This is a genomic window from Acidovorax sp. Root275, from assembly GCF_001428965.1.
Classification (GTDB): domain Bacteria; phylum Pseudomonadota; class Gammaproteobacteria; order Burkholderiales; family Burkholderiaceae_C; genus Acidovorax; species Acidovorax radicis.
This window is the reverse complement of record NZ_LMJH01000008.1, coordinates 599,810-712,777: the sequence shown is the minus strand read 5'-3', so window position 1 is coordinate 712,777 and position 112,968 is coordinate 599,810. Positions and strand designations below refer to the sequence as shown.

Sequence of the window (112,968 nt, the reverse complement as noted above, 5' to 3'; positions counted from 1 at the left end):
CGGCCCAGTGCCAGCTCGACCGAAAAGCCGAACAGAAACAAAAACACCATGTTGCCAATGAGGTGCCCGGTGCTGCCATGCAAAAACGTGGCCGTGAGCCAGGTGACGGGCCGCAGCTCCGCGTCTTTTTCAAAGCTCTGCGCCCATTGGCGGGTGAAGGGGGCAGGCAACCGGGCTTCGTACTGGGTGCGTGCGGCCTTCCAGTCGGCGTACTGCGGATCTTCGGGCGGCACAAAACGCGGGCTTTTCAGGCGCTGCTGAAAGCCGTCTTCCTGCTCCATCCAGCGCAGCAGCATGCGGTGGTCGCCCGCCTTTTGCAGGGCGCGGGCGTCTTTGAGGTGCTTGTCGCCGGTTTCCTCCAGCCAGGCCACAAAACGCGGGACTTCCACAGCGGGCAAAGGGCTGGCCACATAGAAGGCGGCAGCCCGGTCCTGCGCCTTTTCCTCCGAACGCTGCGGGCCCCAGAACACGAGCATGTTCACCAGGATCAGCACCACCGTCATCCAGGGAGGGTTGCGCCAGGTGGGCCGGCTTTCGAGGGGGATGGCGTAGAACATCGGTCAGTCTGGCAAGGGCAAAAGAGCGGGTCGCGCCGCAAGGCAACGGGTGTGGAGGGCCTTGGTGGGGAGGGTGCAAGCGTAGCAAACACCGGGCGTCTTCAGAGCACAGGCAGCGGGCCATTGCCTGACCACGACGACGCGCGGATGGGGCTGTGTCCTACTCCCCGCAAGGCACGGGGGTCCAACGATGTTGGCTGGTCTTGTTTCATTACCCAGAACCCCCAGGAGCGCCCATGGCCCGAACCCCCACTTCGCGCGGCGCGGCAAAAAAATCGCCGTCCGCACTGCCCTCTTCCACCCAGTCCGACACCTTTCGCGGCAACGCTGGCGAGCTACAGCAACAGGCTGGTGGCAAGCACCCGGTGCTGACCACGCAGCAGGGCATTCCGGTGGCGGACAACCAGAACTCCCTGCGCCCGTCGCCACGCGGCCCCGCGCTGCTGGAAGATTTCATCCTGCGCGAGAAGATCACGCACTTTGACCACGAGCGCATCCCGGAGCGCATCGTGCATGCACGCGGCTCGGCAGCCCACGGTTTTTTTGAACTCACGCATTCGCTCAAGGACCACACCACGGCCAAGGTGCTGACGGAAGTGGGCGTGCAGACGCCTGTGTTCACGCGCTTTTCGACCGTGGCAGGCGGCGCGGGATCGGTGGACACGCCGCGCGATGTGCGCGGCTTCGCCGTGAAGCTCTACACGACCGAAGGCAACTGGGATCTGGTGGGCAACAACATCCCGGTGTTCTTCATCCAGGACGCGATGAAGTTTCCCGACCTGGTGCACGCCGTGAAGATGGAGCCCGACCGCGCGTTCCCCCAGGCGGCCAGCGCACACGACACCTTCTGGGATTTCGTCTCGCTGATGCCCGAAACCATGCACATGGTCATGTGGGCCATGAGCGACCGCACCATCCCGCGCAGCCTGCGCATGATGGAAGGCTTTGGCGTGCACAGTTTCCGGCTCCTGAATGCCGCGGGCGACAGCACCTTCGTGAAGTTCCACTGGCGCCCCAAGCTGGGCATCCAGTCCACGGTGTGGGACGAAGCCGTGAAGCTGCAGGCGGCGGACAACGACTTCCACCGGCGCGACCTGTTCGAAGCCATCGAGGGGGGCGACTTCCCGGAATGGGAGCTGTCGGTGCAACTGTTCACCGAGGAGGACGCCGAGCGCTTCCCCTTCGACCACCTGGACCCCACCAAGCTCATTCCCGAAGAACTGGTGCCCCTGCAGCCCATCGGCCGCATGGTGCTCAACCGCTGGCCCGACAACTTCTTTGCCGAAACCGAGCAGGTGGCGTTTTGCCCCGCCAACGTGCCACCGGGCATCGACTTCAGCAACGACCCGCTGCTGCAGGGCCGCCTGTTCTCGTACCTGGACACGCAGCTGTCGCGCCTGGGCGGGCCCAACTTCACGCAGATCCCGATCAATGCGCCCAAGTGCCCGTTCCACAACATGCAGCGCGACGGCCACATGCAGATGCAGGTGCCCAAAGGCCGCGTTGCCTACGAGCCCAGCAGCCTGCAGGGTGATACGCCGCGTGCATCACAAGCACAAGGGTTCCGCCATTTCGCGCAGGCCGATGACGGTGTGAAGGGCCGTGTGCGCCCCGAGAGTTTTGCCGACCACTACAGCCAGGCGCGCATGTTCTTTCGCAGCCAGAGCCCGCTGGAGCAGGCGCACATGGCGTCGGCGCTGGTGTTTGAGCTGTCCAAGGTGGGCACGCCGCATGTGCGCGAGGCGGTGGTCGGCCACCTGCAGCATGTAGACCCCGAACTGGCCCAGCGTGTGGCCGACGGCCTGGGCATGCAGGCGCTGCCCCCCGCCCCGCCCGCCGCCGAGCCGGTGCAGGACCTGCCCCCGTCGCCCGCGCTGCGCATCATCGACCGCATGAAGCCCACGCTACAGGGGCGCTGCATCGGCATCCTGGTGGCCGATGGCTCCAACGGCAACACGGTGGCCAACCTGCGCAAGGCCGTGGAAAAGGCCGGAGGCACAGTGAAGATCGTGGCCCCCAAGGTGGGCGGAGCAGTGCTGAAAGACGGCACCCTGCTGCCCGCCGACGGCCAGCTGCAAGGCACGCCATCGGTCGTGTTTGACGCCGTGGCCTCGGTGCTGTCGCCCGAGATGGGCGCACAGCTGGCCAAGGAGGCCGCCGCCGTGGACTGGTTCCGCGATGCGTTCGGCCACCTCAAGGCGATTGCCGCCTGCAAGGGCACGCAGGCCATCCTGCAAGCCGGTGGCATCGAGCCCGACGCGGGCGTGGTGGACCCCGCCGACGCGCAGGGCTTCATCGCCGCCGCACAGACCCGACAGTGGGAGCGCGAACCCAAGGTCCGCACCCTCGCATGACGCGCCCACCCCGTTCCCAACCCCACCACCCAAGGAGAAACCATGCCCAAAGCCCACTATGACAGCCACCAGCTCGATGATCTTGTGCTCCAGATGATGGAAACCGAACTCGGCGGCGAGCAGGTGTACCGCACTGCGCTCACCTGTGCGGTGAACCCCGATCTCAAGAAGGAGTGGGAAGGCTATCTGGAAGAAACCCTGACCCACCAGGATGTGGTGCGCAGCCTGTGCGACACCCTGGGCCTGGACCCGGATGCGCAGTCGCCCAGCCGGGCGGTGGTCAAACACATCGGCGAATCCCTGGTCAAGGCCATGTTGCTGGCCAAACAGGGAGGCAACCCCGCCGCCGCCCAATTGGTGGCCTGCGAATGCGTGGTGCACGCCGAGACCAAGGACCACGCCAACTGGGAGTTGCTGGGCAAGGTCGCCGAGGTCGCCACGGGCGACGTGGGCCAGACGTTGAAGGCAGCCCACCAGGCGGTGGAGAAAGACGAGGACCACCACCTGTATCACACCAAGGGCTGGTGCCGCGAGCTGGCCATCGAGGCGCTGGGCCTGCCTGCGGTGCTGCCCCCGCCCGAAGAGGTCAAGAACGTGGAAACCGCGATTGGCGCGTCGCGCGCCGAGCAGCAGCGCGAGACCATGCTCTGACCGCAGCGGTGCCGGGAGGCCCATGATGCATCCCCGGCATTTGCTACAAATAAAATAGCTGCCTGCGCTTTACTGATAAGCGCTGGCGGCCATTTTTACTTGAACTCGTGAAAATCGAAGGTTTGCAGGGGCCGAAGGACACAGCGGCATTCGCCCGCATGGCCACGCAGGCCGGTCCCCGGACTAACTACTGCGCCACAAAACCACTGGTCTTGATGATCCGCGTCCAGGCGTCGGTGTAGGCGGTCTGGCGGGCGGCCAGTTGCTGCGGTGTCATGTAGCCCACCGTGAGGCCCATGGCCGTCAGGTGCTCGCGCACGTCCGGCATCGCCACCACCTTGGACAGGGCAATCGAAAACTCGGTGACGAACTTCTGCGGCGTGCCAGTGGGGGCGTAGATGCCGTAATACGGCAGGTCTTCAAAGCCCTTGAGGCCCATTTCGTCGAATGTGGGCACATCGGGCATGGCGGCCTGGCGCTTGGTGCCCAGCACGCCCACCACGCGCACCTTTCCAGCCTTGTGGTTCTCGATGAAATCCTGCACCGACGCCACACCCGCGCTGATCTGGTTGCCCAGCATGTCGGCCATCATGGGCGCGCTGCCCCGGTAGGGGGCGGACACCAGGTCGATCTGGTACTTCTGCCCGATCAGCTTGACCAGGAATTCGGGGGTGGAGGCCGGTGCCGGGATGCCCACGGCCCCCTTGCCCTGGCCCGCCGTCCGCACCCAGTTGACGTAGTCGCCGAACGACTTGGCTGGCGTGCCACCTGAGACGGCAAACGCATTCACGAAAGTGGCAAAACCGCCCACGGGCACGAAGTCGCGCACAGGGTCGTAGCCGGGGTTCTTCACCACCTGGGGAAGGATGGAGATGGTGTGGTCGTGCGTGATGAACAGCGTGGTGCCATCGGGCACCGAGGCCTTGAGCGCCTGGGCCGCGATCTGTCCCCCCGCACCGGGGCGGTTTTCCACCACCACCGGCACGCCCAGTTCGTCCTTGAGCTTCTCGGACAAGGTGCGCGCAATGGCGTCCGAGCCGCCGCCCGGCGGAAAGCCCACCAGCAGACGGATGGGCTTGTGCGTCTGCGCAGCCGCGAGCCCCACCGTGAGCGCTGCCCCCAGAAAGGCGCTGGTGCGCAGAAGTCGGGACAGCAGGCTGCGGCGGGTCGTCGTCGTCATGGAAGAACTCCGGTTTATTCAAATCGGGCTGTTGCGGGGCGCATTCATGCACCAAGCACGGTTCAGGCCAGCGGCCGCCGCGCCACAGGGGAATGTCGCCGCCCTTCAGGCCAGCCGCGTGCGATGGCGTGCCAGCTGGGCACGCACCTGCACGGGCGCGGTGCCGCCCAGCGTGTTGCGCGCGTTGAGCGAGCCGCGCAGGCTCAGGCACTCGTACACATCCTTCTCGATCTGCGGGTGGAAGCCCTGCAGCACGGCCAGCGGCAACTCCGACAGGTCACACGCATGGGTGGTGGCCGCCTTCACGGCGTGGGCCACGGTTTCGTGCGCATCTCGGAAAGGCAGGCCCTTCTTGACCAGGTAGTCGGCCAGGTCCGTGGCGGTGGCATAGCCCTTGAGTGCGGCCTGCTCCATGGCCGGCGCGTTGACGGTGATGCCGCCTTCTTTTTTGCCCGTGGCGGGGTTGAGCTGGCCGCCGACCATCTCGGCGAAGATGCGCAGCGTGTCTTTAAGCGTGTCCACGGTGTCGAACAGCGGCTCCTTGTCTTCCTGGTTGTCCTTGTTGTAGGCCAGGGGCTGGCCCTTCATCAGGGTGATCAGCCCCATGAGGTGGCCCACCACGCGGCCGGTCTTGCCGCGCGCGAGTTCGGGCACGTCGGGGTTCTTCTTCTGCGGCATGATCGAGCTGCCCGTGGTGAAACGGTCGGCGATCTTGATGAAGCCGAAGTTCTGGCTCATCCAGATGATGAGTTCCTCGCTCAGGCGGCTCACGTGCACCATGCACAGGCTGGCGGCGGCGGTGAACTCGATGGCGAAGTCGCGGTCGCTCACGGCGTCCAGGCTGTTCTGGCAGACCATGGGCAAGCCGTTGGCATCGACCATGCCCAACGTCCTGGCCACGCGCTCGCGGTCCAGCGGGTAGGTGGTGCCGGCCAGGGCCGCGCTGCCCAGCGGCAACACGTTGGTGCGGCGGCGCACATCGGCCATGCGCTCGGCGTCGCGCGCAAACATTTCCACATAGGCCAGCATGTGGTGGCCGAAGCTCACCGGCTGGGCCACCTGCAGGTGGGTGAAGCCCGGCAGGATCACCTCGACGTTCTGTTCGGCCACATCGACCAGCGAAACCTGCAGCTCCTTGAGCAGGTCGCCGATCAGGTCGATCTCGCCGCGCAGCCACAGGCGCACGTCGGTGGCTACCTGGTCGTTGCGGCTGCGGCCGGTGTGCAGGCGCTTGCCGGCGTCGCCCACCAGCTGCGTCAGGCGCGCCTCGATGTTCAGGTGCACGTCTTCCAGGTCGAGCTTCCATTCGAACGCGCCGGACTCGATCTCTTGCGTGATCTGCGCCATGCCGCGCTGGATGGAAGCGTGGTCTTCAGCGCCGATGATGCCCTGCGCCGCCAGCATCTCGGCGTGCGCCAGGCTGCCCGCAATGTCAGCCTGCCACAGGCGCTTGTCGAAGAACACGCTGGAGGTGTAGCGCTTGACCAGGTCGCTCATGGGCTCGGAAAACAGCGCCGACCAGGCCTGTGCCTTGGTGTCGAGCTGGTTGTGGGACGGCGCAGACGGCGTGGCGCTGGTGGCTTGGGCTTTGGACATAGGAGGGCAATAATCCGGAGGTTCAGACACCCGGACAACCCGGGCGCCGCAATGCAAAACACGCAAATTTTATCGACCCAGCCACCGCTGCCGGATTCAGCCCTTCCAGAAGGGCCTGCGCGCAGCGTGCGGGCCGCCGCTGGCGCGGGGCCGGGCGGCCAGCCGCCGCGCGGTCGGGCGCTGGTGTTCGATGCCTGCCAGGTCGGCGTGGTGCTGCGGGCCGTGCTGTTCGTGGAGCTGGTGGTGGGTGTGGGCGCGATGTTCGGGGCAGGCAACCCCGTGGCATGGCTGGCCACCCTGGCGCTGCTGACGGGCGGCGCGCTGCCCGCCACGCTGCTGTGGCTGGTCACGGCCTGCAGCCTCAAGACCGTGCTGCAGCGCCTGACCACCGTGCAGCAATACGTGGCGGGTGTGCTGCTGGGCGCGCTGGCGGGGGCCTATGCCTGCGGCATGCTGGCGCTGGTGGCCCAACCCGCATCGCCGCCCTGGCTTGCCAGCGCCGCCACGGGCGCGTTGCTGGCCGCCATGCTGGTGGCCGCGCTGGTGCTGCGCGCACGGGGCCGCACGCCCGCAGCCACCACGGCACGCCTGACCGAGCTGCAATCGCGCATCCGCCCCCACTTTTTGTTCAATACCCTCAACAGCGCCATTGCCCTGGTGCGTGAAGAACCGGCCAAGGCCGAATCGCTGCTGGAAGACCTCTCCGACCTGTTCCGAGTGGCCCTCATCGAGCAGGGCGAGTCGACCACACTGGCAGAAGAAATCACGCTCGCGCGCCGCTACCTGGGCATCGAAGAGGTGCGCTTTGGCAAACGCCTGCAGGTGCAGTGGAATCTGGACCCCCGCACCGACAGCGCCCGCCTGCCCCCGCTGCTGCTGCAGCCTCTGGTGGAGAACGCCGTCAAACATGGCGTGGAACCCAGCCCGCGCGGCGGCAAGCTGCGGGTGCTGACCGAGCTGCGCGGCAACCGTGTGGTGGTGCGCATCACCAACACGCTGCCCCCCAAGGAGGGTAAGAACGGCAACGGACATGGCGAAGACACGGCGCCCCGGGGCCACGGCATTGCCCTGGCCAACGTGCGGGCGCGGCTGGCGTTGCTGCACGACGTGCAGGGCGAATTCACCGCCGGCATGCAGGACGGCCTGTACCAGGTGCGCATCACCCTGCCCGCCCCCGAACCCCAGCCCCGCGCCCGCGGTGGGCGCAGCACCTCACCGTCCACCCGCCGCAATGCCGGCAGCCGCAGCGGCAGCCGCGTGGCGCCGTTCCAGCGCCGCATGGTGGACAACACCGACGACAACAACAACAGCCCCTTGAGAGACCATGAACATCCTGATCGTTGACGACGAAGCCCTGGCCCGCAGCCGCCTGCGCACCCTGCTGGCCGATTGCGCCCAGGCACAGCCTGCCCAGCGCATGACGGTGGCCGAGGCCGCCAATGCCGGCGAAACCATGGCCCTGCTCGGGCCCACGGGCGGGCGGGGTTTTGACCTGGTGCTGCTCGACATCCACATGCCCGGCCAGGACGGCCTGGCCCTGGCCCACACGCTGCAGACCCTGCCCCAGCCCCCGGCCGTGGTGTTTGTGACAGCCCACGCCGATCATGCCGTGAGCGCGTTCGAACTGGACGCCACCGACTACCTGACCAAGCCCGTGCGCCGCGAACGCCTGCAGCAGGCACTGGCCAAGGTGCAGCGCAGCACCCGCCCCCCCGCGCCCACCCAGGCCCCCAGCGTGCCCGAGGGCGAAACCCTGCTGATCCAGGACCGGGGCCGTACCGAGCGCCTGCCCCTGGCCGAGGTGCTGTACTTCAAGGCCGAGCAAAAGTACGTGACCGTGCGGACCGCCACGCGCAGCTACATCATGGACGGCTCGCTCAGCGAGATCGAGACCAAGTTCGCTCCCCGCTTCCTGCGCATCCACCGCAACGCGCTGGTAGCCCGCCGCGCCGTGCGCGCGCTGGAAAAACACTACGACCCCGAGGAAGGCGAAGGCTGGGCCGTGCGGCTGCAGGGATCGACCGAGCTGCTGGCGGTGTCGCGGCGGCAGGTGGCGGCCGTGCGGGAAGAACTGGCGCGCTAGATATCTGAGGTCTTTTTTGGCCTCCAGCGCTTATCCATCAAGCACTGGCAGCTATCGAACCGGTAGCACGCCTCAGTGCCCGTGCGCCGCCCCGCTCACCAGCGTCACGATGACCATGCCCGCTACCAGCCAGGCAATCTGTGCAATGGTTTCACGCGCCGTCAGGCGCTTTTGCAGCTGAGGGATCAGGTCGGCCAGCGCCACATAGACAAAGCTGCTGGACGCCACGGCCAGGAAGTAAGGCAGCAGGTCTTGCAGCTGCCCCACCAGGAAGTAGCCCACCACGCCGCCCAGCGCCGTGACCGCACCCGCCAGCGACACCTTGACCAGCGCCATGCGCCGGTTGGGGCTGGTCTGGCGCAGCACCACCAGGTCGCCCATGTGGTGCGGCACCTCGTGCGCCAGCACCGACACGGCAGCGATCACGCCCAGGCGGATGTCGGCCATGAAGGCCGAGGCGATCAGGATGCCGTCGCCAAAACAATGCACGCTGTCGCCGGTGAGCACGGCCCAGCCCCCTGCGCGGGGGGCATGGTGGTGGTGCGCATGGCCATGGCCTTCGTGGGAATGCGCATGGCCGTGGTCATGGTCGTGCCTGGCGGGTTCGGGGTGGCTGTGCTCATGCCCGTGGTGCCACAGCTCCGCCTTGTCGAGCAAAAAGAAAAACACCACGCCCACCAGCAAGGTGGCAAACAGGTCGTGCGCACCCGCCTGGCTCTCGAACGCCTCGGGCAGCAGGTGCATGAAGGCCGTGGCCAGCAGGGCGCCCGCCGCCAGGCTCAGCAGGTGCTGGGGCCCCACGCTGTCGGCACGCCCGCCCAGCCCCAGCCGCATCAGCAGTGCGGCCAGCCAGACGCTGCCAATGCCCGCAGCCAGCGTGGCCAGGATGATTGCTACCAAAGTCATAGCTTCTTACGCTTTATAGATAAGCCCTAGGGCCTATTTTCGTTCAAATCCCACGCCCCGGACGCGAGATTAAAAAAGCCGCCCCCCGAGGGGGGCGGCTGCAGGTGCCAGTGACTCCCTGTGTCTGGCCTAGACCACGCCGTGCGTCTTGAACCAGGCCAGCGCCCGCTTCCACCCGTCTTCTGCGGCTTCCTTGCGGTAGCTGGGCCGGTAGTCGGCATGGAAGGCATGGGGGGCGTCGGGGTACACCACAAATTCCGATGCCTTGGCCTGCGGCGAGCCACTGGCCAGGGCAGCTTTCATCTTATCAACCGTGTCAAGGGGGATGCCGGTGTCTTTTTCACCATACAGGCCCAGCACGGGGGCCTTGAGGATGGGGGCGATGTCCACAGGGTGCTTGGGCGTCAGCTCGCTGGCCTGCCCCACCAGTCGGCCATACCAGGCCACGCCAGCCTTCACCGGGCCATGCGCCGCATACAGCCAGGTGATGCGCCCGCCCCAGCAAAAGCCGGTGATGCCCATGCGCGCGGCATCGCCACCATTGGCGGCGGCCCACTGCACCGCGCCGTCCAGGTCGGCCATCACCTGGGCGTCGGGCACCTTGGAGACGACTTCAGCCATTAGCTTGGCAATGTCGGTGTATTGCGTGGCATCGCCCTGGCGCGCATACAGCTGCGGCGCGATGGCCAGGTAACCCGCCTTGGCAAAGCGGCGGCAGGTGTCGGCAATGTATTCGTGCACGCCAAAGATCTCCTGGATCACCAGCACCACGGGCAGGCCGGTCTTGCCCGCAGGTGCTGCCCGGTAGGCGGGCACCTTGAAGCCATTGACCGTAAAGCTCACTTCGCCGGCGGTGAGGCCATCGCTGGGGGTGGCGATGGCCGTCTGCGCCATGATGGGCGCGGCCGCCGCTGCATAGCCCAGGCCCAACGCGGTCTGCAAGGCAGTGCGGCGGGTGGCGCCCGCGTCGGTCGTGCGGCCAGGCACCAGGGCGCGGGCATCGGAATCGAGGTCTTCAGTGAGCATCGGTTTCTCCAGGGTGAAAAGGACGGAACCGCAGTCTAGGGGTTTTGAGGGACTGCCGCATTTGCGGGTACCGCAAACCGGATGGCACTGCTAGACTTTCTGCGAACCTGTTCAAGGTCTGACCGATCCGCCCGAAGTTTGCACCTGCATGGTGCAAACTGGAGAGGCCGCTGCAGCCCCAAGAAAGACTTGCGACCGCCAACCTGGGACCCCACAACCATGCCGCCTGCCCCTCCGCGCGAAACCCCCCTGGCTCTGCAGGTGGTGGCCGTGTGTGGGGTGTGCGGTATGGGCGGGCTGGCCCTGCTGGCCTGGGCGCTCGCAAGCCATGTCCTTGAAGGGCCCGTGCGCGCTGCGCTGGTGGCCGCCGGGCTGGGGCTGGGGACCATCGCCTGCCTGCACTGGCGCCTTGCGCGGCGTGCACAGCGCTGGCAGGCTGCCGCCCACCAGGCCACCACACAGCTGTCCGCCACGCTCGATATCCTGCCCGATGGCCTGGCCATCTACGACGCAGACGATCGGCTGGTGCTGTGCAACACGCGCTACCGCGAGGTGGCCCCGGGCATCGCGATGGCTGTGGACTACGGAACGCGGTTTGAAGACGTGCTGCGCCGCGCCGCCGCCTCCGGCGAGATCCGCGACGCACAGCAGGATCTGGAGACCTGGCTGGCGGGCCGCATGCAACGCCACCGCTCCCCGTCTGGCCCCGAAGTGCAGGAGGTACGGGGCGACCGCTGGATGCAGCTGACCGAGCGCACGCTCGATGGCGGCGGTGTGGTGGTGCTGCGCACGGACATCACCGATGTCGTTCACAAGCAGCGTGCGCTGAAACAGGCGCTGGACGACGCCGAACGTGCAGAACGCCAGCTGCGCGAGGCGGTGGACGCCATGCCCGCCGGCCTCGACATCTATGACGAGAACGACCGGCTGGTGCTGTGCAACAACTTCATGGCCACCCTGCGCCCGCACCTGCCCGTGCAGACATCGCTGGGCAAGACCTATGAAGAACTGCTGCGCGAAGGCCTGAAGCACGGCATTCCCGAAGAGGCGCTCGGCCAGGAAGAGCTGTGGCTGGCCCACGAGCTGGCCATCCGGGGCCACCGGCCCGGGCCTGAGGTGCGCCACTACCCCAACGGCGCGTGGATGCACATGCACGAAAGCCGCACCCCATCGGGCATGACCGTGGTGGTGCGGCTGGACATCAGCGACCTCATTGAGCAACGCCAGAAGGTGGAGGCAGCCCGCCAGGAGAGCCAGCACATCCGGCAACTGCTGGAACGCGCCGTGGAGGCCCTGCCCGTCAGCATCGAAATCTTTGACGAGCAGGACCGGCTGGTGCTCTACAACCAGCAGCTCTCGCGCATGTACCCGCACATGAACTACGCGGAGCACCTGGGCAAGAGTTTTGCCGACATCCTGCGGCATTCGGTGGAGCGGGGCCTGGTCCCCTCTGCCAACGGCCGCGAGGAGGCCTGGATTGCCGAGCGCCTGTCGGAGCACGGCAGCCGCACCTCCACGCTGGTGCAGCGGCTGGCCGACGGGCGCTGGATCAACATCTACGAAACCCGCACCCCCGAGAACTACGTGGTGGCCGTGCGCCTGGACATCACCGACCTCATCGAGCAGCGCCAGGCACTGGAAGCGGCGCAGGATGCCGCCCAGCAGGCACGGCAACTGCTGCAGGATGCCGTGGAATCGCTGCCCGAGGGGTTTGCGCTGTTCGACGCCGACGACCGGCTGGTGGTTTGCAACGCGCAGTACCGGCGGCTGTATCCCATCTCGGCCCCCATGATCGTGCCGGGCAGCACCTTCGAGCAGATTGCCCGCTATGGCGCCGAGCGCGGCCAGTACCCTGATGCCGTTGGCAACGAAGAAGTCTGGGTGGCCCAGCGCATCGCCGACCACCGTGCTGCCATCCACGCCGTGCTGCAGCGCCTGCCGGAAGGCCGCTGGGTGCAGGCCGACGAAAGGCGCACGCCCCAGGGTGGCATTGCCGGTGTGCGCACCGACGTGACCCAGCTGGTGCGCAAGGAGCAGGAGCTGGCGGCGGCCAACGCCAAGCTGGCGCTGCTGTCCACCACCGACGGCGTCACCGGCATCGGCAACCGGCGCCGTTTTGACGACCGGCTGGCCACGGAATGGATGCGCTGTGGCAGGCACGGCCTGCCGCTGGCCGTGATCCTGATCGACATCGACCACTTCAAGCTCTACAACGACCACTATGGCCACCTGGCCGGAGACGAATGCCTGCGCCGCGTGGCCCAGCTCCTGCAAGCCACCATTCGGCGCGCGGATGAAGTGGCCGCGCGTTATGGCGGCGAGGAATTCGTTTTCCTGCTGCCCGACGTGCCCCTGCCCGAGGCTGTGACCGTGGCGCAGCGCTGCATGGACAACCTGCGGAATGCCGCCCTGGCGCACCCCCGCTCCCCCACGGCGCCCATCATCACGTTCAGCATGGGCATTGCGAGCGTGGTTCCACGCCCGGAGGCCGGGTCTGACACACTGGTGCAGGCAGCCGATGCAGCCCTGTACCGCGCCAAGTACGGTGGCCGCAACCGCTTTGAGGTGTTTGACCCGGGCCTCTGAACAGGCGCGGTGTTGCACGCTACAGCGACGCCAGGAGTTTTTTGCGCCGCTCCGCGCCAAGGCCACAACCGCGCATGGCTCCCTCTTTGTTTCAAAGGCACTGTTGATGCACATCCTGCTGACAGGCTCTACCGGATTCATCGGCCACACCGTGGCTGCCGCGCTCACCCAAGCCGGGCATACGGTGCACGGTGGCGTGTCTCCCCGGCAGCGCACCGTGCTGCCGCTGCAGGTCCCCATGGACTTTGCCCGCGACACCACGGTCGAACCGTGGCTGCCACGCCTGGCGGGGATCGATGCGGTGGTCAACGCCGTGGGCGTGCTGCGCGACAGCAGCGCCCGCCCCATCGATGCGGTCCACCAGCACACGCCCGTGGCCCTGTTCAACGCCTGCGCCCAGGCGGGGGTGAAGCGGGTGGTGCATATCTCGGCGCTGGGCATCGAGGGCAGCGGCACGCGCTATGCCAGCACCAAGCGCGCTGCCGATGTGCACCTGCAGGCGCTGGCCGCGCAGGGCGCACTGACCCCCGCCATCCTGCGGCCCAGCGTGGTGTTTGGCAAAGGCGGCGACAGCAGCGCCCTGTTCGTGAACCTGGCCCGCCTGCCTGTGGCGCTGTTCCCCGGGCCCATGCTCACGGCACGCGTGCAGCCCGTGTCGGTGCACGACCTGGCCACCGCCATCGTTGCCCTGCTGGGCCCGGCCATGGCCACCCAGGGCCTCATCGAGTGCCCCGGGCCGGAGGCGCTGAGCATGGGTGATTTCGTCGCCAGCCTGCGGCGACAACAGGGCCACCGCCCCGCCCGTGTACTGCGACTGCCCGATGTGCTCACGCAGCTCAGCGCCCGCATGGGCGATGCGGTACCGGGCATTCCGTGGTGCACCGAAACCCTGAGCATGCTGGGCAGCGACAACGTGGGCAACCCTGCGGTGTTCGAGCAGTTGCTGGGGCGCAAAGGTGTGCACTACAGCCAGCTGGTGGCTACGGCATGGCGTTAAGCACGGGTCCTGAAAACCTACCCCTGAGGCACCATGGCGCCTACTGCGGCACGTAGTCGGACGGATATTTGAGCGAATCCACCAACAAGTGCGGCATACGCATGCCCAGGTTGATGCCCTGGGGCGGGATCGGCTGCGTGAACCACTTGTCGTACATACGGTGCAGATCACGGGTCTGGATCAGACGGCGCAACTCGGCATCCACCACGGCCTTGAGTTCGGGGTTGTTGCGCTCGAACGCCACGGCATAGGGCTCGATGGTCATGGGCTTGCCGATGACCTTCAGGTCCTGCGGCTTGGTGTGGCTGGCGCGCAGGCCGTACAGCAATACGTCGTCCATGGCGAAGCCCTCCACCTTGCCGCTCACCACCCAGCCAAAGCCCTCGGCGTGGTCCTTGGCGGGCTCGATGTGCACACGCACCGACTTGGTGGCCGCCTCGCGCGCCAGCGAATCGATGTTGGTGGTGCCCGCCGTGGATGCCAGCGTCTTGCCGTCCAGGTCTTCGATGCGGGAATAAGGCTTGTCGCTTTGCACCACGATGCGCGACGACGCAATGAAATGCGCAATGGTGAACGCCACGCGCTGGCGGCGCGCTGCCGTGTTGGTGGTGGAGCCACATTCCAGGTCCACTTCGCCTTTCTCAATGGCATCAAAACGGCTGCTGGACGTGACCAGACGGTAAGCCACCTTGGTGTCGCGCAGCTTGAGGTGGCGCCCCAGCGCCTGCGCAATCAGCTGGCAGACGTCCACGCTGTAGCCCATGGGTGTTCCGTTGGCCACATAGGACATCGGCATGGACGATTCGCGGTGGCCGATGACCACCACCCCGCTGGCCTGGATGCGTTGCAGCGTGGTGCCAGCGGACGATGGCGACGCCGATGGTGCCGCCGACTGGGCCCACGCCCTGCCACACCCTGCCCCGCCGAACACAAACGCGAGCATTGCCGCCCCCACGCTCGCACCCAGCCTCTTGCCGACGGTCGTGAATGCCATGACTTTCACCTTCATTGAGGAAGTCGCCGCCCCAGGCAGGCTGGAGATCGTGGCGAGAAAAAGAAGCTGCCGACACCCCCTGGGCTTCCAGCAGCGTCGGGCTCAGCAGACGGGGACGGTGTCCCGGTAGGCATGCCGGGCCAAGGCCGAGGCCAGCACCACCGAGGGGTTCACCAGCGAGAGCCCTTCCAGCCGAGGGTGTTCCGAAAGAGCCAGGGGGATCTCGGTGCAGCCCATGATCAGCGTGGACACGCCATAGCGCTCCTGCAGCGCAATCGACACGGCCTCAAAACGCTGGCGCGCCAGCGGATAGTTGCCCGCCTTCACGCCGTCGTAGATGCCTTGCATCAACTGCTCGCGTTCACCGTCCTCCGGCACGAAGCATTCGATGCGTGCGCGCTCCAGCTCACGCTGGTACAGGCCGGCGTCGTAGGCACCGCGCGTGGCCAGCAGCCCCACGCCCTGCACCTTGCGCGCCGACAGTTCGGCCACCACCTCCTGCACGCCGTGCAAAACCACCACCTGCGGGAACCGCTGCTGCAGGATGCCGTGCCACGCGTGGGCCGTGTTGCAGGCAATCGCCACCACTCGCGCACCCAGCGCCGCCAGCCGCCCGGTGGCCTGCAGCATGGGGTCCGCTGGCTGGTGCGCCCCGGGGCGCTTGTCATTCAGCGCCGCCGTGCGGTCTGGAATGGGAACCTGCGCCAGCCAGTGCTCGGGGTAAGCCTGGTCATGCACCGGAATGCCCAGCACCTCCATCTGGTCGGTGCAGGCCTGCACAAACAGGCGCACAAAGTCAGCCCCGGCGGCCGGGCCCATACCGCCCAGAATCCCCACCACCTGCGGGGCGTGCATGTGGCTTGCAGACACAGAAGACATGCGTGCTCCGGCTTACTGTGCGGGCTTGTCGCTCTGCGCCACCAGGTTCTCGCGCAGCTCCTTGCTCATGGCCAGGTTCAGGTTCTGGTTGCGCGGTGGCACGGGCGACATGAACCACTTGGTGTAGAGCTTTTCGAACTCGCCCGACTTCATCATCCCGCCGATCACGCCGTTGACCAGCGCCTGGAACTGCGGGTCGTCCTTGCGCAGCATGCAGGCATAGGGCTCCACCTGCAGCGAATCGCCCACCACCGTCCAATCGGCCGGGTTGCGCTGGTTGCCCATCAGGCCAAACAGCAGGATGTCGTCCATCGCAAACGCTTCAGCCCGTCCCGTATCCACCAGCAGCAAGGAGTCGTCATGGTCCTTGCCCAGCACGATGTCCATGTCGAGGTTGTTGTCGCGGTTGTACTTGCGGATCACCTGCGCATTGGTGGTGCCCGAGGTGCTGGCCACCTTCTTCTTGGCCAGGTCGGCGTAGTTCTTGACGCCCGATGCCTTCTTGGTCAGCAGGCGCGTGCCGGTGTAGAAGTAGTTGATGGCAAATTGCACATCCTTGCCCCGCGCCGTGTTGTTGGTGGTGGAGCCGCACTCCAGGTCGATGGTGCCGTTGGTCAACAACGGAATGCGGTTCTGCGAAGTCACCGCCTGCAGCTCCACCTTGATGGCGGGGTTGTTGACACGCTTTTTCACGGCATCGACCACCGCATTGGAGATGTCCACCGCAAAGCCCACCGGGACACCGGGCCCGGACAGGTAGCTGAAGGGCACGGACGACTCGCGGTAGGCCAGCGTGATCTTGCCCGACTCGGCAACCTTCTTGAGGGTGTCGGCGCTGACCACGGTGCTGGCCAGCAGGCCGGTGGCCACGATGGCGGCGGTGGTGACGGCGGAGAGCTTCATGGGAATCCCTTTGTGCAAAAAGCAGATTGGTGGATGGAAAAATCAGAACGCAGGGCCACTGTAAAAATTCGCGCCGCGATTGAACAATTCATTTGCACGGGTACGTCATGACCAAAAGTTATGCCGCTGATTTGGTGCACGCCGCCGCACCATCCAAGTGCCATTTCTGCAACTACACGCTGTTGTTCCGCGCGGCTTGCCTCCCACCGGTGCACATGCATAACTTCCCGGCATGGGCGCCCCCGGCATTGGCATTGTTCAAAGGCCAGCCCTCACCCTACATTGACTTTCAGTCAACCAACAACGTAGAACACACAAGATGCAGGTATGTGTCCTCGGCGCAGGCATCGTGGGCCTGGCCACCGCCTATGAACTCCACCAGCGCGGCATGCAGGTGACCGTGATCGACCAGGCCCAGCCCGGTGCTGGCGCCAGCGGCGGCAATGGCGCGCAATTGAGCTACAGCTATGTGCAGCCCCTGGCCAATGCCGGCCTGTGGCAACAGTTGCCCGAACTGCTGCTGTCGCCCCGCTCGCCGCTCAAGATGCGCCCGCAGTGGGACGTACACCAGTGGCGCTGGGGCCTCGAGTTTTTGCGGGCCTGCAACCGGCGTACGGCCGAGCGCAGCACCCAACACCTGCTGGCCCTGGCCGCACGCAGCCGCCACGGTTTTGAAGCCATGCTGCAGGCCGAGCAGCTTGACTGCAATTTCTCCAACACTGGCAAGCTCGTGCTGTACAGCACCCCTGCTGGCCTCGCCGCAGCGCAGCAGCAGATGGAACTGCAGCGCGGCTGGGGCAGCGAACAGGAGGCCGTGTCGCCCCAGCGCTGCGTGGAGATCGAACCAGCGCTGCAGCACTACCAGCGCCACATCGCAGGCGCCATCTACACCCCCAGCGAGTGCGCCGCCGATTGCCTGGCGGTCTGCCAGGGCCTGCAAAGGCTGCTGGCGGCACGCGGGGTGCGCTTTGTGCTGGGCACGCGCGTGGAGGGCTTTGTGCGCCATGCACGGCGCATTGCGGCGGTACAGACCAGCGCGGGGGCCATCGAGGCGCAGCAGTTCGTGCTAGCCCTGGGCAGCGCCAGCCACCAGGCAGCGAAGACGCTGGGCTTTCGCCTGCCCATCTACCCACTCAAGGGCTACAGCATCACGCTCGACACCACGGAGGCTCCCGGCGCAGCACCCCGCGTCAACGTGACCGATGCTGCGCGCAAGGTGGTCTTTGCACGCATCGGCCGGCGGCTGCGCGTGGCCGGCATGGCCGAGCTGGTGGGGCACAACGACCACATCCCCCCAGCACGCATCCAGAGCCTGTGCGAGTCCACCAGCGCGCTGTTTCCGGGCTGCAGCGACTTCAGTGAACTGCGCCCCTGGACCGGCATGCGCCCGGCCACGCCCACGGGCGTGCCGCTGGTGGGACGGCACCCCCACGCACCGGAGAACCTGCTGCTGAACACGGGCCACGGTGCGCTGGGTTTCACGCTGGCCTTTGGCACAGCGGCGCAGGTGGCCGCATTGGTAGCGCCCGCGGCCTGACACCAGACGGGCGCTGGCGCGGGAGCGCAACAGCGTCCCGCACAAAGCGCTATTCGGCTTCCCGCAGACCCACGGACTCCAGCGTCTCGGCCACCGCCTGGCGCATGCACTGCGTCATGGCGCTGGCCAGCAGCGAGCTGGGCCGGTTCACGGTGCGCAATGACTTGATGGGCACGGCAATGTGGGGAGCCAGCGCCAGCACCTCCACCTTGCTGCGGTCGGCCGACGCGGCCGTGCAGGTGTCGACCACCGCCACCGCATGGCCGTGGTGCGCCAGGGCCAGCGCGGCGTGGTAGGTCTGCACCGTGATCGCAGTCTGCAAGCCCACCCCGGCCTCCCGGCAGGCATGGTTGACCACCGTACCGATGGGGTCGCGCACATCGAGCCGCACCACCGGCGTATCCGCCAGGTCGGCCAGGTGCACCACGCCCGCAGCCACCAGTGCGGCATTGAGCATGCCCTTGGGCGCCACACACACCATGCGCCCATCGGCCAAGTGCTCTTGCGTGAGCGCGGGGTGAGCGATGGCGCTGAACACAAAGCCCACATCCGCCTCCTGCAACACCAGGGCCGACACGATCTGCGGCGAATGCAGCGCATCGATGGTGACCTTCACGTCCGGGTGCTTCTGCCGAAAGAACCGCAGCGCACGCGGCAGCACTTCGTAGCTCAGCGCCAGCACGCTCAGGATGTGCAACTCGCCCTCGCGCTGGTCGCCCTTGAGGCTGTTGGCCAGGCGCTGCACATCGTCGAGCTGGGTGAACAGGCGCTCGATGTGGGGGTACAAGGTCTGTGCCTCGGTGGTGGGCACCAGCTTGCCTTTGAGCCGATGAAACAGCGGAAACCCAAGCTGCAGTTCCGCATGGGCCAGGATGCGGCTGACCGCCGGCTGGGTGACGTTGATGAGGCGGGCCGCCGCGCTCACGCTGCCGGTGAGCATGACGGCGTTGAAAACTTCTATGTGGCGAAGGCGCATGGGGCAACGATGCAAGGAACGCGCCGGGCGCGCAATCCTTGAATCTCCCCATTGCGGAGACAGACTGCGGCAGCCCGGTCGGGCGGTTAGCTGGTGGCGGGAACGGTGCTCTCAGCTACAGCGACATCGACGGCCGCTGTGCCATGGCCGCGCGCCAGCGCAGCAGGTGCGGGTGCTGCTCGCCCGGCTTTTGCTTGACCACGCGCGCAAAGTCCACAGCCACCACGGCTGTGATGTCGGCCACGCTGAAGCGGTCGGTGGCAATGAAGTCGCGGTCCGCCAAGCGCTCGTTGAGCAACTGAAAGAATTGCCCCACGCGCACCAGCCCCCGCTCGGCCAGCGCCGGTATTTGCGGGTAGTCCACCGCGCCGGGCAGCGCCCGGTTGGCCATGGCGGGTGCGCTGTTGCGCAACGCCTCGGCAATGGCCAACAGGCCCTCGAACTCCATGCGCCAGTTCCAGCTGGCGATCTCGGCCATTTCTGCGGGCGTTTCGCCCAGTAATGCAGGCTGCGGGTAGCGCGCCTCGACATACGCGGTGATGGCCGCGTTGTCGGTCAACAGCAAACCCTCTTCGGTGCGCAGCGCGGGCACCGTGCACTGCGGGTTGATCTGGCGGTAGGCATCGCCCAGTTGCTCGCCATTGCGCAGGTCCACCTGCACGGTGTCGTGGGCCACGCCCTTTTCGGCGAGCAGGATGCGCGCGCGGCGCGGGCTGGGCGCCGTGGCGCAGTCATACAAAGTGATCATGGTGACGCCTTGCAAAAAACACTCAGCGTGCGGGTGAAGAAGCTGCTGCCGCAGCTTCGATCTTGTCCTGCGTCTTGGTGTCAAAGTCGCTGGCGTCATGCCGCTCGCGCAACTGGCTGGCCAGGTCGCCCTGCACGCGGTTCACCTTGCGCCCCCGCTGCACCGCCGGGCGCTTGGCAATCTGCTCGGCCCAGCGCACGACATGCGTGTATTCGTGCACCTGCAAAAACTCGCCCGCGTTATAGGCCTGCCCTTTCACCAGCAGTCCGTACCAGGGCCAGATCGCGATGTCGGCCACCGTGTACTCATTGCCCGCCACGTACTCCGTAACGGCCAGGCGCTGGTTCAACACATCGAGCTGGCGCTTGGCCTCCATCGCATAGCGGTCAATCGCGTACTCGATCTTGACCGGCGCGTAGGCATAAAAATGCCCAAACCCGCCACCCACAAACGGCGCACTGCCCATCTGCCAAAACAGCCACGACAGGCACTCCGCCCGCGCCGCGCCGTCTTTGGGCAAGAAGGCGCTACCGAACTTCTCAGCCAGGTACATCAGGATGGCGCCGGACTCGAACACCCGCACCGGGTTGGCCGGGTCGGTGCGGTCCAGCAGGGCCGGGATCTTGGAGTTGGGGTTCACAGACACGAACCCGCTACCAAACTGCTCGCCCTCGTTGATGCGAATCAGCCACGCGTCGTACTCCGCCCCGCTGTGGCCCAGCGCCAGCAGCTCTTCCAGCATGATCGTGACCTTCACGCCATTGGGCGTGCCCAGCGAATACAGCTGCAGCGGGTGACGGCCTACGGGCAATTCCTTGTCGTGCGTGGCACCGGCGATGGGCCGGTTGATGCTGGCGAACTGGCCGCCGTTTTCTTTGTTCCATTGCCAGATGGCGGGGGGGGTGTAGGGGAGAGGGTTGGGCATATGGGTACTCCAGGGAAATGGGGTTTGATGGTGGCTGTGTAGCCAGCAATTGCCAAACCAGTTTAGCGAGCCGACCTAATTGCTGCAGGGCTGGACGAATGTCCAGCCTAGAGGCTTATTTCGGAGACTCAGTGGGGACTCACGCCGTTGGCCTCATCCAGCTACGGGGATCGAATAGTGCGAATGCATCGACCTCAAGCGTGCGATGGCAGACGCTTGGGGCCTCAATAATTTCAAGGAAGAGCAGCGAGAAAACCAGAAGTCAGAATCATTGCGGCGACGCAACCACTGACCGCCTCCGGCTAGCGCCCTATAAACTGGCGTCACTACCACCGCAAAGCCAACTTTTCCGCCGAATGGCGGAGATCAGCAAAGATGCTCACTCACCTACACATCAAGAACTTTAAGGCTTGGAAAGACACGGGACCAATTCGATTGGCACCGCTCACCGTGCTTTTCGGGGCAAACAGTGCGGGCAAAAGCAGTCTAGGTCACCTCTTGCTGGCGTTGCAGCAAACAGCGCGCTCGACAGACCGCAAGCGCGCGCTACATCTAGGCGATACCTCATCGCTGATCGATTTGGGCACCTTTACCGATTGCCTACATGGCCACGACCTGAAACAAGCCCTTTCATTTGAGCTGGGCTGGACGTTGCCTAAGGCGTTAGATGTGCGCGACCCGCTGCAACCCGAGGCCCGCTATCAAGGGGACCGCATGCGGCTGGATGTGAGCATGGTCGCGAACAAGGCGCAGCAACCGGAAGTCCAGGGGCTGCGCTACGGGCTGTTGTCGGGTGAAAGAGAGGTAATCGACGTCACGCTTGAGCGAGACGAGAAACGCAAGCTCAACCTCACGTCAACTCGTTATGGCTTCAAGATGGCCGACGGAAGGAAATGGCCTCTTGAGGAACCCGAGAAGTTCTATCGATTGTCCGACACCAGCATGGCTCGCTACAAGAACGCCGGTTTTCTAACTGACTTCGCCTTGGCCGCTGAAAGCATGTTGGAGCGAATATCCTACTTGGGACCGCTGCGCAGCCATCCTCAACGCATTTATCAGTGGTCAGGTGACACACCAGCCAGCGTTGGCCAAATGGGCGAGTACGCCGTGGCTGCCATTCTTGCGGCACAGGGAGAAGGCCGACGCCTCAATCGGCAAGCCGGACATCACACTAAAGGTTTTGCAGAGTTTATTGCGGCGTGGCTTAAGGATCTCGGAGTCATTGACGACTTCGCTGTGCAGCCGGTGGCCGTGGGGCGCAAAGAGTACGAGGTGCTGGTGAAGACGCACGCCAAAGCACCGGAGGTAAAGATCACCGACGTGGGTTTTGGCATCTCTCAGGTGCTGCCAGCGCTGGTACAGGCCTTCTACTGCCCGCCACATTCCACCGTATGGATGGAACAGCCTGAGATTCACTTGCACCCGCAAGTTCAAGCTGAGCTAGCTGATGTCTTCATCTCTGCAACCCAAGCCCGCGAGGACGGCAAGTCGCGAGACGTGCAGTTGATCGTGGAGAGTCACTCAGAGCACTTTCTAAACCGCTTGCAGCGCCGAGTAGCCGAAGGAATGATCAAGCCTGCGGACGTGGCGGTGTACTTCTGCCGTCGCGCGGGGTCGGCTACCGAACTGGAGCCCCTGAGACTAAACGTGTTTGGCGAGATCGAGAACTGGCCGGAACACTTCTTTGGCGATGAGATGGCGGATATCGCGGGCCGGGCTCTGGCAGCTATGCGCCGGAAGAAGGAACTCAAGCAGCAAGGCGGCGAGCAATGAAAGTAGTGATCGATACCAACGTGCTCCTAGTCGCTAACGGCCAGCATGACCAGGTATCGGAGGATTGCGTAATTACTTGCGTAACGAGGCTGCAATCGCTTCAACGATCAGGGGTGGTCGTCATCGACGATGGCTACCGCATCGTGGGTGAGTACCACCATAAGACTAGTCTAAAGCCCGCGAAAGGGGTTGGCGACAAGTTTCTGAAGTGGATGCTTCAGCACAGCGGTACGCTTAAGGTAGAGCAGGTTGCGTTAAATGAGGTCGAAGACAACTGCTTTGCCGAATTCCCTGATCCTGCGTTGGAGCAACTGTTCGATGCATCAGATCGGAAGTTCGCAGCCGTGGCCCATGCCCACCCAGATAAGCCGACTATCTGGCAAGCTGCGGACTGCAAATGGTTGGACTGGTGGCCAGCCCTGAGAACCAAGGGTGTTGAGGTCGATTTCTTGTGCCCGGACGACGTCTGCACGGTTTATGGAAAGAAGTTCCCGGAGAAACCTGCACCCCAGCTGCCGGGCTGACTGCCATGGATGGTGAATTTTTTCGCTTTCCGCATACCCCGCACTTGGCTTGGCTGGGCAGAAACGCACCTCGGGATGACAAGATACTTTCGCCCACCGAGGCGCAAATTCTGCTGGCAAGCGACGTGGTGGTAGAGGAAAAGCTGGATGGCGCCAATCTGGGTTTTTCTCTAGCCTCGGACGGCGCCCTTCGCACCCAAAACCGTGGCCAGTATTTGGCCGAGCCGCATGTCGGGCAGTTCTCCCGGTTACCCTCATGGCTGACCCTGCATGGCGAGGCACTACGCAGCATTCTGACACCTAATATCGTCGTTTTTGGAGAGTGGTGCGCCGCACGTCATACGCTGGACTATGCAGCACTACCCGATTGGTTTCTGCTGTTTGATGTGTATGACCGGCGCACAGGTCATTTTTGGAGCAGCGCGCGCCGCAATGCGCTGGCGCGATCGGCAAGGCTAGCTACGGTGCCTCGGGTCGCATGTGGGCGATACACCGTCGACTCCCTAAAAGAGCTAGTGGTCACACGCTTAAGCCACTATCGCAAGGGGCCCCTAGAAGGCGTAGTCATTCGTCGAGAATCTGCACAGTGGTGCGAATTAAGGGCCAAGCTAGTTCGTGCGGATTTTACTCAGGCCATCGAAACCCATTGGCGCAAACGTACCATCGAATGGAACCGGGTTTGTATCTCACGGGAGGTGAACAATGAACCCTGACTTGCGAGTTCGCCACGCGATCTCGAAGGATCGCATCAAGGATTCAACAGCCTCACCGATCGATCAAGCAGGCTACCTTCCTTGGCTAAACGAGCTGCAGACAATGTTTTATGGCAAGCGTGCAAGGCCAAAGCACTCAGTATCCTCACGGCTGTCTGCCCGGCTCAATGCGCCTTATCCCAATTAGCCCCCACCCCCACCTCCGCCAGCAACGGCACCTTCAGCGCCGCCACCTCCGCCATCAGCCGCGGGATGTGGGTCTTGAGCCAGTCCACCTCGCTCTCGGGCAGCTCGAACACCAGTTCGTCGTGCACCTGCATGATCATCTTGATGTCCGGCTTGTGCGCGTCCAGCTCCTTCTGCACGGCCACCATGGCCAGCTTGATGAGGTCTGCCGCCGTACCTTGCATGGGGGCGTTGATGGCGGCGCGCTCGGCCCCGGCGCGGCGGGGGCCGTTGGGGGAGTTGATTTCGGGCAGGTACAGGCGTCGGCCAAACACGGTCTCCACGTAGCCCATGGATTTGGCGGCAGCCTTGGTGTCGTCCATGTACTGCTTCACGCCGGGGTAGCGCTGGAAGTATTTGTCGATGTAGGCGGCTGCGGCCTTGGTCTCTATCCCTAAGTTCTTGGCCAGGCCAAAGCTGCTCATGCCATAGATGAGGCCGAAGTTGATGACCTTGGCGTAGCGGCGTTGCTCGCTGGTGACTTGCTCTACCTCCACCCCAAACACTTCGGCAGCGGTGGCGCGGTGCACGTCCAGCCCGGCGTGGAAGGCGTGCAGCAGCGAGTGGTCGCCGCTCAGGTGGGCCATGATGCGCAGCTCGATCTGAGAATAGTCGGCGCTGGCGATCACGCGGCCTGCGGGGGCCACGAAGGCCTCGCGCACGCGGCGGCCTTCGGGGGTGCGGATGGGGATGTTCTGCAGGTTGGGGTCGTTGCTGGACAAGCGCCCGGTGACGGCCACGGCCTGCGCGTAGTGGGTGTGCACACGGCCTGTGCGCGGCAGGGCCAGTTGGGCGAGCTTGTCGGTGTAGGTGCCTTTGAGCTTGACTAGGCCCCGGTGCTCCAGCAGCTTGGCGGGCAGGGGGTAGTCCTCGGCCAACTTTTCCAGCACTTCTTCGTCGGTGCTGCGTGCACCTGTCGCCGTCTTCTTCACCACGGGCATGCCCAGCTTGTCGAAGAAAATTTCGCCGAGCTGCTTGGGGCTGCTCAGATTGAAGGGCTGGCCTGCGATCTCGTACGCCTCGGTTTCAAGCTGCAAGATGCGCTGGCCCAGCTCGTGGCTCTGGTTGGCCAGCGTGGGCGCATCGATGAGCACGCCGTTACGCTCGATGCGGTACAGCGCCTCGCTGCTTTGCATCTCCAGCTCGTAGATGAAGCGCAGTTTGTCATCGGCCTGCAGCAGCGGCCACAGGGCGTTGTGCACGTCCAGGGTCTGGTCGGAGTCTTCGCACGAGTAGGCAGCGGCCTTGTCCACCGGCACCTGGGCAAACGGGATCTGGTGCGCGCCCTTGCCGCACAGGTCTTCGTAGGTGATACCTTTGCGGCCCGTGTGGCGCTCGGCCAGGCTGGTCAGGTTGTGGGGCTTGTGTACTTCGAGCACGTAGCTTTGCAGCATGGTGTCGTGCGCATAGCCCTGCACCTCGATGCCGTGGTTGGCGAACACATGGCGGTCGTACTTGATGTGCTGGCCCAGCTTGTGGTGCTTGGGGTTTTCCAACCAGGGCTTGAGGCGGGCGAGCACTTCATCCAACGGCAGCTGCGCGGGCGCATCGGGGCCTTCGTGGCGCAGGGGGATATAGGCGGCTTCGCCGGGCTGCACGCTGAAGCTGATGCCGACGATTTGCGCACGCATTTCGTCGAGCGAATCGGTCTCGGTGTCGATGGCCGTGAGCGGGGCTTTTTGCAGGCGCTCCAGCCACTGGTCAAAGTCGGCCCAGTTGAGGATGGTGTCGTACACCACGGTGCGGTGCTGGGCTTCCTCTGCCACGGTGCTGGCCGAGTGGTCAGCAAACAGATCGCCGCTTTGGCCGGGCATGGCAACGGTGGGGGCTGCTGTGGCCGGGGCTGCAGCACCCTTGATCGCACTGGCCAGGCCCTTGAAGCCATACTTTTCGTAAAACGGCAGCAGGCCGGTGTTGTCGGGCGCGTCCAGCGTGATGTCGTCAAACGCGGGCAGACCGGGGATGTAGTCGGCCAGCGCGCAGTCGGTCTTCATGGTGACCAGCTGACGGCTCAATGCCAGCTGACCGCTGGCAATCGCCTCGCGCAGGTTGTTGCCTGCCACGCCCTTGATGGCGTCGGCGTTGGCAATCAGGTTATCGAGCGAGCCATATTCTTCCAGCCACTTGGCGGCCGTCTTGGGGCCCACCTTGGTCACGCCGGGCACGTTGTCCACGGTGTCGCCCACCAGCGCCTGGTAGTCCACCATCAGCGTGGGTGGCACGCCAAACTCTGCCGTCACGCCCGCCACGTCGCGGCGCTTGCCGCTCATGGTGTCGATGATGGTGATGTGCTCGTTGACCAGCTGGCTCAAATCCTTGTCGCCACTGGACACAATGACCTCAATGCCCTGTGCGGCTGCTGCGTTGGCCAAGGTGGCAATCACGTCATCGGCCTCTACGCCGGGCACGGCCACCACCTTCCAGCCCAGCAGGTCCACCACCTCGTGGATGGGCTCGATCTGGCTGCGCAGGTCGTCTGGCATGGGCGAGCGCGTGGCCTTGTATTCGGTGTACAAGGCATCGCGGAAGGTGGGGCCCGAGGCGTCGAACACGCACACGGCATAGTCAGCCGTCACCTCTTTGCGCAGGGCCTGCATCATGTTGATCATGCCGCGAATGGCGCCCGTGGCGGCGCTGGTGGGGTCACCCGGCACGGCCCGCAGGTCGGGCATGGCGTGGAAGGCGCGGTAGAGGTAGCTGGAGCCGTCCACCAGCACCAGGGTCTTTTTGTTGCTCATGCGGCAATTGTGCACGGCCCTGCGCCACCCAGGCCGCGCTCTACAATCGCCCGATGCGCGCTCTTTACCTCCTTTTGCTGCTGGGCATTGCCTCCGGCTCCGCCCTGGCCCAGACTTCAAGCCAAAATGTGCCCCAGGGCACGGCAGACAAGCGCGAGGCGCTATCAGAACCTGAGCAAGCTGCAGGCCGCTCCAACCAGCGCACCGAGCGCATCCACATCGAAGACGCGGGCAGCCGCGTCGATGAACTGCGTGTGGGCGGCCAGACCCAGACCATTTCCGTGCAACCCAAAACCGGCAACCTGCCCAGCTATGAGGTGCAGTCGCCCGACGGCGCCCGCAGCCGCGCCGGCAGCAACAACGGCGCAGAAACCACCACCGCCCCCCGCGTCTGGAACGTGCTGAAGTTCTGAGGCCTCCGCGGCACCTTCCAGCGCAGCCGCGCTGGCCCCCATGGAGCCGCTGTACGCCCTGCTTTTTGCTGCCAGTTTTTCTTCTTTTGTAACCCCCTGAGCGATGGCCGTCTTTACCGAAGTCTCCAACCACGAGGCGCGCGAATTGCTGCGCCGTTTGCAACTGGGTGAGCTGGTAGAGCTGCGCGGCATCGAGGGTGGCATCGAAAACACCAACTACTTTCTCACCAGCGACCAGGGCGAGTTCGTGCTGACGCTGTTCGAGCGCCTCACCGCCGCACAGCTGCCGTTCTACCTGTACCTGATGAAGCATCTGGCGCACGGCGGCGTGCCCGTGCCCGACCCGCGCGCCGACCAGAACGGCGACATCCTGCACGCTGTGTGTGGCAAGCCCGCCGCCGTGGTGAACAAGCTGCGCGGCAAAAGCCAGCTGGCGCCACAAGGCGCGCACTGCGCCGCCGTGGGCACCATGCTGGCCCGCATGCACCTGGCGGGGCGCGGGTTTGACCGGCACCAGCCCAACCTGCGCGGCCTGCCCTGGTGGAACGAAACCGTGCCCGTGGTGCTGCCGCACATTGACCCGGCCCAGGCCGCCTTGCTGCGGTCCGAGCTGGCCTACCAGAACCATGTGGCCGCCAGCGCCGCGTATGCCGCCCTGCCCCAGGGCCCCGTCCACGCGGACCTGTTCCGTGACAACGTGATGTTCGACGGCGAAGAACTCACGGGCTTCTTCGACTTCTACTTTGCGGGTGTGGACACCTGGCTTTTCGATCTGGCGGTGTGCCTGAACGACTGGTGCATCGACCTGGCGACGGGCCAACACGATGCCGGGCGCGCCACCCGCATGCTGGATGCCTACCAGGTGGTACGCCCCCTCACCGCCGCCGAACGCGAACTGCTGCCCGCCATGCTGCGCGCGGGGGCCTTGCGGTTCTGGATCTCGCGCCTGTGGGATTTCTACCTGCCGCGCGAGGCCTCCATGCTCACGCCGCACGACCCTACTCACTTTGAGCGGGTCCTGCGCGCCCGCATTGCCTACCCCGTGCAAGCCTGACCACGGCGCCAGCGCCTTCGCGGCGCGTGGCGGATCCCTTGCGCAGCGGCCGGAATGGGCCGCTGGGGTAAATTCCAAGCTATTGCACTGCCACGGGTGGCCTCCCGGCTGCTGGCAGTGCCCGGGCGCAGGCCCCACTTTTTCTCTCCAGCACCTTCATGAAACTCCACATCGTCCCCGCCCGCACCGGCATGGCCTGGGTCAAGCTTGGCATCCGGACGTTCTGGCAGCAGCCCATGGCCCTGGCAGCGCTGTTTTTCATGACCATGGCGGTCATGTCGCTCACCACCTTGATTCCCCTGGTGGGCCCCGCCGTCGCACTGATGATGTTGCCGTCGGCCACCTTGGCCATGATGGTGGCAGCGGCGCAAGCCTCGCAGGGGCGCTTTCCCACACCGGCCGTGCTGCTGGTGGCGTTTCGCACCGGGCAGCAACGGCTGCGCGACATGCTGGTGCTAGGCGCCTTGTATGCCGTGGGTTTCCTCGCGGTGATGGGGTTGTCGGCCTTGCTCGATGGCGGGCAATTTGCCAAGGTGTACCTGGGCGGCGCCCCGCTGACCAAGGAGGTAGCGGAAGACCCTGCCTTCCAGAGCGCCATGTGGCTCTCCATGGTGCTGTACCTGCCGCTGTCGCTGCTGTTCTGGCATGCCCCGGGGCTGGTGCACTGGCATGGTGTGCCGCCGGTCAAGGCCCTGTTCTTCAGCATCGTGGCCTGCGTGCGCAACTTCGGCGCTTTCTTGGTCTACGGCCTGGGCTGGCTGGGCGTGTTTCTGCTGGGAGGGCTGGTGGTGACGCTGGTCTCGGCGCTGCTTGCGGGGGCGGGGCTTGCAGGATCGGCGGCTGGCGGCATCATGGTGGGTGCCGCGTTGATGATGGCGGCGATGTTCTTCACGTCGGTGGTGTTCACCTTCCGTGACAGCTTCGAGCCCCCTTCGACCCCTGCATCCGAGGCGCCCCATGACGCACCACCCGCACCACCATCCGACACCCCAGCTCCTGGGCCGAACTGAAGAGGAACTTCTCTGGCACCAGCGGCGCAGCCTGCTGCAGGCGGCTGGCGCTTGGATGGCCACCGGCGGATGGGCTACCGCCCAGGCGCAGTCTGGCAGCAACATCGTTGAAGTGCGGGGGGATGTGCTGCGCAATGGCCAGCCGCTGACCGCCCGCCACAGCATTGCCGCCGGTGACCGCATCGAGACCGGCCCCGGCTCCACCGCCGTCTTCACCGTGGGCAACAGCGCTTTCATGCTCCGGCAGAACACGCGCATGGCGCTGGAGGGCGACACGCCCACCGCAGTCAAGGTCCTGCGGGTGCTAACCGGCGCGGTGGCCAGCGTCTGGGGGCAAGGTACAGAAAGGCAAGTGATCCTGCCCACCGCCACGGCAGGCATCCGGGGCACAGGTGTGTATGCCGAGGTGTTCCCCGAGCTGGAGCACCGGGGCTATTTCTGCAATTGTTATGGAACAGTGGACCTGGCCGCCGGCAGCGAAAACATCGTCAGCCAGTCCGTTTACCACCAGTCGTTCTGGGCCGAACCTGCACCGCGCGATGGCCGCCTTCTGACGCCTGCGGGTGCCATCAACCACACCGACGAAGAGCTGGAGTTTCTGGCCAGCCTCATCGGCCAGCGCACGGCATGGCAGATTGCCGGGCGCAAGGGCACCAAGGATGGCAGCGGGCAAATGAGCTATCCCTCGGCGCCCGGTGGCAGTGCGCCGACCGCACCACCCGCACCTGCATCACCCGCTTTGCCCCCACCGACACCCGCGCCCTTGCCACCTGCGCCAGTGTCCCGCGCCCGTCCGCCTTCGCCCTACGGCGCAGACTACTGACACCCCACACAACACCAGGCAGGCCGCAAGCCAGAGGCGCAGCCAAAACGGCAGCCCAAAAAGAAAGGGCCAGCCCGATGGCTGGCCCGCATGCAAAGGGAGTGAGGAGCGAACCTCTCACACAGCCCGCAGCCCCCGATGCAACCCGATCAGGTACCGATGTTGCCGCCGTCGTTCTTCGTGATCACGATGGTGGCCGAACGGGGGCGCTTGCCCGCGCCGTAGCCGGCATTGGCAGGCCACTGGCTCTGGTACTTGGCCGGGTCGGCCAGGTTGGCCATGCCGGTGGATTCACCCGGGTGCTGGATATTCACGAAAATCGTCTTGCCGTCCGGCGTTTCGGTCAGGCCCGTGATCTCGCAACCCTTGGGACCCACCAGGAAGCGCTTGAGCGTGTCGGCCGTGGCCGCCTTGCCCACGGGCGAGACGATGTCGAACTTGGTGCCGTCCGCCTTGGTGTAGGTCAGCGTCTTCTTGCCGCCGTCGCCCACTTGGCCGGGCACCGCGGCCAGCATCATGCAGTTGCTGGCGTCGGTGTAGGCGCCGTCATCGGTCTGGATCCAGCAGATGCCCGTGGCCTTGCTGAAGGCCAGGCCGTCGGGGCTGGAGAAGTCCTGGTCGTCCGTCAGGGCCGAAATATTGATCAGCGTCTTGTCGGCACTGGCTTCGGCGCCGAACAGGTACACGTCCCAGGTGAAGGCGGAGATCGACGAGCCTTCCTTCAGGCGCACCATGTGGCCGTTGGGGTTGCCGTCCTGCTTGGTGGTGCCCTTCATGTCGGTGTAGGCACGTGGGTTGGCCGCATCGGGCAGGTACTGGCCGCTGCCGGGGTTGGCGCTGCGGGCACTGTTGTTGGTCAGTGTGAAGTACACCTCGCCATTGGCGGGGTTCACGGCATTCCACTCGGGGCGGTCCATCTTCGTGGCACCCACGGCGTCAGCGGCCAGACGGGTGTTGATGACGATGTCGGCCGCGTCGGCGAACTTGTACGTGGCATAGCCGCTGATGGCGGTGTTGGTGAGCGACAGCTCCACCCAGCTGCCGGTGCCGTCGGCGTTGAACTTGGCTGCGTACAGCTTGCCGCTGTCCAGGTACTTGTCGCCGATGGCCAGGCGGTCGTTGGCGTTGGCGTCGGCCGGGTTCCACGTGGCGGTGGACACGAACTTGTAGATGTACTCGCCGCGCGAATCGTCGCCCATGTAGATGGACAGAGGCTGGCCGGCCACCACCTTGCCGAACGCTGCGCTCTCGTGCGCGAAGCGGCCCAGGCCGGTGCGCTTCTTGGCCATGCGGGTCTTGTCATAGGCATCGATCTCGACGATGTAGCCCATGCCGTTCATCTCGTTGCGGTAGTCGTCCGTGCCGTCCACCGAGGTGCCGGTCTTGCTGTTGTTCCAGCGCTGGTACTTGTCGTCCGCGCCGCCGCTTTCCCAGCCGTGGCGCGATGCGGCGCCCTGGTTGCGGCCATAGCGCTTGAGGGCCGTCACAGTCTTGTCGTTGCCGCGTGCGGCGTCGTCTGCGGCGCCGCGTGTGAAGTAGCCAAACCAGTTTTCTTCACCGGTCAGGAAGGTGCCCCAGGGCGTCTTGCCCGTGCCGCAGTTGTTCAGCGTGCCGCGGGTGGTGGTGCCGGTGGGCGAGAACTTGGTGAACAGTTGCGCGCTGCCGCGGGCCGGGCCCGAAATCTCGATGGGGCTGAGCGACGTGAGGCGGAAGTTCAGCGCAGAGTTCTGCGCGTAAGCCCACTTGCCACCCGACTTGGCCACTTCGATCACGGCGATGCCGTGGATGGCCGTTTCCTTGTCGATTTCCGCTGCGGGGCGGGGCAAGGTGGTGGTACCGCCGTTGGCGTGCAGGAAGTACGAAGACAGCTTCTCGTCGGTGGTGGCTTCGTGGTTGATGGCCAGCAAACCGCGTTCGATGGCGTTGTCGTTGCGCTTGCCGTCGGTGCCCAGGCCAAACCACTCCATGCCGTCATGGTGGTCGCCAGCGCGCTTGTCGAAGTCGCCGTCGGTGCCGTCGTTCTTGTACGCAGCCACGCCTGCGGCAATGGGGTCGCCCAGTGCAAAGATCACGCTGGCGGTATAGCCCGCAGGCACAGCCACCACGTCGGCCAGGCTCTTGGGCACGGCGCCGAAGCCCAGCAGCTTGGGGCCGGCAGGTGGAGGCGTGACTGCAGGATCATCGCTGCCGCCGCAGGCCGATACGCCAAATCCGGCCAGCATGGCCGTGCCTACCGAGCCCACGCTGCCACGCAGCACGCCACGGCGCGACAGACGGGCGCCCAGCACCGAGTCGAACGTGGGGTTGGCGGAGGTGTTGGCGTTCTCGTTGTTGAAATCAATGGCCAGCTCTGGCGCATCCACACGGTGGGTCATGGGGGTTCCTCGGGTTGTTGGTTACAAAACCCATGGAGCGTAGAAACCACGGGTGACATCACCGTGAAGGTTTTGCGTCGGTTCGATGACAGACGTTTCCAGCCAGTGGTCATGGATTTGGCAAATACGAATCACTACCATTTGTATAATCCCTCCTCAGTCCTGCCCACCCAGCCACTCGTCTGTGCCCACGCTTGCGCGCAGGCCCCGTCCAGCCAGTGCGGCCCCGCCACCCCCATCCATCCTGCGCGGCATCACCACCGGCCTTCGGCCGTGCGTGCGGCGGCCCGCGTGATCCTCTGGAGACCACTGCATGACATTTCCCTCCCTCAAGACGTCCCTCGTGGTGGCTGCACTGTCCGTCTGTGCGTACAGCACTGGCGTGGGCGCACAGACCGTCACCCCGGCAGCAGCCCCACAGGCCCAGACGCCGCAGGCCGTGACCACGCACTACGCACAGCTGGTGCATGCCAACTACGCAGACACGCTTGCCAGCGCCCAGGCGCTGCGCGAGGCTGTGCAGGCCTTCACGGCCAAGCCTTCGGCCGACACGCTGGCCGACGCCCGCAAGAAGTGGCTGGCTGCGCGCGAGTTCTATGGCCAGACCGAGGCCTTCCGTTTCTACGGCGGCCCCATCGACAACGACAACGGGCCTGAGGGCCGCATCAACGCCTGGCCCATGGACGAATCCTTTGTGGACAGCGTGCAGGGCAAAGCCAATGCAGGCCTCGTGAACAACCGCAAGTTCGCCATCACCAAGAAGAACCTCGCGGCCCAGAACGAGCGCGGCGGCGAGGAAAACATTGCCACCGGCTGGCACGCCATCGAGTTCTTCCTGTGGGGGCAGGATCTGTCGGACACAGGCCCAGGCAACCGCAACTTTGAAGACTTCGTGGACGGCAAGGCCCCCAACGCAGACCGACGCCGCCAGTACCTGACCGTCGTGACCGACCTGCTCATCGACGACCTCACCTCGCTGGTGAAGGCCTGGGCACCGGATGGCAAGAACAACTACCGCACCCGCTTCGTGAAGGGCGGCCAGGAGTCCGTGCGCAAGATGCTCGTCGGCCTGGGCTCGCTCTCGCGCGGCGAGCTGGCCGGCGAACGCCTCGAAGTGGCCCTGAACAGCCAGGACCAGGAAGACGAGCACTCGTGTTTCTCGGACAACACCCACCGCGACGCGGTGACCAACGCCAAGGGCATCCAGAACGTGTGGCTGGGCGAGTACCAGCGCGCCGACGGCAGCGTGGTCAAGGGCGCATCGCTGCGCGACCTGGTGGCCGCCAAGGACGCGGCGCTGGCCGACAAGACCACGAAGCAGATCGCGGCCTCGGTGGCTGCCGCCGAAGGCATCCAGGCACCGTTCGACCGCGAGATCATCGGCGGCAAGGACGCCCCGGGCCGCCAGCGCATCCAGAAGACCATCGACAGCCTCACGCAGCAAAGCAAGGACCTCGTCGCCGCGGCCAACGCGATCGGCATCACCAAGCTGACCCTGGTCCAGCCCTGAGCATGAAGCCTGCGCAAGCCATTGCCCGCCGGCGCACCCTGCGCCTGACGGCAGCCAGCACCGCCATCGTCGCACTCGCCAGCTTCGGCGGCTTGGGCCTGCAGTCGTTGACGGCGGCGCCCCAGCCCGACCCGCTGGGCGAAAAAACCGGCGGCGAGACCACGGTGTTCGCCACCGGGCGCAATGCCTTCTCATTCCCGGCCGCCAACCTGACCGACGAGGAGCGCACGCGCTTCGTCATCGGCAACTCGTTCTTCCGGCGCAACTGGGTGGAAGCACCCGCCTCCACCAAGGCGCGCGACGGCCTCGGCCCGCACTTCATCGCGCGCTCGTGCGGCGGCTGCCACGTGCAGGACGGCCGGGGCGAGCCGCCAGCGATCTTCAACCGCCTGGGCGAAACGAAGGACCCCACGGTGGCCCTGCTGATCCGCCTGTCCATCCCCGGCACCGACGTGCACGGCGGGCCGGTGCACGACCCGGTGTACGGCGACCAGTTCAACAACGCGGCCATCCAGGGCGTCAAGCCCGAAGGCCGCGTGACCCTGCGCTACGACACCATCAAGGGCAAGTTTGCCGACGGCACGCCCTACACGCTGCAAAAGCCCATCTACGGCTTTGCCGACCTGGGCTACGGCCCCCTGCACAAGGACGTGATGACGAGCCCGCGCATCGCGCCGCAGATCATCGGCGTGGGCCTGCTCGAAGCCATCGCCGAGGCCGACATCCTGGCCAACGCCGCCGATCAGGCCGCCGCCCCCGGCCCCATCAAGGGCGTGCCCAACAAGGTGTGGGACGGGCCCGCCGGCCGCATGATGGTCGGGCGCTTCGGCTGGAAGGCCAACGTGGCCACCATCGCGCACCAGACGGGCGGCGCCTTCCTGGGCGACATGGGCATCACCTCGCGCCACTTCGCGCAAGAGGCCTGCACGCCCACGCAGAAGGACTGCCTGGCCGCCCCGAGCGGCAAGAGCGGTGGCGACCAAGGCCAGCCCGGCGTGGAGATCGACGACAAGACCCTGGCCGATGTGATCTTCTACCAGGCCACGCTGGCCCCGCCCGCGCGCCGCAACATCAACGATGCGCAGGTGCTGCGCGGCCAGGCATTGTTCAGCCAGGCCCAGTGCGCTACCTGTCACCGCCCGAGCTACGTCACCAAAGAGGGGCCGTTTCCGCAGCTGACGAGCAAGGCGCTGAGCGGACAACGTATTTTTCCGTACACAGACCTGCTGCTGCACGACATGGGCGAGCGCCTGGCCGACGGCCGGCCCGACTTCGGCGCCAACGGCCGGCAGTGGAAGACTCCTGCGCTGTGGGGCACGGGCCTGATCAAGGACGTGAACGGCCACACCCGATTGCTGCACGACGGGCGCGCGCGCGGCGTGCTGGAGGCGGTGCTGTGGCACGGCGGCGAGGCCGAAGCAGCCAAGGACCAGGTGCTCAAGATGAAGAAGACCGACCGGGATGCGCTCGTGAAGTTCGTGGAGTCACTATGAAGCTCAACACCCCTCGGCGCATGCTGCGCGCCAGCCTCTGGCTGGCGGCCCTGGCCCCTGCAGTGCTGCCTGCGGTGGCACAAGCGCAGCTACCCGCCGCTGCCCCAGCCTGGCAGCGCAACGCCGTGCCGTTCTACGACACGGTGCATGCCCTGCAAGGCATCTACAGCCACTGGGCCCTGCCACGCGCACAGGACTTTGACCGCGATGCCCGCGCCCTGGTGCCCGCCGTGGCGGCACTGTGCCAGGCCCCGGCGGCAGACGGCAAGGCCGCGCTCGAGTCCGCACGCACCGCCTGGCAGGCCACGGCTCGCTCGTGGGAGCAGCTCGCCGCTGTGTCCGTCGGCCCGGTCATCGCACGCCGCAGCCAGCGCGTCATCGACTTCACGCCCACGCGCCCTGCGCTGATCGACAAAGCCATCGCTGCCCAGCCCCAGGGCGCCAAGGCCTTCGAGCGTATCGGCACGCCCGCCAAGGGCCTGCCCGCGCTGGAATGGCTGCTGTGGACACGCCCGGCCCAACCCGGCAGCCCCGCCTGCAGCTACGCGCACGAAGTGGCCCAGGACGTGGCGCGTGAATCGGCCGCGCTCGCCAAGGCCTATGCCGACGCAGCGACCACCGACTGGGGCGCCGAGGACGAGCAGGAGCAGTCCACCCAGGCCATCAGCGAATTCGTGAACCAGTGGGTGGGCGGCATCGAGCGCCTGCGCTGGGCGCAGATGGACAAGCCGCTGCGTGCCGCTGGATCGGGATCCGGCGCCCGCACGCCGGACTACCCCCGCACCGCCAGCGGCACCACGCTGGCGGCCTGGGCGGCCGCCTGGAGCGGCCTGCGCAGCGTGACCACCCTGCCCGCCAGCGCCGACATCCCTGCCGCCGGCGAAGCCCTGGTGCCGCTGGAGATGTACCTGCGCGGCAAAGGCTTGAACCCGCTGGCCGACAAGCTGCGCCAGGCCACCGACAAGGTCGACGCGTCGATGGCCCAGGTGCAAAAGTCGGGCCTGCAGAACAAGGCGGCCATCCAGCAGACGGCCAAGGACCTGACGGCGCTGAAGTTTCTGGCCGAGTCCGAAGTGGCGCCCGCGCTGCAGGTGAGCATCGGGTTTTCGGACGCGGACGGTGACTGATCTTCTGCACCGCCGCCATGCGCTGGCCCTGCTCGGGGGCCTGGGCGCCTGCGTCATTGCGCCAGGGGCTGCCGTCGCCAAACTAGGTGACCGCGTGCACCTGGCTGCCGCATGGGAACACCAGGGCAGCTTCCACATCGGTGTGCTGTCCACGCAGGACGGCGCCGGGCAGGCGCTACAGGTTCATGCCGCGCTGGAGGTGCCCACCCGTGCCCACGGCCTGTATGTGTTGCCGGATGGGTCGGTGCTGACCACGGCGCGCCGGCCCGGCGACTGGCTGGTGCGCTGGCGGCCCGGCGCAGGCGGCGAGCCCCAGTGGCTGTGGCAGGACGGCGAGCGCTCCTTCAACGGCCATGTGCTGGCCAGCGCCGATGGCCAGCGGCTGTACACCACCGAGACCGATGCTGAGACCGGCGCGAGCTCGATCGTCGTGCGCGACGCCCGCACACTCGCCAAAGCCGCTGAATGGCCCACCCACGGCATCGACGCGCACGAACTGGTCTGGGACAACCGTGCCGGCAACGGCCACGACACCAACCCCACGCTGGTCGTCGCCAACGGTGGCGTGCCCACCGCGCCCGAGACCGGCCGCGTCAAGCGCAATCTGGACGCCATGGACTCATCGCTCGTGCGGCTGGATACCCGCACGGGGCGCCTGCTCGGCCAATGGCGCCTGCCGGACCCGCGCCTGAGCCTGCGCCACCTGGCCTGGAGCCCCGACGGCACCACGCTGGGCATTGCGCTGCAGGCCGAGCACGACGACCCCGCCGCCAAGGACGCCGCCCCCGTGCTGGCCCTGTTCGACGGCACGGCGCTGCGCGTGGTGGCGGCGCCGGAGCACATCACCCAGAGCATTCACGGCTACGGCGGCAGCATGGCCGCCACCCCCGCCGGCTGGGCCGTGAGCTGCCCGCGCGCCCACGGCATCGCCACGTTTTCTCTGCAGGGCGAATGGCAAGGCCTAGTGCCGCTGCCCGAGGTGTGCCCGCTGGCCGTGCACGGCGGCGCATTGTGGGCCGGCGGGCTGGCAGCCAGCCTGCAGGATGCGCAGGCCGCCGCATCTGTGATGCACCCGCATGGCCAGACCCTGCAAGGCGCACGGCTGGACAACCACTGGGTCGCTGCCTGATTTTTAGATGAAAACAGGCCCTGGCGCTTGTTACATAAGCGCCAATAGCTACTAAAAATATAGCAACCGGATTACCGTCTCTTGGCGGTAGCGCACCGTGTGTTCGCGCGCTTCAGGGCTATCACCGCCCCGTAAACATGAAGTACGCCAGCACGCACACCGCCAGCGCCACGATGAGCTTGGCGATCCACGGCGTGACCAGCCACGCGCCCAGCACCATGGCCAGGCGCCCCCACAGGTGCGGGGATTGCAGCGCATTCGGTTGTTGTGCAACGGGCGGCGCATTCCTGGCTTGTATCGGATAGCCGCAGGAAGGGCAGACCGGCGCCTGAGAGGACACTTCACGACCGCATTCAGGGCAACGGATGAGGGCCATGGTTTACCTGCCTTCCTTCCTGGGCACGCCGATCAGGATCTGCACGCGCCGGTTGAGCTGCCGGCCTTGCGGATCGTCGCGCCCATCGGGGGTGGTGTTGGGCGCGACCGGCTCGCGCTTGCCCCGGCCTTCCACGCGCGCCTGGCGTTGGGTGTGCCGCTGCAGCGCACGCGCGACGGCTTCGGCGCGGCGCAGTGACAGCGCGTCGTTGTATGCGTCGGTGCCCTTGCCGTCGGTGTGGCCCAGCACCGTGAGCGGCGCGGTGGCGTAGCTCTTGATGAGCTCGGCAGCCTTGTCCAGCGACGGTGCGGCGTCGGCACGCAGCTCGGCCTTGTCGAAGTCGAACAGCACGTCGGCCGGCAGGTCGATGGAGATCGCCTGCTCCGGGGTCGGCCGGGCCTTTAGCTCGACCAACAGCGCGCGCGTCTGCTCCAGCCGCTCCCTGGGCACCTCGGCCTCGCGCAGGATGGTCTGCGGCCCGGCGCTGCGCTGCAGCGTCGTGTCTTGCGTGCGGCTGGCCAAACTGCTGGAGAGCTCCTGCTTGCGCAGCGTGGTGGCGGGCGCGCCTGACGCGGGCACAAGCCGCGTGGGCACATCGGCAAGTGCCCGGCCGCTGCGCACCACGTCTTGCGCTGCCGCGGGCACCACACATACCAGTGCCGCCAGCGCCAGGCACGCGTCAGCCCACCCGAGCATGCAGGCACGCACAGGGCGATCCGCCTGCGTTGGTTGCCGCATCAGCCGCCCTGCAACGGCAGGTCGACCACCAGCCCCGGCGCCACGATGTTGTCGCCCTGGTTGCCGTCGTTGAACACGAGCTTGAGCTTGCGCGCCGAAGGCGCCACGGCGCCCATGAAGACCAGTTGGCCGTCCAGCGTCTCGCCTTCGCGGATGGTGATGTCGCGGTTGTTGTCGGGCCGCTTGATGTGCAGCCGGGCACCGCTTTCGTCCTGCAGGTAGGTGTCGGCCAGGGCCAGCATGGTGGTGTCGGTAATGCGGTTGGCGAACGAGATGCTCACGTCGAGCACCGTGGCGTCTGCGCCAATCTCCACGGCTTTGACACGCACCGTAACGCCAGCAGCCGCCACGCCCTGGATGGACAGCGGGACCCGCTTGGGCGCCGCTGCCGCTGCGGGTGCTGCGGCGGGTGGGGGTGCGGGCTGCGCTGCAACCGGCGGTGTGGTCGCAGGGGTGGCCGCGGGCGCAGCGGAGGGCGCTTCGGGCAGGCGCTCCTTGCATCCCGCCAGCAAAAGGGCTGCCGTGGCCACGGCCAGGGCTGCGCCCTTGCGCCGAACGGGCCATGCCAGGCGGGGTGAAGTCAAGGTGTGTGATGTGTCCGACGGAATTTTCATGGTGTTCTTTGCAATGCTCTTGCAGTGGTCGGGTGGAAGGAGGTGGCGGGCGCCGCGCTCAGCGGATGCGGATGCTGTTGGTCTGGCCCGTGGTGCCATGGCCCTGCGGCAGCTGCTCGGCACGCGCCGGGCAATCACTGGTTCGCACATCGCTGGCATTGCGCCCCTGCACGATGACCGTGCGACCGTCCAGGCGCGCGCCCGATACGTCCACGCTGTTTACCGATGCCGTGCCATCCGCAGCGCAGCGTGTGCCGGACGCGGTATTACCCGACACCTCGATGCGATTGCCTGTGGAGGCACCGCTGGCAGCACTGCCGGAAGGCTGCGCCGGTGCTGCAGGCCATGGCACAGGGTTCGCGCGGCTCTTGCGGGGAGCCTCCACCGGCTCCACACCCACCGGCCCGATGGGCCCGACCGGTCCAACCGGTCCCACGGGGCCCGCAGCACGGGCCGCAGTGCTTGCCAGCAGGAGCGCGAACAACACCACAGCACCACAGCGCGATGCCCGGGCCACCGCATCCGCGCAGCTCCAGACCAGCCGGTGGAACAATGGAGCGCCGTTCATAGTGTGAGACTTGGGCATCAGGGCGGGGCCTTGCCGGGCGTCCCGGGGAAAGTGCTGCTGGGCACCGCCGCAGGTGCTGGCACACCCGAGGGCGTGCGGGGCACCGCCGACATGCCCGGCAAGCCCGAGCCCGGCCGAACGGCCCCGGCTGCTGCGGGCCGCAAATCGCCGCCTTTGTCTGTGCCATCGCCGGCGGCCTGGCGCTGAATGCGCGCTTCCAGCTCCGACGCAAAACGCTCGGCCAGCGCCACCTCTTCCACGGCCATCTCAGCGCCAAGTTCATTGATCACCGACAGCACATTGCGGTGCGTGCCGGTGTCGGGCTGCGCCATGCGCTCCAGCAGGCGTGCGTAGCCCAAGGCCCGCACGTTGTCTTTGGGCACACCCTGGCCCTTGCGGTTCATCTCTGTCAAACGCTGCATCGCGCGGGGGTCTCCGCGCACGGCGGCCAGCAGGTACCAGCGGTAGGCCTGCCCCATGTCGCCCAGGCCGGACCGGGGGTTTTGGTAGGCATCGCCCACGAACGACAGCAGCTGCGGGTTTTGCGTGTTCAGGGCTTCCCGTTTCAAGCGCTCCAGCTCGTTGCGGTAGATCGGCCCCTGGCAACCCAGCTCGGCCACGCCACGCTCCAGCGCCTCGTTGCAGGATTCCAGAAAGCGTGCACCCGCCGTGGCGCCCGGCGCCGCCTGCTGTGCCGGGGCGGGCCCGGCTGACGGCGTTGGGGGACCGGCTGGCGGCAACTGCGCAAAAGCGGGTGCGTGTAAGGCAACGCCCATCACCAACCAGGGCGCCCAGCGGTAAAGCATGCTGGCGCCACGCATCATGTGCCAGCCTTCGCGCCCGCTGGCGCCGCACCGCCCGGAGCGGGGGCCGCACCAGCCAACGCGGGGTTCTGCGCCGTGTCCCAGGCCATGGGCACGCCAAAGAACAGGGGCTCAAAGCCTTGCCAGGTCATCACGTCCACCGGGCCCAGTGCGGCGTACCGCTGTGCGTACACCTTCTCCAGCGCCTGCCGGGTCTCGGCGTCGTATTTCTGGGTGACCTGCACCGGCTCGCCGTACTTGCGCAGCGTGACCTGGATCAACCCGAGCTTGAGTTCGGGCGTCAAAGCGTTGTAGCCCGCGCGCATGTTCTCCACCACCACCGGGTCGGGAGTGCCGTTGGGGATGCAGCGCCAATACGGCGTGTTGGTGGCCTTGCCAACCAGCTCCAGCACACTCAGGTCCACCAGCGTGCGGATGGCCGAGTGGCGCCCCTGCAAGTATTTGCCTTCGAGCTTGAAGCCGAAGGCATCGCCGTAAAAGCCCAGGCTGGCGTTGTCTTCCGAGCTGAAATTGAGCACCTTGACCACGTTGGAGGCCTGCACCTGCGGCACCATCTGCTGCGTGGCAAAGCTCACCAGGTTCAGGTCCAGCGCCAGGGCCGAATAGATGGCCGTGCGCTTGATGTCGCCACCCAGCGTGACCTTGCCATTGCCCTTGCCAAACTCGATACCCGCCGAATTCACACGCCCCGCGCCCGCAATGGCACGGTCAAACTCCGTGAGCGCGCCGGTGATCAGGAAGTCGGGCATGGTCACACCGAACTTGGCGCCCAGCTGCGCTTGCGACACCAGGTAGTCCGGGTGGTAAGGCACATAGACCACGCGCGCACCAATGCGGTTGACGGCCGTGCGCACCATTTCCGTGATGTCTCCGGGAATCTCGGCGCCCACCAACGGGCTCGACAGGTTGGTGGCATCCAGGATGCTGCGCGTCTGCATGTAGATGACAGGGTCGCCCTCCTTGTAGATGTCGAGCATGCGACCGAAGCGGCCCAACGCCAGCGCATAAGGGCTCAGGTTGGTCACCGGCAGCAGCTTGTCCGCCTCACGGTCTTGCAGCAGTGTGTTGGCGTCCTTGAGCGCGTTCTCGGTGGATGCACAACCGGCCAGGGTGGCCACCGCCAGCGCCAGCGCTCCCCATCGCAATGTTCTTTTCGTCATGGTTCTTTGTTGTCGTGGTGGTATCAAAAGCCCCGCTCTCTCGGGGCTGCAAAAGCTGTAGATGCGCTGTTGCGGTTCAACGCCGCGAGTTGAGGACCGTGATGTTCTCCACGCCCTTGCCTTCCACATAGAGCGTCACGTTGCCGTTCACGTTGCCCTGGATCACGGGGCTGGCAATGCGCAGCGTGCCGTCCGCACCCCGCTGTATGTCGGAGTACGTGGAACGGATCACGATGTTTTTCTGCCCCTCGGGCAGCTTCAGCGTGCCGTCCGGCTGGACCAGGGCACTTTGGTCCACCAGGGTGTTCTGCGAAATCGCACGGTTCACGCGTGCTTTGGCGCTGACCGATGGATAGACCCCATCGTTGAGCCGCACGCCACTCTGGGCCATGTCCTTGTAGGCGCCCAGCTGCTCGCCGTAGTTCACCATTTGGGCCTGTACGCCCGCGCCCAGCAGCGCCAGCGCCCCGGCCCCCACGCACACTCCAAGCGTGCGCAGTGCGCGCCCCGAGGCAGTTCTGTTCAGATATTTCATTGCCACTCCTTCGTCCACAGAAAACCAAAAAAAGGGCGCCATTGCGCGGCCGCCGAATAGCCTCTACATGCTCAGAATATTCACGGCAGGCAACACCGTGACAGACTGGTTCACCACGCCCGTGGAAGGGATGGTGTACGTGTAGCCAGGGTTCGCGGCAAACGGGGTATTGCCCGCCACACCCACAATGCCGGTAATGGCGCCGCCCACGTTGCGCACGCTGCCGGAGGTCATGCCTGCTGCAGCGGCCGACATGTTTCCAACGATGGTCACCGCGCCCGTGATCACGCCCTGGTTGACCACCGAGTTGGACACGCCACCCATCGCTGCTTGCCCCTGGTTGCCGGCGATCACGACCGTGCCCGCCATCACGCCGTGGTTCACGAGCGAGTTGACCGTGCCACCCATGGTGGCGCCGCCCCGGTTGCCTGCAATCAGCACCCGGCCCGAGAGCTGGCCCCGGTTGTCCACGCTGTTGACAGTGCCACCGCCCGTGGCGTTGCCCTGGTTGCCCAGCACCGCAACTTGCGCACCGGCCATGCTGCCGCTGTTGTTCACACCGTTGACCAGGCCACCGCCACTGGCCCGGCCGGTGTTGCCCGCGATCAGGACCTGGCTGCCCTTGATGGAGCCCGAGCCTGTGACGCTGTTGACCTTGCTGCTGCCACCCTGCGCACTGGCCTGGTTGCCCAGGATGGTGATGTTGGAGCCGGTGATGCTGCCCTCGGCGCGCACGCTGTTGGCCAGCCCGCCGGTGGCCGAGCCCGCATTGCCAATGATGGTGATCTGGCTGCCCGTGACGCGGCCACCGCCCACCACGCTGTTGATGGCCCCGCCATCGCGCGCCGAGCCCTGGTTGCCCAGGATGGTGATGCTGCCGCCCTGCAAAGTGCCCGCGATGTCCACGCTGTTGGCCACCCCCTGCTGTGCCGAGCCTTGGTTGGCGGCCACGGTGACCGACGAACCGGCGAGGCGCCCCCGGCCCTGCACACGCACGCTGTTGGCCAGCCCATCCTGGCCTGCTGCGCGTGCGCTGCCCTGGTTGGCCACCACTTGCACTGAGCTGCCCTGCAGCGTGCCATCAGCCTGCACACTGTTGGCCAACGCTGTGCTGCCCTGGTCGGCCTGGGTGGACACAGCCGTGTTGCCCGCCAATAGCGCCTGCACACCATCCACACGCCCACCGGCGCCTTGCGAAAAGCTGTTGGCTGCCGCCAGGCCCTCGGTGGCCTGCACGCGCCCCGCCGAGTTGCCCGTCAGCTGCAGGCTGGCCGCACGCAAGGTCCCCAGCACCTGGACCGCGTTGGCATTGGCCTGGCCCACGCCTTTGCCAAAGGCCACAAAACCACCCACGGTACCCTCACGCCCCTCGCTGCGCACATTGGCTGCGGTGTTGCCAGCGAGCGTCAGGCTGCTGCTGTCCACGCGACCCTGGGCGTTGACTGACAGCGCGTTGGCGTTGATGCGGCCACCGTCGGCGTTCAATTGCCGCGCCGTGTTGCCGACCACCTGCACGGTGCTCTGGGCCAGCGCCGTGGCACCGGAACCATCCATGTAGAGCCCGTTGGCGATCAGCACCCCATTGGATTTGGCCCCCAGGCCCAGCGCCTGTGCGCCACTGCCAGCGGCGCGGATGTCCTCGCCGGTGTTGCCCGCGATGACCACGGGGCTGCCCTGCACCCGTGCACCACGGTAGGCCGACAGTGCATTGACCAGGGCGGTGCCTCCGGGCGCGTGTACACCGCGCGCGGTGTTCCCGGCGATCAACCAGGGGGATGAGGCATCCACCAGCGCCCCATCGTGCAGCACGAGGGCGTTGGCGGCGGCCCGGGCGCGGCTTTCGCGCCCGGCCAGACCGCCCGCACCCGACACCGAATCCGCAGCAGTGGTCATGTCCGTGGCGGCATTGCCCGTCACAACACCTGCCGCCGAAAGCCGCGAGGGCGCGCCTGCACCGTTTTCGAGGGCAATGCTGTTGGCCAGCAGCGCGCCGCCGCGTGCATTCAGGCGCGAAGCGGTATTGCCCGCCAGGGTCAGTGTCTGAGCATCCAGCTGCGAACCCGTGACCGCCAGCGTGTTCGCCAGCGCGGCCGACTGCTGGCTGGCCGAAAACAAAAGGCCCCTGCCAGCCTGCGCCGCATAGCCAGTGGACTGCACCCCATCGGCGCGGTTGCCCGCCAGGGTCAGGGTGGTGTCCTGCACACGCCCCTCGCTCACCATGGCCGTGTTGGCCGCCGCCAGGCCACCCGAGCCGGTGATCGACTGGCCCTGGTTGCCGCTGAGGGTGATGGCAGCCCGCTCCAGCGTGGACTGGTGGTCCGCCACCACGGTGTTGGCCAGGGCGCGTCCATTGCGTTCCAGGGCACCTACCAGGCCACCGCCAATGGTGCCCGAGCCCCCAGCCGTCCGCACCCTGTCGGCCACGTTGCCTGCCAGTAGCACGTTGCCACCGCGCACTGTCGCGTTGTCCAGCCAGAGACTGTTGGCTCCTGCGCCACCCCCGGTCGCAACCACATCGCGGGCCTGGTTGCCACTGAGGCGGTGCACAGGCCCTTCAGCCAGTTCGCCCCGGGTCACGGAGATGGTGTTGGCCAGGGCCGAGGCAGACACCCGCACATCGGCCAACGCCCCACTGAGGATGGAGCCTTCGCCGCCCCAGGCTTGCACGTTGCGTGCGGTATTGCCCGATACGCCCGCCTGGTACCTGGCCGAACCGGCCAGTTTGTGCTCGGAGAAGCTGATGCTGTTGGCCAGGGCGCTGCCACCCGTTGCGATGACCTGGGCCGCCTCGTTGCCCGCCAGGGTGAGTTGGGCATTCTTCAGTTCACTAGACGCCAGGGTGACCGCGTTGGCAGCGGCCACCCCCGTCAGATCGACCTGGGCAATGGTGCCACGCCCCACGCCCGCACTACCGCCGCCTGCTCGCACATCTTCTGCACGGTTTGCGGTGTGCAGGACGCGGGTGTCCACCAAGACCGAGCGGGCCGCTGTGAGGGCATTGGCGAGCGCAGATCCGCCAATGGACGTGATACGCCGGGCCTCGTTGCCAGCGAGCGCCACCTCGGAATTGCGCACCTCGGTCGCATCCAGCAGCACGCTGTTGGCCGTGGCGCGGCCGGGCATCTGCAGCGACCCGGTGCCCAGCAGCACCTCGGATTTGGCACCGAAAGCTGCCACATCGGCCGCGCGGTTGCCCTGCAACAGCAAGCGGCTCGCGGTGAGCGGCTTCGTGCCTGTGGCGCTCGCGGCCAGCACCATATTGGCCGTGGCGGCGCCGCCCAGCGCATGCACAAAACCCGTCACCTGGTTGCCCAGCACCTGCACCTGCGACTGGCGCACATCCATCGCCGCCAGGCCAATGCCATTGGCCTGCGCGGTGCCAGCCAGATCAACACGCATCCCGGCATTGGCGAGGGCCGAGCCCTTGCCGCCAGTCGACACCACGGGGCCCGTGGACCGGTTTCCGTGCACCTGGATCTGGCTGCCCGCATCCACCTGCGTGCCGGCGCTGTTCTTGTGCCACCCCACGCCAGCCAGCATGGACTCCTGGGCCCCCGCACGCATCGGCGCCAGGGCCACGGAAATGCCGACCAGCCATAGCGCGGCCGCTTCATGCGGTTGCGTCTTGCGCGTTGTGTGCACTCACAGCTCCCAGTTTTCGACGAACAGACTTTGGATGGAAAGGCAGCCGTATGGACCCCGCAAGGGCCAGGCGGCAAGGCAGCCCGCCAGGACCAAAAGGCCTAGTTGATGTTGATGCTGTTCACGTTGGCCGTGCCGCCAATGGCCTTGATGTCGGTGGCTTCGTTGCCGCTCACGGTCAGTTCCGAATTGCGGATCTTGGAGCCCGTGATGTTGATGCTGTTGACGTTGGCCACGCCTTCCATGGACACCTCGGCCACCTTGATGCCCGCCTTGCCGCCGCCCGCGATCACGTTGGTGGCTTTGTTGCCGGTGACGGAGATCTTGCTGTTGGTCACCTCGGAGCCCGCCGAGCCCTTGCCCGAGATCAAGCCCGGAATGGCGACGTTGCCGCTCTGGGCGAAAGCCGCGCTGCAGGTGAAGGCCAGCGTAGCAAGGGTGGTAATGGCAAGTTTGCGCATATCAATAATCCTTCCATGGGTTAAAAATTAATCGATGAGCAGCCTCTTGCGGCCTGCGAACGAATTGTTGATGGGTGTATCCACGCACCCAGTAAAGAAATGTAGGCAGCAGTCCTGGCGGGCCTCTGTCCAGTTATCCACAATCTCGGACAAGCCGCCACGCCCTGTGTTGCCTGTAAAAATAAGGCAAGTAGGACAAGCACTTACATCAGGGCCTGCCAAATCCCCACAGCCAGACCACCAAACCAACCGCACGAGATTGCGTAAAAAACTCAACATGCACTTACACTTAAAATCATTATGAAACCCTGAATAACATTCAGAAATCCTTGTCTACTGGAAAATATAAAAATTCCATCCATTAAATTGTCATAAATATGAAATTAATTATCTTTCGTGGCTTTTTGTATATGGGTGCGGCAGGCGCCTTGCTCGGGTGCAACCCCTCATCCGCGCCAGAAACCCTGGGCGCAGTTCGCTACCCGACCGATGCGCAAATTGCGTCGGCCCTGGAAGCGCAGTTCGCCAGCGACCGCCACAGCGCCGCCGCGCGCGACCTGATCCGGACATTGGGGGGTGACAAGGGCAAGCTGCGCTACCAGATCCACCAAGTGATCTACCGGCAAGGCGCCTACGAGGCGCGCTACGACGCCGTGCTGGTGATGGGGCAACCGGGCGTACAAAGCCTCCAGGCCCTGTATGCGAGCATGATTCCCGAGGCCGAGCGCACCAAGCTGCCGCAGGCCACCCTGGAGGTCTATGAGACCTGGCTGAAGCAGCAGGCCGCATCCCTCCAGAAAACCTCAGCACCCCAGGCACAGGCACTGGTGAGCACCCTGGACCTGCTCGGCAAGTGCTACCGCGACAAGGAAGCCGGCGCCGAAGTCACGGTCATGCAGGGGCTGGGGGCACTGATCTCCCCCGAGCGCAAAGGCTTGGTGGCCGAAAAGCTGGCGCTGCCGGACACCACGGCGCACTGCCTGCCGGCTTAAGTCGCCTGGTTAGTTCGCGCTGTGCGCTCGCGCAGCGCAGACAGGATGTACTGCGCCGCTTCGCCCACGCTGCAGCGCGCTGTGTCCACCACGAGTCGCTCCTGATCCCAGCGCATGTAGTCATGCTGCAGCACGGCCTGCCAGGTGGGCCCCACCAGCCCAGGGACGCCAATGGCCCGTGTTTCCACGCGCCGCTGGTGCTCTGCGGCGTCCGAGCAGATCACTTCCACCTCCAGCACGGGCACTTGGGCGCCGCGCGCCACGGCGCGCCAGGCCTCGCGCGTCACCGGCAGCGGGTTGACGCAGTCCGCCAGCACCGGCATGCCCTGCGCAAGCTGGGTGCGCGCCAACGCGCAGGCCACCCGGTAGCCGGCCGCGCCCACATCCCCGGCGACGAGCACGCCGGAATCCCGCAGCGCCTGCTCGATGGTGTCGATGCGCAGGTACACCGCAGGCCAGAGCGCCAGCAACGCATGGGCGACCGTGCTCTTGCCCACGCCGGGCAGCCCGCCCAGCACCACCAGGATCGGCGCAGAAGCAGGCGCGGTGGCTGCGCTCAATCCACCACCGTCAACTTGGCCACCGACAACGCCAGCCACTTGGTGCCGTGGCGCGGGAAGTTGACCTGCGCACGCGCGTCGTCGCCCGTGCCTTCGATGGCCAGCACCTTGCCTTCGCCGAACTTGGTGTGGAACACGTTGATGCCTGCGCGCAGGCCGTGGGAGGGCGCGGTCTTCTGCACGGGCACGGGTGGGCTGGCAAACGTCTCGGATTTGAAGCCAAATTGGCCTCTAGCGCTTGATGGATAAGCGCTAGAAGCTCCTGAATTAGGAGCAAACGAACCAAACCCCTGCTGCTTGGGCGTGATCCACTTGAGCGCGGCTTCCGGCAGCTCGTCAAAGAAGCGGCTCTTGATGTTGTAGCGCGTCTGGCCGTGCAGCATGCGCGTTTGCGAGTGGCTCAGGTACAGGCGCTTGCGGGCGCGGGTGATGGCCACATACATCAATCGGCGTTCTTCCTCCAGGCCGTCGCGCTCGCTGGCGGAGTTTTCGTGGGGGAACAGGCCCTCTTCCATGCCGCCGATAAACACACCGTCAAACTCCAGCCCTTTGCTGGCGTGCACGGTCATCAGTTGCACGGCGTCTTGCCCGGCCTGGGCCTGGTTGTCGCCCGCCTCCAGCGCCGCGTGGGTCAGGAAGGCCGCCAGGGGCGAGAGGGTTTCGCCCGTGTCGGCGTCCACGATGCCCGGCACTGCGGGCCTGAGCGGCTCATCCAGCACCGGCGCGTTGGGGTCCAGCCCCTGGCTCACCGCGCTTTGCGTGAGCGGTGTGCCGTGCTCGTCCAGAGGCAGGGCCACGGCATCGCGGCCAAAGCCCTCTTGGGTGACAAAACTCTCGGCCGCGTTGACCAGCTCCTGCAAGTTCTCGATGCGGTCGGCGCCCTCCTTTTCGGTGCGAAAGTGCTCCACCAAGCCCGTGGATTCGAGCATCTGCTCGATGATGCCGCGCAGGTTCAGGCCCTGGGTCTGCTCGCGCAGCACATCCACCATGGCGACAAACGCGCCCAGGTTGGCGCCCGCCTTGCCGGGCACGGCGCTCACCGCATCGTGCAGCGAGCAGCCGGCGGCGCGGGCGGCGTCCTGCAGCACCTCGATGCTGCGCGCGCCGATGCCACGCGGTGGAAAATTGACGACCCGCGTGAAGCTGGTGTCGTCGTGCGGGTTCTCCAACAGGCGCAGGTAGGCCAGCGCATGCTTGATTTCAGCGCGCTCGAAGAAGCGCAGGCCGCCATACACACGGTAGGGCACGCTGGCATTGAACAGGGCCGATTCGATCACCCGGCTTTGCGCATTGCTGCGGTAGAGCACGGCGATTTCCTTGCGCTCAAAGCCATCGTTGCGCACCAGCTGCTTGATCTCATCGACCATCCACTGCGCCTCGGCCAGGTCGGAACTGGCCTCGTACACGCGCACGGGCTCGCCCGCGCCCTGCGTGGTGCGCAGGTTCTTGCCCAAGCGGCGGCTGTTGTGGCTGATGAGGTGGTTGGCCGAGTCGAGGATGTTGCTATAGCTGCGGTAGTTCTGCTCCAGCTTGATCTGGCGCTGCACGTCAAATTCGCGCACGAAGTCGGTCATGTTGCCCACGCGCGCACCGCGAAACGCGTAGATGCTCTGGTCGTCGTCGCCCACGGCAATCACGCTGCCACGGGCTTCAAAGCGCCCGCCCACCTCGTTGCCCGCCAGTTGCTTGAGCCAGGCGTACTGCAGCTTGTTGGTGTCCTGGAACTCGTCGACCAGGATGTGCGCAAAGCGGCGCTGGTAGTGCTCGCGGATGGGGTCGTTGTCGCGCAACAGTTCGTAGCTGCGCAGCATCAGCTCGCCAAAGTCAACCACACCTTCGCGCTGGCATTGTTCTTCGTAGAGCTGGTAGATCTCGACCTTTCTGCGTGCATCGCTGTCATTCGTCTGCACGTCGCCGGGACGCAGGCCTTCTTCCTTGCAGTTGGCGATGAAATAGGACAGCTGTTTGGGCGGAAAACGCTCGTCGTCCACGTTGTGCTGCTTGCACAGGCGCTTGATGGCCGAGAGCTGATCCTGCGTATCCAGAATTTGAAACGACTGCGACAGGCCGGCCGCCTTGTGGTGCGCGCGCAAGAGCCGGTTGCACAGGCCGTGGAAGGTGCCGATCCACATGCCACGCACGTTCACCGGCAGCATGGCCGACAGGCGGGCCACCATTTCCTTGGCCGCCTTGTTCGTGAAAGTGACGGCCAGAATGCCGCCGGGCGTGGCATAGCCGTTTTGCAACAGCCAGGCAATGCGGGTGGTGAGCACACGCGTCTTGCCCGAGCCCGCCCCCGCCAGGATGAGCGCGTGGCCTGCGGGCAGCGTGACGGCAGCCAGTTGCTCGTCGTTCAGGTTGGCCAGGAGGGGCGCTGCAGCCGAGGCCGCAGCAGCGTGTGGGGGCACCAGGGCTTCGGGTGCACCCGGGAACGGGTCTTGTGGGAACATGCGGCCATTGTAGAAAGCGCCCCGGCGCCCTCCCCTGGAGCCCATGAAAAACATTGCCCGCACCCTGGCCAGCCTTCTGGCCCTTGCACTGACCCATGCACCTTCTGCGCTGGCCCAGGCCAGTTGCAGCAGTGACGGTACCCCACAGCCCGTGGCCATTTTCGAGCGTTTCATCAGCGCCGACTGCGAAGCCTGCTGGAGCGATGCGGCCACCCCCGCGCCCTCTGCCACGGCGGGCGCGGCGGTCCTGGACTGGATCGTGCCGGGCAAGGCCGGCGACGACGCGCCCCTGTCGGCCGCCGCCACCAGCGACGCCCTGGCCCGCCTGCAGACCCTGGGCCGCAAGCCCCCTGTCGCCACCGATGTGCACACTGCTGCGATCGAAGCGACCATGCCCGCCCGCCTGCGCGTGGCCCATGGCATGCCGTTCAACGACTACCTGGGCACGGCCATCGCGTTCACGCCCGTGCAACGGGCTGCACAGCGCACCGGTGCGGCGCCCGCAGCCATGGACTTCTACCTGCTGCTTGTCGAATCCGTGCCTGCAGGCACCGAAGGCACGAAAGTGGCACGAAATATGGTTCGAAACATGCTCCATGGCACATTAGATAAGCGCAATAAGCTATCAAAATCAGAGCAAATGAAATGGATGGAAACCCGGTCCATGCGCATCCCGGAAGGCGCACAGGCCGAGCGGCTGCGCATGGTGGGCTGGGTGCAGGATGCCCAGGGCCGCGTCATTGCGGCTGCGCAGTCCACTTGCAGGTGACGCCGGTGATACCGGTCATACCCGCACCGNAGAATCAATCACCGGGCCCAAGTTTCTTGACGCCCGGTTTTTTGTGCCCGCGCAATCTGCGGGGTTCGGAGCTGGTTACCACGCCAGTGCCCACAAAGCCGGTCCCAAGCCAAGCGCCCACGCCCGTGAAATCCTTCGCGGGCGACCTTTTCAAAGGAGCTTGGAATCTCATGGAAATCTTCGACTACGACAACGTCCTGCTGCTGCCCCGCAAATGCCGCGTGGAAAGTCGTTCGGAATGCGACGCCAGCGTGGAGCTGGGCGGACGCTCATTCCGCATCCCCGTGGTGCCGGCCAACATGAAAACGGTGGTGGACGAAAAGATCTGCACCTGGATGGCCCAGAACGGCTACTTCTACGTCATGCACCGGTTTGACTTGGACAACCTCCAGTTCGTCAAGGATATGCATGCCAAGGGCTGCTACGCCTCGATCTCGCTCGGCGTCAAACAACCCGACTACGACACCGTGGACCAGTTGGTGGCCGAAGGCATCACGCCCGAATACATCACCATCGACATCGCCCACGGCCATGCCGACAGCGTGAAGAACATGATCGGCTACCTCAAGGCCAAGCTGCCCAAGGCCTTTGTGATTGCCGGCAACGTGGCCACGCCCGAGGCCATCATCGACCTGGAGAACTGGGGCGCGGACGCCACCAAGGTGGGAGTGGGCCCGGGCAAGGTGTGCATCACCAAGCTCAAGACCGGCTTTGGCACGGGTGGCTGGCAGCTGTCGGCCCTCAAGTGGTGCGCCCGTGTGGCGACCAAGCCCATCATTGCCGATGGTGGCATCCGCAGCCACGGCGACATCGCCAAGAGCATCCGTTTTGGCGCCAGCATGGTGATGATCGGCTCGCTGTTCGCAGGCCATGAGGAATCACCTGGCAAGACGGTGGAAGTCGATGGTGCGCTTTTCAAGGAGTACTACGGCTCGGCCAGCGACTTCAACAAGGGCGAATACAAACACGTCGAGGGCAAGCGCATCCTCGAACCCGTCAAGGGCCCGCTGGCCGGCACGCTGGTAGAGATGGAGCAGGACGTGCAAAGCTCTATCAGCTATGCCGGTGGCAAGAAGCTGATGGACATCCGCAAGGTGAACTACGTGATCCTGGGCGGCGACAACGCGGGTGAGCACCTGTTGATGTAGCTCGGTGCCAGTGGCCTGCGTCAGGATCGCAGCAGGTTTTGCGCCATGTGGTGCAGGTCATGCCCCGGCCTGGCCAAGGCGTCCACGATGCTGAAGTGGTGCAGGCCGGGCAAGCTCACGCTACGGGGCACGAAGTGGCTGCCCCAGGCGTCTTGCATCAATTGGTTCTGCCGCAGGAATTCGGGGCTTTCATCCGCACCCACGGCGCAATGGAGCGTGCCGGTGGCGGGCTCCAGCAGGCGGGCAGGGCTGTATTGCAGCACCTGCTGCTCCGTCAGGTTCAGCACCGACTGGTACATGGGCGTGTACATGATCGGTTCCAGATCATGCACGCCCGAAATCGACAGCGCATTGCGCACCAGCCCGTCGGGCAGACCGTCGCCGATCAGGGGCCACACGCTGGTGAGCATCATGGCCGCCAGTTGGCCGCCCGCCGAATGCCCGGCCACCGTGACGCGCCGTGGATCCCCACCATGGCTGGCAATGTGGCGCCACACCCATTCCAGCGCCTTTTCCATCTGCCGCACGATATGGGGAATGGTGACAGGCGCCTCGGGCGTGCCGGGGCACAGCGCGTAGTTCACGACCACCACACAAAAGCCCGCCTGCGTAAAGGGAGGTGCAATGAACGAGTGGTCTGACTTGTCGAGCGAGCGCCAGTACCCGCCGTGGATGAACACCAGCACAGGCACGCCAAGGTCCGAGGCCCGCGCAGAGGGGAAAATATCCAGCACCTCCCCAGTGCCGGTGCCATACGGCACATCCAGCACACAAGGCTGGCTCGCACGCACTTGGGCAGAATCCCCGGCCCAGCGCTGCAGGTAGTCCATGTGGTCGGGCACCAGGGCGCGGTTGTTGTACATGCGCTCCAGCCAGGCGGGGTCGTGCAAGGGCAGGCTCATGGGTAAAGTCTCCTGTGGCTGTGCGGGATCATCATTCCAATCCCGCCATGCTGCAAGCTCCGTGACAGGGTGATGCACCAAAAAGGCACATGATGCACAAAGAGACAACGATCCTGGATGAATGACGCCATGACCACCACCCCGCTTCGCATTGCAGTCCTTGGCATCGGCATGATGGGCCACCCCATTGCACGCCGCTTGAAGGACGCCGGCCATCAGGTGCATGCATGGAACCGCACCCGCGCCAAGGCAGAGCCCCTGACAGCATTGGGCATCGCCGTCCACACCACCCCCGCCGAAGCAGTCCAGAACGCCGATGTAGTGATCAGCCTGCTGGAAAACGGCCCCGTTGTGGGGCAAGTCCTCTTTGATGCGGGAACCGCCAAGGCCATGCGCAAAGGTGCCCTGTTCATCGACATGGCCTCCATCCAGCCTCGTGAGGCGCGCGACCACGCTGCGCGCCTGGGCGAGATGGGCCTGGCCCACCTGGATGCACCCGTGTCGGGCGGCACCGTGGGGGCAGAAAATGGCACGCTCGCCATCCTGGTCGGCGGGCGCCCCGAAGACTTTGCACAGGCCGAGCCCGTGTTTTCCGCCTGCGGCCGCGCCACCCATGTGGGCCCACACGGCGCTGGCCAGCTCACCAAGCTGGCCAACCAGATGATCGTGGGCATCACCATCGGTGCGGTGGCCGAGGCCTTGCTGTTTGCCGCCAAGGGTGGGGCCGACATGGCCAAAGTGCGCGAAGCGATTCAGGGCGGCTTTGCCGACAGCCGCATCCTGCAGCTGCATGGCCAGCGCATGGTGGAGCGTGACTTCGCCCCCCGCGGCCGCATGGCCGTGCAGCTCAAGGACATGCGCAACGCCCTGGCGACGGCGGGCGAGATCGGCTTCGACGCCCCCATCACCGCCCTGTTCGAGACCCTGTATGCCGAAGGCGTAGACCACGGCCTGGGCGAGCTGGACCACAGCGGCCTTTTTGTCGAACTGGCAAGCCGCAATGCCATGCAATAATTTTGTGGACCGCTTGCCAAGCCACAAAAAACTAGTGCATAATTCGAGGCTCTGCAGCAATGCGGACAGATCAACGAAAAGTTTGGGTTCTTAGCTCAGTTGGTAGAGCAGCGGACTCTTAATCCGTAGGTCGAGTGTTCGAGTCACTCAGGACCCACCAAACGAAAGCCGCAAGGCGCATAAAGCCGGTGCTACTTCAACGTAGCGTCGGCTTTTTTGTTTTTCTGGCTACCGTGTGAGGCAGAGTGAATCGCCTCTGCAACCTCTCACCGGATTCAGACTCCGCCAAATGCAAAGGTCAGGGGCAAGGGTCAGGGCCTGATACCGAGTCGGCTCACCAATGTGCGCAGCGGCGCCGTGATCCGCCAGGATAGGCTGCTCTTGAGCGCTTCCATTTCTGCCTGCAGTTTGGGTTGAGCGTAGCAATGGCCATTGACGCGAAGTAACACGCTTTTCAGCAGGGCCAGCCGCTTTTCCGGGCCTTGCAGGTCGCCCCACCATCTCTCCAGTTCCGCCACCCTTTCAGCGTTGGACAGGCTACGGCGCGTAACTGAAGAAAAATGGAGCACGGTCGGCCATTTGACCGAGGCGTAGCGCACCCCGGTTTGCTCCAGCACTTGCAGCCAGAAGTGCAGATCGGTGTTGATGCCAAGTGGCGCGGGACACCACCCTGTCGGCAGTGCCCGATAGGCGGCAAGCGTATGCGCTCCACAGGCCAAGCCGAAGCCGCCCGCCGACTTTCGCATGCGCGCGATTTGCTGGTCGTCCTCGAAAGCATCAAACGGCCAGGTGGCCGTCTGGCCGGAAGGCGATACATCGATCTGCATGCTGTGAACCAGATCGTGTTGTGCCAGCGCATCCGCCAGCGTTTCAAGGTGATCCGGCAGCCACAGGTCATCGTCCGACTGATAGGCGACAAAACGGCCCTTCGCCTCCTGCAAGGCCAAATGCCTGTAGGCCTCGCCATGCCGCTGACCTTTGGGGTTGTCGAAATAGCGAATGCGGGGGTCCCGCCCCGCCAGAGTCTGGGCAATTTCGCGCGTACGCTGGGGCGCGCCATCCCCTACGATGAACAACTCGAAGCCCTGGCACGTTTGCCACTGCACGCTGGCCACCGAATACCACAAGGTATCTGCGTGGTCGTGTGTGGGGATCACAACCGTAAAGAGAGGATCGCTCATCCAATCATCCGCCCAGCCCAGCGAGTGTCCGCAATCGCGAAATGTGCTCAACCACCAGCAAGCCTTCCGCTGCGCTGCTCTTGGGAGGCCCCTGGCGATGGCACAGGTACTCCAGGAACGCTGTCAGCTCCAGCAAAAGGGGCATGGTGGTGGCAACGGGGCGCATTTCCACACTCGATGCACCCGCCTCCGCCAGGCAGTTGACCGTGCGCTGCAGAGCAATATGGTCGTCGTACGCGTCGCTTAACGAGGCAATGCCATCGCGGCAGCGCAATTCGACAGTCCGTCGATGGACAGGGGAACGGGCTCCGATTTCAAACTGCATCCATGGGCGGCTCCGATCCTCTAGCCCCAGAATCCCGGAGAGCGCTATCAAACCATCTTCGCTGGTTTCGGCCCAGGCAGCAGTTGGTTTTGGAAGGTAGCCCAGAATCTCAATGGCGATGCTCAGATCGTGCGGGAGCAGTATCCAGTCAGCGCTTACGTCCATGTGAGGGTTGCCCCATCCCAGCCGGGTCGTCTTGAGCCCCAACACCGGGCCCAATTCGCCAGACCGGGCCAGCGCAGCCAGGGCGAGCACGCCACCGTGGTAGCGCCACTTGTCCATGATGAAAATTCTGTCGCCAGCCAAATGCGCAAGGGCTCTCGCCTCTGAAGCGTCGGAGGTGAAGGGTTTTTCGCAAAAGATGGGCTTGCCCATCGGCACCAGTTGCCGGAGAAAGGCTGCATGCAGCGCGGTGGGCACAGCCACCACATATCCATCCACCTCCGGCAGCGCATCAAGGGTGGAAACCACTGCGTCGGCCTTGCCCTCCAAAGCACGGGCACGGCTTGCCTCCCCTACGGCCAAGACCGCGACGTGCGCCCCCAACTGCTTCAGGTCGCGCAGAATCAGCCGCCCCCAGCGGCCACATCCCAGTAGCCCGATCTTCACCATGGCTTGTCCTTGGTATCGCGCAACTCTTCCAGCAATGCGTTGAGGGATTTGGCGTTTTGATCCCTTGGAGACAGTATGGGATCGCTGACGGGCCAATCCAGCCCGAGCCCAGCGTCGTCCCATCGGCAACCCAACTCATCCGTCACGGGATCCCAGTAGTGCGTGACGGAATACAGAATGTCTGCGGGCTCTGGAAAGTAAAAGCCGTGTGCGACCCCTGTCTCAATGCTGACCATGGTGGGCTCGGTGCCACTAAGTTCAAGCACCGTACTCCGCCGGAAATGCTCAGTCCCCTCTCGCAGGTCTACCAGACCCAGCAGCATCGTGCCACCCAGCACCAACAGATGATCGGTGTGCCGAACGTGCACATGAACCCCTCGCAAGACGCGGGGCCTGGACCGGACATGGTTCCACTGCACAGGGAGAAGGGTTGGGTGCCATTCGTTACGAAAAACCTCCGTCAGCCGTCCACGCTCGTCTTCCCAAGGTTGTAGTCGCCTGATTTGAACCCCTGGAATATCGCCAGTCCCGCCCAATAGTTGCTGTTGCATTTGATCCATGACTTTGAGCAAGTTAGCACTGAAATAGCGCCTCTACCGCAATACTTTCGGGGCAAAGGGCCCCGCCTTTTGTAGCACCTTGGATTCAGAGCGTGCTGGCAGTCGCGCACCGCAACCCCGCAGATCGCGAATACACCCTCTTCAAGTTTCGGAACTTCGGGCGGCTGCACCAGTGCTGTACTAGTATAGGGAACCCCTTGGGCACGCCGCCTTGCCCCGCAAGTTCCGGGTGGCTTTTTCAGCCAAAAACCGTGCAGACGCTGCCATTGGCAGACCCCAGGAAAATGCCCACACCATTGCCCTCGAGAAACAAGAATTCTCCCAACATGACTGCATCGCTCTTACGGCGAACGGCCCTTCTCACAGGACTGGGTCTGATCGCACCCTGCGTGCTGCCACGCGCGCAGGCACAAACACGTGCGCCGGCCGGACTGGCCCGGGGAGGCAACTGGCCTGCTTGGGACGCCTTCAAGGCGCAATTCACCAGCGAAGAAGGCCGGATCGTCTCGGACGATGGGGAAGGAGGACGTACTTACTCTGAAGGCCAGGCCTACGGGCTTTTCTTTGCCCTGGTGGCCAATGATCGCAAGGGTTTCGATACCCTCCTGCGCTGGACCGAAAACAATCTGAGCGGTGGAGACCTGGGCGCACGTCTGCCTGCATGGCTGTGGGGGCGCCGGCCGGATGGCTCCTGGGGCATCCTCGACAGCAACGCGGCATCTGATGCAGACCTCTGGATTGCCTATGCTCTGGGCGAAGCCGCCCGTTTATGGAAAGCACCGCAATACCACGCGTTGGGAGTCCGCCTGGCTGCGCGGATCATTGCCGAAGAAACTGCAGACCTCCCAGGTCTGGGCCTGAGCCTGCTGCCAGCACCGCACGGTTTTGTAGAGGGCGAAGGCCGGTGGAAACTCAATCCCAGCTACTTACCCTTGCAGGTCATGCAGCGGCTGGCCACACTCTACCCTCAGGCCGCCTGGAAACAACTGGCCCAAAGCTCCGAGAAAATCGTGGTGGGATCATCCCCCAAAGGCTATACCCCTGACTGGACCTTGTACGACGCACGGCAAGGTTTTCTCATTGACGAAAAAGGCAAAGAAAAGGGCCAAGGCACCTACAACGCCATTCGCGTTTACCTGTGGGCCGGCATGCTGAACCCTGCCGCCCCAGGCCGCAAATCCTTGCTGGCTGCATTGGGCCCCATGGCAAGGTATGTGCGCGAGCAGGGCCACCCCCCTGAGTCCATTGATGTACTGACCGGGCAGGGCTCCGGCCCTGGGCCGGCGGGCTTCACGGCAGCCATGCTGCCTTTCCTGCAGGCGCAAGGGGAAAACACCGCACTGCAAGCACAGCGCAGCCGCCTGGCCGCAAGCCCCATTCGCCCCACGGCGTACTATGAGCAGACCCTCGCGCTGTTCGGCCTGGGCTGGATGGAAGGCTGGTTCCGATTTGCATCCGGGGGCCAACTGGTACCCCAAAAAACCAAGCCCTGAAGGCTCCTGTCGCAACGGCCACCAGCCTCGGCCACACGCCTCCGCCATCTCTCGCCGCCGCACCCTATCGCCTCACCGATGAATCCCAACGCCCACACACTCTGGCGCGCCCCCCAATGGGCCCTGGCCGCCCTCCTGGCCGTGCTGGGCATGCTGGGCCCCTTCTCCATTGATACCTACATCCCTGCCTTCACAGGGATTGCCACCGCCCTGGGCGCCACCCCGGTGGAGATGCAGCAGACCCTGTCGGCGTATCTCTTTGGTTTTGCGTTCATGAACCTCTTCCACGGGGCACTCGCGGACAGCTTTGGTCGGCGGCCGGTTGTCTTGTGCGGGATTGCCATGTTCACGCTGGCCTCGGCAGGTTGTGCGCTTTCGCAAAGCATCGGCCAGCTCATAACGTTCAGGGCACTGCAGGGACTGTCCACCGGGGCGGGGATCGTGGTGTCGCGTGCGGTCATCCGCGACATGTTTCCACCGGCGCGCGCGCAGCAGGTGATGAGCCAGGTCACGATTTACTTTGGCGTAGCCCCGGCCATCGCACCCATCGTGGGCGGCTGGTTGTTTGTGCATGCGGGCTGGCACAGCATCTTCTGGTTTCTGACCTTTGTGGGCGTTGCACTTTGGGTCGCGAACTTCAGGCTCCTGCCCGAAACACTGCAGGCCGAACATCGCCAGCCGTTCAACATTCCGCATCTGATGCGGGGGTACTGGCAGCTAGGGTCCAGCCCGCGTTTTGTGCTGCTGGCGCTCGCCAGCGGGGTTCCCTTCAACGGGATGTTTCTTTACGTGCTGGCAGCGCCCGCCTTCCTGGGCGAACACCTCGCGCTGGCCCCCACCCAGTTCTTTTGGTTCTTTTTACTAACCATTTCCGGCATCATGGGCGGTGCGTGGCTCAGCGGGCGTCTGGCCGGAAAGATCGCGCCAAAACGACAAATACGGCACGGCTTTGTGATCATGTTCACGGTAGCTGTCTTCAACCTTGGAGCAAACCTGCTCCTCCCGGCGCACGCGGCATGGTCACTTGCACCGATTGCCATCTTCGCGTTCGGCTGGGCACTGATGGTGCCTGTCGTGACCTTGCTGGTGTTGGACCTCCACCCCGAGCGCCGTGGCATGGCATCGTCCATGCAGGCGTTTGTGGGCTCTACCGCCAATGGTCTTGTTGCAGGCGTGCTGGTTCCGCTGGTCATGCACTCGACCGTCTTGCTGGCCCTGGCGTCGCTGCTCATGATGTGCGTGGGCATGGCAGCATGGATCTATCTGCACCATCGCTGGCCGGATGTGGGCCGGATCGCCGCGCCCGATTGACCCGCATGTGTTGTGAATCACCATGCATGCTGCAACAATGGGGCTTCCCTCCCACTCCCGGCACAAGCGTGTGCACGCGAGAGAGGGAGGCTCTAGGTGCCTGAGGACAACCATGCAACTCTTGAAATTGGTTGAATCCAAAATACGGGTGGGAGTCCCGTTGCCCTGGAATGTGCGCAACCAGGACTGCACGCTCCTGCTGGCACGCGGACATGTGATCCGTAGCGATGCCCAGCTGGAAGCACTGCTGGAACGTGGCATGTTTGTCGATGTCGAAGAGTTCAAGGCGGTGGAGGCATTGGAGGCCCCGCCAGCCAAGCCGCTGGAAAGCCTCTATACCCGCTGGACACTCTCCATCGACGCGTTGGAAACAGCGCTGCCCCGACTTGGAGATACCTCCGATGGTCTCGACGCCATATACGCGCTGACCGATGAAATTCTGGAGCTTGCCGAAAAGGATGCCGATATCGGCTTGTTCATGGCAATTCGGCAGGATCAGGCCAAACATCTGCGCTACGGATACAGCCACGCGGTCTACACCGCGCTACTCAGCATATTGATGGCACGACAGCTTGGATGGACCGCCGCGCGTACACGGCTACTCACTCTGGCTGCGCTGACGATGAACGCAAGCATTGCCGAACTGCAGGGGCAGATGGCGGCGCAAGACTACCCCGCCTTGGACCGGCAGCGCGCGCAAATCCGGGCGCATCCCGCACTCAGTGTCGCCATTCTGGAGAAAGCAGGCGTCACGGACACAGAATGGCTCACCACGGTGATGCAACACCACGAACAGACAGACGGCACAGGGTACCCACAAGCTATCTCATCGGTGAGCGACGCTGCTCAGGTACTGCGCATGGCGGACCTGTTCATGGCACGTATCAGCCCTCGGCAACTGCGGCAGCCGCTCTCGATCCAGGACGCCGCCCGGCTGATGTTCCGGGATGACAAGGGGGGGCCATTTTCCATGGCGATCATCAAGGTGCTGGGCATTTACCCTCCCGGCGATTTCGTGCAAATGGCATCTGGAGAAATGGGGGTGGTGATGCGCCGCGGCTCGGAAGCGCGCACCCCACTGGTCGCCGCTGTGACGGACTCACAAGGCAAGGGTGTCACCACCACGCTGCACCGTGATACCTCGCAGGCCGCCTATGCCATCACGGGCCCGGCCTCGGACCGCAGCTTGCTGGCCCGAGTGCCTCCCGAGCGGCTGTATGGCTATGCGGTGCACGCGGGCTGAGTTTTCAGCCATGCCCCACATTGCATACCGCCTCAGCTGCGGTGCATCCGGTGGCGGCTTCTATGGGACTTGCCGCCTGTCCACACCCCTGTCCTGGTAGTACCGGATCTTTTCAGCATACATGGCCTGGTCGGCGCGATGGATGGTTGCCTCCACCATATCGCCCGAACGGCAGGAGGCCACGCCCATGGCCAGGCTGATCGGCTGGCCTGGATAGAACTGGTTGTTCAAATCGAGCATGGAGAGGATGCGATCCTGCAGCGCAAAGGCGCTGCGTTCGTCCATGCCCGGCAGCAACACCGTGAACTCATCTCCACCAATGCGTGCAGCGCAGGCAGGGGGGTCCACGGCCTTGGCCAGCACTTCGCCCACCCTGCGCAGCATGGAATCGCCCGCAGCATGGCCCTGCTCATCGTTCACGACCTTGAGTCCGTTCAGGTCAATCGCAATGATGGACAAAGGCCAGGGTCCCTTGCGGGTGACACGGTTGAGTTCTTCGGCATAAAAGGCCCGGTTGCGGAGCTGGGTCAAGACATCATGCTTGCCAAGGTATTCCAGGTACGCCTCCGCTTTCTTGCGCGCGGTAATGTCCACCAACGACAGCAGCACCAACCCCCAGTCCGCCAGGTGGTCTGCCAGCACCGAGAACTGCATGTGAATATGCACCGCATCACCCGACAACGCGTAGTTGACCACTTCGCGCTGTTGGAAGGTCTTGCCCTCCCACAGGTCCAGCAACTGGTCAGCGAAAGACTCGTGCATCTCGCCCCGAAATACCCGTCCGATGTTATTGAGGAGCATCTCCTTGCTAGAGGCACCGAACATGCGCAGCGTCTGCTGGTTGACATCGATCACGCGGATCTCCTGCATGCAGCGCGTGACGAATTCGGGATGCACCGTGATGAATGTCTTGAAGTCGTCAATGCCCTGCGCGCGAACGCCGTCGAGCAGGCTTTTCACGGCGCTGAAATCCTCGACCCACAGTGAGACCGGTGAATGCTCGAACAAATCCCGTGCATATTGTTCGCTGCGCCGAAGTTGGCGGGCCCCACGTACCTGGGCTGTGATGTCTTCCAACGAGAGCAGAACTCGGCTCCAATCGGATTCGTACCCAGGCAGGATGCGTGCGCGGATCTGAACGTCAAGACGCCGGCCATCCAGCGCATAGTTGACGGTCTGGTTCGAGAACTCAAGCTGCCCGGACCACAGCGCCGCCAGTTCATGGGAGACCGCGTCGTGCATGTCATCCCTGAAAACCTTGTCCAGATTCGCTTCAAGTACCTGTTGGCTCTCGGCCGCAAACAGCTCCAGCGTGCGGCGATTGACTTTCATCACCTTCAGGGCAGCGCTGCATTGCCGTACCCGCGTGGGGTCCTGCGCAAGGTGGGCACGGAGATCGACGACCCCTGCAGCGCGCCAACTGTCAAAAAGCTGCTTCAGGGCGCTGTAGTCCTCCAGCCAAAGGGATACAGGCGCCAGCTCAAACATGTGCTCAAAGTCTGCACCGGAAGATAACGAAGACGACACTGCAGATTCCTCCCTGGGCAATTATTGTCGAGCTGCTCTCCATATTCTTGATCCAGGGTGCCCACAACAACAAAAAAGGCCAGCACCTTGCGGTACCAGCCTTTTAAAAACCACCTCGACAAGACGAGGCCAACGGACGAATCAGCGTGCCGGGCGTGCAGGACGCTTGCGGGCATCATGGGCCACAAAGGGCTTGCCGCCGCCACCGCCAGCGGGTTTGGCGAAGCTGGGCTTGCGGGGCGCAAAGTCACCGCGCGGCGCGCCCGCATCACCACGGGGGGCGAAACCGCCACGGCCTGCTGCGTCACCGAAGCCGGGCTTGCGGCCATAGCTGTCACCATCGCGGCGGGGGGCAAAACCCCGGTCATCGCGGGCACCAAAACCACCACCCTCACCGCCACGGGCGGGGGCCGCACGCTGGTTGTCGCGGCCGGCGAAACCGCCACCAAAACCACCACCGAATCCGCCACGGTCATTGCCACCACGGGCCGGTCCGCCAAACTTGCGATCACGGCTGTCGCGGTCGTAACCGCCACTGGGGCGACCACGGCCTGCAAAGTCACCACCACCACGGGGTGCCTGGGGGGCACGTTGCGACGGTTCCATGCCTGGAATCACTTCGGCCTTGAACTGCTGGCGGCTGTACGACTCAATGTCGTAGATCTTGCGGCGATCGCGGAACTCGGCAAACGTGATGGCTAGGCCATCGCGGCCCGCACGGCCTGTACGGCCAATGCGGTGGGTGTAGTCCTCGGCCTTCATGGGCAGGCCAAAGTTGAACACGTGGGTGATCGTGGGCACATCGATGCCGCGTGCAGCCACATCGGTCGCCACCAGAATCTGCACCTGACCAGCGCGCAGTGCCATCAAACGGCGATTGCGCAGACCCTGGCTCAGGGCGCCATGCAGTGCCACGGCCGAGAAGCCTTCCTGCTGCAGGTCATTGGCCAGGCCGTCACATTCCACCTGGGTACTGGCAAAAACGATGGCCTGGTTGATCGTGGTGTCACGCAGCCAGTGGTCCAGCATCTTGCGCTTGTGTTGGGCGTTGTCGGCCCAGTACAGCATCTGCTTGATGTTGGCATGCTTCTCTTGCGGAGAGTCGATGGTGACCTTCTGCACAGACGAACCACCGTCGTGCATCACGCGCATAGCGAGTTGCTGGATACGGGGTGCGAACGTGGCGCTGAACATCATGGTCTGCTTGCGCTGGGCAGTCAGCTGGTTCAGTTCGGCCAGATCGTCCGAGAAGCCCAGGTCGAGCATGCGGTCGGCTTCGTCCACAACCAGGAACTGCACCTTGTCGAGCTTGATCTGCATCGAGCGCTGCAGATCCAGCAGGCGGCCAGGAGTGGCCACCACCAGGTCGGCGTTCTGCAGCTTGGCGATCTGCAACTGATAAGGCATGCCGCCCACCACGTTGGCCACGCGCAGGCCACGGCAATGCTTGACGAGGTCGATGGCGTCATGCGCCACCTGCTGCGCCAGTTCACGCGTGGGGCACAGGATCAGGGCGCCAGGGGTGGCAGCCTTGAAATTGCGCGAGCTGGTGGGGTCCTTGCGCTTGGCGCGCTTGGGAGCGGGTTCGCCACGCTCGGCGGCTTCGGCCACGGAGCGCTCGAAAGCAGCACGTTCTTCGGCCTCGGCAGCGGCTTGCTGGTTGATCAGCGTGTGCAGCACGGGCAACAGGAAGGCAGCAGTCTTGCCGGAGCCGGTCTGGCTGGAGACCATCAGGTCGATGAACTTGGTGGCATCGTTACCGCCGCCCATGGCCAGGGGAATGGCCTTGAGCTGCACGCTGGTGGGCTGGGTATAGCCCAGGTCAGCCACGGCCTGCACGAGTTCAGGGGCCAGACCCAGCTCGATGAAGCCATTGGGTTCGGCGGTCACGGCGACATCGGCTTCAATAGCAGATGCCACCACGGCGTCCAGAGGGGAAGACTGCACGGAAACGTCGGCAGCAAAGGAAGTATCGGCAGGCGCGAATTCGCCCTGCACCAAAGAGGTGTCGGTCATGATTTTCTCTCACGAAGACGATCGCAAGCGTAGCCTGCGAGTGGCTTCGTCAATGGTTAAAAAACATCAACCATCAAACGAAACCTGCATTGCTCTGGGCGGATGCTGGTGGGCGTTGTTCGCTAGTCCTGCACTGCGTTGAAAGCAGTCGGCTGGCAAGCCCGGTGTGTGAGGGGAGATGCACAATCTGCGAAGAATGGATTCCTGCGCAGCCGCTGATTATGGCATGAATAGGGTTTTCCCCGCAACCCCTCTTCTATTTTTGCGGTATTTCATCGGTCCCTTACAAAAAGCGCGCTCCACAGCACGCCGCGGGTTCAATCAGACCGACAGCAGGTGCTTGCGGTAATGTGCCAGCTCTTCAATCGATTCATGCACATCGGCCAAGGCCGTGTGCTTCTGCGCCTTCTTGAAGCTGGTGTAGGCCTCAGGTTTCCACCGCTTTGCCAGTTCCTTGAGGGTGCTCACATCCACGTTGCGGTAGTGAAAGAAGCGCTCGAGCTTGGGCATATAGCGCACCAGAAAGCGCCGGTCCTGGCCGATGCTGTTACCGCACATAGGCGCCGTACCCTTGGGCACGTACTGACTCAGAAAGGCGATGATCTGCTGCTCAGCTTCCTCCTCCGTCACGGTCGAGGCTTTCACCTTGTCAATCAGGCCACTGCGGCCATGGGTGCCTTTGTTCCAGGCATCCATCTTGTTGAGCAGCTCATCGGGCTGGTGAATCGCAAACACGGGCCCCTCGATGCGGGGTTCGAGGCTCGGGCCCGTCACAATGACGGCAATTTCCAGCAGGCGGTCGGTATCGGGCTCCAGGCCGGTCATTTCGCAGTCCAGCCAGACCAGGTTCTGGTCGGATTTGGCAAGTGCGTGAGGGGTGGGGTTGTTGGCTTCTGACATGGCGCGCATTGTCGCCGATGGCCTAAACTCGCCGCTCATGCCCACTTCCGACGTTTTCTCTCCCGACATGGCGTTGACGCTAGCGTTTGCCATTGCGCTCTCCCTGGGCCTTGTGCTCAAGTTCTGGCTCGCCACGCGCCAGATCCGGCATGTCGCGCGGCACCGCAGCGCAGTTCCCACCCCATTTGCAGAACGCATCGCATTGACTGCGCACCAGAAAGCCGCAGACTACACGATCACCAAGGCGCGCCTGGGCTTGCTGGAAATGGCACTGGGCGCGGCCGTGCTGCTGGGCTGGACGCTGCTGGGCGGGCTGGACGCGCTGAATCAGGCCCTGCTCAACGCCCTGGGCGGCGGAATGTGGCAGCAGTTGGCGCTGCTGACTGCCTTTGCCACCATCAGCGGACTCATCGACCTGCCGCTGTCGCTCTACCAGACCTTCGTCGTGGAAGAGCGCTTTGGTTTCAACAAGATGACCTGGCGCCTTTGGGTTGCCGATGCGCTCAAGGGCCTGCTGGTCGGCGCACTCATCGGTCTGCCTATCGCTGCGCTGATCCTGTGGATCATGGGGGCAACCGGTCCGCTGTGGTGGCTGTGGGCCTGGTGCTTCTGGATGGGTTTCAACCTGCTGCTGATGGTGGTCTATCCGACCTTCATTGCTCCGCTGTTCAACAAGTTCCAGCCCCTCGAAGACGAATCGCTCAAGGCCCGGGTCACGGCGCTGATGCAGCGCTGCGGCTTCTCGGCCAAGGGCCTGTTCGTGATGGATGGCAGCCGCCGCAGCGCGCATGCCAATGCCTATTTCACCGGCTTTGGCGCCGCCAAGCGCGTGGTGTTCTACGACACCCTGCTGCGCCAGTTGGCCCCAGGCGAGGTCGAGGCGGTCCTTGCCCATGAGCTCGGACATTTCAAGCACCGCCATATCATCCAGCGCATCGTGACCCTGTTCGCCATGAGCCTGGCAGGCTTTGCGCTGCTGGGCTGGCTGTCCAACCAGGTGTGGTTCTACACCGGCCTGGGCGTGCGGCCCAGTATCTCGCTGGACCCCGCCATGGCGGCGGCCCCCAACGATGCGTTGGCCCTGCTGCTTTTCATGCTGGTGGTGCCGGTCTTCACATTTTTCATTTCGCCACTGTTCTCCCAGCTCTCGCGACGCCACGAATTCCAGGCAGACGCTTATGCCGTGGCCCAGGCCAGCGGCGCCGACCTGTCTTCCGCCCTGCTCAAGCTGTACGAAGATAATGCCTCCACGCTCACACCCGACCCGGTGTACGTGAAGTTCTACTACTCGCATCCACCCGCCACCGAGCGGCTGGCGCGCATGCATACCCCCTCCCTCCCATGACTACCATGTTGAAGAAAAAAGACTGGTCAACGCTGCCACGTCGTGCGCTGACAGCTACTGAAGTTGTAGCAAACCTGGCCAAACTCGAAGGCTGGAGCCTGACCGGCGATGGCGCCGATGTGGCCATCGAGAAGACCTACCAGTTCGCCAACTACTACGAGACCATCTCGTTCGTGAACGCCCTGGCCTTCATCGCCAATGCCCAGGACCACCACCCCGACCTGTCGGTGCACTACAGCCGTTGCGTGGTGCGCCTGAACACGCACGATGTGCATGGCATTTCGTCCACGGATTTCGAGTGCGCGACGCAGTTCGACGCCCTGGTGGCGTGACCCCATGACCCCGCGCACGCCCCCTTCCCATGGCTGAACGCAGCGCGCTCATGGACGGCACCGTGGTGGCCAGCCATGGGCGCCACTGCATGGTGGAAACCCCCGACGGCGCACGCCGCATCTGCCATCCACGTGGCAAGAAGAGCCAGGCCGTGGTGGGCGACCATGTGCTGTGGCAGGCACCACCACCCGGCCAAGGCGAAGAGGGCACCATCGAGAAGGTCAAGGAGCGACGCAACCTCTTTTACCGCCAGGACGAAATCCGCACCAAGTCATTTGCCGCCAACCTCGACCAAGTGCTCATCCTGATCGCAGCAGAGCCGGTGTTCTCGGAAAGCCAGCTCGCCCGCGCCCTGATTGCCGCCGAGGCCGAAGGCATCAAGCCCATCATCGCACTCAACAAGAGTGATCTGGTCGAGCCCTTCGCCCGCGCCTGGGAGCGTTTGCTGCCCTACCGACACATGGGTGCGGGCAAGCACTACGGCGTGCTGCCGCTGTCGCTCGCGCTCTCCAGCGAAGTGGACCGCGCACTGCTGATGGAACACCTTGAGGGCAAGACCACACTGGTGCTGGGGCCCTCGGGATCCGGCAAAAGCACCCTCATCAATCTACTGGTGCCAGGTGCTACCGTGCTGACCGGCGAAATCTCGCAGGCGCTGAACTCCGGCAAACACACCACCACCAGCACCCACTGGTACTGGATGGACAAGGCCCGCACCACCGCCCTCATCGATTCACCGGGCTTTCAGGAGTTTGGCCTGCACCACATTGCCCCCATGCAACTGGCAGCCTGCATGCCCGACATTGCAGCACATGCGACAGCTTGCAAGTTCTACAACTGCACCCACCTGCACGAACCAGGCTGCGGCGTGCTGGATGCGGTCAAATCAGGTCCTGGCGCTGGCGGTATCAGCGCAACACGCTATAAAATTTATAGTGATTTGTTTGAAGAACTGAGCCACACCCGGTATTGAGCTGGACGCGGCCTACATCACCGGCGTGATCGCACCAGCGCATCCGTGGAACTGGCTTTGCCAGGCCACTGAGTGAGCCCCCTCGGGGGGGACAGCGCCGAAGGCGACTCAAGGGGGCTTCTGGCCTCTACCCCAGCAACCGCGCCAACGTGAGCAGCGCCAGCAGCAGCATCCACACCACCACCGAGCGCCACACCAGCCCCACCACGCTGCGCAGGTGGCCCACCTCAGGCTCGCGGCCCGGAGTGGAATCGCTGTCACCCATGTCGGCATCAATCTCCAGGCCCTGCGGCGTGTGCAATTCGGTGCGTGCCTTGAGCGCCTCGCCACCCAGACGCACATTGATGGCACCCGCCGTGGCAGCCAGCACCACACCATCATTGTCATTGGGGAAGCGCTGCGCATGAAACCGCCAGCCCTCAATGGCTTCTTCAAAGCTGCCCACCACGGCAAAGCTCAGCGCCGTAAGACGGGCCGGCAGCCAGTCGATGGCCGTCCATGCCTGGGCAGAGGCTTGCTGCAACGAGGCACTGGCAGGCTGGGCACCCGCGCGTTGCTTGTAATGCCAGTAACGCGATACAAACTCGGCCAACCGGTACAGCACGGCACCTGTGGGCCCCAGGCCCAGAGCTGCCAGCACGGAGAACCATGCCAGCACGCCGAACACATGCCGGTGGGCTGCCAACACCGAATACTCGATCACATGGCGCACGATCTCGCTGCGCGGCAGCGCTCCCACATCCACCTGCTGCCAGTGGGCCAGGCGCTCGCGGGCAGCATCTTCATCGCCCTCCTCCAGCGCATCGCGGATGCCAGTGAAGTGGTGGCTGAACTGCCGAAACCCAAGCGTGATGTACAGCACTGCAACGCTCCACAGCACCGCAAAAGGCCACCCCAGTCCCCAGAGCAGCAGCCAGTGGATGGCCAGGGTCACCAGGGCCGGGACCAGCACCGCAAGGCTCCAGGCCACCCAACCGTGGTGTGGTTTGCCTGCATCAAAATTGCGGCTCACGGACAGCGCCCACGCACGCAGACCTGCATGGATGGGATTGCTGCGTGCCAGCGGGCGGGCCTGCTCGATCAGCAGAGCGAACAGGATGGCGAAGAAACTCATGGAGGGCAATGATACTGGTGCTTTACCCCAATGCACCCCATCGCACGCGAGCTCGGCTTACGCCTGCATAAAACGGTAGAAATTGCGCAGCATGCCCGCCGTGGCGCCCCAGATGTAGTGATTCTTGCCACCGTCCTGGTAGGGCATCGAGAACCACTCGCGGTGTACACCATCCCGGTCGAAGACATGGCGCTGGTGGTTGGCAGGGTTGAGCAAAAAAGCAAGCGGCACCTCAAAGAGATCTGCCACCTCATAGGGATTGGGCTGGAGCACGCAGTCCGGCTGCACAAGCGCCACCACCGGCGTGATGATGAACGACGAGCCCGTGACATAGATCGGCAACGTGCCCAGCACCTCGACAAAATCCCGCGCAAGCCCCACCTCTTCCTGAGCCTCGCGCAAGGCCGTGTCGGCGGGCGTGGCATCCCCAGGGTCGGCCCGTCCACCCGGGAAAGCCACCTGCCCCGAATGGGTGGACAGGTGGGCCGTGCGTTCGGTCAATAGCACCATGGGTTGCTCGCGCAGCACGATGGCGATCAGGACTGACGCATGGGCCGGCTCGCGGTTCATGAACTTCTTTTCCAGCAGTACCTCGGGCTCCCACTGCGGCGGGTGCACAAAACGCGCCCGCAGTGCTTCGGGAGTCTGGGCCTGTGCAGGCACTGCAGGCAGGTGCGCATCCACCCCCGCCACCGGGACGAGGCGGGGATCAAAGTCGGGCAGGCTCGACAAAGGAGCGATGGCCGAGGAGACAACAGGACTGGAAGAAGGGTTCACAAAAGGGCCGAGGCCGAGAAAGCCAAAAAAACAAAAAGCCGCTACAGGCAGATGCTGTAGCGGCTTGTCAGGTTGAGCCTGCGCCTTATGCGGCGGTGGCTGCTGCAACCTTGTTGGCACGCGCAGGCAGCTTTTCCTTGATACGTGCCGACTTGCCGCTGCGGTCACGCAGGTAGTACAGCTTGGCACGGCGCACGTCACCACGGCGCTTGACTTCGATGCTGGCGATCAGCGGGCTGTAGGTCTGGAACGTACGCTCCACGCCTTCGCCGCTGGAGATCTTGCGCACGGTGAAGCCGCTGTTCAGGCCACGATTGCGCTTGGCAATCACCACGCCTTCGTAAGCCTGCACGCGCTTGCGGGTACCTTCCACCACGTTCACGCTCACGATGACGGTGTCACCGGGGGCGAATTCGGGGATGGTCTTGTTCAAGCGGGCGATTTCTTCCGCTTCCAGGGTCTGAATCAGGTTCATGTTTGATATCCAACGATCTTGTCCGCGCCAAAAATGGCTGCGTCGGGATTGACGTCTCAGTGTTTTGCGGGAGAACTCCCTGTCAAAACGGCCGGCCAGAGGATCGAAAAGCCTTTGATTATAGCAATTCAGGCAAGCTTGGCCAATACGGCTTCATCGGCGGAGGCGAGATGCCCTGCTTTGCGCGCTGCCTCGATGAGGTCAGGCCGGTGCCGGGCCGTGGTGGCCAAGCGCTGGTCACGCCGCCAACGCTCGATCTGCGCATGGTGGCCGGACATCAGTGCGGCAGGCACCTGCTGGCCTGCCCACTCTTCGGGGCGCGTGTAGTGCGGACAATCGAGCAGGCCATCGAGCGCCGGGTTGAAGCTGTCGAGCTGGTGGCTGCCCTCGTCATTGAGCACGCCGGGCTGCAAGCGCGCCACGGCGTCCAGCAAGGCCATGGCGGCAATTTCGCCACCCGACAGCACAAAATCCCCCAGACTCATCTGCAGATCGACATGGGCATCGATAAAACGCTGGTCAATGCCTTCATAGCGCCCGCACAGAAGGATGGCACCGGCACTCGCAGACCAGCGCTCCACGGCAGCATGGTTCAGCGTCTCGCCAATGGGCGAAAAAAGGACCAGCGGCACCTGGTTGCCCTCGGCCTCGCCACGCTCGGCCCGGATGGCCGCAAGGCACCGTGCCAGGGGCTCGGCCAGCATCACCATTCCAGGCCCACCGCCAAAAGGCCTGTCGTCGACACGGCGGTAATTGCCATCGGCGTAGTCACGCGGGTTCCAAAGGCGCACATCGACTTGACCGCCGGCATACGCGCGGCGGGTCACACCGCTGGCCAGGAACGGAGCAAACAGCTCGGGAAACAGGGTGAGAATGTCAAAGCGCATGGTGCGCGGCGCGGTCAGTGCGTGCCGATCAGTAGTCGGGTTGCCAGTCCACGGTGATGCGTTTTTCGGCCAAGTCCACCTTGTCGACAAAGGCAGAGACAAAAGGAATCATGCGCTCCTGCGCCTTGCCATCCTGTTCGTAGGCCAGCACCAGCACCGTCTGGGGGCCAGTGGACATCAGCTCCTGCACCTGCCCCAGCGCCACGCCTTCGCGGTTGACGACCTCAAGACCAATCAGATCGACCCAGTAGTACTCATCTTCTGTGGTGGACGGAAAGCTGGAGCGTGGCACAAAGATGCGCGCGCCGCGGAGGGCTTCGGCCGCGTCGCGGTCATCAATGCCCTGGGCCCAGGCGACCACGGTGTCCGAATGGTCCTTGGCCTGGCGGATGGACAACAACACGGTGCCAGCAAACGTCTTGGCACCGCGCTCCGAGGGCTGCAGATACCAGCGCTTCGACGAAAACAGCGCCTCGGGACTGCTGCTGTGCGACAGCACCTTGAACCAGCCCTTGACGCCCCAGGCATCGGCAATGCGCCCCACTTCAATAGCATCGGCGGGCAGCTCTGCGGGTTCGAGAGTCAGGTTGGTGGCCATGGCGGTGATTCCAGAATAGGAAAAGGGCGGGTTCCGTCAGGCATGCCGACGAAACCCGCCCTTTTCAGGGAGCTTTAAGCAGCCTTCTTGGCGGCTTGCTTGATCAGGCGGTCCACGGTGGGCGAGGACTGGGCGCCCACGCTCTGCCAGTACGTCAGGCGGTCTTGCACGATGCGCAGGCCTTCTTCGGTTTCCTTGGCGGTGGGGTTGTAGAAGCCGATGCGCTCGATGAAGCGGCCATCGCGGCGCACGCGCTTGTCAGCAACGACGATATTGAAGAAAGGACGGCCCTTGGAGCCGCCGCGAGAGAGTCGAATGACGACCATGATTTATCCTTCGGGTGGTGAACTCCGGCAACATTTGCCTTGAGCCACAGTGTTCGCAACCATATTCGCAACGCTTGAGACACGCGACATGGCCACCCGGCCAGCGACACGCTGCAAAGCCCGCGATTATATCCATTTCCTCCAATGCCTACCATCCGCCCCAGCACCGACAGCGATATTCCGGCCATCACGGCCATTTACCAACACCACGTGCTCCACGGCACGGGCACGTTCGAGATCGACCCCCCATCGGAGGCCGACATGGCAGGCCGCCGCGCCGATGTGCTGGCGCGTGGCCTGCCCTGGCTGGTGGCCGAGCAAGACGGCCAGGTGCTCGGCTATGCCTATGCCAACTGGTTCAAGCCACGCCCGGCCTACCGCTTCTCGGCAGAGGATTCGATCTACGTCGCCGACAGCGCCCGTGGCATGGGCCTGGGCCGCACGCTGCTGGCCGAGCTGGCGAAGCAGGCCGAAGCGGCTGGTGTGCGCAAGCTGCTGGCCGTCATTGGCGATTCGGCCAACGCGGGATCGATCGGCGTGCACCGGGCACTGGGTTTTACCGATGTGGGCGTGATGCGTTCGGTGGGCTGGAAGTTCGGCGCCTGGCGCGACATCGTGCTCATGGAAAAAACCCTGGGCGCGGGCGATACCACTTCGCCGGAGTGAAAACAGCCTCCATGCGCCCCAGCGGCGCGGGTTGCAGCCCCTCCAAAGGAGACCACTTGTTCATCTCGAGGCGGCCCGACGATGAATAATGCCCCATGAAAAACAAAACTCTGGCGGCCTGGCTCGCCTTCGTGGGCGGGCCGCTGGGCCTGCACCGTTTCTACCTGCACGGGCTCACCGACATGCTGGGATGGCTGCTACCGATCCCGACGGCGCTGGGCATTTACGGTATCCAGCGTGTGCAGCAGCTGGGCCAGGACGACCACTACAGCTGGATGCTGATTCCCCTGCTCGGCTTCACGATTGCGGGCTGCGCATTGCAGGCCATCCTGTTTGCGCTCAAGACGCCTGAGGCCTGGAACGCACGCTACAACCCCACGGCCGCACCCGACGCCCCGGCGGGCAGGACCCAATGGATCACCATCGGCGCCATCGTGGTTTCGCTGATGGTCGGTACCGCCGTGCTGATGGCCAGCCTCGCGTTCAGCTTTCAGCGGTATTTCGAATACCAGATCGAGGAAGCCCGCAAGATCTCGCAGTGACCCCACAGGCTCCCAAGCAAACGCCCCATTGAATTTGCATTCAAATGGGGCGTTCGCGCTTATCCATATTGCGTGACTAGCTATATGTTTTATAGCTACCCGGGAATTTTGACCCTCAGAACATCTGCAGGCTGATCCAGTACGCCACGGCGGCCACAAACGCGCTGGCAGGAATGGTCAGTATCCAGGCCCAGACGATGTTGCCCGCCACGCCCCAGCGCACGGCGCTGGCGCGCTGGGTGGAGCCAACGCCCACGATGGCACCCGTGATGGTATGGGTGGTGGACACCGGAATGCCCAGCGTGGTCGCCAGGAACAGGGTCAGCGCCCCACCCGTTTCGGCGCAGAAGCCGCCCACGGGCTTGAGCTTGGTGATCTTCTGGCCCATGGTCTTCACGATGCGCCAGCCGCCGAACATGGTCCCGAGGCCAATGGCCACATAGCAGCTCACAATGGTCCACGTGGGGGGCGACGCGTCGGATGCGGAGGAGTACCCCGTCGCTATCAGCAGCAGCCAGATGATTCCGATGGTCTTCTGGGCGTCATTGCCACCGTGGCCCAGGCTGTAGGCCCCTGCAGACACCAGCTGCAGCCGGCGGAACCACTTGTCCACCTTGCTGGGCCGCGCCCGCCGGAAGATCCACGCAACGCCCACCATCATCAGAGAGCCGAGCGCAAAGCCCAGCAGCGGCGAAACGAAGATGAACGCCACCGTCTTGAGAATGCCGGCGGACACCAGGGCACCAGCCCCCGCCTTGGCAATCACAGCACCCACGATGCCACCGATCAGCGCATGCGAAGAACTGCTGGGGATGCCGTAGTACCAGGTGATCACGTTCCAGGTGATGGCACCCACCAGGGCACCAAACACCACGTGCGTATCCACGATGCCGGGCTGCACGATGCCTTTGCCCACCGTGGCGGCCACGCTCAGGTGAAAGACGAAGATCGCCACGAAGTTGAAGAACGCCGCGAACAGCACGGCCTGTGCAGGCTTGAGCACCCCGGTGGAGACCACCGTGGCAATCGAATTGGCGGCGTCGTGGAACCCGTTCATGAAGTCGAACAGGATCGCCAGCGCCACGAGCAGGACCACAACCCAGAGGGCCGTTTGTACGGTTTCCATGCTGGTCAGCCCGCCGGATCAGGAGTTTTCGAGGACGATGCCCTCGATGCAATTGGCCACGTCCTCGCACTTGTCGGTGATGGTTTCCAGCAGCTCGTAAATGGCCTTGAGCTTGATCACCTCGCGCACATCGGGCTCTTCGCGGAAGAGCTTGCTCATGGCGCTGCGCATCACGCGGTCCGCGTCGGATTCGAGCTTGTCGATCTCTTCGCAGGTCTTGAGTGCGGCCTCGGCCACGGCCGGGTCGGCGATCTTGTCGAGCAGTTTGACGGCATCGCGCAGGCGTTCACAGCACTTGAGGCTGAGGTCCGTGAGGCGCGTGATCTCTTCCGTCATGTGGCGCACGTCGTACAGCGCCATGGTCTCGGCAGAGTCCTGGATCAGGTCGGCCACATCGTCCATCGTGTTGATCAGCGTGTGGATCTGCTCACGGTCGATGGGGGTGATGAAGGTCTTGTGGATGGCCTTGTTCACTTCGTGCGTCACGCGGTCAGCGGCACGTTCGGCGTTGTCCACGTCCTGGTTGTACTTGTCACGCAGGTGCGGGTCGTTGTAGTTGGCCACCAGTTGCGAGAAAGCCCTGGCCGCCTCGACGATGCGGTCCGCATGCTGGTTGAACATTTCGAAAAAATTGCCTTCGCGTGGCAACAGCTTGGCAAACAGCATGGGGGCTCCTGGATCGGGATCGATTTTTTGAAAAAGAGGCAAAGCCATGACATTGGCATGACTTTTTGGTGACCGGGCGAGTTTAACCGGGTGTCCCCGCCTCTCGACCACGGGGCACGCGCGCGAATGCAGGGCACCACGCGCCTTCTTTCTCTTCTCGATCAGGCGCCGCGGAAAATGAAATACACCGCCCCCACCAGGCACAGCCCCGCCCAGAGGTAGTCCCATTTGAGCGGCTGGCCCATGTAGAACACCGCAAACGGCACAAACACCGCCAGCGTGATCACCTCCTGCATGATCTTGAGCTGCCCGACATTGAACTGCGTGAAGCCGATGCGGTTGGCGGGCACCTGCAGCAGGTATTCAAACAGCGCGATGCCCCAGCTCACCAGCGCTGCGGTGTACCAGGGTGAAGTGGCCAGGTTCTTGAGGTGCCCGTACCAGGCAAAGGTCATGAAGACGTTGCTGGCCACCAGCAGCAACACGGTCTGGAGCGGGATGGGCAAGGATTGCAGGAAGTTCATCGACATGCAGCGACGGGCGGTAGGTGGGCGGGTGGGTGGCTGGACAGCAGCAAATTATGAACAAAATTGGTGCCTGGCGCTGGATACACATCCGTCAATAGCTATAAAAAATATAGCAACTACTGCATTGATCGAAAATCTGCGCACCATAAAAAAAGGCACTGCCACATGGCAGTGCCTTGCATGAACCCACCTTTGCCAGCGCCCAAACGGCCGGATGGCCGGACGCTGGCGTTGGCTTACTCGCCCAGGTAGGCTGCGCGCACCTTGGGGTCGTTGAGCAGTTGCTGGCCCGGGCCCGACATGGTGATCAGGCCGGACTCCATCACGTAGCCACGGTCGGCAATCGCCAGCGCACGGCTGGCGTTCTGCTCCACCAGCAGGATGGTCACCCCCAGGGCGTACACGTCACGCACCACTTCAAAGATCTTGTCCACCATGATGGGCGACAGGCCCATGGAGGGCTCGTCCAGCAGCAGCACCTTGGGCTGGCTCATCAGCGCACGGCCCATGGCCAGCATCTGCTGTTCGCCGCCCGACATGGTGCCGGCCAGCTGGTCCTTGCGTTCACGCAGGCGCGGGAAGATGGTGAACATCTTTTCGATGTCGGCCAGGATGCCCGCCTTGTCGCGGCGCGTGTAGGCGCCCATCTGCAGGTTTTCGGTAATGGTCATGCGGGCGAACACGCCACGGCCTTCCGGCACCATCACCAGGCCCTTCTTCACCAGGTCCCAGGCGCCCTTGCCCTTGATGCTCTCGCCCAGGTACTCGATGCTGCCATCGTTCATGCCCAGGGTGCCGGTGATGGCCTTCATGGTGGTGGTCTTGCCGGCGCCGTTGGAGCCAATCAGCGAGACCAGTTCACCCTCGCGCACTTCAAAGTCCACGCCCTTGACGGCCTGGATACCGCCGTAGGCCACTTTCAGTCCCTTGACCTGCAGCAGTACCTTGTTGGATTTTTCGGCCATTCTCAATGTCCTCCGGTGCCCAGATAGGCCTCAATCACTTTTTCGTTCTTCTGCACGGTGGCAGGCGTGCCTTCGGCGATCTGCTTGCCGTAGTCGAGCACCGTCACGCGGTCGCACAGGCCCATCACCAGCTTCACGTCATGCTCGATGAGCAAGATGGTGCGGTTGTCGTTGCGGATGCGGTCAATCAGCTCGCGCAGCAGCACCTTTTCGGTGGCGTTCATGCCCGCAGCGGGCTCGTCGAGCGCGATCAGTTGCGGATCGGTGGCCAGTGCACGGGCAATCTCCAGGCGGCGCTGGTCGCCGTAGGAGAGGGTGCGCGCCTTGTAGTCGGCAAACTTGCCAATGCCCACGTAGTCGAGCAGTTCCTGCGCACGCTTGGCGATGGCAGCCTCCTCTTCCTTGAAGCCCTTGGTGCGCAACACGGCGCCCAGCAGGCCGGACTTGGTGCGGATGTGGCGGCCCACCATCACGTTTTCCAGCGCCGTCATTTCTGCAAACAGGCGGATGTTCTGGAAGGTGCGCGCAATGCCCGCCTTGGCCACTTCATGGACAGCCGTGGGCTCGTAGGGCTTGCCGGCCAGCTCGAAAGTGCCACTGTCGGGCGTGTAAAGACCCGTGATCACGTTGAAGAAAGTGGTCTTGCCAGCCCCATTGGGGCCGATCAGGCCATAGACCTGGCCACGCTCGATGGTGATGCCCACGTCGGAGAGGGCTTGCAGGCCACCAAAACGCTTGGAAATGCCTGCAACCTTCAGCACCACGTCGTTGGCCGAATTCTTGATGTTCTCTGCCATGTTCTAACTTTCTGCGGTGTTCAGGTCTTCTGCGTGAGGCTCTTGCCATGGTCGGGCGCAGGCCACAGACCACGGGGACGCAACAGCATGATGATGATCATGGCCAGCGCAATCAGCAGCTGGCGCAGGATGGCGGAGTCCAGACGGCCGTCCGTCATGGCCTGCAGCGGGCCCGCCACATAGCGCAGCACTTCGGGCAGGGCCGACAGCAGCACGGCACCCAGGATCACGCCAGGGATGTGGCCGATACCGCCCAGCACCACCATGGCGACGATCATGACCGACTCCATCAGGCTGAACGACTCGGGCGACACGAAGCCCTGGAACGCACCGAACATGGCGCCCGACACGCCGCCAAACGAGGCGCCCATGCCAAAAGCCAGCAGCTTCATGTTGCGGGTGTTGATGCCCATGGCCTTGGCGGCGATCTCGTCCTCGCGGATGGCCATCCAGGCGCGGCCAATGCGCGAATCCTGCAAGCGATAGCAGATCACGATGGACACCACCACCAGGATCAGGAACAGGTAGTAATACAGCGTGACCGAGCTGATGTCGAAGCCGAACAACTCCAGGCGCTTGCCCAGGTCCAGCCCGAAGATCTTGACCGAATCGATCTGGCCCAGGCCCTTGGGTCCGTTGGTCAGGTTGGCGGGATGGTCCAGGTTGTTCAGGAAAATACGGACGATTTCACCGAAGCCGAGCGTCACGATGGCCAGGTAGTCGCCGCGCAGCTTGAGCGTGGGCGCCCCCAGCAGCGCCCCGAAGAACGCCGCCAGCAAGGCCGCCAACGGTATGACCAGCCACAACGAGGTGTGCAGGCCGTTGGGGAACATGGCGGCAAAGGCCGCAAAGTTGTCCGCAAGGTGCGGCGAAGCCATCAAGGCAAACAGGTAGGCGCCCACGGCGTAGAACGCCACATAGCCCAGGTCCAGCAGGCCGGCGTAGCCGACCACGATGTTCAGGCCCAGGGCCAGCAGCACATACAGCAGCGCCAGGTCGGCAATGCGCACCCAGGCGTTGCCGAAGGATTGCAGGATCAGCGGCAGCACCAGCAGCGCGACCGCGCCGATGATCCAGTTGGTTTTGGTGTTCTTCATGGTGTGGGGCTCCTCAGGCGCGATCGGCCACACGCTCACCCAGCAGGCCCGAGGGTCGCAGCGTCAGGATGATGATGAGCACGATGAACGCAAAGATGTCGGTGTAGTGGCTGCCCAGGAGGCCGCCCGTCAAGGTGCCGATGTAGCCCGAGCCGATGGCTTCGATGAGGCCCAGCAGAATGCCGCCCACCACTGCGCCCGCCAGATTGCCGATGCCGCCGAACACGGCCGCCGTGAAGGCCTTGAGGCCGGGCAGGAAGCCCATGGTGTGCTGCGCCGTGCCGTAGTTGGAGGCATACATGATGCCGGCGACGGCTGCCAGGATGGCGCCGATGATGAAGGTGGCGGAGATCACCATGTCAGGCTTCACGCCCATCAGGGACGCAACGCGTGGGTTCTCGGCCGTGGCGCGCATGGCGCGGCCGAGGTTGGTGTGGTTGACCAGGTACACCAGCGAGGCCAGGGCCACCGCGGTCACGCCCAGGATCAGGATCTGGGTGGGTGTGATGAACGCGCCGCCGATCTCGAAGGGCGAGCTGGGCAGCATCGTCGGATAGGGTTTGTAGTTGGGCTTCCAGATGATCATGGCCAGCGTCTGCAGCAGGATCGACATGCCGATGGCCGTGATCAGGGGCGCCAGGCGTGGACTGCTGCGCAGAGGGCGGTAAGCCACTTTTTCGATCACGAAGTTGAGGGTGGCTGCGACCACGCAGGCAATGATGGTCGCGAGCAGCAGGATGACCCAGCCGGGGGCGCCGGGCATTGCGCCCTGCATCATTCCTATACAGCTCCAACTGGTCAGAGCCCCGATCATGAGCACTTCGCCGTGGGCGAAATTGATCAGCTGAATAATGCCGTACACCATCGTGTAGCCCAAGGCTATCAAGGCGTACATGCTGCCGAGTACCAGACCGTTGATAATCTGTTGCAGCAAAATGTCCATAAGAGAAGTCCTTCGTTTGTAACGTACCCACCGCTTTGGCACCGGAATCGGTACAGCCTTGTGGGCCCGACTGCCATCTAGCAAAAAACCCGCCAGAAGTGCAGCTGTGCGGGTTTGTGGACGGGATTGTAGCGAGTAGTCACAAGCGGCCCCCACCAAGCCGGGCGGGGTTTTCCCTCGGGTTGGCGGCACATCAGCGGGCAACGCAATCCATAAGCTCACATGATGCAAGCAGGAAAATTGATGTGCAAACTTATTACCAGCCTCATGCCAAATCAGCATGACACGGATTGCGGCCTTTGCAGTCCGGGCTCAGGACTTTTCGTCCGACCCGTCCTCAAAATCTGCTGAAACATTGCGCGCGCGCAGTTCACGCAACTTCTGTGCAATCTTGATTTCGAGGCCCCGCTCCACCGGCGCATAAAAACCGGGCGCTGGCATGCCCTCGGGCAGGTAGTTTTCGCCCGCAGCAAAGCCGCCCTCTTCGTCGTGCGCGTAGCGGTAGCCCTTGCCGTAGTCGAGCTCTTTCATGAGCTTGGTCGGTGCATTGCGCAGGTGCATGGGCACCGGGCGGGTGCCATCCTGCTTCACCCAGGCGCGGGCGGCGTTGTAGGCCTTGTAGACAGCGTTGGACTTGGGCGCCATCGCCAGGTACACCACACATTCGGCCAGGGCCAGTTCGCCCTCGGGGCTGCCCAGGCGTTCGTAGACCTCGGTGGCGTCCAGCGCCAGGCGCAGCGCACGCGGGTCGGCCAGGCCGATGTCTTCGCTGGCCATGCGCACCAGGCGCCGCGCCATGTAGCGCGGGTCGGCGCCGCCATCGAGCATGCGCACCAGCCAGTACAGAGCGGCGTCCGGGTCGGAGCCGCGCACGGATTTGTGCAGCGCGCTGATGGTGTCGTAGAACTGCTCGCCGCCCTTGTCGTAGCGGCGCATGCGTTCGCCCAGCACCTTGAGCAGCCAGGCGTCGGTGATCTCGGCCAGCTTCTCCTGCGTGGCAGCCATGGCCAGGGTTTCGAGCGTGTTGAGCAGGCGGCGGGCATCGCCATCGGCATAGGCCACCAGGCGGTCTATTGCTACATCTTCGATAGCTTGCAGCGCTTTCTCCGCCTGCGCCAGGGCCACTATTTGCTTCAAATCCTCTTCGGACAGCGGTTGCAGCACATACACCGCAGCACGCGACAGCAGCGCGGAATTCACCTCGAACGAAGGGTTCTCGGTGGTGGCGCCGATGAAGGTGAACAGGCCTGACTCGACATGCGGCAGGAAGGCATCTTGCTGACTCTTGTTGAAGCGGTGCACTTCATCGACGAACACGATGGTGCGCTGCTGCATCAGGCCATCGCGCGCCGCCTCGGCGCGCTCCACGGCCTCGCGGATGTCCTTGACCCCACCCAGCACGGCACTGATGCTGATGAACTGCGCGTCGAAGGCATCGGCCATGAGCCGCGCGATGGTGGTCTTGCCCACACCCGGCGGCCCCCAGAGGATGCAGCTGTGCGGACGGCCCGATTCAAACGCGAGCCGCAGCGGCATGCCCGGGCCCAGCACATGCTGCTGCCCAATCACCTCGCCCAACGTGCGGGGCCGCAGGCGCTCGGCCAGGGGCTGATGGGCCGAGGGGTGGGCCTGGGAAGGTGCGGCAGAGGCACTGCGTGCTGCCATGTTCGTGTCCTGTCTACGTCAGCTGATTTTCAAGCAAAATTGGACTCTAGCGCTTACCCATAAAGCGCGGGCAGCTATCTTTTTCGCAGCGACTTACTGTTTGACCACATCCGCCCCGGCGGGCGGCTTGAACTGGAAGGTGCTGGCCGGCAACGCCGCGTTGGCCTGCATGCCGGTGAAACGAATCAGCGAGCGCTGGCCAAAGCTGTCCAGGATGTCGAGCGCCGCCAGTTGGTCACCCGCAAAGCCCACACGCACACTCTTGAGCTGGCCGTCCTTGGTCTTGGGGCTGGCCAGCACCCACTGCAGGCCTTCCTGGTCGGGCGAGGTCTCCAGCGTGAACTCGGCCTTGAGCGCCGACAGGTCGGGGGCCGATGCCAGCAGCGCGGCGGGCGTGCTGCCGAGCGCCTGGGACTGCGAGCGCTGGGTGACCTGGTTCAGGTCCACGTCGTAAAGCCACAGAGTCTGGCCATCGGCCACGATGGTCTGCTCGAAAGGTTTCTTGTAGACGAACTTGAAGCGCCCGGGGCGCTGAAACTCAAAGCTGCCGGTCGATGTCTTGGTGCGTGCAGTTTGGCCATCCTTGGGAGGCGAAGTCACGGTCTGCGTGAAATCCGCCTTGCCCGTTTGCGTGCCCTTCATGAACGATTCCAGGCTTTTCAGGCCATCAGCGCTTGCCAGTGTTGCGCTGGCAGCTATCAAAATTGCAGTAACGGTCTTTTTCAACAAAAACTCCTGTGGGGCACGGGCCGGGCTTGGCGCCCTGCGTGGGTCATTCACTCACTACGCGCTGGCACCAAAACCTCGCGCTGGCCGCTGGTGGTGAGGCCACTGACGAGTCCGGCCTTTTCCATGTCTTCCAGCAAACGCGCCGAGCGGTTGTAGCCAATGCGCAGCTTGCGCTGCACGTACGAGATGCTCGCCTTGCGGTCCTTGAGCACCACCTCGACGGCCTGGTCGTACATGGGGTCTTTCTCACCCCCGTCGCCGCCGCCCTCCCCTGACAGATCCCCCTCGCCATCCACAGTTCCGCCTTCGAGCACACCTTCTATGTAGTCCGGCTCCCCTTGTTCCTTGAGGTAACTGACGACACGGTGTACTTCCTCGTCCGACACAAAGGCGCCGTGCACACGGATCGGCAGGCCCGTGCCGCTGGCCATGTAGAGCATGTCGCCCATGCCCAGCAGGGCTTCGGCGCCCATCTGGTCCAGGATGGTGCGGCTGTCGATCTTGGAGCCGACCGAGAACGCAATGCGGGTCGGAATGTTGGCCTTGATCAGCCCGGTGATCACGTCCACGCTCGGGCGCTGCGTGGCCAGGATCAGGTGGATGCCCGCCGCACGCGCCTTCTGCGCCAGCCGCGCGATCAGCTCTTCGATCTTCTTGCCCACCACCATCATCAGGTCGGCCAGCTCGTCGATGATGACCACGATGTGCGGCAGGCGCTGCAGCGGCTCTGGCTCTTCGGGCGTCAGGCTGAAGGGGTTGTAGATGAACTCCTCGCGCGCCTTGGCCTCGTCGATCTTGACGTTGTAGCCCGCCAGGTTGCGCACACCCAGCTTGGACATCAGCTTGTAGCGGCGCTCCATCTCGGCCACGCACCAGTTCAGGCCGTGCGCCGCCTGCTTCATGTCGGTGACCACGGGCGCCAGAAGGTGCGGGATGCCTTCGTAGACCGACATTTCCAGCATCTTGGGGTCGATCATCAACAGGCGCACGTCGCGCGCCTCGGCCTTGTACAAGAGCGACAGGATCATCGCGTTGATCCCCACCGACTTGCCCGAGCCAGTCGTCCCTGCCACCAGCACGTGCGGCATCTTGGCAAGGTCGGCCACCACCGGGTTGCCCACGATGTCCTTGCCCAGGCCCATGGTGAGCATGCTCTTGGCCTCGTGGTAGACCTGCGATCCCAGGATCTCGGACAGGCGGATCGACTGGCGTTTGGCGTTGGGCAGTTCCAGCGCCATGAAGTTCTTGCCCGGGATGGTCTCCACCACGCGGATGGACACAAGGCTGAGCGAGCGCGCCAGGTCCTTGGCCAGGCCCACGATCTGCGAGCCCTTCACGCCCGTGGCGGGCTCGATCTCGTAGCGTGTGATCACGGGGCCGGGCATGGCGGCTACCACGCGCACTTCCACGCCGAAATCCTTGAGTTTCTTCTCGATGAGGCGGCTGGTCATCTCCAGCGTCTCGGGTGCCACGGTCTCCTGGCGCTGCAGCGGGCCGTCGAGCAGGTCCACCAGCGGCAACTTGCTGTCGGGCATCTCGGTGAACAACGGCTTTTGGCGCTCCTTCACCACGCGGGTGCTCTGCGGCACATCCACCAGGATGGGTTCGATGATCTGGATCGGTTGAGGGTGGTGCACTTCGCTCTCGGTGCGTTCTTCGAGCACCACCACTTCGCGCTCGCGCGCGGCCTTGCGGCCCACAGCCACGTCCTTGGCCACTTCGCGCTTGGCCAGGCGCGATTGCACGAGCGCATCGATGCGCGAACCCAGCGACTCCGCCACGTGCCCCCACGAAAAGCGGAACACCAGCGCCGCACCCAGCACCGCCAGCACGATCGACAGCAGGGCCGAGCCGGTATAGCCCAGCCACTTCACGCTCGCGGGCCCCACCACGTACCCCAGCACGCCACCGGCGTGCCCGCCCGGGAGCAGGGACTCGAACCGGTACAGGCGCGACCACTCCAGGGCCGTGCTGGCGCACATCAGCAGCACCAGCCCACCCCAGAACAGCGCGCGGCGCTGCATCGGGCTGGCGGCGCCCGGCACCTGCTCGCCACCGCGCATCCAGCGCGCCAGCGACGAGAGCCAGGCCCTCACACCTGCCGCCACACACCACCACACGGAAAAGCCCAGCGCAAAGTAGCTGCCGTCGGCCAGCCAGGCGCCAAAACGGCCCGCCCAGTTGGCCACCATGCGGACCTCGCGCGAGCCGGAATTGGAAAACGCAGCATCCTGCGCGGAATAGCTGGCCAGCGCCAGCAACCAGAAAACCAGGGCCAGCAGCCCGACCATCAGGCCAATTTCATGGCCAAAACGGGCAGCGCCCGTGCGCGGCGGCGACTTGGCCGCAGCCGATGCATTCAGGGTATTGAGGGAATAGGTCATAAGCGTGCCGGGCGAGCTTACCCCATGCACCACAAGGGATTGGCGCCTGGGCTGACATCCGCCGGCTCGGCGTTCAGCCCAGCGCGTTCAGGCGGTCCTTGAGCAGCGTGGCACCACTGGGCAGCGCCTCGATGAAGCCACGCTCTTCCAGGTCTTTCATCACGCGGCTGACCATCTCGCGCGAGGCCCCCACCATCTTGGCCAGGTCCTGCCGGGAGATTTTGTCCTTGATCACCAACTGGCCCTGGACATCGGGTATGGCAAAGTCCAGCAGGGCATGGGCCACGCGCCCATACACGTCCAGCAACGCCAGTGACTCGATCTTGCGGTCGGCATGGCGCAGGCGCTTGACCAGCCCCCGCATCACGACCAGCGACATCGAGGCGTTCTCGGTCAGGCAGCGGGCGAACTCGGCGCGGCCCAGCATGAGCACGTCGGTCTGGACCTCGGCGCGCACCGTCGCCGAATGGGGTTCGTTGTCGATGATGCTCATCTCGCCCAGATAGTCACCCTGCGAGAGCGTGGCCAGGATCACCTCGCGCCCCCGGCTGTCGGAGGTCATCACCCTGGCGCGCCCCGTGAGCAGGATATACAGGGCGTTGGATTTTTGCCCCTGCTCCACCAAAGGCTCGCCGCGCTTGAACCGGCGCTTGATCACCGCACCGCTGATCACCTCGGCCTGGGCCACCGTCAGCAGCGAGAACAAGGGCACCCGGCGCAGCAGGTCCAGGTTGGACAACATCGTCGACATGAAAACATCTCCTCTCAGGGGCGCGACCCAACCGGAGCCGCAGCGGGTTATGAAGGGACTCTCAATGGGTTCTTACAATCGCCGAGATTGAAAAAGGCGCCGCCCGCGTGAGCGGCGCACGGTTGATACTTGCCGGTCCAACCCCCAGTTTCCCCAACAGCGTCGCATGTAGCGGGCGCAAAACACAGGCTTTTACCATGTCCACCACCCAACACGCGAAAGTTCTGATCCTCGGCTCCGGCCCTGCAGGCTACACCGCAGCGGTTTATGCCGCCCGCGCCAACCTGAACCCGGTGCTCATCACCGGCATGGCCCAGGGTGGCCAGCTGATGACCACGACCGAGGTGGACAACTGGCCCGCCGACGTGCACGGCGTGCAGGGCCCGGACCTGATGCAGCGTTTTCTGGAGCACGCAGAGCGCTTCAAGACCCAGATCATCTTCGACCACATCAACAAGGTCGATTTCAGCCAGCGCCCCTTCACACTCACCGGCGACAGCGGCACCTACACCTGCGACGCCCTGATCCTGGCCACCGGAGCATCGGCCAAGTACCTGGGCCTGCCGTCGGAAGAGGCCTTCATGGGCAAGGGCGTGTCCGGTTGCGCCACCTGCGACGGCTTCTTCTACCGCGAGCAGGACGTGTGCGTGGTGGGCGGCGGCAATACGGCGGTGGAAGAAGCGCTGTACCTGTCGAACATCGCCCGCAAAGTCACCTTGGTGCACCGCCGCGACAAGTTCAAGGCCGAGCCTATCCTGGTGGACAAGCTCCACGAGAAGGTCGCTGCCGGCAAGATCGAGCTCAAGCTGTTCAACACGCTCGACGAGGTGCTGGGCGATAACACGGGCGTGACCGGCATCCGCATCAAGAGCACCAAGGACGGCAGCACCGAAGACATCAAGCTGCAGGGCTGCTTTATCGCCATCGGCCATGCGCCCAACACCGAGATCTTCCAGGGCCAGCTGGAAATGGAGAACGGCTACATCATCACGCAGGGCGGCCTCAAGGGCTTTGCCACGCAAACCAGCGTGCCGGGCGTGTTCGCCGCAGGCGACGTGCAGGACCATGTGTACCGCCAGGCCATCACCAGCGCGGGCACGGGCTGCATGGCTGCACTCGACGCCCAGCGCTTCCTGGAACAAGAGTCTTGATGAAAAGCTGGGCAGCAGGCTATAATCTGCGGCTTTGCTGAATTCGGCCCGTTTTTGCGGTCCTTTCGAAAAAGGCAAATCGGGTTACCGCCACCCTTTCTGGCGAGGTGAGGCCGCAAGCCAACCTGGGGAATTGCTCTTCAGGGTCCAGCAAACGGCCGTTAAAAAGTATCGGAGTGTCCTCATGGCACGCGTCTGCGACGTAACGGGCAAGAAGCCCATGACGGGGAACAATGTTTCCCACGCCAACAACAAAACCAAGCGCCGGTTCCTGCCGAACCTGCAATACCGCCGTTTCTGGGTTGAGACCGAAAACCGCTGGGTTCGCCTGCGTGTTTCGAGCGCTGCCCTGCGTTTGATCGACAAGAACGGTATCGACTCGGTGCTCGCAGACCTGCGCGCACGTGGTCAGGCTTAAGGAGAAGCACCATGGCAAGCAAAGGCGGACGCGACAAGATCAAGCTGGAATCCACTGCGGGTACTGGCCACTTCTACACCACGACCAAGAACAAGAAGACCATGCCCGAGAAAATGCTGATCATGAAATTTGATCCAAAAGCTCGCAAGCACGTGGAATACAAGGAAATGAAGCTGAAGTAATCGTTCAGCCTCGTCTTCCCCCAAAAAACCGCCCGGACCCCGGGCGGTTTTTTTATGCCTGTTTTTTGCCAGCGCCTGCTTGCCCTACGCAGCCTTGCGCGACGGAAAGGGCTGCTGCGCGGCCAGTTGATCCGCCATCAAGGCGCCCAGCGTGCGGTAGCCCTCCTCCACCTGCGTCGTGAAGGGCATGCCGCAACTCAAGCGCAGAAAATGCTCATAGCGCCCCGTGTTGGTGAACATGGGCCCAGGGGCAATACGTATGCCGCTCAGCAGCGCCTGGTCGTAAAGCCGTGTGGACGAGATGCCGACCGGCAGCTCCAGCCACAGGCTCAACCCACCCGGCGGCAGGCTCAGCCGCGTACCCGCCGGAAAGTAGCGGGCCACAGCCCGCGCGGACTGCTCCCGCTGGACGCGCAGTTGCGCGCGCATGCGGCGCATGTGGCGTTCGTAGGCCGATGAATCCACGCTGCGCGCGGCCAGCAGCTGCGACCACGTCTGCATGTTGCGCGTGCGGGCGAACTTGAGCATCTGCACCCGGGCCTGCCAGCGCCCCGCACTCATCCAGCCCTGGCGCAGGCCCGGGGCAAAACTCTTGCTGAGCGAGGCACAGTAGATCACCTGGCCCGCATCCCCCTGACGGTCCCAGGCCTTGGCCGGACGCAGAACGTGCGGGGACTCCACGAACTCGCGGTAGATATCGTCCTCGATGAGGGCCAGGCCGTGCTCCACGCACAGGGCCACCAGGCGCTCCTTGTGTGCGTCGGGCATCACGCTGCCCTGCGGCATCTGCAAATGGGGCACCACCACCACGCCCCTGAGCCGGGGCTCGTTGCGTGCAGCCAGCTCCAGCGCCTCCAGTGATATGCCGGTGTGGGGGCTGCAGGGGATCTCCAGCGCGCGCAGCCCACGCACCTCGATGGCCTGGAGGATGCCGAAGAAGGTGGGCGATTCGACGGCAATCACATCGCCCGGCTCGGCCACCGCATCCAGGGCCAGGTTAACCGCCTCGGAGTTTCCATGAGTTGCGCCAATGTCTGCAGGGGCCATACAGACCCCAAAGGTGAGCGCATGCCGCGCCATGGCTTGCTGGAACTCGGGATGCGTCGTAGGTGCCGATGGGCCATACACCAGGATGTCCGGCTGCTCCCGCAGCAAGCCCTGCGCAAGCCGGTTGAGCGCCTTCGCATCGAACAGGCTGGGTGCCGGCATCGCGCTGCCCAGGTCCAGCGGCAGAGGACCCGCACGGCGGGCCTTGTCCAGAAAAACCGAAATGCGCTCGTTGATACCCGCAAAGACATGGAGATCACTGGCCAGGGGTTCATGCACCTCGGGCTCACGCGCACCCGGTAGCACCACGCCGCCCAGCCCACGCACGAAGTAGCCCACGCGCTCGCGCGCTTCCACACGGCCCTGGGATTCAAGATGGCGCAGCACCTGCAGCGCCGTCGTCAGGCTCACCTGGTGGCGCTGGCACAGCTCGCGCACGGATGGCATGCGCATGCCGGGCGTCAGGCTGCCTGCAGCGATGGCCTGTTCATACAAAGCTGCCAGTTGGCGATAAAGGGGAGTCATACGGGTATCAGAGAGACGTGACATGGCTCGTAGCTCGGGAAACTGTTGCAGCCCAGACGCAGGCGCGAGGCTGCAGGCAAAGGCATCGTGTCCTAACGCCACCTGCGGGTACAGATACAGGAAAGGACAGAAAGAACCATAACAGCACGCCAGCAATTGCAGCTGTTCTACCCCACCAAGCTGACGCGTGTATCTGTCGCCGCAGGACGGCATTTCTTACGCTAAAGCCCTCGCCACAGCCTTTCACGGTCTTTTTCCCCCAGGAGCATCTACACCATGAAAACGGACATCCACCCCAAGGCAACCACAGCCCCCTTCACGGTCCACATCGCATCCGGTCAAATCCTGTGGGTCTGCCTTCCGCCCGGCAGCGTTTTGCACACCACCCAGGGGGAAATCACCATACGTTCGGCCCCCTGCTCCTATGGATACGCAGTGCACTCACCACCACGGGTCGTCTTGAAGGCAGGTGCCCAATTGCCACTGCCGAGGCATGAACGGGCCACCTGGATGCAACTCAGCAGCACCACAGACGGCCCCGCAGAGATCAAGATTGTGGAAAGCATGCCCGAAGCCGGGCTGCGGCAGAAAGCTTGGGCGCTTCTGCGGACGATCTTCGCGGGCCGCAAAAAAGAGCAGCCGGATGGAGCGTATGGCGCGTTGCACGCCGCACGATGAACAAAGGGTGACAAAAAAAGGCCTTGCCAGGGAAGGCAAGGCCTTGCACAGAACCGCCTCCGGTGGTCTCAGGCGCGTGCCGCACGCAGGCTGATCGAAAACTCCCGCAAAGCGGCAATGCCACTCTCCTCGGCCCGGCGGCACCACGCCTGCAAATCGGCGGTGAGCTGTTCGCGGGATTGTGAAGTGTTGAGCCACAGCTGACGCAGCTCTTCGCGCATGGTCACCATCTTGTCGAGCGCCGGGTGCGCCGCGCGGGCCTGCGCCAGCTGTGGCAGCGCCACGGCTGGCACCTTCTCCGCGTCGCGGGGCAGCCAGCGCTTGGCCGCCTTGAGCACCGAGACATCGGCCTGGCGGGCCTTGAGTGCAGCGATTTCTTCCTTGCAAGCCTGGCGCACCCCACGGGCGTAGCCCGCCATCACCTCGTAGCGGTTGGCAATCAAAGCCTCCAGCGTCTTTTCATCGGCCACGGGTTTCACGTCGCCCAACTGCAGCTTGGGCGGCACCTTCTTGACCGTAGCCCAGCCGATTTTCTTCATCAGCGTGATGTAGACCCAGCCAATGTCGAACTCATAGGGCTTGACCGAGAACTTGGCCGACGTCGGGTATGTGTGGTGGTTGTTGTGCAGCTCTTCACCACCAATGATGATGCCCCAGGGCGAAAGGTTGGTGCTGGCATCCTGCGCCTCGAAATTGCGGTAGCCCCAGTAATGGCCCACACCATTGACCACACCCGCCGCCCAGAACGGAATCCAGAGCATCTGTACCGCCCACACAGCGGCGCCCAGCGCGCCAAACAATGCGAGGTTCAGGATCAGCATAAGGCCCACACCCTGCCAGCCGTAGCGGGTATAGACATTGCGTTCCATCCAGTCATCGGGTGTGCCGTGGCCGAACTTCTTCATGGTCTCCATGTTCTTGGACTCGGCGCGGTACAACTCGGCGCCGCGCCACATCACGGTGTCCAGGCCGCGCGTCTGCGGGCTGTGCGGGTCGTCCACGGTTTCGCACTTGGCGTGGTGTTTGCGGTGGATGGCGACCCATTCCTTGGTGACCATGCCGGTCCCGATCCATAACCAGAAGCGGAAAAAGTGCGAGGGAATGGCGTGCAGGTCCAGCGCACGGTGCGCCTGTGCACGGTGCAGAAAAATCGTGACCGCCGCAATGGTGATGTGGGTCGTCGCCAGGGTGTACAGGACAACCTGCCACCACGCCAGATTCCACAAACCGTGGCCCAGCCAGTCAATGGCGGCGTTCAGCACAGCCCAATCGGGTAACAGCATATTCAGAAAACCTTACGTCTACAAAGAACCCGCTCGCCAGAGGAGCAGGTATCTGATTTTAGAGCGGGAGCCTCCCGATAGGCTCGGGGGTATTCACCGTATTTGCGCCGTTTTAGCGTCTTTAGAGGACAAAGTCAGCCTTTTTTGGCCCAGGTTGCGGCAAAAAACCCATCCGTCTGGTGCACATGGGGCCAAAGACGCAGATATCCACTGCCCGACTCACCGCCGCTGCACAGGCCCTTGGCGCCCTCGACCTTGAGCTGCTCCAGCAATTCACCCGCGTCGAGCAGTTCGAAGTCAGGGTGGGACGCACTGAAGGCCTCGGCAATGGCCTCGTTTTCCTGCGGCAGGATGCTGCAGGTGGCATACACCAGACGGCCGCCGGGCTTGAGCAGGCGCGCTGCGCTGTCCAGAATGGCGGTCTGCTTGGCCACCAGTTCTTCCACGGCCTTGGCCGACTGGCGCCATTTGAGGTCGGGGTTGCGACGCAAGGTGCCCAGGCCCGAGCAGGGCGCATCCACCAGCACGCGGTCGATCTTGCCCGCCAGCCGCTTGACGCGGTCATCTCGCTCGTGGGCAATGGCGGCGGGGTGCACGTTCGACAGGCCACTGCGGGCCAGGCGGGGTTTCAGGGCATCCAGGCGGTGCGCCGACACATCAAACGCATACAGGCGGCCGGTGCTGCGCATGCCCGCGCCGATGGCCAGGGTCTTGCCGCCTGCACCGGCGCAGAAGTCCACCACCATCTCGCCGCGCTTGGCGTCGAGCAGCAGGGCCAGCAACTGCGAGCCTTCGTCTTGCACCTCAATGGCGCCGCGCGTGAATGCATCCAGCTTGGTCAGCGCAGGCTTGTCGTCAATGCGCAGGCCCCAGGGCGAATACGGCGTGGGACTGGCCTTGATGCCGGCCTTGGCGAGCTCCTTCTGTACATCGGCGCGCTTATCCTTGAGCGCGTTGACGCGCAAATCCAGCGGTGCGCTCTGCGCCAGGCTTTCCACCAGCGGCCAGAATCCGTCGCCCAGCTGGTCCTTGAGGGGTTTCACCAGCCATTCAGGCAGGTTGTGGCGGTGGCGCTCCATCAGGTCATCGACCGTGACGGCATCGCACTGGTCCAGCCAGTTCTTTTCCTGGTCGGTCAGTGCGCTCTTGAGGAAATCACGCGGGCCATAAAACCCCAGGATGGCCAGGCGGCGCTCCTTGGGGCCTGAGCCCGAGGGAGCCATGTGGTCGAACAGCAGCTTCTTGCGCAGCACGGTGTAGACCGTTTCGGCCAGCGTGGCACGCTCGCGAGGCCCCAGGCCCCGGTTGTCGCGGAAAAATCGTGACACCACCGCATCGGCGGGGTGTTCAAACGTGAGGGTGAGCCTGACCAATTCAGCGCAGGCGTCGAGAAGAACTTTGGGATGCATCCCCGTATTGTCCACCCCCTGAGCCGCTTCGCGTCATCCCCCGGAGGGGGACGCCACCGGCGGCCTGGCGAAGCCAGTTCCACGGTGGCACAGGGATGGGCCTGCGCCAGTCTCCACCATCGTGTGCAACTCAGCGTGCAGACGAGAAAGGGACGGGCAAAAAGTTGGCCATCAACGGGTATAGATCGGATCGAACGCATAGCGCTGGATTTCCTTGAGCGTGGGCGATTCGCCCGCCCACAGCGCCAGCGCGGGGCCCGGAAGGCTCAGATTGCGCTCCAGGGCACGGCACAGGTGGTAGCGGCTTTCGTCGTCCATGCCTGGCAGCTCCAGGAACACCAGGTACGCCCGACGCTGCGGATGCTCGCGCAGGTTCTTGCGCACCAGCCAACAACGGGTGAGGGGCGCGCAGCGGGCCAGCTCCGATTGCAGCTCGGCCAACTCAAACGGGCTCAGGTCGTTGCGCGCGATCTGGCTGAAGAAGGAGGTGCCCGACAGCTCTTCCCAGGCGCGCTCTTCAGATTCCTGCGCACGCTCCAGCCGCTTTCGCCATTGCTTGAAGGCCGCCGCGTCATGGTCCCTACCCATGCGCGGGGTCTCCAGCTCGGCCAGTGCGGTGCGTGCAGCCCAGTAGCGGTCGTTGCTGCCGGCTTCCCACACCCGGTGCAGCAGCAGGAGCTTGCCCTCGCGGTCGTCCTCGGGCAGGCAAGGCACCAGTCCGCACAGGGCGGGCGGGTATTCCGCGCTGCGCTCAAGCGCCAGCTCATAGAGCGCACGCACATCGGCGCGGGGATCGAGATGGCGTTTGAGGCGGGCCAGCTCCACCAATTCGGCAGCACTGCTCTGGGCTATCGACGCGCTGAGCGCTTCGGCGCGCGTACGCACACGCTCCAGCCACGCATGGTGCTGCTTCCACTCCGTGGCGTTGTCGCGGCACCATTGTTTGTCAAAGTGCTTCACCCACCGCTTGGCCCCATCGCCCAGCAGGGTCAAGGCATTGCCATGCGACCAGTCCGGCAGTGTGGGCGTGGCATCCAGCGCTTCAATGCGATCCCGCAGGCCGGGGTGGGTGTCGTCCACACTGCTCAGGCGCTTGAGCGCTTGGCGCAGTGCGTCGTTGGCAAATGCGGCATCCGGGGCCTCGGCCAGGTAGCGGCGCATGCTGCGATAGGGCCCCACCGGCAGCGGATTGCCGGCGGCACCGCACCAGTGGTGGCCCCAGAACTCCGCCTGCAGCGCCGCGCCGCGGATTTCAATCTCGGCCAGGGCGGCGGCGGTCACGTCACGTCCCAGCAGCTTGCCGGCAATGCGGTCGGCCTCGTATTCGTCCTGGCGGGCCAGCGCAAAGGTCTTGGCCGAAAAGCGCGGAAAGTACCAGCGCATGAAAGCCTGCGTGGCGGCAACCACCGGGCCTTCGTCGTCGGCCAGGCTGTGGTTCAGGCGCATCCACGACAGGCGCGTGCGGTAAATCCAGGCGGCAAACCGGCCGTGGTCGCCGCGCAGATGACCGTACTCATGCGCCAGCACGGCCAGAAAACGCGGCCGGTCCAGGGCCATGAGCAGGGGCAAGCCAATGCTCAGGTGGTTGACAGCGCCGCCCAGCAGGCCGTACTTGGGCAGCTGCTGGATGCTGGCATTGAACTCGTCGTTCAGCGTGACTTTGTGGATGGGCGGGCCCTTGATCTTGCGGCGAATGCGCTCCAGCGCCTCAAAAAGCTCCGGCGCCTCCAGCGCCGTGATCTCCACACCCTCGGGCGCGTCAAAACGCACCCACAGCGCCCGCAGGCTGACCCACAGCAGGCCTGCAGCCCCCAGCAGCAGCCACACCATGGCAAAACGAAAGCGCCCCTGCAGCAACTGCGGCACGACCCACAGCACAATGCCAGCGGCCAGCCCCAGGCAACCCAGCACCCAGGCATAGCCCAGCGCCGCAAACGCGGCCACACTGCGGCGGTACGCTCGGCTGTTGTCGGCACTGGCATGCTCGCTCATGCGCACCAGGTGCACAAAATCTGCCTGATCCACGGGCTTCCCCCACTCTTGGTTGTTTTCAGCCGCCATCCTAACCACTCACGCACGCCCACTCGCCACCATGACCGACGAAGACCTGCCCGCACTCATTCGCACTCCGCCTGGCCTGTACCGCCACTACAAGGGCATGCTCTACGAGGTGATCGACACCGTGCGCCACAGCGAGACGCTGGAAGCCATGACGCTGTACCGCGCGCTCTATGGCCAGCGGGGGCTGTGGGTGCGGCCCGCCGCCATGTTTGAAGAGCAGGTGCTCATCGATGGCGTGATGCGGCCACGGTTCGAGAAATGCGGGGACGAGACGGAAACCCGCTGAAACCCGTTGAACTCACGCCGCAGTGCGCGGAAAAATGGCTGCTGCCACCAAACCACACCCGCGGCATTGCGCAAGGCCAGCCGCCCTCCCCCCCGTGGCGCCGCACCACGTCAGAAGCAATGGTGAGCCCCGGTCCGGCCCCGCCGCTCTGGCGGTTGCGCAAGGACTCCACGCAGTAGAACGGCTCCATGACCCGCTCCAACTCTTCAGTCGGCAGGCCCGGCCGTGGTCGCGCACCTCGATGCTCAGCGTCGGCCGTCGGCCGGGCCATCGGCTGCAGGTTTTCTGGCCACGCAGTGCGATTCGCCCGTCAGTTGATGAGCTGCGTGCGCCGGGATCCCTGAGGCTGTCCGGCGACGGGTAAATATGAATAAAAATAGGACCTAGCGCTTTATAGATAAGCGTAAATAGCTACTATTTTTATAGCAAACAACATCCCTGTGCCCACCAGGGTCTGCCAGGGCGACAACCGGACCATCCCAACCCGATCGGCCGGTGGGCTACAAGGCCTGAATCAGCGCCCGCACGGCGCGGGGATAGATCACATGTTCCTGGGTCAGCACCCGGGCCGCCAGCGTCTCGGCCGTGTCGCCGGGCAGCACGGGCACCACCGCCTGCTCCAGGATGGGACCCACATCCAGCTCGGCCGTCACCTGGTGCACCGTGACGCCCGCAAACTTGCAGCCTGCATCGATGGCGCGCTGGTGCGTGTGCAGCCCGGTAAAGGCCGGCAGCAGCGAGGGATGGATGTTGATGAGCCGCCCCGCGTAGTGCGCCACAAACCCTGGCGTCAGGATGCGCATGAACCCCGCCAGCACCACGAGGGCAGGCTGGTGGCGGTCGATGGTGGCCGCCAGCTCGGCATCAAAAGCCTCGCGGCTGGCAAAGACCTTGTGGTCCAGCGCCTCGGCAGCGATGCCCTGCTCCCGCGCAAACACCAGCCCGGCGGCATCCGGTTTGTTGCTGATCACAGCCGCCACGCGGGCGCCGTAGCGTTGTGCCCAGTTCTCCTGTTGCGCGGTGCGGACGATGGTGGCCATGTTCGAGCCGCCGCCAGAGATCAGAATGACGATGTTCTTCATAAATTGCCACGGATTATCCCAGTGCCCTTCGATCCCATCATCCGCCCCCTCACCCCCCACGAAGCCCGCGTGCTCGCCACGCTGATGGAAAAGGCCCGCACCGTGCCCGACAGCTACCCCATGTCGCTCAACGGCCTGCTGACCGGTTGCAACCAGAAAACCAGCCGCGACCCGGTGATGAACCTCAGCGACGCCGAGGCGCAGGAGGCACTGGACTCGCTCAAGTTGCTGACGCTGGCGTTTGAGAGCAGCGGCAACCGCACCATGCGGTGGGAACACAACTTTCAGCGCGGCGTGGGCGTGCCCGAACAATCGGCCGTGCTGCTGGGGCTCTTGATGCTGCGCGGCCCGCAAACGGCGGGCGAGCTGCGCATCAACGCCGAGCGCTGGTACCGGTTTGCCGACATTTCTTCGGTGGAGGCCTTCCTCGATGAGCTGCAAGAGCGCAGTGCAGAGAAAGGCGGCCCGCTGGTCGTGCAGCTGCCCCGCGCACCCGGCGCGCGCGAACAGCGCTGGGCGCACCTGATGTGTGGGCCGGTGGACACCAGCAGCAGCTATGTCCCCCAGCCAGGCACCGGCGCCACAGGGACCTCCGCAGCCCTGCAGGCCCGGGTGGACGCGCTGGAGACGGAAGTGGCCAGCCTGCGCGCCACCGTGCAGCGGCTGTGCGCAGAGCTGGGCATGGCCGCAGACCCTGCGCCGATGTCGCCACCCGGACAGGAATAAAACGAACGACCGTGCTACAAACAGGACTTCTCAGGAGACAAGCCGCATGGATCTCGCATTCACCCCCGAAGAACAGGCCTTCCGCGACGAAGTTCGCGCATGGGTTCACGCCAACCTACCCCAGGAAATTTCCCACAAGGTGCACAACGCCCTGCGCCTGACCCGTGCAGACATGCAGGGCTGGGCCAAGATCCTGGGCAAAAAGGGCTGGCTCGGTTTTGGCTGGCCCAAAGAGTTTGGCGGCCCGGGCTGGACGGCCGTGCAGAAGCATCTGTTTGAAGAAGAGTGTGCGCTGGCCGGTGCGCCCCGCATCATCCCCTTCGGCCCCGTGATGGTGGCCCCGGTGATCATGGCCTTCGGCAATGCCGAACAACAAAAGCGCTTTTTGCCCGGCATCGCCAGCGGCGAAGTCTGGTGGAGCCAGGGCTACAGCGAGCCAGGCTCGGGCTCGGACCTGGCCAGCGTCAAGACCCGCGCCGAGCGTGTGGGCGACAAGTACATCGTCAACGGCCAGAAGACCTGGACCACGCTGGGCCAGCACGGCGACTGGATGTTCAACCTGGTGCGCACCAGCACCGAAGGCAAGCCGCAGACCGGCATCTCCTTCCTGCTGCTGGACATGAAGTCCAAGGGCGTCACCGTGCGCCCCATCAAGCTGCTGGACGGCGAGTGCGAGGTGAACGAAGTGTTCTTCGACAACGTCGAAGTGCCTGCCGAGAACCTGATCGGCGAAGAGAACAAGGGCTGGACCTACGCCAAGCACCTGCTGAGCCACGAGCGCACCAACATCGCCGACGTGAACCGCAGCAAGCGCGAGCTGGAGCGTTTGAAGCGCATTGCCAAGACGGAAGGCATGTGGGACGACACACGCTTCCGCGACCAGATCGCCCTGCTCGAAGTGGACATCGTGGCGCTCGAAATGCTGGTGCTGCGCGTGCTGTCGGCCGAGAAGTCGGGCAAGAACTCGCTCGACATTGCAGGCCTGCTCAAGATCAAGGGCAGCGAGATCCAGCAGCGCTACGCCGAGCTGATGATGCTGGCCGCTGGCCCCTTTGCCATGCCCTTTATCGAAGAAGCCATGGAGGCTGGTTGGCAGGGCGACTTCCCTGGCGGCGTCACCGCCAACGCGCCGCTGGCGTCCACCTACTTCAACCTGCGCAAGACCACCATCTATGGCGGCAGCAATGAAGTGCAACGCAACATCGTCGCGCAGACGGTTCTGGGCTAAGGAGACAAGAACATGGATTTCGATTTTTCTGACGACCAGGAACAACTGCGCGACGCCGTGCGCAAGTGGGTGGACAAGGGCTACACCTTCGAGCGCCGCCGCGCTGCCGTGGCCTCAGGCGGTTTTGACCGCGCCGCCTGGGGCGAGCTGGCCGAGCTGGGCCTGACCGCACTGACCGTGCCCGAAGCCCACGACGGCATGGGCCAGGGCGCCATCGACGCCATGGTGGTGGCCGAGGAACTCGGCCGCGGCATGGTGCTGGAACCCATTGCCCAGGCCTTCATCGCCAGCAGCGTGCTGTCGCACTACGCCCCCGCCGACGTACAAGGCGCCTGGCTGCCCCGCGTGGCCAGCGGTGAAGCGCTGGTGGTGTTGGCCTACCAGGAGCGCAAGGCGCGCTACCGCCTGGATGTTTGTGAGGCAAAAGCAGCCTTTGCGCCCGCTGGATATGCCGTAACAGCTACAAAAAGCATAGTATCCGCTGGTGACCAGGCCGATGCTTTCATCGTGCCTGCGCAGCTGGACGGAAAAATCGCCCTCTTCCTCGTGGAACGCTCGGCCGCTGGCGTCACCACACGTGGCTATGTCACGCAAGACGGCAGCCGCGCCGCCGAAGTGCAACTGGCCAACGCCCCCGCCACGCTCATCACCACCGACGGCCTGGCCGCCCTGGAACTGGCCGTGGACACCGGCATCGCCGCCACCTGCGCCGAAGCCGTGGGCGTGATGGACAAGACCGTGGCGCTCACTGTCGAATACATGAACCAGCGCAAGCAGTTCGGCGTGTTCATTGCCAGCTTCCAGGCGCTGCGCCACCGCGTGGCCGACATGAAGATGCAGCTGGAACTGGCCCGCTCGATGAGCTACTACGCCAGCCTCAAGCTCGGCGCCCCGGCGGCCGAACGCCGCGCCGCCATGGCCCGCGCCAAGGTGCAGCTGGGGCAATCGATGCGTTATGTGGGCCAGCAATCGGTGCAATTGCATGGCGGCATCGGCGTGACCGATGAGTACATCGGCAGCCACTACTTCAAGAAACTCACGCAACTGGAAGTGACCTTTGGCGACACGCTGCACCACCTGGGCGAAGTGTCGAGCCGCATGCAGGACACGGCCGGCGTGTTTGCCTGACGCCAAGCAAGGACTGTCACGCAACCGTGCAATGCTCGTGGACTGAACCGGTCCACGGGCATTTTTTCTTATCGGAGACACCCATGAACAATAAGCTCTTGCTGCAACGCCGATCCCTTCTGCTGGCAGCCGCCGCGGCCACCCTGGCCCTGGCCGGCTGCGCCACCCGCAGCCCCAGCCTGGCCGAGGCGCCGCCCATCGTCTTTGTGCATGGCAATGGCGACACCGCTGCGCTGTGGCAGGCCACCGCATGGCGGTTTGAATCGAACGGCTGGCCCCGTGAGCGCCTGCATGCCATCGACGTGCCCTACCCGCTCTCACGCGATGACGACACCAAGCCCCAGCCGGGCCGCACCTCGGCTGCAGAGCACATGGCTTACCTCAAGACTGAGGTGGACAAGGTGCTCAAGGCCACGGGCGCCAGCAAGGTGGTGCTGGTGGGCAATTCGCGCGGGGGCAATGCCATCCGCAACTATGTCTACAACGGCGGCGGCACCACCACCGTGAGCCACGCCATCCTGGGCGGGACACCCAACCACGGTGTGTGGGCGACCCCTGGGGTTCGCGAAGGCAGCGAGTTCTCGGGCACCGGCCCCTTCCTCACCGCCTTGAACGCCCCCAAAAATGCAGCCGGCGATGAAGTGAGCGGCCCCGTGCAATGGATGACCATCCGCTCGGACAACAACGACAAGTTCGCGCAGCCCGATGGCCTGTGGATCGGCCAGAAAGGCACGCCCACCAACGTGACGGCCGCAGGGCCCGAGCTGAAGGGCGCGGTCAATGTGGTGATCCCGCGCATCGACCACCGCGAGACCTCCTATTCCGCCGCAGCCTTTGAAGCCACCTACCGCTTCATCACGGGCAAGGCGCCGCAGGCCACCACCATTGCGGCCGAAGAGCAGGTGGTGCTGAACGGCAAGGTCACCGGCCTGGGTGTGGACCCAACGGACGCCAAGACGGGCAACTTCAGCAACAACCTGCCCCTGGCGGGCGCGCAGCTGGAGGTGTATGCCACCGACCCCACCACGGGCGCCCGCACGGGCAATGCCTTGCTGCGCAAAACCGTGGGTACGGATGGACAATGGGGGCCGCTGGCCGTTCCCGCTGGGTCACCCACCGAGTTCGTGATCACCGCACCCGGCTACGCCACCACCCACATCTACCGCAGCGGCTTTCCCCGCAGCAGCGATCTCATCCACCTGCGCGCAGAGCGCTTGGCCGATGCCGACAAAGGCGCCGAGAGCGTGGTGACACTGACCCGCCCGCGCGGCTACCTGGACCCGGCACGCGACAAGATGCTGCTCGATGGCGCCGCACCTGCCGGTGTGCCGCCAGGCGCGGGCGTGGCGTCGGCCAAGGTCAAGCCCTCGGGCGGCGTGCGCAGCATTGCGGGCGAATTCAATGGCGAACGCGTGGTGGGACGGACCTGGCCCGCTGCCAGCGGCCATTTGGTGTTTCTCGAACTGACTTACTGATGGGATAGGCGCTGCTCGGTGCCTGCGCACCGTGCAGCACACCACCAAAAGTGGTCAAGACAGCCCCAATGGCTAGGCGCTCCCTCACAGACAGTACTGCGAGTACTGCAAGACGGAGCAACGACGCCATCAGGCGTCGTACTGGCCGCTCCGCCAACTACGCCAACAGCCGTGAAGATTTGGGGACGTGCGCCATCAGGAACTCCATTTGATCGGCCAGGATACGGCGGTTGCGCAAGATGAAGTCTTCCCACAGGCTGGGCACGTAAGGCGCGTACAGCAACGGCATGTGGGCATGTTCTGGCGTGCGTGGGCCCTTGCGGTGGTTGCACGGGCGGCAGGCCGTGACCACGTTCATCCAGTGGTCCTGCCCATTGCGGGCAAACGGCACGATGTGCTCGCGCGTCAGGTCCTCTTCATGAAAATGCCCGCCGCAGTAGGCGCATACATTGCGGTCGCGAGCAAAAAGCTTGCTGTTGGTCAGTCCGGGCTTGAGGTCAAACGGGTTGATGCTGGGCACGCCCTTGGTTCCGATGATGCTGTTCACGGCAATCACCGATTGTTCACCCGTGATCGCGTTGTGCCCGCCACGGAACCGCGCGATCTGGCCGCCGGATTCCCAGCGCACCTCACCCGCAGCGTAATGAATCACCGCTTGTTCGAGCGAAATCCACGATTGGGGCAGCCCTTGGGCCGACAGCTTCAAGACCTTCAAAACACGCCTCCTGGAACACAAAGTACACAAGGATTCGGAACGCAGATGTCTCGCGAACTGCCCTGCGCTGGGCAGCCCGTGGGTCACAATATACTCCGTTTTCATGACAAATTGGCGTCTTGCGCTTGATACACCTGCGCATGATGCTATCAAAAAGATAACAAACCGATGAAGATCTTTCGCGGATTCCACCATCCCGGCATCGCCAACGCCTGTGCGCTGACCATTGGCAATTTCGATGGCGTACACCGGGGCCACCAGGCCATGCTGGCACTGCTGAACAGCGAGGCCGCACACCGGGGCGTGGAAAGCTGCGTGCTCACGTTCGAGCCCCATCCCCGCGACTACTTTGCGGGCGCCCTCCACAAACCCGACCTCGCGCCCGCACGCATCGGCACCCTGCGCGACAAGCTGACCGAGCTGGCCCGCTGCGGCGTGCAGCAGACCGTGGTGCTGCCGTTTGACGCGAAACTGGCCGCGCAGTCCCCCGAGGCGTTCATCGACGAGGTGCTGGTGCGCGGCCTGGGTGCCCGTTACGTGCTGGTGGGCGACGACTTCCGCTTCGGCCGCCAGCGCGCGGGCGACTACGCGATGCTCGACGCGGCGGGGCAAGCAAAAGGCTTTGATGTGGCACGCATGAACAGCTACGAGGTGCATGGGCTGCGGGTGTCCAGCTCGGCCGTGCGCCAGGCCCTCTCGGCGGGGGACATGGAGGCGGCAGCGCGCCTGCTCGGGCGGCCCTACGCAATATCGGGCCACGTGGTACATGGCCGCAAACTCGGCCGCGAACTGGGCTTCCGAACGCTGAACATGCGGTTTAGCCATTGGAAACCCGCCGCCAGCGGCATTTTTGCAGTCAGCGTACAAGGCCTCACGGAACAACCGCTACCCGGGGTTGCCAACCTTGGAGTGCGCCCCTCGCTGGACCCCAATGATGTGAACGGAGGACGCGTCCTCCTGGAAACCCACTGCCTGACTTGGCCCGCCCACCTGGGCAAAGATAGTGCTTACGGCAAGACCATTCACGTGGACCTTCTGCACAAGTTGCATGACGAACTCCAATACCCTAGTCTGGAGGCGCTGAAGGAAGGCATCGCACGGGATTGCGTTCAGGCTCTGGGGCATTTTGAAGCGCGGCGCGCCAAGCCACTTTGGACGGACCACAACACCGCCCTTGGTTGACCAGCGACTCTGCGGCACAAGGTGTCTCTATGCAAGTCCCCATTCAATTGCCAGCCAAGCCATGGATCAACCGCCGCACCCTTCTTGCCCATGGAATGGGGAGCACCCTCCTTCCAATCACCATGGAATCCCGTAGCACTCCCACCCTATCCAGCGCCACTGCAATGCCAAACCCCATGAACAACGACCAGTTGTTTGCAGGCTGCCGCTACCAGGAGCAGCCGGGAGCGCCCCACAAGACAGCGTTGGCTTACGCAAGCTCCCAAATCAATGGGGCACGCCTGATCGAATGCCCATTTTTCCCCCATGGCTGGGCCTTGGACACACGACGCAAAGAGCGGGCCTTCTTTTTTGAGAAGCATGGGACTGGCGCTGGGGTCTTTGACCTGCAGCAGCAACGGTTTGTGCGGACCATCCCGCCTTTCGATCAACGCCAGTTCTACGGACACGGTGTGCTCGCCGGGGCCGGCGAACTATTGCTCAGTACCGAATCGGACCCACAGGGGCAGGGTTTCATTGGTATGCGAGACACCAACACCCTGCGCTACCTTGGTGACTTTCCCAGTTTCGGCGCCCGCCCGCACGATTGCCATCTAGTCGACAACGGGCGGGTATTGGCGGTGACCAACGGTGGGGCCAAAGCTGGCGAAAGCCCTGCCCCGTGCATCAGCTACATCGACGTGGAAACACATCAGTTGCTGGATCGCCATGACATGCCGGGCTCGGCTTTCAACACAGGGCATATGGTCCCGGTCTCCGGCAGCACGGCACTGATCGCCTCTGCCCCCCGGCTCGGGCTGGGTGTAGACCACGAAGGTGCCGTCAGTTGGTGCCACCGGAGCGAAGCAACATTGCGGGGCATGCCGTATCCGCAAGACCGCCTTCCCCGCCTGCTGGGGGAGGCCCTGAGCATCGCGCTGCTTCCCCACGAACGCCTGGCCGTCGTGACACACCCAACCCCTGGCGTGCTCACTTTTTGGCGGCTGGACGACCAATCGCTATGGCACAGCATGCCCGTAGACAACGTGCGGGGCGTGGCCCTTGCCGGTGACGGCCATAGTCTGTGGCTCAGCCACGGCGCGCAAGGCTCACTGAGCATACTGAGGATGGACGGGCGCGAGCCGTCGGTACAGCCCGTGCTGAGGCAGGCCCCGATGGCGGGCTCGCACCTGTTGAACTACCCTGTCGCGTTGGCCACCGCCTTGGCAAGCCCTGCATGACGGATGCCCATGCACGTTACAGTAAAATCCGTTCCGTGGAACTACTTCGCACACTGCAAGATCAGCCGACACGCGACGGTCTGGACGCCCTGACAACGGGCATTGCCAAAGACTGTGCCGACGCGCGTGCGTACTTTGCCTCGGCCAAGGCGCCCAACCACACCGAGACCCGGCGCCAGACCACCCGCGACCGAATTTGAGGGGGGCTGCTTTGCGCAGCGCCCGCCTGGCGGGCCCGTCATCCTTCGCGCTTCCACCCCGCTCTTGCTCTGGGCCTTGCCCCGGAATGCCCTGTTTTTAAGGCTCCCTCATGTCCGACGACAACGCCAGCACCCCTTCCGCAGCCCCCGCAGCCACGGATTACCGCAGCACCCTGAACCTGCCCGACACCCCCTTCCCCATGCGCGGCGACCTGCCCAAGCGCGAGCCGGGCTGGGTGAAGGAATGGGAAGACAAGGGCCTGTACAAGCGCCTGCGCGACGCACGCTGCGGTTCGCCCAAGTTCATCCTGCACGACGGCCCACCCTACGCCAACGGCCAGATCCACATGGGCCACGCGGTCAACAAGATCCTGAAGGACATGATCACCAAGGCGCGCCAGCTCGAAGGCTTTGACGCGCTGTACGTGCCCGGCTGGGACTGCCACGGCCTGCCGATCGAGAATGCCATCGAGAAGAAACACGGCCGCAACCTGAGCCGCGACGACATGCAGGCCAAGAGCCGCGCGTTTGCCACCGAGCAAATCGCGCAGCAGATGGTGGACTTCAAGCGCCTGGGTGTGCTGGGCGAATGGGACAACCCCTACAAGACCATGAACCCCGCCAACGAGGCGGGCGAAATCCGCGCGTTCAAACGTGTGATGGAGCGTGGTTTTGTCTACCGCGGCTTGAAGCCCGTGTACTGGTGTTTTGACTGCGGCTCTTCGCTGGCCGAGTTCGAGATCGAATACCAGGACAAGAAGAGCACCACGCTGGACGTGGCGTTCAAGGCGCACGAGCCTGCCAAGCTGGCGGCCGCTTTTGGCCTGCCCGCGTTGACCAAAGACGCCTTCGTCGTCATCTGGACCACCACAGCCTGGACCATCCCCGCCAACCAGGCGCTCAACCTGAACCCCGAGATCAGCTACGCCCTGGTGGACACCGGCGAGCGCATCCTGCTGGTGGCCGAGCCGCTGGTGGCCTCGTGTCTGGAGCGCTATGGCCTCACAGGCAGCGTGCTGGCCACCACCCTGGGCAAGAACCTCGGCGGGCTGGAATTTGAGCACCCGCTGTACGACGTGAAGAGCGAAGACGGCACCCAAGGCTACCAGCGCCTGTCCCCCGTGTACCTGGCCGACTACGCCACGGCCGACGATGGCACCGGTATCGTGCACTCCTCGCCCGCCTACGGGCTGGAGGATTTCAACTCCTGCGTGTCCCACGGCCTGGCACTGGACGACATCCTGAATCCCGTGCAGGGCAACGGCACCTATGCGGCCGACTTCCCGCTGTTTGGCGGCCAGCACATCTGGAAGGCCGTGCCCGTCATCATCGAAGCCCTGCGCAACGCCGGCCGCCTGATGGCCACCAAGGACATCACGCACAGCTACCCGCACTGCTGGCGCCACAAGACGCCGGTGATCTACCGCGCGGCCGCGCAATGGTTCATCCGCATGGACGAGGGTGAAGGCGTGTTCACCCAGCCCGGCATGAAGCCTGCCAAGACGCTGCGACAGATCGCGCTGGACGCCATCGAACACACGAGCTTCTACCCCGAGAACGGCAAGACGCGCCTGCACGACATGATCGCCGGGCGTCCCGACTGGTGCATCTCGCGCCAGCGCAGCTGGGGCGTGCCCATCCCGTTCTTTTTGCACAAGGATTCGGGCGAGCTGCACCCGCGCACCATGGAGATCATGGACCAGGCGGCCGCCATTGTGGAGAAGGGCGGCATCGAGGCCTGGAGCCGCGTGACGCCCGAGGAGATCCTGGGCGCCGAGGACGCGGCCTGCTACACCAAGAGCACCGACATCCTGGAGGTGTGGTTCGACTCGGGCTCCACGTTCAGCCATGTGCTGCGCGGCACGCACCCCAACGTGCACCACGACACGGGTCCCGAGGCCGACCTGTACCTGGAGGGCCATGACCAGCACCGCGGCTGGTTCCACAGCTCCCTGCTCCTGGCATCAGCGCTCGAAGGCCGCGCGCCCTACCGCGGCCTGCTGACCCACGGCTTCACCGTGGACAGCCAGGGCCGCAAGATGAGCAAGTCGCTGGGCAACGGCATCGATCCGCAAGAGATCAACAAGAAGCTGGGCGCCGAGATCATCCGCCTGTGGGTGGCCGCCAGCGACTACTCGGGCGACATCGCGGGTGACGAGAAGATCCTGGCGCGCGTGGTGGACGCCTACCGCCGCATCCGCAACACGCTGCGCTTCCTGCTGGCCAACGTGAGCGACTTCGACCCGGCCGCGGACGCTGTGCCGTTCGACCAGATGCTGGAGATCGACCGCTACGCGCTCACGCGCGCGGCCGAGTTCCAGGCCACCGTGCTCGCGCACTACAAGATCTACGAGTTCCACCCCGTGGTGGCCAAGCTTCAGCTGTACTGCTCGGAAGACCTGGGCGGCTTCTACCTGGATGTGCTGAAAGACCGGCTGTACACCACCGCGCCCAAGAGCCTGGCGCGCCGCAGCGCCCAGACCGCGCTGTACCACATCACCCACGGCATGCTGCGCTGGATGGCGCCGTTCCTGTCGTTCACCGCCGAGGAGGCCTGGAAGGTGTTTGGGTCGTCGGACTCCATCTTCCTGGAAACCTACGGCTCCATCGCCGGGGCCGACGAAGGCCTGCTGGCCAAGTGGGCGCGCCTGCGCGAGATCCGCGATGCGGTGAACAAGGAGATCGAGGTGCTGCGTGCCGAGGGCCAGGTGGGCTCGTCGCTGCAGGCCAACGTGGTGCTGACGGCTGCGCCTGAGGACCATGCGCTGCTGGCCAGCCTGGGCGATGACCTCAAGTTCGTGTTCATCACCTCCGCTATCGAATTGGTAGCTGGTAGCGCTTTACAGATCAGCGTCAAACCCAGTTCTGACACCAAATGCGAGCGCTGCTGGCACTACCGCAGCGATGTGGGGCAAGACGCGGCACACCCCACCATCTGCGGCCGCTGCACCAGCAACCTGCACGGAGACGGCGAAAGCCGGGTGCACGCCTGATGGCCCGCACATCGCAGGCCGGGCGTTCCGGCGCGAGCATGTGGCCCTGGCTGGCCTGGGCCATGGTGCTTCTGGTGGCGGACCAGATCACCAAGACCCTGATCATCAACCACTACCAGCTGGGCGACGGCACGATCATCACCAGCTTCTTCAACATCGTGCGGGCGCACAACACCGGGGCCGCATTTTCGTTTCTGCAGGACGCGGGAGGCTGGCAGCGCTGGCTGTTCACCGGCATCGGCGTGGCGGCCACCATTTTCATCGTGTGGCAGTTGCGCGCGCACCCCGGTCAAAAGCTGTTCGGCTTTGCGCTGTCGTGCATCCTGGGCGGCGCGGTGGGCAACGTGGTGGACCGGCTGATGCATGGCTATGTCGTGGATTTTCTGGATTTCCATTGGGCCTTCCTTTCCGGAATTTTCCCCAACGGCCACTTCCCAGCCTTCAATTTGGCTGACATGGCCATCAGCGTGGGTGCGGCGTGCCTGATCCTGGACGAGTTCCTGAGAGTGCGGCGCGAGCGCTGAACCCGTTGTTTTTGCCTGACCTCTCCACGGCCCGCCCTGTGCGGGCCGTTTGCGTGGTGGCCAGGGCGGCGCCAACCCCCGCTGACGGAGTGGGTGGTGTCGCCAACGCACCCAGCAGCAGCATGGGCATCCGCTCGCGCTATGGAATCAGGAGTATGCTTATATGTCAGTTTTGTGACAATGCTGGGTGCGCACAGCTTTTGCGTGTACCCATGCACCCCGGAAGTCGCGCAGCCCGGCACCGCAGACCCGTCTGCCACCGCCTCCGGGCACAGAATGTGAACGCCAGCCTCCAAGCACCTGTTCAAAAACGGAGCGCAAGATGCACCTTGCGCCTGGCAGGGGCAAGGTGCATGCTCTTTGCGCACGTCACAAGAAGAAGAAATAACGGTTTTCCTCCATGAAGCATCTCTTGAATTTGTTGGCAGCCGTCTCGCTGCTGATCTGGGGCACCCACCTGGTGCGCACCGGCATCCTGCGTGTTTTTGGCGCCAATTTGCGCCAGTTGATCGCGCACAGCGTCAGCAACCGGTTCACTGCCGTTCTGTCGGGCATCGGGGTAACGGCGGTGGTGCAATCGAGCACGGCCACGGCGCTCATCGTGTCTTCGTTCGTGGGCCAGGGCCTGGTGGGCCTGCCCGCCGCGCTGGCCGTGATGCTGGGCGCCGACGTGGGCACCAGCGTGATGGCGGTAGTGTTCTCGATGGACCTGTCGTGGCTGTCGCCGCTGTTCATCTTCGCGGGCGTGGTGCTGTTCATCTCGCGCAAGGACACGGCCGTGGGCCGGGTGGGCCGGGTGCTGATCGGCCTGGGGTTGATGCTGCTGGCGCTGCGCCTCATCACCGAATCGACCACGGTGCTCACCCAGTCGCCCACCGTGCGCACCCTGCTGGGGGCATTGACCAGCGACCTGCTGCTGGAGATCTTCACCGGCGCCATTCTGGCCATCGTGGCCTATTCGAGCCTGGCCACGGTGCTGCTGACTGCCGCGCTGGCCGGCTCGGGGGGTATCCCGCCCGACGTGGCTCTGGGCCTGGTGCTGGGCGCCAACCTGGGCAGCGGCGTGCTGGCCGTTCTCACCACGATGAAGGCCAATGTACAGACGCGCCAGGTGCCGCTGGGCAACCTGTTCTTCAAGATCATCGGCGTTGTCATCATGACACCGCTCACTGGGCTGTGGCTGCAGCATGTACGCCCCTACGTGCCGGAAATCGCGGCGCTGGTGGTGCTGTTCCACCTGGCTTTCAATGTGGTGGTGGGCATCATCTGCATCGGCCTCACAGGCACGGTGGCCCGCACCGTGCAGCGCCTGCTGCCCGTCGAAAAAGCGCAGGCAGCGGCCGGCACCCGGCCCCAGCATCTGGACCCGTCAGCCCTGGCCACGCCCTCCCTGGCCATCTCGTGCGCTGCGCGCGAGGCCCTGCACCAAGCCGACGTGGTCGAATCGATGCTGCTGGGCCTGCACAAGGTGATCCGCACCGACGACATCAAGCTGGCCGAAGACCTGCGCAAGCTCGACGACGAGGTGGATGGCCTGTACTCGGCCATCAAGTACTACATGACCAAGATCTCGCGCGAGGCACTGGACGAGCGCGAGGGCCGCCGCTGGGCGGACATCATCAGCTTCACGATCAACATGGAGCAGATTGGCGACATCATCGAGCGCGTGCTCATCGACATCGAGGACAAGAAGATCAAGAAGGGCCGCCAGTTCTCCGAAGCGGGCATGGAAGAGATCACCGAGCTGCACGCCCGCCTGATCGACAACCTGCGGCTGGCGATGAGCGTATTCCTCAACGGCAGCGTGCGCGACGCGCAGAAGCTGCTGGAAGAAAAGGCCCGTTTCCGCGACCTGGAGCATGCGTATTCAGCCACCCACCTGGCGCGCCTGTCGGACAACACGGTGCAGAGCATCGAAACCAGCTCGCTGCACATCGACCTGATCAGCGAACTCAAGCGCATCAACTCGCTGCTGTGCTCGGTGGCCTACCCCATTCTGGAATCGGCCGGGGCGCTGGCGCCCAACCGGCTCAAGACGATGGTGGATCAGGCCTGAGGATCAAAGGCCGCGCTGTCCACCGCTCTGTTGGGTGATGGCCCCGCCGCGCAACGGGAAGCGGTTGCGCAGAACGAAGCGGCAGCAGCCCGTCAGCGCAACAAGGCCAGCACACTGCGGGGCAGCGAGGACGCGGTGTCACGGGTGTTGCCCGTGCTGCGCGAAACCGCCCAGGCGATGCGGGACCTGATTTGAAGGCTGTGCGACCGGGATCCCGGTTACAGCCCGAGGAAACCGGCAATCACCAGCCCGGCTTCCAGCGTGAACAGGCCCTGCGCCACCTGCTCGCGCACCGTGCCCAGGGGCAGCAGGTCAAACCGCTCCACTTCGCCGTCCTGGTTCTCGGGCGCCATGCCCTCGGGCACTTGGGCGCGAAACCAGTCGATGCGCTCGCGCATGTAGCCCGCGCCATCCCCTTCCCGGCTGGGGCGGCTGAAGTCCACATGGCCACCGTGCTGCAGGCCGACCAGCGTTTCCACGTGCAGCCCCGCCTCCTCCCAGGTCTCGCGGGCCAGCGCCTGGGGCAATGAGTCGGCGGCAGAGACCATACCGCCCATCAGCGTGTCCCACAGGCCGGGGTTGTTGGGCTTGGTCATGGAGCGCTTTTGCACCCACATGCGGCCGTCCGGCGCCAGGCCCACCAGATGGACAGCGCGGGTGGTGATGCCCAGCACACGCACCGCACCACGCTCCACCGTGCCCACCACCTCGCCCACCGGGTTGCACACCGCCAGTTGCTCATCGCGCCAGGGGCCACACAGGCCCTCGTCGCGCAAGGCAGCGGCCAGGGTATTGAGGGCGTCGGTGATGGCGTCCACTGAAGCTCCAAACGGCACCTCCAGGTGCCAGGCTGCAGCGCCAGAATGCTCATTATTTGATAGCTTATAGCGCTTATCCAATAAGCGCTGGCGGCCAATTTTATTCAAAAAACCCTCTGCCACCGAGCCCACCACCTGCCCCGCCACCACCAGCGCCTGGCGCGGCTGGACGGGGGGCTGCTGCGCAGCCTGGCGCGCACTGGCCAACCAGTCGCCAAAGGACCGGGGCTGGACGGCGGCGTTCACAGCGTGAGGATGGTGCAGCCGGTGGTCTTGCGTGCTTCCAGCGCGCGGTGCGCCTGTTGCACATCGGCCAAGGCAAACCGCTGCTCGATGTGGATCTTGACCTGCCCGCTGGCCACCACGGCAAACAGCTCATCGGCCATGGCCTGCGTGCTTTCACGCGTGGCGATGTGGGTGAACAGCGTCTGGCGCGTGACGTAGATCGAACCCTTGGCACCCAGCGAGCCCGGCGCAAACGGCGCCACGGGGCCTGAGGCATTGCCGAAGCTGGCCATCAGGCCAAACGGGCGCAGGCAGTCGAGCGACTTGTCCCAGGTGTCCTTGCCCACCGAGTCGTACACCACTTTCACGCCCTTGCCGCCAGTGATCTCTTTGACGCGCGCCGCAAAGTCCTCAGTGTTGTAGTTGATGGCATGTGCCGCGCCGTTGGCCAGGGCCAGCTGGCACTTGGCATCGGTGCCTGCCGTGCCGATGAGCTGCAGGCCCAGCGCCTTGGCCCACTGGCTGGCGATCAGGCCCACACCGCCCGCAGCGGCATGGAACAGCACGTGGTCGCCGCTCTGCAGGCCTTCCACGGGCAGGGTCTTCTTGAGCAGGTACTGTGCCGTCAAGCCCTTGAGCATCATGGCCGCGCCGGTCTCGAAGCTGATGGCGTCGGGCAGCTTGCACACACATTTGGCGGGCATCACGCGCACTTCAGAGTAGGCGCCGGGCGGGTTGCTGGCATAGGCGGCGCGGTCGCCCACCTGCAGGTGCGTGACGCCCTCGCCCACCGCTTCGACCACGCCTGCGCCTTCCATGCCGATGGTGGCGGGCATGCCCAAGGGGTACAGGCCCGTGCGGTGGTAGACGTCGATGAAATTGAGGCCGATGGCGTGGTGGCGGATGCGGATCTCGCCAGGGCCGGGTTCGCCCACGGCGACGTCAACAATGTGGAGTTCTTCGGGACCACCATGCTGGCGGATCTGGACGGCAAGGCTCATGGCTAACAACTCCTGTAACGGGTGAGAGAAACAAACGGCGGCCATCCTGCCACGAATCGAGTGAACGTGCCGCAGGCCGACACGGGGTCGATTGGCTCTAGGGCCTTGTGGCCTCCGGCAGCATGGCGTCGCCAGCGCCGTTACAGTGCAGCCCCATGACTCAAAAACTCACACCCGGCACGGCCGTGCTGCTGGTGATACCGCCCTTGCTGTGGGCGGGCAATGCCGTCGTGGGACGGCTCGTGCACGACCTGATTTCCCCCGCCGCCCTCAACTTCATCCGCTGGGTGCTGGCCTTTGCCATCCTGCTGCCGCTGGCCCATGGTGTGCTGCGCAAGGACAGCCCGCTGTGGCCGCACTGGCGCCGCTACGCACTGCTGGGGCTGCTGGGCATTGGCCTGTACAACGCGCTGCAGTACATGGCGCTGCAGACTTCCACGCCCATCAACGCGACGCTGGTGGGCTCCAGCATGCCGGTGTGGATGCTGGCCGTGGGGGCGCTGTTCTTCGGCGCGGCCGTCACGCGGCGCCAGTTGCTGGGTGCGTTGCTGTCGATGTGTGGCGTGCTGCTGGTGCTGAGCCGGGGCGAGTGGTTGCAACTGCTGGCCTTTCGGCTCGTCCCGGGCGATTTTTTCATGCTGCTGGCCACCATCTCGTGGGCGTTCTACAGCTGGCTGCTGTCGCGCACCAGCGAGCCTGCCCGCATCCGGGGCGACTGGGCGGCGTTTCTGATGGCGCAGATGGTGTTTGGCCTGGCCTGGTCGGGCAGCTTTGCGGGCGTGGAATGGGCCGTGGGCCGCACCCACTTCGACGGGGGCTGGCCGCTGATCGCCGCGCTCGTGTTCATCGCCGTGGGCCCGGCCGTGCTGGCCTACCGCTGCTGGGGCGTGGGTGTGGAGCGTGCGGGGCCTGCAGTGGCGGGCTTCTTCGTGAACCTCACCCCGCTGTTCGCGGGCATTCTGTCGGCCGCTTTCCTGGGGGAAACGCCCCAGCTTTTCCACGGCGTGGCGTTTGCGCTGATCGTGGGCGGGATCGTGGTGTCGTCGCGCAGGTAAGGCGCAGTCACTGCCGGGAAGGGTGCAGCCAATGCCGTCCGAACCAACACCTAGTCCTGCGTGCGCAGCGTACCGGCAGAGCTGCTGAAGCCCGCCTCCTGCTGCGCATAGTCCGCCACTGTGGCGTTGTAGTTCACGCCCACCATGTGCCCGCCCAGGTCGGTCAGGTACATCAGATTGCGGATCTCGGTGTCCACGGCCGGGGCCGTGCTGTCGATGCGCACCCAGGGCCGCTGCGCAATCTGCACCAGCGATGAATCCCGAAGCACCATGCCCGGAGTGAGCCTGGGGAGTGTGGTTTCCATCGCCGATTTGAACTCGGGCAATTGTTCGCTGGTCAGGGGCTTTTGCGCCATGCGCGACCAGGTCACCGCCACGGTGCTGCTGCGACGGGCGTTCCCCCACGCGGCCAGGGGTCTGCGGCCGTAGCGTCCAAACTTGATGTGCAATTCGTCCTCGCTGAGGGCGGTGTAGCCCGCAGGCGTCTCGAAATGCAGGGTGCCGCTCGGCGTCTTGATGGCCACCGGCTCCGCGCTGGCTGCGGCACAGGCGAGCACACACGCCGCGCCGCAACTCCAGATCCTGCGCGGCCATCGCATCCACCGTGCCATAAGCAGTCCTCCTGTTTGCATGCAGCGTGAACCGGAATGCGGCCGGGCGTCAGCGCTGGGGCGAGCCCCCGGTTGCAGACGAATCCACGGGAGCCTCGTCGGCAACGCGGCGCAGCAGCGCTTCCAGATCGGCCACCGGACCAGGCATTCCCAGCAAATAGCCCTGGAAAAGCTGGCATCCGTAGTCCGCCAGCAAGGCCTTTTGCTCCGAGGTTTCCACCCCCTCGGCAATCACATCCAGCTCCAG

The 112,968-nt window shown here is 64.6% G+C and carries 105 protein-coding genes, 1 tRNA gene and 1 pseudogene (2 of these 107 only partly in view); 48 read left to right on the top strand and 59 right to left on the bottom strand.

What is annotated here, in order from left to right; genetic code table 11:
* Positions 1 to 557, bottom strand: partial view of a rhomboid family intramembrane serine protease gene (locus ASE52_RS13345; protein ID WP_057226682.1) — the start only. It extends 910 nt beyond the left edge of the window; the window shows 557 of its 1,467 coding nt (coding positions 1-557); its start codon is at positions 555 to 557; the stop codon falls past the left edge of the window.
* Positions 558 to 793: 236 nt separating this feature from the next.
* Here ASE52_RS13345 and ASE52_RS13340 point away from each other — a divergent pair, with 236 nt between their 5' ends.
* Complete coding sequence (locus ASE52_RS13340; RefSeq protein WP_057226680.1) at positions 794 to 2,911, top strand: catalase; 2,118 nt, start codon at positions 794 to 796, stop codon at positions 2,909 to 2,911.
* Positions 2,912 to 2,953: 42 nt separating this feature from the next.
* Entirely contained in the window at positions 2,954 to 3,562 is a 609-nt protein-coding gene (locus tag ASE52_RS13335) for a hypothetical protein (RefSeq protein WP_057226678.1), read from the top strand.
* 187 nt (positions 3,563 to 3,749) lie between these two features.
* On the opposite strand, the gene ASE52_RS13330 is transcribed toward ASE52_RS13335, so the two are convergent.
* Positions 3,750 to 4,742: a Bug family tripartite tricarboxylate transporter substrate binding protein gene (locus ASE52_RS13330; RefSeq protein ID WP_057226676.1), complete on the bottom strand. Its 993-nt coding sequence runs from the start codon at positions 4,740 to 4,742 to the stop codon at positions 3,750 to 3,752.
* 105 nt (positions 4,743 to 4,847) lie between these two features.
* Complete coding sequence (gene argH, locus ASE52_RS13325; protein ID WP_057226674.1) at positions 4,848 to 6,338, bottom strand: argininosuccinate lyase; 1,491 nt, start codon at positions 6,336 to 6,338, stop codon at positions 4,848 to 4,850.
* A 51-nt stretch (positions 6,339 to 6,389) separates the two neighbouring features.
* Between argH and ASE52_RS13320 the strand changes: the two genes are divergently transcribed.
* Together ASE52_RS13320 and ASE52_RS13315 are read left to right on the top strand one after the other, a co-directional pair.
* Positions 6,390 to 7,682, top strand: a complete 1,293-nt coding sequence (locus ASE52_RS13320; RefSeq protein ID WP_057226672.1) for a histidine kinase — start codon at positions 6,390 to 6,392, stop codon at positions 7,680 to 7,682.
* Positions 7,663 to 8,421 (top strand): LytTR family DNA-binding domain-containing protein, encoded by a 759-nt coding sequence (locus ASE52_RS13315; RefSeq protein ID WP_010463601.1) that lies wholly within the window; start codon positions 7,663 to 7,665, stop codon positions 8,419 to 8,421. Before ASE52_RS13320 ends, ASE52_RS13315 begins: the two co-directional genes overlap by 20 nt.
* A 72-nt stretch (positions 8,422 to 8,493) precedes the next feature.
* Here ASE52_RS13315 and ASE52_RS13310 read toward each other — a convergent pair whose 3' ends face one another.
* Complete coding sequence (locus ASE52_RS13310; protein WP_057226670.1) at positions 8,494 to 9,327, bottom strand: ZIP family metal transporter; 834 nt, start codon at positions 9,325 to 9,327, stop codon at positions 8,494 to 8,496.
* Between the two features lie 129 nt (positions 9,328 to 9,456).
* Positions 9,457 to 10,353 (bottom strand): dienelactone hydrolase family protein, encoded by an 897-nt coding sequence (locus ASE52_RS13305; protein ID WP_010463598.1) that lies wholly within the window; start codon positions 10,351 to 10,353, stop codon positions 9,457 to 9,459.
* A 219-nt stretch (positions 10,354 to 10,572) separates the two neighbouring features.
* On the opposite strand from ASE52_RS13305, the gene ASE52_RS13300 reads away from it, so the two are divergent.
* Together ASE52_RS13300 and ASE52_RS13295 are read left to right on the top strand one after the other, a co-directional pair.
* Positions 10,573 to 12,939, top strand: coding sequence for a GGDEF domain-containing protein (locus tag ASE52_RS13300; RefSeq protein WP_010463596.1), 2,367 nt, complete (start codon positions 10,573 to 10,575; stop codon positions 12,937 to 12,939).
* 106 nt (positions 12,940 to 13,045) lie between these two features.
* On the top strand, positions 13,046 to 13,936 hold the full coding sequence (locus ASE52_RS13295) for an NAD-dependent epimerase/dehydratase family protein (protein ID WP_057226668.1): 891 nt from the start codon (positions 13,046 to 13,048) through the stop codon (positions 13,934 to 13,936).
* A 40-nt stretch (positions 13,937 to 13,976) separates the two neighbouring features.
* Here the strand turns inward: ASE52_RS13295 and ASE52_RS13290 are convergent, their stop codons facing one another.
* The 3 genes from ASE52_RS13290 to ASE52_RS13280 form a co-directional block, all read right to left on the bottom strand.
* Positions 13,977 to 14,930, bottom strand: coding sequence for an amino acid ABC transporter substrate-binding protein (locus tag ASE52_RS13290; RefSeq protein ID WP_241776997.1), 954 nt, complete (start codon positions 14,928 to 14,930; stop codon positions 13,977 to 13,979).
* A 102-nt stretch (positions 14,931 to 15,032) separates the two neighbouring features.
* Positions 15,033 to 15,809 carry an amino acid racemase gene (locus ASE52_RS13285; protein WP_198928104.1) on the bottom strand — a complete coding sequence of 259 codons (777 nt, stop codon included), beginning with the start codon at positions 15,807 to 15,809 and terminating at the stop codon, positions 15,033 to 15,035.
* A gap of 12 nt (positions 15,810 to 15,821) precedes the next feature.
* Positions 15,822 to 16,712, bottom strand: a complete 891-nt coding sequence (locus tag ASE52_RS13280) for an amino acid ABC transporter substrate-binding protein (protein WP_057226662.1) — start codon at positions 16,710 to 16,712, stop codon at positions 15,822 to 15,824.
* Between the two features lie 319 nt (positions 16,713 to 17,031).
* On the opposite strand from ASE52_RS13280, the gene ASE52_RS13275 reads away from it, so the two are divergent.
* Positions 17,032 to 18,249 (top strand): D-amino acid dehydrogenase, encoded by a 1,218-nt coding sequence (locus tag ASE52_RS13275; protein WP_057226660.1) that lies wholly within the window; start codon positions 17,032 to 17,034, stop codon positions 18,247 to 18,249.
* Between the two features lie 49 nt (positions 18,250 to 18,298).
* Here the strand turns inward: ASE52_RS13275 and ASE52_RS13270 are convergent, their stop codons facing one another.
* The 3 genes from ASE52_RS13270 to yghU form a co-directional block, all read right to left on the bottom strand.
* Entirely contained in the window at positions 18,299 to 19,225 is a 927-nt protein-coding gene (locus ASE52_RS13270) for a LysR substrate-binding domain-containing protein (protein ID WP_057226658.1), read from the bottom strand.
* Positions 19,226 to 19,340: 115 nt separating this feature from the next.
* Positions 19,341 to 19,973 (bottom strand): glutathione S-transferase, encoded by a 633-nt coding sequence (locus ASE52_RS13265; protein WP_057226656.1) that lies wholly within the window; start codon positions 19,971 to 19,973, stop codon positions 19,341 to 19,343.
* Positions 19,974 to 19,995: 22 nt separating this feature from the next.
* Entirely contained in the window at positions 19,996 to 20,898 is a 903-nt protein-coding gene (yghU, locus tag ASE52_RS13260) for a glutathione-dependent disulfide-bond oxidoreductase (protein ID WP_057226653.1), read from the bottom strand.
* Positions 20,899 to 21,333: 435 nt separating this feature from the next.
* Between yghU and ASE52_RS13255 the strand changes: the two genes are divergently transcribed.
* From ASE52_RS13255 to ASE52_RS25120, 3 genes are read left to right on the top strand one after another with little or no spacing between them, the layout of a single operon-like run.
* Positions 21,334 to 22,671: a DUF3696 domain-containing protein gene (locus tag ASE52_RS13255; protein WP_241776996.1), complete on the top strand. Its 1,338-nt coding sequence runs from the start codon at positions 21,334 to 21,336 to the stop codon at positions 22,669 to 22,671.
* Entirely contained in the window at positions 22,668 to 23,195 is a 528-nt protein-coding gene (locus ASE52_RS13250; protein ID WP_057226650.1) for a hypothetical protein, read from the top strand. Before ASE52_RS13255 ends, ASE52_RS13250 begins: the two co-directional genes overlap by 4 nt.
* A gap of 5 nt (positions 23,196 to 23,200) precedes the next feature.
* Complete coding sequence (locus ASE52_RS25120; RefSeq protein WP_082606864.1) at positions 23,201 to 23,908, top strand: RNA ligase family protein; 708 nt, start codon at positions 23,201 to 23,203, stop codon at positions 23,906 to 23,908.
* A gap of 164 nt (positions 23,909 to 24,072) precedes the next feature.
* On the opposite strand, the gene polA is transcribed toward ASE52_RS25120, so the two are convergent.
* A complete protein-coding gene (gene polA / locus ASE52_RS13245; protein ID WP_057226648.1) occupies positions 24,073 to 26,871 on the bottom strand; it encodes a DNA polymerase I in 2,799 nt (932 codons plus the stop codon).
* Between the two features lie 53 nt (positions 26,872 to 26,924).
* On the opposite strand from polA, the gene ASE52_RS13240 reads away from it, so the two are divergent.
* The 4 genes from ASE52_RS13240 to ASE52_RS13225 all read left to right on the top strand — a co-directional run bounded on the left by ASE52_RS13240 (position 26,925) and on the right by ASE52_RS13225 (position 30,171).
* Positions 26,925 to 27,284, top strand: a complete 360-nt coding sequence (locus ASE52_RS13240; protein WP_010463577.1) for a hypothetical protein — start codon at positions 26,925 to 26,927, stop codon at positions 27,282 to 27,284.
* A gap of 103 nt (positions 27,285 to 27,387) precedes the next feature.
* On the top strand, positions 27,388 to 28,338 hold the full coding sequence (locus ASE52_RS13235) for a homoserine kinase (RefSeq protein WP_010463575.1): 951 nt from the start codon (positions 27,388 to 27,390) through the stop codon (positions 28,336 to 28,338).
* Between the two features lie 158 nt (positions 28,339 to 28,496).
* Positions 28,497 to 29,348, top strand: coding sequence for a BPSS1780 family membrane protein (locus tag ASE52_RS13230; RefSeq protein WP_057226646.1), 852 nt, complete (start codon positions 28,497 to 28,499; stop codon positions 29,346 to 29,348).
* Positions 29,296 to 30,171: a hypothetical protein gene (locus tag ASE52_RS13225; protein ID WP_057226644.1), complete on the top strand. Its 876-nt coding sequence runs from the start codon at positions 29,296 to 29,298 to the stop codon at positions 30,169 to 30,171. Before ASE52_RS13230 ends, ASE52_RS13225 begins: the two co-directional genes overlap by 53 nt.
* A 149-nt stretch (positions 30,172 to 30,320) precedes the next feature.
* Here ASE52_RS13225 and ASE52_RS13220 read toward each other — a convergent pair whose 3' ends face one another.
* Both ASE52_RS13220 and ASE52_RS25945 read right to left on the bottom strand, forming a co-directional pair.
* A complete protein-coding gene (locus tag ASE52_RS13220) occupies positions 30,321 to 32,546 on the bottom strand; it encodes a PhoX family phosphatase (RefSeq protein ID WP_057226643.1) in 2,226 nt (741 codons plus the stop codon).
* A gap of 156 nt (positions 32,547 to 32,702) precedes the next feature.
* Positions 32,703 to 32,861: a hypothetical protein gene (locus ASE52_RS25945; protein ID WP_158004161.1), complete on the bottom strand. Its 159-nt coding sequence runs from the start codon at positions 32,859 to 32,861 to the stop codon at positions 32,703 to 32,705.
* Between ASE52_RS25945 and ASE52_RS13215 the strand changes: the two genes are divergently transcribed.
* The 4 genes from ASE52_RS13215 to ASE52_RS13200 are packed head-to-tail and all read left to right on the top strand — an operon-like array spanning position 32,860 to position 37,805.
* On the top strand, positions 32,860 to 34,056 hold the full coding sequence (locus tag ASE52_RS13215; protein ID WP_057226641.1) for an imelysin family protein: 1,197 nt from the start codon (positions 32,860 to 32,862) through the stop codon (positions 34,054 to 34,056). The genes ASE52_RS25945 and ASE52_RS13215 overlap by 2 nt on opposite strands.
* A gap of 2 nt (positions 34,057 to 34,058) precedes the next feature.
* Positions 34,059 to 35,549 (top strand): di-heme oxidoredictase family protein, encoded by a 1,491-nt coding sequence (locus ASE52_RS13210; protein WP_057226639.1) that lies wholly within the window; start codon positions 34,059 to 34,061, stop codon positions 35,547 to 35,549.
* On the top strand, positions 35,546 to 36,676 hold the full coding sequence (locus ASE52_RS13205) for an imelysin family protein (protein WP_140426229.1): 1,131 nt from the start codon (positions 35,546 to 35,548) through the stop codon (positions 36,674 to 36,676). The genes ASE52_RS13210 and ASE52_RS13205 overlap by 4 nt, the downstream gene beginning before the upstream one ends.
* Positions 36,669 to 37,805: a DUF1513 domain-containing protein gene (locus ASE52_RS13200; protein WP_057226636.1), complete on the top strand. Its 1,137-nt coding sequence runs from the start codon at positions 36,669 to 36,671 to the stop codon at positions 37,803 to 37,805. The genes ASE52_RS13205 and ASE52_RS13200 overlap by 8 nt, the downstream gene beginning before the upstream one ends.
* Before the next feature lie 121 nt (positions 37,806 to 37,926).
* On the opposite strand, the gene ASE52_RS13195 is transcribed toward ASE52_RS13200, so the two are convergent.
* From ASE52_RS13195 to ASE52_RS13155, 9 genes are all read right to left on the bottom strand, one after another.
* Positions 37,927 to 38,181 carry a zinc ribbon domain-containing protein gene (locus ASE52_RS13195; RefSeq protein ID WP_029414052.1) on the bottom strand — a complete coding sequence of 85 codons (255 nt, stop codon included), beginning with the start codon at positions 38,179 to 38,181 and terminating at the stop codon, positions 37,927 to 37,929.
* Between the two features lie 3 nt (positions 38,182 to 38,184).
* A complete protein-coding gene (locus ASE52_RS13190) occupies positions 38,185 to 38,919 on the bottom strand; it encodes an OmpA family protein (RefSeq protein ID WP_241776995.1) in 735 nt (244 codons plus the stop codon).
* Positions 38,919 to 39,503, bottom strand: a complete 585-nt coding sequence (locus tag ASE52_RS13185; RefSeq protein WP_241776994.1) for a hypothetical protein — start codon at positions 39,501 to 39,503, stop codon at positions 38,919 to 38,921. Before ASE52_RS13185 ends, ASE52_RS13190 begins: the two co-directional genes overlap by 1 nt.
* Before the next feature lie 88 nt (positions 39,504 to 39,591).
* Entirely contained in the window at positions 39,592 to 40,101 is a 510-nt protein-coding gene (locus tag ASE52_RS25940) for a hypothetical protein (RefSeq protein WP_158004160.1), read from the bottom strand.
* Between the two features lie 17 nt (positions 40,102 to 40,118).
* Complete coding sequence (locus tag ASE52_RS13175; RefSeq protein ID WP_241776993.1) at positions 40,119 to 40,925, bottom strand: sel1 repeat family protein; 807 nt, start codon at positions 40,923 to 40,925, stop codon at positions 40,119 to 40,121.
* Positions 40,922 to 42,085, bottom strand: coding sequence for a hypothetical protein (locus ASE52_RS13170; protein ID WP_140426227.1), 1,164 nt, complete (start codon positions 42,083 to 42,085; stop codon positions 40,922 to 40,924). The genes ASE52_RS13175 and ASE52_RS13170 overlap by 4 nt, the downstream gene beginning before the upstream one ends.
* A 76-nt stretch (positions 42,086 to 42,161) precedes the next feature.
* Positions 42,162 to 42,620: a hypothetical protein gene (locus ASE52_RS13165; protein ID WP_057227233.1), complete on the bottom strand. Its 459-nt coding sequence runs from the start codon at positions 42,618 to 42,620 to the stop codon at positions 42,162 to 42,164.
* Between the two features lie 63 nt (positions 42,621 to 42,683).
* On the bottom strand, positions 42,684 to 46,262 hold the full coding sequence (locus ASE52_RS13160) for a hypothetical protein (protein ID WP_241776992.1): 3,579 nt from the start codon (positions 46,260 to 46,262) through the stop codon (positions 42,684 to 42,686).
* Between the two features lie 101 nt (positions 46,263 to 46,363).
* On the bottom strand, positions 46,364 to 46,723 hold the full coding sequence (locus ASE52_RS13155; protein ID WP_010463544.1) for a hypothetical protein: 360 nt from the start codon (positions 46,721 to 46,723) through the stop codon (positions 46,364 to 46,366).
* 377 nt (positions 46,724 to 47,100) lie between these two features.
* Between ASE52_RS13155 and ASE52_RS13150 the strand changes: the two genes are divergently transcribed.
* Positions 47,101 to 47,715 carry a hypothetical protein gene (locus ASE52_RS13150; RefSeq protein ID WP_241776991.1) on the top strand — a complete coding sequence of 205 codons (615 nt, stop codon included), beginning with the start codon at positions 47,101 to 47,103 and terminating at the stop codon, positions 47,713 to 47,715.
* Here ASE52_RS13150 and ASE52_RS13145 read toward each other — a convergent pair.
* Positions 47,712 to 48,275 (bottom strand): AAA family ATPase, encoded by a 564-nt coding sequence (locus ASE52_RS13145; protein ID WP_082606863.1) that lies wholly within the window; start codon positions 48,273 to 48,275, stop codon positions 47,712 to 47,714. The two genes, ASE52_RS13150 and ASE52_RS13145, sit on opposite strands and share 4 nt — an antisense overlap.
* Positions 48,272 to 50,725 carry a UvrD-helicase domain-containing protein gene (locus ASE52_RS13140; RefSeq protein ID WP_057226630.1) on the bottom strand — a complete coding sequence of 818 codons (2,454 nt, stop codon included), beginning with the start codon at positions 50,723 to 50,725 and terminating at the stop codon, positions 48,272 to 48,274. Before ASE52_RS13140 ends, ASE52_RS13145 begins: the two co-directional genes overlap by 4 nt.
* Before the next feature lie 43 nt (positions 50,726 to 50,768).
* Between ASE52_RS13140 and ASE52_RS13135 the strand changes: the two genes are divergently transcribed.
* Both ASE52_RS13135 and ASE52_RS13130 read left to right on the top strand, forming a co-directional pair.
* Positions 50,769 to 51,494, top strand: a complete 726-nt coding sequence (locus ASE52_RS13135) for a hypothetical protein (RefSeq protein ID WP_057226628.1) — start codon at positions 50,769 to 50,771, stop codon at positions 51,492 to 51,494.
* Positions 51,495 to 51,694: 200 nt separating this feature from the next.
* A complete protein-coding gene (locus ASE52_RS13130) occupies positions 51,695 to 52,672 on the top strand; it encodes a GMP reductase (RefSeq protein WP_010463537.1) in 978 nt (325 codons plus the stop codon).
* A 20-nt stretch (positions 52,673 to 52,692) separates the two neighbouring features.
* Here the strand turns inward: ASE52_RS13130 and ASE52_RS13125 are convergent, their stop codons facing one another.
* On the bottom strand, positions 52,693 to 53,574 hold the full coding sequence (locus tag ASE52_RS13125) for an alpha/beta hydrolase (protein ID WP_010463535.1): 882 nt from the start codon (positions 53,572 to 53,574) through the stop codon (positions 52,693 to 52,695).
* A gap of 129 nt (positions 53,575 to 53,703) precedes the next feature.
* Between ASE52_RS13125 and ASE52_RS13120 the strand changes: the two genes are divergently transcribed.
* Together ASE52_RS13120 and ASE52_RS13115 are read left to right on the top strand one after the other, a co-directional pair.
* Positions 53,704 to 54,588 carry an NAD(P)-dependent oxidoreductase gene (locus tag ASE52_RS13120; protein WP_035197879.1) on the top strand — a complete coding sequence of 295 codons (885 nt, stop codon included), beginning with the start codon at positions 53,704 to 53,706 and terminating at the stop codon, positions 54,586 to 54,588.
* 84 nt (positions 54,589 to 54,672) lie between these two features.
* Positions 54,673 to 54,748, top strand: a tRNA-Lys gene (locus ASE52_RS13115).
* A 151-nt stretch (positions 54,749 to 54,899) separates the two neighbouring features.
* On the opposite strand, the gene ASE52_RS13110 is transcribed toward ASE52_RS13115, so the two are convergent.
* Genes ASE52_RS13110 through ASE52_RS13100 form a run of 3 tightly spaced genes read right to left on the bottom strand, consistent with a single transcriptional unit; the run spans position 54,900 to position 57,257 of the window.
* A complete protein-coding gene (locus ASE52_RS13110; protein ID WP_029414049.1) occupies positions 54,900 to 55,769 on the bottom strand; it encodes a glycosyltransferase family 2 protein in 870 nt (289 codons plus the stop codon).
* Positions 55,770 to 55,773: 4 nt separating this feature from the next.
* Positions 55,774 to 56,706, bottom strand: coding sequence for a Gfo/Idh/MocA family oxidoreductase (locus tag ASE52_RS13105; RefSeq protein ID WP_057226626.1), 933 nt, complete (start codon positions 56,704 to 56,706; stop codon positions 55,774 to 55,776).
* On the bottom strand, positions 56,700 to 57,257 hold the full coding sequence (locus ASE52_RS13100) for a dTDP-4-dehydrorhamnose 3,5-epimerase family protein (protein ID WP_241777014.1): 558 nt from the start codon (positions 57,255 to 57,257) through the stop codon (positions 56,700 to 56,702). The genes ASE52_RS13105 and ASE52_RS13100 overlap by 7 nt, the downstream gene beginning before the upstream one ends.
* Before the next feature lie 335 nt (positions 57,258 to 57,592).
* Here ASE52_RS13100 and bcsZ point away from each other — a divergent pair, with 335 nt between their 5' ends.
* The 3 genes from bcsZ (at position 57,593) to ASE52_RS13085 (ending at position 61,313) form a co-directional block, all read left to right on the top strand.
* A complete protein-coding gene (gene bcsZ / locus ASE52_RS13095) occupies positions 57,593 to 58,759 on the top strand; it encodes a cellulose synthase complex periplasmic endoglucanase BcsZ (RefSeq protein WP_057226622.1) in 1,167 nt (388 codons plus the stop codon).
* Positions 58,760 to 58,837: 78 nt separating this feature from the next.
* Positions 58,838 to 60,070: a multidrug effflux MFS transporter gene (locus ASE52_RS13090; RefSeq protein ID WP_057226620.1), complete on the top strand. Its 1,233-nt coding sequence runs from the start codon at positions 58,838 to 58,840 to the stop codon at positions 60,068 to 60,070.
* Positions 60,071 to 60,182: 112 nt separating this feature from the next.
* Positions 60,183 to 61,313, top strand: a complete 1,131-nt coding sequence (locus tag ASE52_RS13085; RefSeq protein WP_241776990.1) for an HD domain-containing phosphohydrolase — start codon at positions 60,183 to 60,185, stop codon at positions 61,311 to 61,313.
* 60 nt (positions 61,314 to 61,373) lie between these two features.
* Here the strand turns inward: ASE52_RS13085 and ASE52_RS13080 are convergent, their stop codons facing one another.
* The 3 genes from ASE52_RS13080 to orn all read right to left on the bottom strand — a co-directional run bounded on the left by ASE52_RS13080 (position 61,374) and on the right by orn (position 65,756).
* Positions 61,374 to 62,840: a diguanylate cyclase gene (locus ASE52_RS13080; protein ID WP_029414047.1), complete on the bottom strand. Its 1,467-nt coding sequence runs from the start codon at positions 62,838 to 62,840 to the stop codon at positions 61,374 to 61,376.
* Between the two features lie 141 nt (positions 62,841 to 62,981).
* Positions 62,982 to 64,856, bottom strand: a complete 1,875-nt coding sequence (locus tag ASE52_RS13075) for a DEAD/DEAH box helicase (RefSeq protein ID WP_057226618.1) — start codon at positions 64,854 to 64,856, stop codon at positions 62,982 to 62,984.
* 321 nt (positions 64,857 to 65,177) lie between these two features.
* Positions 65,178 to 65,756, bottom strand: coding sequence for an oligoribonuclease (orn, locus tag ASE52_RS13070; RefSeq protein WP_010463521.1), 579 nt, complete (start codon positions 65,754 to 65,756; stop codon positions 65,178 to 65,180).
* 37 nt (positions 65,757 to 65,793) lie between these two features.
* Here orn and ASE52_RS13065 point away from each other — a divergent pair, with 37 nt between their 5' ends.
* The 3 genes from ASE52_RS13065 to rsgA are packed head-to-tail and all read left to right on the top strand — an operon-like array spanning position 65,794 to position 68,407.
* Positions 65,794 to 67,101, top strand: coding sequence for a M48 family metallopeptidase (locus ASE52_RS13065; RefSeq protein WP_057227226.1), 1,308 nt, complete (start codon positions 65,794 to 65,796; stop codon positions 67,099 to 67,101).
* Entirely contained in the window at positions 67,098 to 67,433 is a 336-nt protein-coding gene (locus ASE52_RS13060; protein ID WP_057226616.1) for a 4a-hydroxytetrahydrobiopterin dehydratase, read from the top strand. The genes ASE52_RS13065 and ASE52_RS13060 overlap by 4 nt, the downstream gene beginning before the upstream one ends.
* Before the next feature lie 29 nt (positions 67,434 to 67,462).
* Positions 67,463 to 68,407, top strand: a complete 945-nt coding sequence (gene rsgA, locus ASE52_RS13055) for a ribosome small subunit-dependent GTPase A (protein ID WP_010463515.1) — start codon at positions 67,463 to 67,465, stop codon at positions 68,405 to 68,407.
* A 127-nt stretch (positions 68,408 to 68,534) separates the two neighbouring features.
* Here rsgA and ASE52_RS13050 read toward each other — a convergent pair whose 3' ends face one another.
* The 6 genes from ASE52_RS13050 to rpsP form a co-directional block, all read right to left on the bottom strand.
* Entirely contained in the window at positions 68,535 to 69,521 is a 987-nt protein-coding gene (locus ASE52_RS13050) for a CobD/CbiB family protein (RefSeq protein WP_010463513.1), read from the bottom strand.
* A 57-nt stretch (positions 69,522 to 69,578) separates the two neighbouring features.
* Entirely contained in the window at positions 69,579 to 70,298 is a 720-nt protein-coding gene (locus ASE52_RS13045) for a CoA pyrophosphatase (RefSeq protein ID WP_029414045.1), read from the bottom strand.
* A gap of 85 nt (positions 70,299 to 70,383) precedes the next feature.
* The gene (rplS, locus tag ASE52_RS13040; protein ID WP_057226615.1) at positions 70,384 to 70,773 is read right to left on the bottom strand and encodes a 50S ribosomal protein L19; all 390 of its coding nucleotides are present in this window, start codon (positions 70,771 to 70,773) and stop codon (positions 70,384 to 70,386) included.
* Between the two features lie 128 nt (positions 70,774 to 70,901).
* Positions 70,902 to 71,660, bottom strand: a complete 759-nt coding sequence (gene trmD, locus ASE52_RS13035; protein WP_057226613.1) for a tRNA (guanosine(37)-N1)-methyltransferase TrmD — start codon at positions 71,658 to 71,660, stop codon at positions 70,902 to 70,904.
* Positions 71,661 to 71,688: 28 nt separating this feature from the next.
* Positions 71,689 to 72,258 carry a ribosome maturation factor RimM gene (gene rimM / locus ASE52_RS13030; RefSeq protein WP_010463506.1) on the bottom strand — a complete coding sequence of 190 codons (570 nt, stop codon included), beginning with the start codon at positions 72,256 to 72,258 and terminating at the stop codon, positions 71,689 to 71,691.
* 74 nt (positions 72,259 to 72,332) lie between these two features.
* Positions 72,333 to 72,584, bottom strand: a complete 252-nt coding sequence (gene rpsP, locus ASE52_RS13025; protein WP_010463504.1) for a 30S ribosomal protein S16 — start codon at positions 72,582 to 72,584, stop codon at positions 72,333 to 72,335.
* A 144-nt stretch (positions 72,585 to 72,728) separates the two neighbouring features.
* Between rpsP and ASE52_RS13020 the strand changes: the two genes are divergently transcribed.
* Both ASE52_RS13020 and ASE52_RS13015 read left to right on the top strand, forming a co-directional pair.
* A complete protein-coding gene (locus ASE52_RS13020; protein WP_057226611.1) occupies positions 72,729 to 73,250 on the top strand; it encodes a GNAT family N-acetyltransferase in 522 nt (173 codons plus the stop codon).
* Between the two features lie 95 nt (positions 73,251 to 73,345).
* Complete coding sequence (locus ASE52_RS13015) at positions 73,346 to 73,792, top strand: TM2 domain-containing protein (protein ID WP_010463502.1); 447 nt, start codon at positions 73,346 to 73,348, stop codon at positions 73,790 to 73,792.
* A gap of 115 nt (positions 73,793 to 73,907) precedes the next feature.
* On the opposite strand, the gene ASE52_RS13010 is transcribed toward ASE52_RS13015, so the two are convergent.
* The 3 genes from ASE52_RS13010 to ASE52_RS13000 form a co-directional block, all read right to left on the bottom strand.
* Positions 73,908 to 74,918, bottom strand: a complete 1,011-nt coding sequence (locus ASE52_RS13010) for an inorganic phosphate transporter (RefSeq protein ID WP_010463501.1) — start codon at positions 74,916 to 74,918, stop codon at positions 73,908 to 73,910.
* Positions 74,919 to 74,936: 18 nt separating this feature from the next.
* Positions 74,937 to 75,584 carry a DUF47 domain-containing protein gene (locus ASE52_RS13005; protein WP_010463500.1) on the bottom strand — a complete coding sequence of 216 codons (648 nt, stop codon included), beginning with the start codon at positions 75,582 to 75,584 and terminating at the stop codon, positions 74,937 to 74,939.
* A gap of 161 nt (positions 75,585 to 75,745) precedes the next feature.
* Positions 75,746 to 76,108 (bottom strand): DMT family protein, encoded by a 363-nt coding sequence (locus ASE52_RS13000; RefSeq protein ID WP_029414044.1) that lies wholly within the window; start codon positions 76,106 to 76,108, stop codon positions 75,746 to 75,748.
* On the opposite strand from ASE52_RS13000, the gene ASE52_RS26090 reads away from it, so the two are divergent.
* Complete coding sequence (locus ASE52_RS26090; RefSeq protein ID WP_206743050.1) at positions 76,038 to 76,295, top strand: hypothetical protein; 258 nt, start codon at positions 76,038 to 76,040, stop codon at positions 76,293 to 76,295. The two genes, ASE52_RS13000 and ASE52_RS26090, sit on opposite strands and share 71 nt — an antisense overlap.
* Positions 76,296 to 76,347: 52 nt before the next feature.
* Here the strand turns inward: ASE52_RS26090 and ASE52_RS12995 are convergent, their stop codons facing one another.
* From ASE52_RS12995 to ASE52_RS12960, 8 genes are all read right to left on the bottom strand, one after another.
* Positions 76,348 to 77,076: an ABC transporter ATP-binding protein gene (locus ASE52_RS12995; RefSeq protein ID WP_010463498.1), complete on the bottom strand. Its 729-nt coding sequence runs from the start codon at positions 77,074 to 77,076 to the stop codon at positions 76,348 to 76,350.
* A gap of 2 nt (positions 77,077 to 77,078) precedes the next feature.
* Positions 77,079 to 77,873: an ABC transporter ATP-binding protein gene (locus ASE52_RS12990; RefSeq protein ID WP_010463497.1), complete on the bottom strand. Its 795-nt coding sequence runs from the start codon at positions 77,871 to 77,873 to the stop codon at positions 77,079 to 77,081.
* Positions 77,874 to 77,893: 20 nt separating this feature from the next.
* Positions 77,894 to 78,970: an ABC transporter ATP-binding protein gene (locus ASE52_RS12985; protein ID WP_010463494.1), complete on the bottom strand. Its 1,077-nt coding sequence runs from the start codon at positions 78,968 to 78,970 to the stop codon at positions 77,894 to 77,896.
* Positions 78,971 to 78,983: 13 nt separating this feature from the next.
* The gene (locus ASE52_RS12980) at positions 78,984 to 79,913 is read right to left on the bottom strand and encodes a branched-chain amino acid ABC transporter permease (RefSeq protein ID WP_010463492.1); all 930 of its coding nucleotides are present in this window, start codon (positions 79,911 to 79,913) and stop codon (positions 78,984 to 78,986) included.
* 312 nt (positions 79,914 to 80,225) lie between these two features.
* Entirely contained in the window at positions 80,226 to 81,578 is a 1,353-nt protein-coding gene (locus ASE52_RS12975) for a replication-associated recombination protein A (RefSeq protein ID WP_057226609.1), read from the bottom strand.
* A 93-nt stretch (positions 81,579 to 81,671) separates the two neighbouring features.
* Positions 81,672 to 82,304, bottom strand: coding sequence for an outer membrane lipoprotein chaperone LolA (gene lolA / locus ASE52_RS12970; protein WP_057226608.1), 633 nt, complete (start codon positions 82,302 to 82,304; stop codon positions 81,672 to 81,674).
* A gap of 50 nt (positions 82,305 to 82,354) precedes the next feature.
* On the bottom strand, positions 82,355 to 84,691 hold the full coding sequence (locus ASE52_RS12965; RefSeq protein ID WP_057226605.1) for a DNA translocase FtsK: 2,337 nt from the start codon (positions 84,689 to 84,691) through the stop codon (positions 82,355 to 82,357).
* 73 nt (positions 84,692 to 84,764) lie between these two features.
* Complete coding sequence (locus tag ASE52_RS12960; protein ID WP_057226602.1) at positions 84,765 to 85,442, bottom strand: Crp/Fnr family transcriptional regulator; 678 nt, start codon at positions 85,440 to 85,442, stop codon at positions 84,765 to 84,767.
* 197 nt (positions 85,443 to 85,639) lie between these two features.
* Between ASE52_RS12960 and trxB the strand changes: the two genes are divergently transcribed.
* From trxB to rpmG, 3 genes are all read left to right on the top strand, one after another.
* Positions 85,640 to 86,593 carry a thioredoxin-disulfide reductase gene (gene trxB / locus ASE52_RS12955; RefSeq protein ID WP_010463482.1) on the top strand — a complete coding sequence of 318 codons (954 nt, stop codon included), beginning with the start codon at positions 85,640 to 85,642 and terminating at the stop codon, positions 86,591 to 86,593.
* A 184-nt stretch (positions 86,594 to 86,777) separates the two neighbouring features.
* The gene (gene rpmB, locus ASE52_RS12950) at positions 86,778 to 87,011 is read left to right on the top strand and encodes a 50S ribosomal protein L28 (protein ID WP_010463481.1); all 234 of its coding nucleotides are present in this window, start codon (positions 86,778 to 86,780) and stop codon (positions 87,009 to 87,011) included.
* A gap of 11 nt (positions 87,012 to 87,022) precedes the next feature.
* Positions 87,023 to 87,193 carry a 50S ribosomal protein L33 gene (rpmG, locus tag ASE52_RS12945; protein ID WP_008904999.1) on the top strand — a complete coding sequence of 57 codons (171 nt, stop codon included), beginning with the start codon at positions 87,023 to 87,025 and terminating at the stop codon, positions 87,191 to 87,193.
* Positions 87,194 to 87,277: 84 nt separating this feature from the next.
* Here the strand turns inward: rpmG and ASE52_RS12940 are convergent, their stop codons facing one another.
* Complete coding sequence (locus tag ASE52_RS12940) at positions 87,278 to 88,765, bottom strand: PLP-dependent aminotransferase family protein (RefSeq protein ID WP_057226600.1); 1,488 nt, start codon at positions 88,763 to 88,765, stop codon at positions 87,278 to 87,280.
* Positions 88,766 to 89,041: 276 nt separating this feature from the next.
* Here ASE52_RS12940 and ASE52_RS25680 point away from each other — a divergent pair, with 276 nt between their 5' ends.
* Positions 89,042 to 89,443: a hypothetical protein gene (locus ASE52_RS25680; RefSeq protein WP_140426226.1), complete on the top strand. Its 402-nt coding sequence runs from the start codon at positions 89,042 to 89,044 to the stop codon at positions 89,441 to 89,443.
* A 68-nt stretch (positions 89,444 to 89,511) separates the two neighbouring features.
* Here the strand turns inward: ASE52_RS25680 and ASE52_RS12935 are convergent, their stop codons facing one another.
* The 3 genes from ASE52_RS12935 to ASE52_RS12925 all read right to left on the bottom strand — a co-directional run bounded on the left by ASE52_RS12935 (position 89,512) and on the right by ASE52_RS12925 (position 94,160).
* Entirely contained in the window at positions 89,512 to 90,726 is a 1,215-nt protein-coding gene (locus tag ASE52_RS12935; RefSeq protein ID WP_010463475.1) for a fatty acid desaturase, read from the bottom strand.
* A 134-nt stretch (positions 90,727 to 90,860) separates the two neighbouring features.
* Complete coding sequence (locus ASE52_RS12930) at positions 90,861 to 92,135, bottom strand: RsmB/NOP family class I SAM-dependent RNA methyltransferase (RefSeq protein WP_010463473.1); 1,275 nt, start codon at positions 92,133 to 92,135, stop codon at positions 90,861 to 90,863.
* A gap of 171 nt (positions 92,136 to 92,306) precedes the next feature.
* Positions 92,307 to 94,160: a M48 family metallopeptidase gene (locus ASE52_RS12925; protein ID WP_057227224.1), complete on the bottom strand. Its 1,854-nt coding sequence runs from the start codon at positions 94,158 to 94,160 to the stop codon at positions 92,307 to 92,309.
* A gap of 67 nt (positions 94,161 to 94,227) precedes the next feature.
* Between ASE52_RS12925 and ASE52_RS12920 the strand changes: the two genes are divergently transcribed.
* Positions 94,228 to 94,482 carry a DUF1653 domain-containing protein gene (locus ASE52_RS12920; protein ID WP_057226598.1) on the top strand — a complete coding sequence of 85 codons (255 nt, stop codon included), beginning with the start codon at positions 94,228 to 94,230 and terminating at the stop codon, positions 94,480 to 94,482.
* 500 nt (positions 94,483 to 94,982) lie between these two features.
* Here the strand turns inward: ASE52_RS12920 and purN are convergent, their stop codons facing one another.
* Positions 94,983 to 95,564, bottom strand: a complete 582-nt coding sequence (purN, locus tag ASE52_RS12915; RefSeq protein WP_057226596.1) for a phosphoribosylglycinamide formyltransferase — start codon at positions 95,562 to 95,564, stop codon at positions 94,983 to 94,985.
* Positions 95,565 to 95,585: 21 nt separating this feature from the next.
* On the opposite strand from purN, the gene ASE52_RS12910 reads away from it, so the two are divergent.
* The 4 genes from ASE52_RS12910 (at position 95,586) to ASE52_RS12895 (ending at position 100,121) form a co-directional block, all read left to right on the top strand.
* A complete protein-coding gene (locus ASE52_RS12910) occupies positions 95,586 to 96,290 on the top strand; it encodes a YceH family protein (protein WP_057226594.1) in 705 nt (234 codons plus the stop codon).
* 46 nt (positions 96,291 to 96,336) lie between these two features.
* A complete protein-coding gene (locus ASE52_RS12905) occupies positions 96,337 to 97,518 on the top strand; it encodes an acyl-CoA dehydrogenase family protein (protein ID WP_057226592.1) in 1,182 nt (393 codons plus the stop codon).
* 12 nt (positions 97,519 to 97,530) lie between these two features.
* Positions 97,531 to 98,646 (top strand): acyl-CoA dehydrogenase family protein, encoded by a 1,116-nt coding sequence (locus ASE52_RS12900; RefSeq protein WP_057226590.1) that lies wholly within the window; start codon positions 97,531 to 97,533, stop codon positions 98,644 to 98,646.
* 83 nt (positions 98,647 to 98,729) lie between these two features.
* Entirely contained in the window at positions 98,730 to 100,121 is a 1,392-nt protein-coding gene (locus ASE52_RS12895; RefSeq protein ID WP_057226587.1) for an alpha/beta fold hydrolase, read from the top strand.
* Positions 100,122 to 100,278: 157 nt separating this feature from the next.
* Here ASE52_RS12895 and ASE52_RS12890 read toward each other — a convergent pair whose 3' ends face one another.
* Positions 100,279 to 100,836 carry an HNH endonuclease gene (locus ASE52_RS12890; RefSeq protein ID WP_010463449.1) on the bottom strand — a complete coding sequence of 186 codons (558 nt, stop codon included), beginning with the start codon at positions 100,834 to 100,836 and terminating at the stop codon, positions 100,279 to 100,281.
* Between the two features lie 168 nt (positions 100,837 to 101,004).
* Between ASE52_RS12890 and ASE52_RS12885 the strand changes: the two genes are divergently transcribed.
* The 6 genes and pseudogenes from ASE52_RS12885 to ASE52_RS12865 all read left to right on the top strand — a co-directional run bounded on the left by ASE52_RS12885 (position 101,005) and on the right by ASE52_RS12865 (position 109,011).
* Positions 101,005 to 102,018 carry a bifunctional riboflavin kinase/FAD synthetase gene (locus ASE52_RS12885; RefSeq protein WP_057226586.1) on the top strand — a complete coding sequence of 338 codons (1,014 nt, stop codon included), beginning with the start codon at positions 101,005 to 101,007 and terminating at the stop codon, positions 102,016 to 102,018.
* Positions 102,019 to 102,194: 176 nt separating this feature from the next.
* Complete coding sequence (locus tag ASE52_RS12880; RefSeq protein WP_158004159.1) at positions 102,195 to 103,238, top strand: DUF1513 domain-containing protein; 1,044 nt, start codon at positions 102,195 to 102,197, stop codon at positions 103,236 to 103,238.
* A 17-nt stretch (positions 103,239 to 103,255) separates the two neighbouring features.
* Positions 103,256 to 103,438 (top strand): annotated as a pseudogene (locus ASE52_RS25115) (bifunctional riboflavin kinase/FAD synthetase); the annotation flags it as partial.
* Between the two features lie 110 nt (positions 103,439 to 103,548).
* Positions 103,549 to 106,431 (top strand): isoleucine--tRNA ligase, encoded by a 2,883-nt coding sequence (ileS, locus tag ASE52_RS12875; protein WP_057226582.1) that lies wholly within the window; start codon positions 103,549 to 103,551, stop codon positions 106,429 to 106,431.
* Positions 106,431 to 106,955: a signal peptidase II gene (gene lspA / locus ASE52_RS12870; protein ID WP_057226581.1), complete on the top strand. Its 525-nt coding sequence runs from the start codon at positions 106,431 to 106,433 to the stop codon at positions 106,953 to 106,955. The genes ileS and lspA overlap by 1 nt, the downstream gene beginning before the upstream one ends.
* Before the next feature lie 400 nt (positions 106,956 to 107,355).
* A complete protein-coding gene (locus ASE52_RS12865; RefSeq protein WP_010463442.1) occupies positions 107,356 to 109,011 on the top strand; it encodes a Na/Pi cotransporter family protein in 1,656 nt (551 codons plus the stop codon).
* A gap of 218 nt (positions 109,012 to 109,229) precedes the next feature.
* Here the strand turns inward: ASE52_RS12865 and ASE52_RS12860 are convergent, their stop codons facing one another.
* Both ASE52_RS12860 and ASE52_RS12855 read right to left on the bottom strand, forming a co-directional pair.
* On the bottom strand, positions 109,230 to 110,075 hold the full coding sequence (locus ASE52_RS12860) for an NUDIX domain-containing protein (RefSeq protein ID WP_057226579.1): 846 nt from the start codon (positions 110,073 to 110,075) through the stop codon (positions 109,230 to 109,232).
* A complete protein-coding gene (locus ASE52_RS12855; protein WP_010463435.1) occupies positions 110,072 to 111,055 on the bottom strand; it encodes a quinone oxidoreductase in 984 nt (327 codons plus the stop codon). Before ASE52_RS12855 ends, ASE52_RS12860 begins: the two co-directional genes overlap by 4 nt.
* 155 nt (positions 111,056 to 111,210) lie before the next feature.
* Here ASE52_RS12855 and ASE52_RS12850 point away from each other — a divergent pair, with 155 nt between their 5' ends.
* A complete protein-coding gene (locus tag ASE52_RS12850) occupies positions 111,211 to 112,110 on the top strand; it encodes a DMT family transporter (protein ID WP_057226577.1) in 900 nt (299 codons plus the stop codon).
* A 50-nt stretch (positions 112,111 to 112,160) separates the two neighbouring features.
* On the opposite strand, the gene ASE52_RS12845 is transcribed toward ASE52_RS12850, so the two are convergent.
* Together ASE52_RS12845 and ASE52_RS12840 are read right to left on the bottom strand one after the other, a co-directional pair.
* The gene (locus ASE52_RS12845; protein ID WP_010463431.1) at positions 112,161 to 112,667 is read right to left on the bottom strand and encodes a hypothetical protein; all 507 of its coding nucleotides are present in this window, start codon (positions 112,665 to 112,667) and stop codon (positions 112,161 to 112,163) included.
* A 103-nt stretch (positions 112,668 to 112,770) separates the two neighbouring features.
* Positions 112,771 to 112,968, bottom strand: partial view of an EAL domain-containing protein gene (locus ASE52_RS12840; protein WP_057226576.1) — the 3' end only. 2,502 nt of this gene lie beyond the right edge of the window; only the last 198 of its 2,700 coding nucleotides appear in the window; the start codon falls outside the window, past its right edge — the gene reads right to left on this strand; its stop codon occupies positions 112,771 to 112,773.

Coding starts and splice junctions, on each gene's coding strand:
- ASE52_RS13340 (WP_057226680.1), top strand. CDS start 794: ATGGCCCGAACCCCCACTTCGCGCGGCGCGGCAAAAAAATCGCCGTCC.
- ASE52_RS13335 (WP_057226678.1), top strand. CDS start 2,954: ATGCCCAAAGCCCACTATGACAGCCACCAGCTCGATGATCTTGTGCTC.
- ASE52_RS13330 (WP_057226676.1), bottom strand. CDS start 4,742: ATGACGACGACGACCCGCCGCAGCCTGCTGTCCCGACTTCTGCGCACC.
- argH (WP_057226674.1), bottom strand. CDS start 6,338: ATGTCCAAAGCCCAAGCCACCAGCGCCACGCCGTCTGCGCCGTCCCAC.
- ASE52_RS13320 (WP_057226672.1), top strand. CDS start 6,390: ATGCAAAACACGCAAATTTTATCGACCCAGCCACCGCTGCCGGATTCA.
- ASE52_RS13315 (WP_010463601.1), top strand. CDS start 7,663: ATGAACATCCTGATCGTTGACGACGAAGCCCTGGCCCGCAGCCGCCTG.
- ASE52_RS13310 (WP_057226670.1), bottom strand. CDS start 9,327: ATGACTTTGGTAGCAATCATCCTGGCCACGCTGGCTGCGGGCATTGGC.
- ASE52_RS13305 (WP_010463598.1), bottom strand. CDS start 10,353: ATGCTCACTGAAGACCTCGATTCCGATGCCCGCGCCCTGGTGCCTGGC.
- ASE52_RS13300 (WP_010463596.1), top strand. CDS start 10,573: ATGCCGCCTGCCCCTCCGCGCGAAACCCCCCTGGCTCTGCAGGTGGTG.
- ASE52_RS13295 (WP_057226668.1), top strand. CDS start 13,046: ATGCACATCCTGCTGACAGGCTCTACCGGATTCATCGGCCACACCGTG.
- ASE52_RS13290 (WP_241776997.1), bottom strand. CDS start 14,930: ATGGCATTCACGACCGTCGGCAAGAGGCTGGGTGCGAGCGTGGGGGCG.
- ASE52_RS13285 (WP_198928104.1), bottom strand. CDS start 15,809: ATGTCTTCTGTGTCTGCAAGCCACATGCACGCCCCGCAGGTGGTGGGG.
- ASE52_RS13280 (WP_057226662.1), bottom strand. CDS start 16,712: ATGAAGCTCTCCGCCGTCACCACCGCCGCCATCGTGGCCACCGGCCTG.
- ASE52_RS13275 (WP_057226660.1), top strand. CDS start 17,032: ATGCAGGTATGTGTCCTCGGCGCAGGCATCGTGGGCCTGGCCACCGCC.
- ASE52_RS13270 (WP_057226658.1), bottom strand. CDS start 19,225: ATGCGCCTTCGCCACATAGAAGTTTTCAACGCCGTCATGCTCACCGGC.
- ASE52_RS13265 (WP_057226656.1), bottom strand. CDS start 19,973: ATGATCACTTTGTATGACTGCGCCACGGCGCCCAGCCCGCGCCGCGCG.
- yghU (WP_057226653.1), bottom strand. CDS start 20,898: ATGCCCAACCCTCTCCCCTACACCCCCCCCGCCATCTGGCAATGGAAC.
- ASE52_RS13250 (WP_057226650.1), top strand. CDS start 22,668: ATGAAAGTAGTGATCGATACCAACGTGCTCCTAGTCGCTAACGGCCAG.
- ASE52_RS25120 (WP_082606864.1), top strand. CDS start 23,201: ATGGATGGTGAATTTTTTCGCTTTCCGCATACCCCGCACTTGGCTTGG.
- polA (WP_057226648.1), bottom strand. CDS start 26,871: ATGAGCAACAAAAAGACCCTGGTGCTGGTGGACGGCTCCAGCTACCTC.
- ASE52_RS13240 (WP_010463577.1), top strand. CDS start 26,925: ATGCGCGCTCTTTACCTCCTTTTGCTGCTGGGCATTGCCTCCGGCTCC.
- ASE52_RS13235 (WP_010463575.1), top strand. CDS start 27,388: ATGGCCGTCTTTACCGAAGTCTCCAACCACGAGGCGCGCGAATTGCTG.
- ASE52_RS13230 (WP_057226646.1), top strand. CDS start 28,497: ATGAAACTCCACATCGTCCCCGCCCGCACCGGCATGGCCTGGGTCAAG.
- ASE52_RS13225 (WP_057226644.1), top strand. CDS start 29,296: ATGACGCACCACCCGCACCACCATCCGACACCCCAGCTCCTGGGCCGA.
- ASE52_RS13220 (WP_057226643.1), bottom strand. CDS start 32,546: ATGACCCACCGTGTGGATGCGCCAGAGCTGGCCATTGATTTCAACAAC.
- ASE52_RS13215 (WP_057226641.1), top strand. CDS start 32,860: ATGACATTTCCCTCCCTCAAGACGTCCCTCGTGGTGGCTGCACTGTCC.
- ASE52_RS25945 (WP_158004161.1), bottom strand. CDS start 32,861: ATGCAGTGGTCTCCAGAGGATCACGCGGGCCGCCGCACGCACGGCCGA.
- ASE52_RS13210 (WP_057226639.1), top strand. CDS start 34,059: ATGAAGCCTGCGCAAGCCATTGCCCGCCGGCGCACCCTGCGCCTGACG.
- ASE52_RS13205 (WP_140426229.1), top strand. CDS start 35,546: ATGAAGCTCAACACCCCTCGGCGCATGCTGCGCGCCAGCCTCTGGCTG.
- ASE52_RS13195 (WP_029414052.1), bottom strand. CDS start 38,181: ATGGCCCTCATCCGTTGCCCTGAATGCGGTCGTGAAGTGTCCTCTCAG.
- ASE52_RS13190 (WP_241776995.1), bottom strand. CDS start 38,919: ATGCGGCAACCAACGCAGGCGGATCGCCCTGTGCGTGCCTGCATGCTC.
- ASE52_RS25940 (WP_158004160.1), bottom strand. CDS start 40,101: ATGAACGGCGCTCCATTGTTCCACCGGCTGGTCTGGAGCTGCGCGGAT.
- ASE52_RS13175 (WP_241776993.1), bottom strand. CDS start 40,925: ATGATGCGTGGCGCCAGCATGCTTTACCGCTGGGCGCCCTGGTTGGTG.
- ASE52_RS13170 (WP_140426227.1), bottom strand. CDS start 42,085: ATGACGAAAAGAACATTGCGATGGGGAGCGCTGGCGCTGGCGGTGGCC.
- ASE52_RS13165 (WP_057227233.1), bottom strand. CDS start 42,620: ATGAAATATCTGAACAGAACTGCCTCGGGGCGCGCACTGCGCACGCTT.
- ASE52_RS13155 (WP_010463544.1), bottom strand. CDS start 46,723: ATGCGCAAACTTGCCATTACCACCCTTGCTACGCTGGCCTTCACCTGC.
- ASE52_RS13150 (WP_241776991.1), top strand. CDS start 47,101: ATGAAATTAATTATCTTTCGTGGCTTTTTGTATATGGGTGCGGCAGGC.
- ASE52_RS13140 (WP_057226630.1), bottom strand. CDS start 50,725: ATGTTCCCACAAGACCCGTTCCCGGGTGCACCCGAAGCCCTGGTGCCC.
- ASE52_RS13135 (WP_057226628.1), top strand. CDS start 50,769: ATGAAAAACATTGCCCGCACCCTGGCCAGCCTTCTGGCCCTTGCACTG.
- ASE52_RS13130 (WP_010463537.1), top strand. CDS start 51,695: ATGGAAATCTTCGACTACGACAACGTCCTGCTGCTGCCCCGCAAATGC.
- ASE52_RS13125 (WP_010463535.1), bottom strand. CDS start 53,574: ATGAGCCTGCCCTTGCACGACCCCGCCTGGCTGGAGCGCATGTACAAC.
- ASE52_RS13120 (WP_035197879.1), top strand. CDS start 53,704: ATGACCACCACCCCGCTTCGCATTGCAGTCCTTGGCATCGGCATGATG.
- ASE52_RS13110 (WP_029414049.1), bottom strand. CDS start 55,769: ATGAGCGATCCTCTCTTTACGGTTGTGATCCCCACACACGACCACGCA.
- ASE52_RS13105 (WP_057226626.1), bottom strand. CDS start 56,706: ATGGTGAAGATCGGGCTACTGGGATGTGGCCGCTGGGGGCGGCTGATT.
- ASE52_RS13100 (WP_241777014.1), bottom strand. CDS start 57,257: ATGCAACAGCAACTATTGGGCGGGACTGGCGATATTCCAGGGGTTCAA.
- bcsZ (WP_057226622.1), top strand. CDS start 57,593: ATGACTGCATCGCTCTTACGGCGAACGGCCCTTCTCACAGGACTGGGT.
- ASE52_RS13090 (WP_057226620.1), top strand. CDS start 58,838: ATGAATCCCAACGCCCACACACTCTGGCGCGCCCCCCAATGGGCCCTG.
- ASE52_RS13085 (WP_241776990.1), top strand. CDS start 60,183: ATGCAACTCTTGAAATTGGTTGAATCCAAAATACGGGTGGGAGTCCCG.
- ASE52_RS13075 (WP_057226618.1), bottom strand. CDS start 64,856: ATGACCGACACCTCTTTGGTGCAGGGCGAATTCGCGCCTGCCGATACT.
- orn (WP_010463521.1), bottom strand. CDS start 65,756: ATGTCAGAAGCCAACAACCCCACCCCTCACGCACTTGCCAAATCCGAC.
- ASE52_RS13065 (WP_057227226.1), top strand. CDS start 65,794: ATGCCCACTTCCGACGTTTTCTCTCCCGACATGGCGTTGACGCTAGCG.
- ASE52_RS13060 (WP_057226616.1), top strand. CDS start 67,098: ATGACTACCATGTTGAAGAAAAAAGACTGGTCAACGCTGCCACGTCGT.
- rsgA (WP_010463515.1), top strand. CDS start 67,463: ATGGCTGAACGCAGCGCGCTCATGGACGGCACCGTGGTGGCCAGCCAT.
- ASE52_RS13050 (WP_010463513.1), bottom strand. CDS start 69,521: ATGAGTTTCTTCGCCATCCTGTTCGCTCTGCTGATCGAGCAGGCCCGC.
- rplS (WP_057226615.1), bottom strand. CDS start 70,773: ATGAACCTGATTCAGACCCTGGAAGCGGAAGAAATCGCCCGCTTGAAC.
- trmD (WP_057226613.1), bottom strand. CDS start 71,660: ATGCGCTTTGACATTCTCACCCTGTTTCCCGAGCTGTTTGCTCCGTTC.
- rimM (WP_010463506.1), bottom strand. CDS start 72,258: ATGGCCACCAACCTGACTCTCGAACCCGCAGAGCTGCCCGCCGATGCT.
- rpsP (WP_010463504.1), bottom strand. CDS start 72,584: ATGGTCGTCATTCGACTCTCTCGCGGCGGCTCCAAGGGCCGTCCTTTC.
- ASE52_RS13020 (WP_057226611.1), top strand. CDS start 72,729: ATGCCTACCATCCGCCCCAGCACCGACAGCGATATTCCGGCCATCACG.
- ASE52_RS13015 (WP_010463502.1), top strand. CDS start 73,346: ATGAAAAACAAAACTCTGGCGGCCTGGCTCGCCTTCGTGGGCGGGCCG.
- ASE52_RS13010 (WP_010463501.1), bottom strand. CDS start 74,918: ATGGAAACCGTACAAACGGCCCTCTGGGTTGTGGTCCTGCTCGTGGCG.
- ASE52_RS13005 (WP_010463500.1), bottom strand. CDS start 75,584: ATGCTGTTTGCCAAGCTGTTGCCACGCGAAGGCAATTTTTTCGAAATG.
- ASE52_RS26090 (WP_206743050.1), top strand. CDS start 76,038: ATGAAGACGTTGCTGGCCACCAGCAGCAACACGGTCTGGAGCGGGATG.
- ASE52_RS13000 (WP_029414044.1), bottom strand. CDS start 76,108: ATGAACTTCCTGCAATCCTTGCCCATCCCGCTCCAGACCGTGTTGCTG.
- ASE52_RS12995 (WP_010463498.1), bottom strand. CDS start 77,076: ATGGCCGAAAAATCCAACAAGGTACTGCTGCAGGTCAAGGGACTGAAA.
- ASE52_RS12990 (WP_010463497.1), bottom strand. CDS start 77,873: ATGGCAGAGAACATCAAGAATTCGGCCAACGACGTGGTGCTGAAGGTT.
- ASE52_RS12985 (WP_010463494.1), bottom strand. CDS start 78,970: ATGAAGAACACCAAAACCAACTGGATCATCGGCGCGGTCGCGCTGCTG.
- ASE52_RS12980 (WP_010463492.1), bottom strand. CDS start 79,913: ATGGACATTTTGCTGCAACAGATTATCAACGGTCTGGTACTCGGCAGC.
- ASE52_RS12975 (WP_057226609.1), bottom strand. CDS start 81,578: ATGGCAGCACGCAGTGCCTCTGCCGCACCTTCCCAGGCCCACCCCTCG.
- ASE52_RS12965 (WP_057226605.1), bottom strand. CDS start 84,691: ATGACCTATTCCCTCAATACCCTGAATGCATCGGCTGCGGCCAAGTCG.
- ASE52_RS12960 (WP_057226602.1), bottom strand. CDS start 85,442: ATGTCGACGATGTTGTCCAACCTGGACCTGCTGCGCCGGGTGCCCTTG.
- trxB (WP_010463482.1), top strand. CDS start 85,640: ATGTCCACCACCCAACACGCGAAAGTTCTGATCCTCGGCTCCGGCCCT.
- rpmB (WP_010463481.1), top strand. CDS start 86,778: ATGGCACGCGTCTGCGACGTAACGGGCAAGAAGCCCATGACGGGGAAC.
- rpmG (WP_008904999.1), top strand. CDS start 87,023: ATGGCAAGCAAAGGCGGACGCGACAAGATCAAGCTGGAATCCACTGCG.
- ASE52_RS12940 (WP_057226600.1), bottom strand. CDS start 88,765: ATGACTCCCCTTTATCGCCAACTGGCAGCTTTGTATGAACAGGCCATC.
- ASE52_RS25680 (WP_140426226.1), top strand. CDS start 89,042: ATGAAAACGGACATCCACCCCAAGGCAACCACAGCCCCCTTCACGGTC.
- ASE52_RS12935 (WP_010463475.1), bottom strand. CDS start 90,726: ATGCTGTTACCCGATTGGGCTGTGCTGAACGCCGCCATTGACTGGCTG.
- ASE52_RS12930 (WP_010463473.1), bottom strand. CDS start 92,135: ATGCATCCCAAAGTTCTTCTCGACGCCTGCGCTGAATTGGTCAGGCTC.
- ASE52_RS12920 (WP_057226598.1), top strand. CDS start 94,228: ATGACCGACGAAGACCTGCCCGCACTCATTCGCACTCCGCCTGGCCTG.
- purN (WP_057226596.1), bottom strand. CDS start 95,564: ATGAAGAACATCGTCATTCTGATCTCTGGCGGCGGCTCGAACATGGCC.
- ASE52_RS12905 (WP_057226592.1), top strand. CDS start 96,337: ATGGATCTCGCATTCACCCCCGAAGAACAGGCCTTCCGCGACGAAGTT.
- ASE52_RS12900 (WP_057226590.1), top strand. CDS start 97,531: ATGGATTTCGATTTTTCTGACGACCAGGAACAACTGCGCGACGCCGTG.
- ASE52_RS12895 (WP_057226587.1), top strand. CDS start 98,730: ATGAACAATAAGCTCTTGCTGCAACGCCGATCCCTTCTGCTGGCAGCC.
- ASE52_RS12885 (WP_057226586.1), top strand. CDS start 101,005: ATGAAGATCTTTCGCGGATTCCACCATCCCGGCATCGCCAACGCCTGT.
- ASE52_RS12880 (WP_158004159.1), top strand. CDS start 102,195: ATGAACAACGACCAGTTGTTTGCAGGCTGCCGCTACCAGGAGCAGCCG.
- ileS (WP_057226582.1), top strand. CDS start 103,549: ATGTCCGACGACAACGCCAGCACCCCTTCCGCAGCCCCCGCAGCCACG.
- lspA (WP_057226581.1), top strand. CDS start 106,431: ATGGCCCGCACATCGCAGGCCGGGCGTTCCGGCGCGAGCATGTGGCCC.
- ASE52_RS12865 (WP_010463442.1), top strand. CDS start 107,356: ATGAAGCATCTCTTGAATTTGTTGGCAGCCGTCTCGCTGCTGATCTGG.
- ASE52_RS12855 (WP_010463435.1), bottom strand. CDS start 111,055: ATGAGCCTTGCCGTCCAGATCCGCCAGCATGGTGGTCCCGAAGAACTC.
- ASE52_RS12850 (WP_057226577.1), top strand. CDS start 111,211: ATGACTCAAAAACTCACACCCGGCACGGCCGTGCTGCTGGTGATACCG.